The sequence below is a fragment of the Flavimaricola marinus genome, assembly GCF_900184895.1.
In the GTDB taxonomy this organism is placed as follows: domain Bacteria; phylum Pseudomonadota; class Alphaproteobacteria; order Rhodobacterales; family Rhodobacteraceae; genus Flavimaricola; species Flavimaricola marinus.
The window spans coordinates 57,672-171,294 of record NZ_FXZK01000006.1 but is presented as its reverse complement, the minus strand read 5'-3'; the positions used below and the strand labels follow the sequence as shown (position 1 = coordinate 171,294).

The 113,623-nt window shown below is 59.1% G+C and carries 108 protein-coding genes and 1 tRNA gene (2 of these 109 only partly in view); 52 read left to right on the top strand and 57 right to left on the bottom strand.

What is annotated here, in order from left to right:
• The 4 genes from LOM8899_RS15580 to LOM8899_RS15565 all read left to right on the top strand — a co-directional run.
• Window positions 1-353, top strand: the end of a protein-coding gene (locus tag LOM8899_RS15580) for a DMT family transporter (protein WP_093993234.1). The gene continues 487 nt to the left of window position 1, outside the view; the window shows 353 of its 840 coding nt (coding positions 488-840); the start codon falls outside the window, past its left edge; its stop codon occupies window positions 351-353.
• 139 nt (window positions 354-492) lie between these two features.
• A complete protein-coding gene (locus LOM8899_RS15575) occupies window positions 493-888 on the top strand; it encodes a PIN domain-containing protein (RefSeq protein ID WP_093993165.1) in 396 nt (131 codons plus the stop codon).
• Between the two features lie 225 nt (window positions 889-1,113).
• Window positions 1,114-3,246, top strand: a complete 2,133-nt coding sequence (pnp, locus tag LOM8899_RS15570) for a polyribonucleotide nucleotidyltransferase (RefSeq protein ID WP_093993164.1) — start codon at window positions 1,114-1,116, stop codon at window positions 3,244-3,246.
• A 192-nt stretch (window positions 3,247-3,438) separates the two neighbouring features.
• Window positions 3,439-4,365, top strand: coding sequence for a calcium-binding protein (locus LOM8899_RS15565; RefSeq protein WP_093993163.1), 927 nt, complete (start codon window positions 3,439-3,441; stop codon window positions 4,363-4,365).
• 39 nt (window positions 4,366-4,404) lie between these two features.
• Here the strand turns inward: LOM8899_RS15565 and LOM8899_RS15560 are convergent, their stop codons facing one another.
• Window positions 4,405-5,220, bottom strand: coding sequence for a lytic murein transglycosylase (locus LOM8899_RS15560; protein WP_093993162.1), 816 nt, complete (start codon window positions 5,218-5,220; stop codon window positions 4,405-4,407).
• A 130-nt stretch (window positions 5,221-5,350) separates the two neighbouring features.
• A complete protein-coding gene (locus LOM8899_RS15555; protein ID WP_093993161.1) occupies window positions 5,351-6,145 on the bottom strand; it encodes an inositol monophosphatase family protein in 795 nt (264 codons plus the stop codon).
• Between the two features lie 300 nt (window positions 6,146-6,445).
• On the opposite strand from LOM8899_RS15555, the gene LOM8899_RS15550 reads away from it, so the two are divergent.
• Window positions 6,446-8,389, top strand: a complete 1,944-nt coding sequence (locus tag LOM8899_RS15550) for a putative bifunctional diguanylate cyclase/phosphodiesterase (RefSeq protein WP_093993160.1) — start codon at window positions 6,446-6,448, stop codon at window positions 8,387-8,389.
• On the opposite strand, the gene LOM8899_RS15545 is transcribed toward LOM8899_RS15550, so the two are convergent.
• A complete protein-coding gene (locus LOM8899_RS15545; protein ID WP_093993159.1) occupies window positions 8,386-9,303 on the bottom strand; it encodes a LysR family transcriptional regulator in 918 nt (305 codons plus the stop codon). The two genes, LOM8899_RS15550 and LOM8899_RS15545, sit on opposite strands and share 4 nt — an antisense overlap.
• A gap of 105 nt (window positions 9,304-9,408) precedes the next feature.
• Between LOM8899_RS15545 and metF the strand changes: the two genes are divergently transcribed.
• Window positions 9,409-10,275, top strand: coding sequence for a methylenetetrahydrofolate reductase [NAD(P)H] (metF, locus tag LOM8899_RS15540; RefSeq protein WP_093993158.1), 867 nt, complete (start codon window positions 9,409-9,411; stop codon window positions 10,273-10,275).
• Window positions 10,276-10,293: 18 nt separating this feature from the next.
• Here metF and LOM8899_RS15535 read toward each other — a convergent pair whose 3' ends face one another.
• On the bottom strand, window positions 10,294-11,406 hold the full coding sequence (locus LOM8899_RS15535) for a T6SS phospholipase effector Tle1-like catalytic domain-containing protein (protein WP_093993233.1): 1,113 nt from the start codon (window positions 11,404-11,406) through the stop codon (window positions 10,294-10,296).
• Window positions 11,393-13,687 carry a xanthine dehydrogenase family protein molybdopterin-binding subunit gene (locus LOM8899_RS15530; RefSeq protein WP_093993157.1) on the bottom strand — a complete coding sequence of 765 codons (2,295 nt, stop codon included), beginning with the start codon at window positions 13,685-13,687 and terminating at the stop codon, window positions 11,393-11,395. The genes LOM8899_RS15535 and LOM8899_RS15530 overlap by 14 nt, the downstream gene beginning before the upstream one ends.
• A 290-nt stretch (window positions 13,688-13,977) precedes the next feature.
• Between LOM8899_RS15530 and LOM8899_RS15525 the strand changes: the two genes are divergently transcribed.
• The 3 genes from LOM8899_RS15525 to LOM8899_RS15515 all read left to right on the top strand — a co-directional run bounded on the left by LOM8899_RS15525 (window position 13,978) and on the right by LOM8899_RS15515 (window position 18,570).
• Window positions 13,978-17,112, top strand: a complete 3,135-nt coding sequence (locus LOM8899_RS15525) for a valine--tRNA ligase (RefSeq protein WP_093993156.1) — start codon at window positions 13,978-13,980, stop codon at window positions 17,110-17,112.
• A 91-nt stretch (window positions 17,113-17,203) separates the two neighbouring features.
• A complete protein-coding gene (locus LOM8899_RS15520; RefSeq protein ID WP_093993155.1) occupies window positions 17,204-18,325 on the top strand; it encodes a pyridoxal phosphate-dependent aminotransferase in 1,122 nt (373 codons plus the stop codon).
• 62 nt (window positions 18,326-18,387) lie between these two features.
• Window positions 18,388-18,570 carry a hypothetical protein gene (locus tag LOM8899_RS15515; protein WP_093993154.1) on the top strand — a complete coding sequence of 61 codons (183 nt, stop codon included), beginning with the start codon at window positions 18,388-18,390 and terminating at the stop codon, window positions 18,568-18,570.
• A 131-nt stretch (window positions 18,571-18,701) separates the two neighbouring features.
• Here the strand turns inward: LOM8899_RS15515 and LOM8899_RS15510 are convergent, their stop codons facing one another.
• Entirely contained in the window at window positions 18,702-19,883 is a 1,182-nt protein-coding gene (locus tag LOM8899_RS15510) for a pyridoxal-phosphate-dependent aminotransferase family protein (RefSeq protein WP_093993153.1), read from the bottom strand.
• A 104-nt stretch (window positions 19,884-19,987) separates the two neighbouring features.
• Between LOM8899_RS15510 and LOM8899_RS15505 the strand changes: the two genes are divergently transcribed.
• The 3 genes from LOM8899_RS15505 to ygfZ are packed head-to-tail and all read left to right on the top strand — an operon-like array spanning window position 19,988 to window position 23,183.
• Window positions 19,988-20,638, top strand: a complete 651-nt coding sequence (locus tag LOM8899_RS15505; protein WP_093993152.1) for a tyrosine-protein phosphatase — start codon at window positions 19,988-19,990, stop codon at window positions 20,636-20,638.
• Window positions 20,635-22,389 carry an ABC transporter ATP-binding protein gene (locus tag LOM8899_RS15500; RefSeq protein WP_093993151.1) on the top strand — a complete coding sequence of 585 codons (1,755 nt, stop codon included), beginning with the start codon at window positions 20,635-20,637 and terminating at the stop codon, window positions 22,387-22,389. Before LOM8899_RS15505 ends, LOM8899_RS15500 begins: the two co-directional genes overlap by 4 nt.
• Before the next feature lie 47 nt (window positions 22,390-22,436).
• Window positions 22,437-23,183 carry a CAF17-like 4Fe-4S cluster assembly/insertion protein YgfZ gene (gene ygfZ, locus LOM8899_RS15495; RefSeq protein ID WP_093993150.1) on the top strand — a complete coding sequence of 249 codons (747 nt, stop codon included), beginning with the start codon at window positions 22,437-22,439 and terminating at the stop codon, window positions 23,181-23,183.
• Window positions 23,184-23,201: 18 nt separating this feature from the next.
• Here the strand turns inward: ygfZ and LOM8899_RS15490 are convergent, their stop codons facing one another.
• Both LOM8899_RS15490 and LOM8899_RS15485 read right to left on the bottom strand, forming a co-directional pair.
• Window positions 23,202-23,630: a VOC family protein gene (locus LOM8899_RS15490; protein ID WP_093993149.1), complete on the bottom strand. Its 429-nt coding sequence runs from the start codon at window positions 23,628-23,630 to the stop codon at window positions 23,202-23,204.
• Between the two features lie 38 nt (window positions 23,631-23,668).
• Entirely contained in the window at window positions 23,669-24,505 is an 837-nt protein-coding gene (locus LOM8899_RS15485; protein ID WP_093993148.1) for an inositol monophosphatase family protein, read from the bottom strand.
• Window positions 24,506-24,887: 382 nt separating this feature from the next.
• On the opposite strand from LOM8899_RS15485, the gene LOM8899_RS15480 reads away from it, so the two are divergent.
• Entirely contained in the window at window positions 24,888-25,211 is a 324-nt protein-coding gene (locus LOM8899_RS15480) for a DUF6280 family protein (RefSeq protein WP_093993147.1), read from the top strand.
• A 248-nt stretch (window positions 25,212-25,459) separates the two neighbouring features.
• The gene (locus LOM8899_RS15475) at window positions 25,460-26,917 is read left to right on the top strand and encodes a cobyric acid synthase (protein ID WP_093993232.1); all 1,458 of its coding nucleotides are present in this window, start codon (window positions 25,460-25,462) and stop codon (window positions 26,915-26,917) included.
• Here the strand turns inward: LOM8899_RS15475 and LOM8899_RS15470 are convergent.
• The 3 genes from LOM8899_RS15470 to LOM8899_RS15460 form a co-directional block, all read right to left on the bottom strand.
• Window positions 26,914-27,945, bottom strand: a complete 1,032-nt coding sequence (locus tag LOM8899_RS15470; RefSeq protein ID WP_093993146.1) for a hypothetical protein — start codon at window positions 27,943-27,945, stop codon at window positions 26,914-26,916. The genes LOM8899_RS15475 and LOM8899_RS15470 overlap by 4 nt on opposite strands.
• A 74-nt stretch (window positions 27,946-28,019) precedes the next feature.
• Complete coding sequence (locus LOM8899_RS15465) at window positions 28,020-29,381, bottom strand: TolC family outer membrane protein (protein WP_093993145.1); 1,362 nt, start codon at window positions 29,379-29,381, stop codon at window positions 28,020-28,022.
• Window positions 29,382-29,444: 63 nt separating this feature from the next.
• On the bottom strand, window positions 29,445-30,098 hold the full coding sequence (locus tag LOM8899_RS15460) for a protein-L-isoaspartate O-methyltransferase family protein (protein ID WP_093993144.1): 654 nt from the start codon (window positions 30,096-30,098) through the stop codon (window positions 29,445-29,447).
• 158 nt (window positions 30,099-30,256) lie between these two features.
• On the opposite strand from LOM8899_RS15460, the gene LOM8899_RS15455 reads away from it, so the two are divergent.
• Window positions 30,257-30,330, top strand: a tRNA-Cys gene (locus LOM8899_RS15455).
• A 139-nt stretch (window positions 30,331-30,469) separates the two neighbouring features.
• Here the strand turns inward: LOM8899_RS15455 and LOM8899_RS15450 are convergent.
• The 3 genes from LOM8899_RS15450 to LOM8899_RS15440 form a co-directional block, all read right to left on the bottom strand.
• Entirely contained in the window at window positions 30,470-31,012 is a 543-nt protein-coding gene (locus tag LOM8899_RS15450) for a flavodoxin domain-containing protein (protein ID WP_093993143.1), read from the bottom strand.
• Between the two features lie 346 nt (window positions 31,013-31,358).
• Window positions 31,359-32,441: an NAD(P)-dependent alcohol dehydrogenase gene (locus tag LOM8899_RS15445; protein ID WP_245820569.1), complete on the bottom strand. Its 1,083-nt coding sequence runs from the start codon at window positions 32,439-32,441 to the stop codon at window positions 31,359-31,361.
• Window positions 32,408-33,100, bottom strand: a complete 693-nt coding sequence (locus tag LOM8899_RS15440) for a DUF4386 domain-containing protein (RefSeq protein ID WP_093993141.1) — start codon at window positions 33,098-33,100, stop codon at window positions 32,408-32,410. The genes LOM8899_RS15445 and LOM8899_RS15440 overlap by 34 nt, the downstream gene beginning before the upstream one ends.
• Before the next feature lie 145 nt (window positions 33,101-33,245).
• Between LOM8899_RS15440 and LOM8899_RS15435 the strand changes: the two genes are divergently transcribed.
• Window positions 33,246-34,148, top strand: coding sequence for a LysR family transcriptional regulator (locus LOM8899_RS15435; RefSeq protein ID WP_093993140.1), 903 nt, complete (start codon window positions 33,246-33,248; stop codon window positions 34,146-34,148).
• Window positions 34,149-34,309: 161 nt separating this feature from the next.
• Here LOM8899_RS15435 and LOM8899_RS15430 read toward each other — a convergent pair whose 3' ends face one another.
• From LOM8899_RS15430 to LOM8899_RS15420, 3 genes are all read right to left on the bottom strand, one after another.
• The gene (locus LOM8899_RS15430; protein WP_093993139.1) at window positions 34,310-35,824 is read right to left on the bottom strand and encodes a tripartite tricarboxylate transporter permease; all 1,515 of its coding nucleotides are present in this window, start codon (window positions 35,822-35,824) and stop codon (window positions 34,310-34,312) included.
• A 15-nt stretch (window positions 35,825-35,839) separates the two neighbouring features.
• Window positions 35,840-36,331, bottom strand: coding sequence for a tripartite tricarboxylate transporter TctB family protein (locus LOM8899_RS15425; protein ID WP_093993138.1), 492 nt, complete (start codon window positions 36,329-36,331; stop codon window positions 35,840-35,842).
• A 124-nt stretch (window positions 36,332-36,455) separates the two neighbouring features.
• Window positions 36,456-37,442 carry a tripartite tricarboxylate transporter substrate binding protein gene (locus tag LOM8899_RS15420; protein ID WP_093993231.1) on the bottom strand — a complete coding sequence of 329 codons (987 nt, stop codon included), beginning with the start codon at window positions 37,440-37,442 and terminating at the stop codon, window positions 36,456-36,458.
• Window positions 37,443-37,570: 128 nt separating this feature from the next.
• Between LOM8899_RS15420 and LOM8899_RS15415 the strand changes: the two genes are divergently transcribed.
• Genes LOM8899_RS15415 through LOM8899_RS15405 form a run of 3 tightly spaced genes read left to right on the top strand, consistent with a single transcriptional unit; the run spans window position 37,571 to window position 40,601 of the window.
• On the top strand, window positions 37,571-38,239 hold the full coding sequence (locus tag LOM8899_RS15415) for a response regulator transcription factor (RefSeq protein WP_093993137.1): 669 nt from the start codon (window positions 37,571-37,573) through the stop codon (window positions 38,237-38,239).
• A complete protein-coding gene (locus LOM8899_RS15410) occupies window positions 38,236-39,603 on the top strand; it encodes a sensor histidine kinase (protein ID WP_093993136.1) in 1,368 nt (455 codons plus the stop codon). The genes LOM8899_RS15415 and LOM8899_RS15410 overlap by 4 nt, the downstream gene beginning before the upstream one ends.
• Window positions 39,573-40,601 carry an ABC transporter substrate-binding protein gene (locus LOM8899_RS15405; RefSeq protein ID WP_093993135.1) on the top strand — a complete coding sequence of 343 codons (1,029 nt, stop codon included), beginning with the start codon at window positions 39,573-39,575 and terminating at the stop codon, window positions 40,599-40,601. Before LOM8899_RS15410 ends, LOM8899_RS15405 begins: the two co-directional genes overlap by 31 nt.
• A gap of 24 nt (window positions 40,602-40,625) precedes the next feature.
• On the opposite strand, the gene LOM8899_RS15400 is transcribed toward LOM8899_RS15405, so the two are convergent.
• Together LOM8899_RS15400 and uxaC are read right to left on the bottom strand one after the other, a co-directional pair.
• The gene (locus tag LOM8899_RS15400; RefSeq protein ID WP_093993134.1) at window positions 40,626-42,080 is read right to left on the bottom strand and encodes a mannitol dehydrogenase family protein; all 1,455 of its coding nucleotides are present in this window, start codon (window positions 42,078-42,080) and stop codon (window positions 40,626-40,628) included.
• Complete coding sequence (gene uxaC, locus LOM8899_RS15395) at window positions 42,077-43,483, bottom strand: glucuronate isomerase (protein ID WP_093993133.1); 1,407 nt, start codon at window positions 43,481-43,483, stop codon at window positions 42,077-42,079. Before uxaC ends, LOM8899_RS15400 begins: the two co-directional genes overlap by 4 nt.
• Before the next feature lie 123 nt (window positions 43,484-43,606).
• On the opposite strand from uxaC, the gene LOM8899_RS15390 reads away from it, so the two are divergent.
• The 10 genes from LOM8899_RS15390 to LOM8899_RS15345 all read left to right on the top strand — a co-directional run bounded on the left by LOM8899_RS15390 (window position 43,607) and on the right by LOM8899_RS15345 (window position 52,642).
• Window positions 43,607-44,332, top strand: a complete 726-nt coding sequence (locus LOM8899_RS15390) for a GntR family transcriptional regulator (protein ID WP_245820568.1) — start codon at window positions 43,607-43,609, stop codon at window positions 44,330-44,332.
• Window positions 44,333-44,591: 259 nt separating this feature from the next.
• Entirely contained in the window at window positions 44,592-44,804 is a 213-nt protein-coding gene (locus tag LOM8899_RS23935) for a DUF1045 domain-containing protein (protein WP_370739368.1), read from the top strand.
• 10 nt (window positions 44,805-44,814) lie between these two features.
• Window positions 44,815-45,102: a DUF1045 domain-containing protein gene (locus LOM8899_RS23930; RefSeq protein WP_370739367.1), complete on the top strand. Its 288-nt coding sequence runs from the start codon at window positions 44,815-44,817 to the stop codon at window positions 45,100-45,102.
• A 249-nt stretch (window positions 45,103-45,351) separates the two neighbouring features.
• A complete protein-coding gene (locus LOM8899_RS15375; RefSeq protein WP_093993130.1) occupies window positions 45,352-46,362 on the top strand; it encodes an ABC transporter substrate-binding protein in 1,011 nt (336 codons plus the stop codon).
• Between the two features lie 48 nt (window positions 46,363-46,410).
• Window positions 46,411-47,238, top strand: coding sequence for an ABC transporter permease (locus LOM8899_RS15370; RefSeq protein WP_093993129.1), 828 nt, complete (start codon window positions 46,411-46,413; stop codon window positions 47,236-47,238).
• On the top strand, window positions 47,238-48,026 hold the full coding sequence (locus LOM8899_RS15365) for an ABC transporter permease (protein WP_211096211.1): 789 nt from the start codon (window positions 47,238-47,240) through the stop codon (window positions 48,024-48,026). The genes LOM8899_RS15370 and LOM8899_RS15365 overlap by 1 nt, the downstream gene beginning before the upstream one ends.
• Window positions 48,023-49,090: an ABC transporter ATP-binding protein gene (locus tag LOM8899_RS15360; protein ID WP_093993128.1), complete on the top strand. Its 1,068-nt coding sequence runs from the start codon at window positions 48,023-48,025 to the stop codon at window positions 49,088-49,090. Before LOM8899_RS15365 ends, LOM8899_RS15360 begins: the two co-directional genes overlap by 4 nt.
• Before the next feature lie 29 nt (window positions 49,091-49,119).
• Complete coding sequence (locus LOM8899_RS15355; protein ID WP_245820567.1) at window positions 49,120-50,409, top strand: amidohydrolase family protein; 1,290 nt, start codon at window positions 49,120-49,122, stop codon at window positions 50,407-50,409.
• On the top strand, window positions 50,406-51,767 hold the full coding sequence (locus LOM8899_RS15350; protein WP_093993126.1) for a M20/M25/M40 family metallo-hydrolase: 1,362 nt from the start codon (window positions 50,406-50,408) through the stop codon (window positions 51,765-51,767). The genes LOM8899_RS15355 and LOM8899_RS15350 overlap by 4 nt, the downstream gene beginning before the upstream one ends.
• Window positions 51,764-52,642, top strand: coding sequence for a nucleoside hydrolase (locus LOM8899_RS15345; protein WP_093993125.1), 879 nt, complete (start codon window positions 51,764-51,766; stop codon window positions 52,640-52,642). The genes LOM8899_RS15350 and LOM8899_RS15345 overlap by 4 nt, the downstream gene beginning before the upstream one ends.
• On the opposite strand, the gene LOM8899_RS15340 is transcribed toward LOM8899_RS15345, so the two are convergent.
• Window positions 52,643-53,794, bottom strand: a complete 1,152-nt coding sequence (locus LOM8899_RS15340) for an amidohydrolase (RefSeq protein WP_093993124.1) — start codon at window positions 53,792-53,794, stop codon at window positions 52,643-52,645.
• 68 nt (window positions 53,795-53,862) lie between these two features.
• Here LOM8899_RS15340 and LOM8899_RS15335 point away from each other — a divergent pair, with 68 nt between their 5' ends.
• On the top strand, window positions 53,863-54,498 hold the full coding sequence (locus LOM8899_RS15335; protein ID WP_093993123.1) for a phosphoribosyltransferase: 636 nt from the start codon (window positions 53,863-53,865) through the stop codon (window positions 54,496-54,498).
• Window positions 54,495-56,342 carry an adenine deaminase gene (locus LOM8899_RS15330; protein ID WP_093993122.1) on the top strand — a complete coding sequence of 616 codons (1,848 nt, stop codon included), beginning with the start codon at window positions 54,495-54,497 and terminating at the stop codon, window positions 56,340-56,342. Before LOM8899_RS15335 ends, LOM8899_RS15330 begins: the two co-directional genes overlap by 4 nt.
• Before the next feature lie 156 nt (window positions 56,343-56,498).
• Here the strand turns inward: LOM8899_RS15330 and LOM8899_RS15325 are convergent, their stop codons facing one another.
• A complete protein-coding gene (locus LOM8899_RS15325; protein ID WP_093993121.1) occupies window positions 56,499-57,389 on the bottom strand; it encodes a UTP--glucose-1-phosphate uridylyltransferase in 891 nt (296 codons plus the stop codon).
• Between the two features lie 358 nt (window positions 57,390-57,747).
• Between LOM8899_RS15325 and LOM8899_RS15320 the strand changes: the two genes are divergently transcribed.
• From LOM8899_RS15320 to LOM8899_RS15305, 4 genes are all read left to right on the top strand, one after another.
• A complete protein-coding gene (locus LOM8899_RS15320; protein ID WP_093993120.1) occupies window positions 57,748-58,890 on the top strand; it encodes an NAD(P)H-dependent glycerol-3-phosphate dehydrogenase in 1,143 nt (380 codons plus the stop codon).
• Window positions 58,887-59,675 carry an HAD-IIB family hydrolase gene (locus LOM8899_RS15315; protein WP_093993119.1) on the top strand — a complete coding sequence of 263 codons (789 nt, stop codon included), beginning with the start codon at window positions 58,887-58,889 and terminating at the stop codon, window positions 59,673-59,675. The genes LOM8899_RS15320 and LOM8899_RS15315 overlap by 4 nt, the downstream gene beginning before the upstream one ends.
• Window positions 59,675-61,165, top strand: a complete 1,491-nt coding sequence (gene ggpS / locus LOM8899_RS15310; protein WP_093993118.1) for a glucosylglycerol-phosphate synthase — start codon at window positions 59,675-59,677, stop codon at window positions 61,163-61,165. Before LOM8899_RS15315 ends, ggpS begins: the two co-directional genes overlap by 1 nt.
• 203 nt (window positions 61,166-61,368) lie before the next feature.
• A complete protein-coding gene (locus LOM8899_RS15305) occupies window positions 61,369-61,932 on the top strand; it encodes a helix-turn-helix transcriptional regulator (RefSeq protein ID WP_093993117.1) in 564 nt (187 codons plus the stop codon).
• Window positions 61,933-62,000: 68 nt separating this feature from the next.
• On the opposite strand, the gene LOM8899_RS15300 is transcribed toward LOM8899_RS15305, so the two are convergent.
• From LOM8899_RS15300 to LOM8899_RS15270, 7 genes are all read right to left on the bottom strand, one after another.
• Entirely contained in the window at window positions 62,001-63,764 is a 1,764-nt protein-coding gene (locus LOM8899_RS15300) for a pilus assembly protein TadG-related protein (RefSeq protein ID WP_168770563.1), read from the bottom strand.
• A 10-nt stretch (window positions 63,765-63,774) separates the two neighbouring features.
• Window positions 63,775-64,197 carry a TadE/TadG family type IV pilus assembly protein gene (locus tag LOM8899_RS15295; protein WP_093993115.1) on the bottom strand — a complete coding sequence of 141 codons (423 nt, stop codon included), beginning with the start codon at window positions 64,195-64,197 and terminating at the stop codon, window positions 63,775-63,777.
• A gap of 5 nt (window positions 64,198-64,202) precedes the next feature.
• Window positions 64,203-65,261 (bottom strand): type II secretion system F family protein, encoded by a 1,059-nt coding sequence (locus LOM8899_RS15290; RefSeq protein WP_093993114.1) that lies wholly within the window; start codon window positions 65,259-65,261, stop codon window positions 64,203-64,205.
• The gene (locus tag LOM8899_RS15285) at window positions 65,164-66,081 is read right to left on the bottom strand and encodes a type II secretion system F family protein (RefSeq protein WP_168770562.1); all 918 of its coding nucleotides are present in this window, start codon (window positions 66,079-66,081) and stop codon (window positions 65,164-65,166) included. Before LOM8899_RS15285 ends, LOM8899_RS15290 begins: the two co-directional genes overlap by 98 nt.
• 39 nt (window positions 66,082-66,120) lie before the next feature.
• Window positions 66,121-67,719, bottom strand: a complete 1,599-nt coding sequence (locus LOM8899_RS15280) for a TadA family conjugal transfer-associated ATPase (RefSeq protein WP_245820566.1) — start codon at window positions 67,717-67,719, stop codon at window positions 66,121-66,123.
• Window positions 67,716-68,918, bottom strand: a complete 1,203-nt coding sequence (locus LOM8899_RS15275; protein WP_133065047.1) for a CpaE/TadZ family protein — start codon at window positions 68,916-68,918, stop codon at window positions 67,716-67,718. Before LOM8899_RS15275 ends, LOM8899_RS15280 begins: the two co-directional genes overlap by 4 nt.
• A gap of 68 nt (window positions 68,919-68,986) precedes the next feature.
• Complete coding sequence (locus LOM8899_RS15270; RefSeq protein ID WP_093993111.1) at window positions 68,987-69,193, bottom strand: Flp family type IVb pilin; 207 nt, start codon at window positions 69,191-69,193, stop codon at window positions 68,987-68,989.
• Window positions 69,194-69,668: 475 nt separating this feature from the next.
• On the opposite strand from LOM8899_RS15270, the gene LOM8899_RS15265 reads away from it, so the two are divergent.
• Complete coding sequence (locus tag LOM8899_RS15265) at window positions 69,669-70,646, top strand: MBL fold metallo-hydrolase (protein ID WP_245820565.1); 978 nt, start codon at window positions 69,669-69,671, stop codon at window positions 70,644-70,646.
• An 11-nt stretch (window positions 70,647-70,657) separates the two neighbouring features.
• Here LOM8899_RS15265 and LOM8899_RS15260 read toward each other — a convergent pair whose 3' ends face one another.
• The 11 genes from LOM8899_RS15260 to LOM8899_RS15210 form a co-directional block, all read right to left on the bottom strand.
• Window positions 70,658-71,089, bottom strand: coding sequence for a DUF302 domain-containing protein (locus tag LOM8899_RS15260; protein ID WP_093993109.1), 432 nt, complete (start codon window positions 71,087-71,089; stop codon window positions 70,658-70,660).
• 106 nt (window positions 71,090-71,195) lie between these two features.
• Entirely contained in the window at window positions 71,196-72,398 is a 1,203-nt protein-coding gene (locus tag LOM8899_RS15255) for a c-type cytochrome (RefSeq protein WP_093993108.1), read from the bottom strand.
• Window positions 72,382-73,650, bottom strand: a complete 1,269-nt coding sequence (gene soxC, locus LOM8899_RS15250) for a sulfite dehydrogenase (RefSeq protein ID WP_093993107.1) — start codon at window positions 73,648-73,650, stop codon at window positions 72,382-72,384. Before soxC ends, LOM8899_RS15255 begins: the two co-directional genes overlap by 17 nt.
• Before the next feature lie 30 nt (window positions 73,651-73,680).
• A complete protein-coding gene (locus tag LOM8899_RS15245; RefSeq protein WP_093993106.1) occupies window positions 73,681-74,112 on the bottom strand; it encodes a DsrE family protein in 432 nt (143 codons plus the stop codon).
• A gap of 18 nt (window positions 74,113-74,130) precedes the next feature.
• On the bottom strand, window positions 74,131-75,834 hold the full coding sequence (gene soxB, locus LOM8899_RS15240) for a thiosulfohydrolase SoxB (RefSeq protein ID WP_093993105.1): 1,704 nt from the start codon (window positions 75,832-75,834) through the stop codon (window positions 74,131-74,133).
• Window positions 75,835-75,927: 93 nt separating this feature from the next.
• Window positions 75,928-76,791, bottom strand: a complete 864-nt coding sequence (gene soxA / locus LOM8899_RS15235) for a sulfur oxidation c-type cytochrome SoxA (RefSeq protein ID WP_093993104.1) — start codon at window positions 76,789-76,791, stop codon at window positions 75,928-75,930.
• A 29-nt stretch (window positions 76,792-76,820) separates the two neighbouring features.
• Window positions 76,821-77,150 (bottom strand): thiosulfate oxidation carrier complex protein SoxZ, encoded by a 330-nt coding sequence (soxZ, locus tag LOM8899_RS15230; RefSeq protein WP_093993103.1) that lies wholly within the window; start codon window positions 77,148-77,150, stop codon window positions 76,821-76,823.
• A gap of 16 nt (window positions 77,151-77,166) precedes the next feature.
• Entirely contained in the window at window positions 77,167-77,589 is a 423-nt protein-coding gene (gene soxY, locus LOM8899_RS15225; RefSeq protein ID WP_093993102.1) for a thiosulfate oxidation carrier protein SoxY, read from the bottom strand.
• Between the two features lie 15 nt (window positions 77,590-77,604).
• A complete protein-coding gene (gene soxX, locus LOM8899_RS15220) occupies window positions 77,605-78,078 on the bottom strand; it encodes a sulfur oxidation c-type cytochrome SoxX (RefSeq protein WP_093993101.1) in 474 nt (157 codons plus the stop codon).
• A gap of 116 nt (window positions 78,079-78,194) precedes the next feature.
• Window positions 78,195-78,764, bottom strand: a complete 570-nt coding sequence (locus tag LOM8899_RS15215; RefSeq protein WP_093993100.1) for a SoxW family protein — start codon at window positions 78,762-78,764, stop codon at window positions 78,195-78,197.
• Window positions 78,765-78,781: 17 nt separating this feature from the next.
• The gene (locus tag LOM8899_RS15210; RefSeq protein ID WP_093993099.1) at window positions 78,782-79,519 is read right to left on the bottom strand and encodes a cytochrome c biogenesis CcdA family protein; all 738 of its coding nucleotides are present in this window, start codon (window positions 79,517-79,519) and stop codon (window positions 78,782-78,784) included.
• Here LOM8899_RS15210 and LOM8899_RS15205 point away from each other — a divergent pair.
• Together LOM8899_RS15205 and LOM8899_RS15200 are read left to right on the top strand one after the other, a co-directional pair.
• On the top strand, window positions 79,519-79,953 hold the full coding sequence (locus LOM8899_RS15205) for a hypothetical protein (RefSeq protein ID WP_245820564.1): 435 nt from the start codon (window positions 79,519-79,521) through the stop codon (window positions 79,951-79,953). The two genes, LOM8899_RS15210 and LOM8899_RS15205, sit on opposite strands and share 1 nt — an antisense overlap.
• 192 nt (window positions 79,954-80,145) lie before the next feature.
• Entirely contained in the window at window positions 80,146-80,427 is a 282-nt protein-coding gene (locus LOM8899_RS15200) for an ArsR/SmtB family transcription factor (protein WP_306456544.1), read from the top strand.
• A 171-nt stretch (window positions 80,428-80,598) separates the two neighbouring features.
• On the opposite strand, the gene LOM8899_RS15195 is transcribed toward LOM8899_RS15200, so the two are convergent.
• The 3 genes from LOM8899_RS15195 to LOM8899_RS15185 form a co-directional block, all read right to left on the bottom strand.
• Window positions 80,599-81,264: an RraA family protein gene (locus LOM8899_RS15195; protein ID WP_093993098.1), complete on the bottom strand. Its 666-nt coding sequence runs from the start codon at window positions 81,262-81,264 to the stop codon at window positions 80,599-80,601.
• Window positions 81,265-81,500: 236 nt separating this feature from the next.
• Complete coding sequence (locus tag LOM8899_RS15190) at window positions 81,501-82,460, bottom strand: mannonate dehydratase (protein WP_093993097.1); 960 nt, start codon at window positions 82,458-82,460, stop codon at window positions 81,501-81,503.
• A gap of 21 nt (window positions 82,461-82,481) precedes the next feature.
• Window positions 82,482-83,990, bottom strand: a complete 1,509-nt coding sequence (locus tag LOM8899_RS15185) for a M81 family metallopeptidase (protein WP_093993096.1) — start codon at window positions 83,988-83,990, stop codon at window positions 82,482-82,484.
• Between the two features lie 112 nt (window positions 83,991-84,102).
• Between LOM8899_RS15185 and LOM8899_RS15180 the strand changes: the two genes are divergently transcribed.
• A complete protein-coding gene (locus LOM8899_RS15180) occupies window positions 84,103-85,038 on the top strand; it encodes a succinylglutamate desuccinylase/aspartoacylase family protein (RefSeq protein ID WP_093993095.1) in 936 nt (311 codons plus the stop codon).
• On the opposite strand, the gene LOM8899_RS15175 is transcribed toward LOM8899_RS15180, so the two are convergent.
• The gene (locus tag LOM8899_RS15175; RefSeq protein WP_093993094.1) at window positions 85,035-85,889 is read right to left on the bottom strand and encodes an SMP-30/gluconolactonase/LRE family protein; all 855 of its coding nucleotides are present in this window, start codon (window positions 85,887-85,889) and stop codon (window positions 85,035-85,037) included. The two genes, LOM8899_RS15180 and LOM8899_RS15175, sit on opposite strands and share 4 nt — an antisense overlap.
• A 134-nt stretch (window positions 85,890-86,023) precedes the next feature.
• Between LOM8899_RS15175 and LOM8899_RS15170 the strand changes: the two genes are divergently transcribed.
• The 3 genes from LOM8899_RS15170 to LOM8899_RS15160 all read left to right on the top strand — a co-directional run bounded on the left by LOM8899_RS15170 (window position 86,024) and on the right by LOM8899_RS15160 (window position 88,790).
• Window positions 86,024-86,833, top strand: a complete 810-nt coding sequence (locus tag LOM8899_RS15170) for an IclR family transcriptional regulator (RefSeq protein ID WP_093993093.1) — start codon at window positions 86,024-86,026, stop codon at window positions 86,831-86,833.
• Window positions 86,834-86,913: 80 nt separating this feature from the next.
• On the top strand, window positions 86,914-88,005 hold the full coding sequence (locus LOM8899_RS15165; protein ID WP_168770561.1) for a pyridoxal-phosphate dependent enzyme: 1,092 nt from the start codon (window positions 86,914-86,916) through the stop codon (window positions 88,003-88,005).
• A 14-nt stretch (window positions 88,006-88,019) separates the two neighbouring features.
• Window positions 88,020-88,790: an SDR family NAD(P)-dependent oxidoreductase gene (locus LOM8899_RS15160; protein WP_093993091.1), complete on the top strand. Its 771-nt coding sequence runs from the start codon at window positions 88,020-88,022 to the stop codon at window positions 88,788-88,790.
• A 27-nt stretch (window positions 88,791-88,817) separates the two neighbouring features.
• On the opposite strand, the gene LOM8899_RS15155 is transcribed toward LOM8899_RS15160, so the two are convergent.
• Complete coding sequence (locus LOM8899_RS15155) at window positions 88,818-89,747, bottom strand: dihydrodipicolinate synthase family protein (RefSeq protein WP_093993090.1); 930 nt, start codon at window positions 89,745-89,747, stop codon at window positions 88,818-88,820.
• A gap of 1 nt (window position 89,748) precedes the next feature.
• Window positions 89,749-90,522 carry a phytanoyl-CoA dioxygenase family protein gene (locus LOM8899_RS15150; RefSeq protein ID WP_093993089.1) on the bottom strand — a complete coding sequence of 258 codons (774 nt, stop codon included), beginning with the start codon at window positions 90,520-90,522 and terminating at the stop codon, window positions 89,749-89,751.
• A gap of 381 nt (window positions 90,523-90,903) precedes the next feature.
• On the opposite strand from LOM8899_RS15150, the gene LOM8899_RS15145 reads away from it, so the two are divergent.
• Complete coding sequence (locus LOM8899_RS15145; RefSeq protein ID WP_168770560.1) at window positions 90,904-91,413, top strand: helix-turn-helix transcriptional regulator; 510 nt, start codon at window positions 90,904-90,906, stop codon at window positions 91,411-91,413.
• 5 nt (window positions 91,414-91,418) lie between these two features.
• Here LOM8899_RS15145 and LOM8899_RS15140 read toward each other — a convergent pair whose 3' ends face one another.
• Window positions 91,419-92,723 (bottom strand): aminotransferase class III-fold pyridoxal phosphate-dependent enzyme, encoded by a 1,305-nt coding sequence (locus tag LOM8899_RS15140; protein ID WP_093993087.1) that lies wholly within the window; start codon window positions 92,721-92,723, stop codon window positions 91,419-91,421.
• Window positions 92,724-92,786: 63 nt separating this feature from the next.
• Between LOM8899_RS15140 and LOM8899_RS15135 the strand changes: the two genes are divergently transcribed.
• Window positions 92,787-93,815, top strand: a complete 1,029-nt coding sequence (locus tag LOM8899_RS15135; protein ID WP_168770559.1) for an amidohydrolase family protein — start codon at window positions 92,787-92,789, stop codon at window positions 93,813-93,815.
• Here LOM8899_RS15135 and LOM8899_RS15130 read toward each other — a convergent pair.
• From LOM8899_RS15130 to LOM8899_RS15105, 6 genes are all read right to left on the bottom strand, one after another.
• Window positions 93,812-94,756, bottom strand: a complete 945-nt coding sequence (locus tag LOM8899_RS15130) for a dihydrodipicolinate synthase family protein (protein ID WP_245820562.1) — start codon at window positions 94,754-94,756, stop codon at window positions 93,812-93,814. The two genes, LOM8899_RS15135 and LOM8899_RS15130, sit on opposite strands and share 4 nt — an antisense overlap.
• Window positions 94,757-94,765: 9 nt before the next feature.
• The gene (locus tag LOM8899_RS15125) at window positions 94,766-95,776 is read right to left on the bottom strand and encodes an ABC transporter ATP-binding protein (protein ID WP_093993085.1); all 1,011 of its coding nucleotides are present in this window, start codon (window positions 95,774-95,776) and stop codon (window positions 94,766-94,768) included.
• Complete coding sequence (locus LOM8899_RS15120; RefSeq protein ID WP_093993224.1) at window positions 95,763-96,773, bottom strand: ABC transporter ATP-binding protein; 1,011 nt, start codon at window positions 96,771-96,773, stop codon at window positions 95,763-95,765. Before LOM8899_RS15120 ends, LOM8899_RS15125 begins: the two co-directional genes overlap by 14 nt.
• A gap of 10 nt (window positions 96,774-96,783) precedes the next feature.
• On the bottom strand, window positions 96,784-97,719 hold the full coding sequence (locus tag LOM8899_RS15115; protein WP_093993084.1) for an ABC transporter permease: 936 nt from the start codon (window positions 97,717-97,719) through the stop codon (window positions 96,784-96,786).
• A gap of 4 nt (window positions 97,720-97,723) precedes the next feature.
• On the bottom strand, window positions 97,724-98,686 hold the full coding sequence (locus tag LOM8899_RS15110) for an ABC transporter permease (protein ID WP_093993083.1): 963 nt from the start codon (window positions 98,684-98,686) through the stop codon (window positions 97,724-97,726).
• 81 nt (window positions 98,687-98,767) lie between these two features.
• Window positions 98,768-100,387, bottom strand: a complete 1,620-nt coding sequence (locus tag LOM8899_RS15105; protein ID WP_093993082.1) for an ABC transporter substrate-binding protein — start codon at window positions 100,385-100,387, stop codon at window positions 98,768-98,770.
• Between the two features lie 316 nt (window positions 100,388-100,703).
• Here LOM8899_RS15105 and LOM8899_RS15100 point away from each other — a divergent pair, with 316 nt between their 5' ends.
• From LOM8899_RS15100 to LOM8899_RS15075, 6 genes are all read left to right on the top strand, one after another.
• Complete coding sequence (locus LOM8899_RS15100; protein WP_168770558.1) at window positions 100,704-101,729, top strand: Gfo/Idh/MocA family protein; 1,026 nt, start codon at window positions 100,704-100,706, stop codon at window positions 101,727-101,729.
• Window positions 101,726-102,496 (top strand): SDR family NAD(P)-dependent oxidoreductase, encoded by a 771-nt coding sequence (locus tag LOM8899_RS15095; RefSeq protein ID WP_093993080.1) that lies wholly within the window; start codon window positions 101,726-101,728, stop codon window positions 102,494-102,496. The genes LOM8899_RS15100 and LOM8899_RS15095 overlap by 4 nt, the downstream gene beginning before the upstream one ends.
• Window positions 102,490-103,458, top strand: a complete 969-nt coding sequence (locus tag LOM8899_RS15090) for a Gfo/Idh/MocA family oxidoreductase (protein WP_093993223.1) — start codon at window positions 102,490-102,492, stop codon at window positions 103,456-103,458. Before LOM8899_RS15095 ends, LOM8899_RS15090 begins: the two co-directional genes overlap by 7 nt.
• Window positions 103,455-104,243: an SDR family NAD(P)-dependent oxidoreductase gene (locus tag LOM8899_RS15085; RefSeq protein ID WP_093993079.1), complete on the top strand. Its 789-nt coding sequence runs from the start codon at window positions 103,455-103,457 to the stop codon at window positions 104,241-104,243. Before LOM8899_RS15090 ends, LOM8899_RS15085 begins: the two co-directional genes overlap by 4 nt.
• Before the next feature lie 18 nt (window positions 104,244-104,261).
• Window positions 104,262-105,068, top strand: coding sequence for an HpcH/HpaI aldolase family protein (locus LOM8899_RS15080; protein WP_093993078.1), 807 nt, complete (start codon window positions 104,262-104,264; stop codon window positions 105,066-105,068).
• A 110-nt stretch (window positions 105,069-105,178) separates the two neighbouring features.
• Window positions 105,179-106,348, top strand: a complete 1,170-nt coding sequence (locus tag LOM8899_RS15075) for an amino acid deaminase (RefSeq protein WP_168770557.1) — start codon at window positions 105,179-105,181, stop codon at window positions 106,346-106,348.
• Here the strand turns inward: LOM8899_RS15075 and LOM8899_RS15070 are convergent.
• From LOM8899_RS15070 to LOM8899_RS15060, 3 genes are read right to left on the bottom strand one after another with little or no spacing between them, the layout of a single operon-like run.
• On the bottom strand, window positions 106,345-106,743 hold the full coding sequence (locus LOM8899_RS15070; protein ID WP_093993076.1) for a RidA family protein: 399 nt from the start codon (window positions 106,741-106,743) through the stop codon (window positions 106,345-106,347). The genes LOM8899_RS15075 and LOM8899_RS15070 overlap by 4 nt on opposite strands.
• Window positions 106,744-106,754: 11 nt before the next feature.
• Window positions 106,755-107,768, bottom strand: a complete 1,014-nt coding sequence (locus tag LOM8899_RS15065) for a GntR family transcriptional regulator (RefSeq protein WP_245820560.1) — start codon at window positions 107,766-107,768, stop codon at window positions 106,755-106,757.
• On the bottom strand, window positions 107,765-108,550 hold the full coding sequence (locus LOM8899_RS15060) for an SDR family NAD(P)-dependent oxidoreductase (RefSeq protein ID WP_245820559.1): 786 nt from the start codon (window positions 108,548-108,550) through the stop codon (window positions 107,765-107,767). The genes LOM8899_RS15065 and LOM8899_RS15060 overlap by 4 nt, the downstream gene beginning before the upstream one ends.
• 45 nt (window positions 108,551-108,595) lie before the next feature.
• Between LOM8899_RS15060 and LOM8899_RS15055 the strand changes: the two genes are divergently transcribed.
• Together LOM8899_RS15055 and LOM8899_RS15050 are read left to right on the top strand one after the other, a co-directional pair.
• Entirely contained in the window at window positions 108,596-109,777 is a 1,182-nt protein-coding gene (locus LOM8899_RS15055) for an N-acetylglucosamine-6-phosphate deacetylase (protein ID WP_093993221.1), read from the top strand.
• Window positions 109,774-110,901: a sialidase family protein gene (locus LOM8899_RS15050; RefSeq protein WP_093993074.1), complete on the top strand. Its 1,128-nt coding sequence runs from the start codon at window positions 109,774-109,776 to the stop codon at window positions 110,899-110,901. The genes LOM8899_RS15055 and LOM8899_RS15050 overlap by 4 nt, the downstream gene beginning before the upstream one ends.
• On the opposite strand, the gene LOM8899_RS15045 is transcribed toward LOM8899_RS15050, so the two are convergent.
• Both LOM8899_RS15045 and LOM8899_RS15040 read right to left on the bottom strand, forming a co-directional pair.
• Window positions 110,873-113,101, bottom strand: a complete 2,229-nt coding sequence (locus tag LOM8899_RS15045; protein ID WP_093993073.1) for an MFS transporter — start codon at window positions 113,099-113,101, stop codon at window positions 110,873-110,875. The two genes, LOM8899_RS15050 and LOM8899_RS15045, sit on opposite strands and share 29 nt — an antisense overlap.
• On the bottom strand, window positions 113,098-113,623 hold the 3' portion of the coding sequence (locus LOM8899_RS15040) for a sialidase family protein (protein WP_093993072.1). It continues 566 nt past the right edge of the window; 526 of the gene's 1,092 nt are visible here — the last part of the coding sequence; the start codon falls outside the window, past its right edge; the stop codon is at window positions 113,098-113,100. The genes LOM8899_RS15045 and LOM8899_RS15040 overlap by 4 nt, the downstream gene beginning before the upstream one ends.

The window sequence follows — 113,623 nt, the reverse complement described above, 5'->3', positions numbered from 1 at the left end:
TGAGCACAGCGCTGCTTGGGGTCTACGGCTTTCTGACGATCGTTCTGGCCGGAGCGATCTACGGGCTGTGGCAGGGCGCCGCCTTCGTGATGCCCTCGGGCACGGCGGGGCTGCTTCTCATCGGGGCGATCCTGTCCGGGGCCTTCGCCTACGGCTGCCTGATGCGGGCGATGCGCACCGGCGAGGTCTCGGCGGTGACACCCTACCGGTATACGCGCCTGCTGTTCGGCATCGGGCTCGGCGTGCTGCTCTTTGGCGAGGAGGTCAGCGGCACGATGATCCTGGGCTCCGGGCTGATCGTGTTCTCGGGGCTGTTCATCCGGTGGCGGGGGCGGCAGGCGCAAAAGGGCTGACCACGCCACGGCTAGCCCGAACCGGTCGACGGCGCTGGCCCGCCGGAATGCCCGCTCAAAGCCCTAAGTGACGGAGGCTGCACGGCACACAAACGTCTGCTAACGTTTACCCAGCCAACTTCGAAAGTGAGCATTCTTCATGCGCTTTGTCATCTCACTTGATGTCGCCCTGCAGCTTGTCAGAGAACGCGCACAAATACCGGCGAAAAGCACTCTTTTGGCGCCTACTTTGCTCAGATCACAAATTCTGTCCGAGCTATTTGTGTCGGTCCGCCGTGATGAGTTTAATCGCGCGGAGGCGAATGCTCGGCTCGATCACATGCGGGCATTGAAGATCAGGCTGCTTGGAGACCGTGTTCTGCAAAAGGTTGCTTGGGACATGGCCGAAGAGCTTGGTTTGGGCGATACGATGCAGTCGGAATATGTGGCGTTGGCGAAGCTACAAGCAGACGCCTTCGTCACGCTCGACAATGCTCTGGCAAAATCTCTCAAAGATGTGGTGCCCATAGCATCGGTGAAAGACATTCTTGCATGAGTATTGGCGGACGTTTGCGTCAACGCTTCGAAAGATCACTTTGTCCACAATGCCGACACTCCGCCCCCCAAACAAACCCTCCCCTTCCCAAACCGCGCGAAATCGGTTAGGCCCCGTCCATCTTGATCCGATCCGGCGCCCGGACCCAGCGCCAAACAAGATAGCGGGGTCAGGGGGAATACGCCCCCTACGTAGGAAGGGCTGCGGCCCAAACAGGAAACACACATGTTCAACACAGTCACGAAATCAATCCAGTGGGGCGAAGAGACGCTGACACTGGAAACCGGCAAGGTCGCCCGTCAAGCAGACGGTTCTGTCATTGCCACGCTCGGCGAAACCAGCGTGATGGCCAACGTCACCTTTGCCCGCCAGCAAAAGCCGGGGCAGGACTTCTTCCCGCTCACCGTGCATTACCAAGAGAAATACTACGCCGCGGGTAAAATCCCCGGTGGCTTCTTCAAGCGTGAGGCCCGCCCCACCGAGAAGGAAACGCTCACAGCCCGCCTGATCGACCGTCCGATCCGCCCGCTGTTCGTCCCCGGCTTCAAGAACGAAGTGCTCATCATGTGCACCGTTCTGTCGCACGATCTGGTCAACGACCCCGACGTCGTCGCAATGATCGCAGCCTCTGCGGCTCTGACGATCTCCGGCGCGCCGTTCATGGGCCCGATCGCCTGTGCACGCGTTGGCTTCGAGGATGGCGAATACATCCTGAACCCGACCATCGACGACATGCACAACCTGCGCAACAACCCCGAGCAGCGGCTCGATCTGGTTGTCGCCGGCACCAAAGACGCCGTGATGATGGTCGAATCCGAAGCCTACGAGCTGTCGGAAGCCGAAATGCTGGGTGCGATCAACTTCGCGCACGAGCAGATCCAGCCGGTGATCGACCTGATCATCGACCTGGCCGAAGAGACCGCCAAAGAGCCGTTCGACTTCCAGGCGCCCGACTACAGCGACCTCTACGAGGCCGTCAAAGCCGCCGGCGAAGACAAGATGCGCGCCGCCTACGCGATCACCGACAAGCAAGAGCGGACCGCCGCCGTGTCGGCCGCCAAGGACGCGATCAAGGAGACGCTCACCGAAGAGCAGCTCGAAGACGCCAACCTCGGCACCGCCCTCAAGAAGCTGGAATCCAGCGTTCTGCGCGGCGATGTGGTCAAGAACGGCAAGCGGATTGACGGGCGTGCCCTCGACACCGTGCGTCCGATCGTCTGCGAAACCGGCCTTCTGCCCCGGACACACGGCTCCGCCCTGTTCACCCGTGGCGAAACGCAGGGCCTCGTGGTCACCACGCTCGGCACCGGCGATGATGAGCAATTCATCGACGCGCTGCACGGCAACTTCAAATCGAACTTCCTGCTGCACTACAACTTCCCTCCCTACTCGGTGGGTGAAGTTGGCCGCGTAAGCGGACCGGGCCGTCGCGAGATCGGCCACGGCAAGCTGGCATGGCGCGCGCTTCAGGCGGTTCTGCCCGCGGCAACCGATTTCCCCTACACCATCCGTCTGGTGTCGGAGATCACGGAATCCAACGGTTCCTCCTCGATGGCTTCCGTCTGTGGCGGCTCGCTCGCCATGATGGACGCAGGCGTTCCGCTCAAAGCCGCCGTTGCCGGTGTGGCCATGGGCCTGATCCTCGAAGAGGACGGCTCCTACGCGGTCCTGACCGACATCCTGGGTGACGAAGACCACCTCGGCGACATGGACTTCAAGGTCGCAGGGACCGAGAACGGGATCACCTCGCTGCAGATGGACATCAAGGTCGCAGGCATCACGCCCGAGATCATGGAAAAGGCGATGGCACAAGCCAAAGCCGGCCGTTTGCACATCCTCGAAGAGATGGGCAAGGCACTGACCGGGGCACAGGAATTCTCCGTCCACGCGCCCCGGATCGAGACCATGCAGGTGCCGACGGATAAAATCCGCGAAGTCATCGGCTCTGGCGGCAAGGTCATCCGCGAGATCGTCGAAGTCTCCGGTGCCAAGGTCGACATCAACGACGACGGCATCATCAAGATCGCAAGCCCGAACGGCGAAGCCATCAAGAAGGCCTACGACATGATCTGGTCCATCGTGGCCGAGCCGGAAGAAGGCAAGATCTACAAAGGCACCGTGGTCAAGCTCGTCGACTTCGGCGCTTTCGTGAACTTCTTCGGCAAGAAAGACGGCCTCGTGCATGTCTCCCAGATCGAAAACCGTCGCCTGAACCATCCCTCGGATGTGCTCAAGGAAGGTCAGGAAGTCTGGGTCAAACTGCTCGGCTTCGATGATCGCGGCAAGGTCCGGCTCTCGATGAAGGTCGTCGACCAAGAGACCGGCGAAGAGGCCACCAAAGAAGAAGCCGCCGACTAATCCCGGCAAATGCAAACAAAATCAAGGGGCTCCAGACGCAAGTCTGGGGCCCCTTTCGCTTTGCGGGTCTGCGACGATTGGTCCCCTAAACTCAGGTTTAATGGCGGGCTGTGCGGGCTGCTAAACCACAGTGCAATTGCCCGGTGTGGCTTGGGGCGGTCTTCTTTGGTCATAGAATAAGGAGACAAGCCCATGTTCGGCACCAGCATCCACAGCCTTCGCGCACTCACCATGCCAATTGCTCTGCAGGCGACGCCCGGAACCGACGGACCCGACGTCCTGAACGGGACAAACGGAACCGACATTCTGATCGGTCGCGGCGGCGCTGACGTGCTCAACGGCAACGGCGGCTTCGACATCCTTCTGGGCGGCAATGACGACGACGAACTGGCGGGCGGCGCTGGGCTCGACATCCTTATCGGCGGTCGCGGCGGCGATGCCTATGTCGTCTCAACGTCAGACGGCGGCACAGACCTGATCAACGAAAAGGGCGACGCGCCGGTGCTCAACGGCTATTATTCGTCTAATATCGACACGCTGGAATTGGGTCAGCTCGGCACGCTCGACATCGCCCTGCACTCCATCGGTGTTGCGATTTCGGGCGATGACCTGATCATCAGCTACGACAACGCCGCCTTCGGAACCTCCGGTCAGGTCACGATCAAAGGGCACTTCGCCGACACGGCCTCCGGGCTGGAGGCGATCGATTTTGGCACCGGGGTAGTCTATCACATCTCAGCGCTGTCGGGTGACCAATACACCTACAGCGTCCACTCCGGGCCAGACGCCGGAGGCGAAGACCTCGTGCTTGGCACCAATGCTGGCGAGGAGATCTACGGCGGCATCGGCAACGACATCATGTTTGGCGGCGGTGGGGCTGACAGCTTCATGTTCCATGACGAAGAAGACGCCAACGGCGCGCACGACATCATCCTCGATTTTGAACTGGGGGTCGATGTGCTCGACTTCACCGACATCAAGACGCTCACCGAAGCGGACGTCAGCGTGGCGGACAACGCTTGGGGCAATGCCAAAGTCAGCACTGCCTACGGGACGATCGAGTTACAGGGTGTCGCCAGCAGCGACGTCGGCGCAGACGACTTTCTCTTCGCCCTCTGATGGGCAGGTAGGGCGCCAAACGGCGCCCTATCCCCCGATTCACATCCGCGCGGCGGACAGAGCTATCGCCTGCTGATAGACGGTCGCTGCGTTCCACTCGTTCAGGACCCGGAAATTGGCGGTGCCCTCCTGATAGGGTTGGCCCGGCTGCCAGCCCTTCTGACGCAGGAAATTCGCAGTCGAGGCGAGCGCGTCGGACTGGTTGTAGAAATCAACCCGGCCGTCGCCATTGGCGTCAACGCCATAGCGCAGGGCATTGCCCGGCAGGAACTGGGTATGGCCCAACTCGCCGTGGGCGGCACCGCGGGTCGACGGATCAAGGCTGCCGCGATCCACCATCACCAGGGCCGCCAGCGCGTGCGGGACAAAGAAATCCGACCGGCGGCAGTCATAGGCCACGGTCAGGATCGAACTGACGACGTTCTCGTCGCCCATAAAGCGGCCAAAGCCGGTCTCCATCCCGTGAATCGCCAGCAGGATGCCGGCAGGCACGCCGTAGGCGCGCTCGAGGCTCTGATAGAAGGCCGGGTTGGCGTTGTAGCGGCTGCGCATCTGGCCGGCAAAGCTGTCGAGCGAGCCAAGGCGGATGCGGATGAATTCGTTCAGCTCGTAACGGACACCGCGCTGGTTGCGGTCGGCCGCGATGGTGCGGGTGGCATAGCTCGCCCCGGCAAGCGCCTGAAGGCCGCGCTGGCCCACGCCCTGCGCCGCCGCTTCGGAGGCAAAGGCCTGTTTCCAGGCATTGAAACCGCTTGCATCGTTGCCGCATTGGGCGGCCTGCGCCATCGGCGCGGCCACAGCGAGAAGGGCCGCCGCACAGGCAGCGGCCAGAGGGGAGCGAAGGGATCGGATCATGATAGTCCTCGAGTTAACCAACAGTCGTTGACCGAAGGTTAGCACGAGGAAACTTGGGGCAATAGCCCCATGGGGGTCAGGATTTCCCGCCCCGGGGGCAAAGGGATGCCTTGGCTCGCGCGTCGGGCGATCATACGCCGCGGGCGCGGATCACCTTGGCAAAGCGTTCGAAGATCTCGCCGTTCGCGACGATCACGTCGCCGTCGGTCAGCGGATCATGGCCCTCGCGGATCGGGCCGATCAACCCGCCGGCTTCGGTCACGATCAAGAGGCCGGCGGCGATATCCCAGATATGGACCTCGCGCTCCCAATAGCCCTCGTAGCGGCCTGCAGCGACATAGGCCAGATCGAGGGCCGCCGCGCCAAAGCGGCGAACACCGGCGCATTCGGGCATCAGTCGAGCGAGATCCTGCAAGGTGGCAGGCAAGGTGTTCTTGGCGGCAAAAGGAACGCCGGTTGCAAAGATGCTCTCGATCATGCGGTTGCGGCCGGATACGCGCAGACGGCTCTCGTTCAGCCAGGCGCCCGATCCCTTCTCGGCGTAGAACATCTCGTCCTTGACGGGGTCATAGATCACACCGGCGACGATCGCGCCCTTGTGCTCGAGGGCGATCGAGATCGCCCAATGGGGCAGGCCATGGAGAAAGTTGGTGGTGCCGTCGAGCGGATCGACGATCCAGCGGCGGGTCGGATCCTCGCCTTCGATCTCGGCTCCCTCCTCGCCCAGAAACCCATAGGTCGGGCGGGCTTCGAGGAGCGCCTCGCGGATCGTTTGCTCCGCGGTCCGGTCGGCACGGCTGACGAAATCGCCCGGGCCCTTGCTGGAGACCTGCAACTGCTCGACCTCGCCGAAATCCTTGAGCAACGCCCGCCCGGCCCGACGGGCGGTTTTCATCATCACATTGAGGTTCGCACTGCCGGCCATGGCTCTTGGTCTCTCTTCCAGATCAGGTGTAGATCGGGCGTATAGGCGCATGACCCGCACGGAACAAGGGGGGACGACCGCTTCCGGCCCCGGTGCGGCGAATCCCGCACGGATGCGCCATACGGGCACATAGCGGCGCAGGGGGATCACAGTGGCGGATCAAACCGGGCGGCCACGCGGATGACGCTGGCAAGTAGATCGCATTTGAGACAACTTATAGGCGAATGACCTTGGGCCATTAAGGGAATCCTTGCGCCGACGGGTCACTTTCCGCGCTATGCGACAGGAACGGAGCATCCCGTGACACAGGCCGAGACCCTTCTCGACACGCTACAGAACGAACTGATGCTGGTCATGCAGGTCTCGATGCGCGATCTGTTCAAGCGGCTGACGTCGATCCTGCCGATGTTGATGATCTGCTACATGGTCAGCGATCCGTTTCTGGTGTTCCTGCTGGCGGCCGTGATCCTGCTGACCGAAGTCATCCTGCGGGTCTGCACCTCGATTCTGCCCGAACACCCCAGCGAGATCAGCATTGCCCTGATCCTCGTCATGTGGACGACGAATTCGGTCTCGACCTTCGCCTATCTCGCCCCGGCGATCCTGCTGACCATGCAACCCTCGGTGCCGTTGCTGCTCACCGGGTTCGTCTGGGTCTTTGGCGTGTCGGTCTACATCACCAACACCTTCACCGCGCTGCCCTATTACAATTGGAGCCAGCTTGTGCCGGGATTTCTGGTGGTGGTGATCTCGATGGTGACGGCCAACCAGTCGGGGCACGTCGCCGGGGCAGCTTGGGAATGGTGGATGGCGGCCGGGATCATGGTGATCTACGGCAGCAACACGGTGCAGACGCTGATCATGCAAAAGGCCACGCAAACCGCGCTCAATGCGGCGCGGCAAGAGGCCAACGCCCGGCTCGCCGCGCTGGAGAAGCTGACGCGGCGCGACAGCCTCACCGGATTGCTCAACCGACGGGCTTTTGAGGACAAGGTCGCCGCGCTGATCCAGTCCCGGGCCTACGGCGGTCAGGTCGCGGTGTTCCTGATCGACCTCGACAGGTTCAAGCCGATCAACGACAGCTACAGCCACGATGCAGGCGATCAGGTGCTGGTCACATTGGCGCAGCGGCTCACCGAGGCGGCCGGCGACATCGGGGTCGCGGCGCGGTTCGGCGGCGATGAATTTGCCTTCGCCAAGCCAGGGTTGCGATCGGCACAAGAGGCCGAGGCGCTCGGGGCGGCGCTGCTGGCCAGCATCGAAGAGCCGATCGTCTACGAGGGGCGAAAGCTGCGGGTCGGGGCCAGCCTCGGCATCGGGATGACGGGCATGGGCAACAACCAGGTCGACGCGATCTGTGCCGCCGCCGATCAGGCGATGTATCGGGCCAAGACAGATACCGGCACCAAGGTCATCCTGTATCACAAGGAGGATTTCGCCCCGAGGGTCACCTTGCAGGACCGCGCCTGCATCATCGACGCCTTGGAAAAGGGCCAGATCGGGCCGCATTATCAACCCAAGGTCAACCTGCGCACGGGTTGCCTCACCGGGTTCGAGGCGCTGGCCCGCTGGGACCATCCCGAACGGGGGCTTTTGCTGCCGGGACGGTTCCTGCCGCAGATCGACGAATTGGGGCTACAGGGCGATTTTCTCAATCACATGGCCGAAGCGGTCCTGTCGGACGTCACCGGGCTGCTCGCCGAAGGGCTCAACCCCGGTCAGGTCTCGATCAACGTGCCCGAGGTGACGCTCGCCACCTATTCCGGGCGGCAGGATCTGGATCGGTTGCTCGAAAAATTCGCCGGCGCGAAACCCTTCATCACCTTCGAAATCACCGAAGACGTCTTCATCACGCGGGCCGGCGATTTCATTCAGGAAAGCATCTCGCATTTCCGCGCCCAGGGGGTGCGGATTTCGCTCGACGACTTCGGCACCGGCTTCGCCTCGTTTCAGCACCTGCGCGAGCTGGAGTTCGACGAGCTCAAGATCGACACCAGCTTCGTGGCCGGACTCGGCATCGATCCCAGCGCCGAGGTGCTGGTCGAGGGGTTCCTGTCCATCGCCAAGGGCTTGGGCGTGGACGTGATCGCCGAAGGGGTCGAAACCGACGCGCAGCGCAACCGGCTGCTGGAGCTTGGCGCGCATTTCGGGCAGGGCTGGCGGTTCGGGCGGGCCATCCCGCTCGACGAAGCTCGCGTGCGGATGATCGCAGAACAGCTCAGCCCGCCCCGAATCGCCGGCTAGGGCCGCTGGAGCTTCACGGCTTCTTGCCGGGCCAGCCGGATCAGATGGGCCATGAACGGGCGGGCCGTGTCCTCGGAACGGGTCGCGGCATAGAGGCGGCGGGTCACGCCGCGGGCGCCATCCGGCCCGCTCAGCGGGCGGGTCACATAGTCCGAACTATAGCGCACCTGCCGGACCACCCAGTCGGGCAGCACCGCCACACCCCTGTTAGACGCCACAAGCATCAGGATCACGGCGGTCAGCTCCACCTGCCGGATTGCCGCCGGCTCGACCTTCGCCGGGATCAGAAGCTGCGTGAACACATCCAGCCGGGTGCGGTCCACCGGATAGGTGATGAGGGTCTGGCCGACAAAGTCCTGCGCCTCGATCACCGTCTTTTGGGCCAGCGGATGCTGGGCGGCGGCCACGAAGACCGGCTCATAGTCGAACAAGGGGGTGAAATCGGTCTCGGGAAGCTCCTCGGGATCGGAGGAAACCACCAGATCGACCTCTTCGCGGCGCAGCGCCGGCAGCGCGTCAAAGGCCAGACCGGGGCGAATGTCCACATCCACCTCGGGCCAGGCCTTGCGGAACTGCTCCAGCACCGGGAACAGCCACTCGAAACAGGCGTGGCACTCGATGGCGATATGCAGGCGGCCGGATTTGCCGCTGACCAGCCCGGCAAACTCCGCCTCCAGCTCGGCGACTTGCGGCAGGATGCGCTCGGCGGCGGCCAGCAGCTTCATCCCGGCGGAGGACAGCTTCAGAGGCTTCGACCGGCGGACGAACAGCTCGACGCCCGCCTGATCCTCGATCCCCTTGATCTGATGAGACAAAGCGCTCTGGGTGATGTTCAGACTGTCGGCCGCACGGGCCAGCCCGCCGGTGTCATGGATCGCCTTGATGGTGCGCAGATGGCGGAACTCTATGTGCATGTCAGCGGGTCCAAAGTGAACAAACCTCATCATCGTGGTGAAGGTTATGAGTTTGTCTCAGATGCGCAGATATGACACAAGAGGGCAATCGCAAAGGATGCCCCCATGACTCGCCCCTCCGTTTCATTTGAATTCTTCCCCCCGAAAAACCTCGAAGGGTCGTTCCGGCTGTGGGATTGCGTCAACACTCTGGCCCCGCTGGACCCGTCCTTCGTGTCGGTGACCTACGGCGCCGGCGGCACCACGCGGACACTGACCCACGAGGCGGTCGGCACGATCCACAAGACCTCCGGGCTGACCGTCGCGGCACACTTGACCTGCGTCGACGCCACCCGCGAAGAAACGCTGGAAATCGCCCAGTCCTACGCCGATGTCGGCGTGACCGAGATCGTGGCGCTTCGGGGCGATCCGCCGAAAGGCGCCGGCAAGTTCACCCCCGCCAAGGACGGCTTCGCCTCCTCGGTCGAGCTGATCTCGGCGCTGGCCGATACCGGGAAATTCCGGCTGCGGGTCGGGGCCTACCCGGAAAAGCACCCCGATGCCTCCGATCAGCAGCAGGACATCGACCACCTCAAGCGCAAGATCGACGCCGGTGCGCATTCCGCGATCACCCAGTTCTTCTTCGAGGCCGACACCTTCTTCCGGTTCCGCGATGCCTGCGTCAAGGCGGGGATCGACGCGCCGATCATCCCCGGCATCCTGCCGATCGAGAACTGGGCCGGGTGCCAGCGGTTTGCGGCGATGTGCGGCACCTCGATCCCGCAGATCGTGACTGACGCCTTCACCAACGCAACGCGGGACGGCACCACCGATCTGCTGGCCACGGCACTTGCGACGGAGCTTTGCGACAACCTTCTGCGCGGCGGCGTCGATCACCTGCACTTCTACACGCTGAACCGGCCAGAGCTGACGCGCGACGTCTGCCACGCACTCGGCGTCACGCCCAAGGCGAGCCTGCAAGAGGTCGCCTGAGCGGCTCCCGGCCGGTCGCTACCGGCTCTCGCTCATCTCGGCAAAGATATCCGGACCGGCAGCCCCCGAAGGGTCTGCCGGTTTCGGCGTTTTGGGCTTTGGCCATCCCCTGACGCGGCGGGTGACGGTCGGGTGCAATCGCTCGGACGGGTCGCGGCCATAGATGCGTCGGCGGCGCGACAGGAACAGCTTGCCCCACCTGCGCCAGGTGCCGATGGACGGGGCCGACGGGTCCTGCGGAAACCGCTCGCGCCAACCATCGGGCAGCGGCAGACCACACAGTTCGAGCCGGTCGAGCAGCCAGACCAGCGGGATATTCGCAAGCGGGCGCGCCTCGACCACACCGTCGATCTGGCCGCCCACGTCGCCGTGGGTGCCGTTGAACCACACCTGCTCCATCCTGCCGGGCCAGCTCGGGTCGGTGGTCCAAAGGACAGGGGCATAGGCTTCGCGAGTCTCGTCCAGCGCCAGCGCGTGAAAGCCGTTGTGGACATGCGGCCCAAGGGAGTGATCGTGGAAATCGTGGCGGGCCTGCGCCCAGCGCCAGAGGATCGGAAGGCGCAGGCCCAGCGCCTTCACCGTGTCCCAGACCGCGACCGCCTCGATCTCTACATCGGGATGACAGAACAGACGGTTGAATTCCTCGGCGGCCTCGCTCTGCGCGCCGTCCCGGTAATGGCGATAGGCTTGGCGGATGTTGCGCACAGTCGCCTCGCGGCTGCGCACGAGGCCGACGTTGCCGATCACGCCGGCCAGCGAGCGGACGGCATAGGCGCCGCGGGAATAGCCGATCAGGACGATGCGATCACCGGGCCGCCAGCGCGACGCAAGCACACCGTAGGCCCGCTCGATCTGGCGATTGATGCCCCGGCCGGTCATGACGTCGACGGTCGATCCCCAGTCGCGCCACTGAATACCGGCCTCGTAATAGACCGTCAGGTCTTCCCGCAGGCCGCCATCGCGCAGCAGCTTGAAGGTCTTGCCCGCGTTGGTCTCCAGCCCCCGGGCGAGGCTCGACATGGTGCCGTCGAGGATGATGACGTGGGTCGTAGGCCCTCTGCGCCGCCCCCGCGAATCCTTTCTGCGCGGGCGGCTGTTGAAAAGGCCAAAGATCCAGTCACGCAGCGGCACACGCACCCTCTTGCAGCATCGCCCAGACCCGGTTCGGGGTGAACGGCATTTCCAAATCACGCAGGCCCAGATCCCAGACCGCGTCCTGCACGGCATTGGTGATCGCAGCCAGCGCCCCCACGGTGCCCGCCTCGCCGCAGCCCTTCATCCCCATCGGGTTATAGATCGACGGCGTCGGCTCCGAGGTGAACGAAATCATCGGCAAGCTGTCCGCCCGCGGCATCGCGTAATCCATGAACGTCGCCGTAAGCAATTGACCATCCTCGTCAAAGACCGTGCGCTCGCACAGCGCCTGGCCCAATCCCTGGGCCACGCCGCCATGCACCTGCCCCTCGGCCAGCATAGGGTTGATAAGGTTACCAAAGTCGTCAACGACGGTATAGCGATCCAGCGTGATGACCCCGGTTTCGGGATCGATCTCGATCTCGGCCACATGGGCGCCGTTCGGGAACGAGCGGTTTTCAAGCTCGATCTGCTTGGTATGGGTCAAGAGGTCGGTCTGACCGGCCGAACGGGCCATCTCGGCCACCTCCAGCATCGTCGGGGTGAGGTTCGATCCGGGAATGCGGAACCGTTCGTCGTCGAACTCGATCGCCTCGAGGTCGGACCCCTCGTGCTCGGCCAGAAAGGCCGCAAAAGCATGGATCATGACCTCGACGGTGGCCAGCGTCGCGGTGTTCTGCACGGTGACGGAACGCGACCCGCCGGTGCCGCCGCCGGTCGGGATCAGGTCGCTGTCGCCCTGAACCACGCGGATCTTGGGGGCGGGAATGCCGGTCTGATCGGCGAGGAACTGGGCAAAGACCGTCTCATGGCCCTGCCCGTTCGACTGGGTGCCGACGCGGATCTGAACGGTGCCGTCCTCGTCAAAGACGACGGTGGTCGTCTCGACCTTGTCGCCCAAAATGCTCTCGATGTAATAGCACAGGCCCTGCCCGCGCAGCTTGCCCTCGGCCTCCGACGCGGCCTTGCGGGCGGCAAAGCCCGCGCGGTCGGCCTTTTCCTCAGCACGGTCCAGCACCTTGGCAAACTCGCCCACGTCATAAGTGACGCCGGTGGCGGAGGTGTAGGGAAACTGATCGGGGCGGATGAAGTTGATGCGGCGGATCTCCCACGGATCCACGCCCAACTCGCGGGCGGCATAGTCGATGGCACGCTCCAGCACAAAGATCGCCTCCGGGCGGCCCGCGCCGCGGTAGGCGTCGACCGGGGTGGTGTTGGTATAGACACCCTTGCAGCCCATCCACGCGGTCTGAATGTCGTAGGTGCCGGGCATCACCTTGGAAAACAACTCGGTCTGGATCGCCTGCCCGAACTGCGAGTTGTAGGCACCCATGTTGGCGATGGTGTCGAGCTTGTAGGCGACGATCCGGTGACCCTCGTCAAAGGCGAGGGTCGCGGTGGTGGTCAGATCGCGGCCGGCATTGTCCGACAGCATCGCCTCGGTGCGCTCGCTCATCCAGCGGACAGGACGGCCGAGGACGCGGGCGGCCTGCGCGGTCAGGATCATTTCGGGATAGACCATGCCCTTCATGCCAAAGCCGCCGCCCACGTCGGGGGTGGTGACGCGGACATCGGCCGGGCTCAGGCCAAAGTGACGGACGAGATCGTCCTTGGGGCCCCACACGCCCTGCCCGTTGACACAGAGGTGCAGACGGCCGTCCTCGATCTCGGCATAGCAGCCGCGCGGCTCCATCGAATTGACGATGACCCGGTTGTCGGGCACCTCGACCGAAACGACATGGGCCGCACCGGCAATGGCCGCGTCCACGGCGGCACGGTCGCCCAGACCATAGTCGAAGGCGAGGTTCTCAGGGGCCTCGGGATGCAACTCCGGGCCACCGACGGCGGTCGCCACATGGGCCGGGGCGGCGTCGATATCCACCTCGATCAGCTCGGCGGCATCCTTGGCGGCGATCATGCTGTCGGCCACAATAAAGGCCAGCGCCTCGCCCACGTGACGGACCTTGCCACGGGCCAGAACCGGACGCTCCGGGCCGGCACCACGGCCGCCGGGGCATTTCACACGGGTGCCGCGCAGGCCCATCTTGACGCCGGCCGCTTCCAGATCGGCAGCGGTCAGAACCAGATGCACGCCCTCGGCCTCTCGGGCGGCGTCCACGTCCAGCGTGGTGATCTCGCCATGCGCCATGGTCGAGCGGAGGACATAGCCAAACAGCGCCCCCTCGGGCGAGATATCATCCACATAGCGGCCGTGGCCGGTCAGGAACCGGACATCCTCTACGCGCTTGACCGGCTGGCTGCGTCCAAACTTGTCCATGGGTCTGTCTCCGAAGTCTGAGTGTCAGATACGACCCTAACGGGCGCAGCCGGACTGTCCAGCACCGGCAGCATGATTTTGACGGGCGATGACGCAAACGGCATCTGGTCACCGGGCAAAGGCGCAAGGCACGGCGACGCGGGCACGCCAGCCGGCCGGCCGAGGCAAAGCGGGCCAAACGCAAGCACGCAAAGGCCCCGCGGCCAATCAGAGCACCCGCCCCGGACCCCCTTCCCCTCAAGTCCAAGGCAAGCTATCTCACAAGGCACTCAGCCGAAGGATCGACACCAATGCCGATGGAAAAAACATTCGTCCCGGATCTCGCAGAAAACCGGCTCTATGCCGCTTGGGAAGAGGCGGGATGCTTTACCGCAGGCAAACACGTCGGCAACGCCGAAACCTCGACCTTCTGCATCATGATCCCGCCGCCGAACGTGACCGGCTCGCTGCACCTCGGGCACGCCTTCAACAACACCCTGCAGGATTTGTTGACGCGCTGGCACCGGATGCGGGGCTTCGACACGCTCTGGCAGCCGGGGCAGGACCACGCCGGCATCGCCACCCAGCTTGTCGTCGAACGCAAACTCTCCGAGGAATCCAACCTGCGGCGGACCGACCTGTCGCGCGAGGATTTCCTCGCCAAGGTCTGGGAATGGAAATCCGAGAGCGGCGACACGATCATCAATCAGCTCAAGCGGCTCGGCGCGTCCTGCGACTGGTCGCGCAACGCCTTCACCATGTCCGGTGCGCCGGGTGCGCCTGCGGGTGAAGAGGGCAATTTCCACGACGCCGTCATCAAGGTCTTCGTCAAGATGTATGAAGACGGGCACATCTACCGCGGCAAGCGGCTGGTGAACTGGGATCCGCACTTCGAAACGGCGATCTCCGATCTCGAAGTCGAGAACATCGAGACCCCCGGCCACATGTGGCACTTCAAATACCCGCTCGCCGGCGGGGAGACCTATCGCTACGTCGAAAAGGACGAGGACGGGATGATCCTCGTCGACGAGACGCGGGATTACATCTCGATCGCGACGACGCGGCCCGAAACCATGCTGGGCGACGGTGCCGTCGCCGTGCATCCCTCGGACGAGCGCTACGCCTCCATCGTGGGCAAGCTCTGCGAGATCCCCGTCGGGCCGAAAGAGCACCGGCGCCTGATCCCGATCATCACCGACGAATACCCCGATCCGACCTTTGGGTCCGGCGCGGTCAAGATCACCGGCGCTCATGATTTCAACGACTACGGCGTCGCCAAGCGCAACAACATCCCCTGCTACCGGCTGATGGACACCCGCGCCGCGATGCGCGACGACGGTCTGCCCTATGCCGAGGCGGCCGCAGTCGCGCAAAGCATCGTCGAAGGGGCCGAGCTGTCCGAGGCAGAGATTGACGCGATCAACCTCGTGCCCGACGAATACCGCGGCCTCGACCGGTTCGAGGCGCGCAAGCAGGTCGTCGCCGCGATCACCGCCGAAGGGCTGGCGGTCACGCAACTGGTCAAATCCATCGACCCCGACACCAATTCCGAGCATCTCGAAAAGGTGCCCTTCGTCGAGGACAAGCCGATCATGCAGCCCTTCGGGGACCGCTCCAAAGTGGTGATCGAGCCGATGCTGACGGACCAGTGGTTCGTCGACACCGCCCGGATCGTCGGCCCGGCGCTCGACGCCGTGCGCGAGGGGCGGACAAAGATCATGCCCGAGAGCGGCGAGAAGGTGTATTTTCACTGGCTTGAGAACATCGAGCCGTGGTGCATCTCGCGGCAGCTCTGGTGGGGGCACCAGATACCGGTCTGGTATGGCCTCGACCTCGCCCGCGAAGGCTTCGTCGATGACGAAGGCGACGGCGATCTCGACGAGGTCGAAGTCTATTCCTTCCTGCTCAGCCAATCGCTGCAACGGGGCGCGGAACGGCATCACGCCGGGGCGACCTTCGAGGCAGCCGCCAGCCAGTTCGAGGACGTTCTGGCCGAACTGCCGACGCCGGAAAACCACGCCCGCGTTATCGAGGTCGCCGACCGGGCCGCCGCGATCCACGCGCTCTCGGCCAGCCTCGCCGACTACACCGTCAGTCAGGATCCGACGCATCTGGTCTACCCGATCTGGCGCGACGCCGACGTGCTCGACACGTGGTTCTCCTCCGGGCTCTGGCCCATCGGCACGCTCGGCTGGCCCGAGCAGACAGAGGCGCTCGGCAAATACTTCCCCACCGACGTGCTCGTCACCGGGCAGGACATCCTGTTCTTCTGGGTCGCGCGGATGATGATGATGCAGCAAGCGGTGGTGGGCCAGGACCCGTTCCACACGGTCTACCTGCACCAGCTCGTGCGCGACGCCAAAGGCGAGAAGATGTCCAAGACGCGGGGCAACGTCATCGACCCGCTCGAGGTGATCGACGAATACGGCGCCGACGCGCTGCGGTTCACGCTCACGCAGATGGCGGCCATCGGCGGCGTGCTCAAGATCTCCGAAGACAGGATCAAGGGCTACCGGAACTTCGGCACCAAGCTCTGGAACGCCTGCCGGTTCGCCGAAATGAACGGCGTCTTCGAAGGGCACAGCACCTCCGGCACACCGCCCGCACCGACAGCGACGGTGAACAAGTGGATCCTCGGCGAAACCGCCCGCGTGCGCGAAGAGGTCGACGCAGCCCTCACCGCCTACCGGTTCAACGACGCCGCCAACGCGCTCTACGCCTTCGTCTGGGGCAAGGTCTGCGACTGGTACGTCGAATTTTCCAAACCGCTGCTGATGGACGGGTCTGATACGGAAAAGCAAGAAACCCGTGCGACAATGGCTTGGGTGCTGGATCAATGCCTGATCCTGCTGCACCCGATCATGCCCTTCATTACCGAAGAACTCTGGGGCACTCTGGGCAACCGGACGACCAAGCTCATGGTCACCGAGTGGCCCAGCTACACGGCGGCCGAGATGGTCGACAGCGCGGCCGATGCGGAAATGACCTGGGCGATCAGCATGATCGACAACGTGCGGTCGGCTCGGGCGCAAATGAACGTGCCCGCCGGGCTGCACATTCCGGTCCTGCAACTGGACGGCGATGCAGACAGCGCCACGGCCCTCGCCAACAACGAGACGCTGATCAAGCGGCTGGCACGGATCGACAGCATCGCCCCGGCCAGCGAGGCACCCAAAGGGGCGATCACGATCCCCACCAAGGGGGCGACCTTCTGCCTGCCACTGGCCGACATCATCGACGTCTCGGCGGAAAAGGCACGACTGCAAAAGGCGATGGACAAGCTGGGCAAGGAAATCGGCGGGCTCGAAGGACGGCTGAAGAACCCGAAATTCGCCGCCTCCGCCCCGCCGGAGATCGTCGAAGAGGCGCAGAACAACCTGGCCCTGCGGCAAGAGGAGCAGGCACAACTTGCGGCGGCAATGGCCCGACTGCAAGAGCTGGACTGATCCTTCTTTGGGTCGAAAATATCCCGGGGGACGCCGCAGGCGGGGGGCAGCGCCCCCTTGCCAGCCTCCGATCAGCAGGCAAGACTAAGCCATGAAAACAGACGCCCGCCTGACCCCGCTCGCCGCCTCGCTGCCCGCCTCCGTGCCCTTCGTCGGACCAGAGGCGCAGGAACGGCGGCGCGGAGCGCCCTTCACCGCCCGGCTCGGGGCCAACGAAAACGGCTTCGGTCCCTCGCCCAAGGCGATCGCCGCCATGCGCAAGGCGGCGGGCGATGTCTGGATGTATGGCGATCCCGAAAACCATGATCTGCGGCAGGCTCTGGCCGCGCATCACGAGTGCCAGCCCGAGAATATCCTCGTCGGCGAAGGGATCGACGCGCTTCTGGGCTATACCGCCCGGCTGATGGTCGGGGCGGGGGATGCGGTGGTCACCTCCGCCGGAGCCTACCCGACGTTCAACTACCACGTCACCGGCTATGGCGGGCAAATCCACGCCGTGCCCTACACCGGCGATTACGAAGACCCCGAGCGGCTGAACGCCAAGGCGCGAGAGGTCGGGGCCAAGCTGATCTACATCTCCAACCCCGATAATCCGATGGGCACATGGCACAGCGGCGCCATGATGAAGGAAATGGTGCAGAACGTGCCCGACGGGGCGCTCCTGCTGATGGACGAGGCCTATATCGAACTGGCCCCACCCGGGACCGCGCCGGTGATCGCGGCCACAGACCCTCGGGTGCTGCGGTTCCGAACCTTCTCCAAAGGCTACGGCATGGCCGGGGCGCGGATCGGCTACGCCATCGGGGCGGCGCCGGTGATCGCGGCGTTCGAGCGGGTGCGCAATCACTTCGGGGTCAACCGGATCGCGCAGGCCGGAGCCTTGGCCGCGCTCAAAGACGACGCCTGGCTGGCGCATGTGCAGGCCGAGGTCGGCGCCGCCCGCACCCGGATCGCCGAGATCGGGGCCCAGAACGGTCTCACCGCCCTGCCCTCCGCGACCAACTTCGTCACCCTCGATTGCGGCAGCGACGGTGCCTTCGCCGGCAACCTCATGGCCGCCCTGCTCGACGCGGGCATCTTCGTGCGCAAACCCTTCGCAGCGCCGCAGGATCGCTGTGTCCGGATCGGCACCGGGCCGGCCGCCGATCTCGACGCCTTCGCCACCGCGCTGCCTGCAGCACTGGTCACGGCGAAAGGCCGCGCATTGCTCTAGGTGATTTTTTCCGAGCCTGCGCTAAGTTGATTTTCGGACGACAGCGACGAGGCCCCGAACCGATGCGAAATGACAACCGCCAGCCCGCCCCCGACTTTACCCAAGCCTTTCTGGTGACGCTCGGAATGATCCTGTTCATGTCGTTCTGGACGATCGCGGTGGTGGCGGGATTTGTCTGGGTGCTGCTCTCGGCCTTTGCCATCGACAGGGCGATTCTGATCGGCGCACGACTGCGGCGAGGTTAACGGCCCGTCTCGGCGGCGTGCCTTGTGGCAACACTCACGACAGGCCATAGAGCACCGAAAACGACACCTACGCCGTACCGACGCAATACCGACGTCACACCGAAACGGGTTTTTGGCGCGTCGGCAGAGCGTTAACGCGCCTCCGCGACCACCTTTGCCGCCGCCTCCAACGCGCCGACTCCATGCGGAATCTCCAGCGCCTTCAGCCCGGCATCCATCACCGCCAAGACGCCCAGCACCATGTGCGCGTTGACGTGGCCCATGTGGCCGATGCGGAAATAGGCATCCGCAGGCTCTCGGCCCAGCCCGATGCCCAGCGTCACGCCGGCCACCCGCTCGCACCACTCCCGCAGCCTGTCGCCGTCGCCCGGTCCGGCGTAAGCCGATGTAACGGCATGGGATCTCTTGTTCGGGTCGGCAATGTTCAGCGCCATCTGCCCCTCGCGCCCCCAGGCGTCAAACGCGGCCCAGATGGTGCGGGCGAGCCTTTCGTGCCGCGCCCAGACCGCCTCGAGCCCCTCCTCCGCGATCATGTCGAGCGCCTCGCGCAGGCCATAGATGTGATGGGTCGGAGCGGTGCCGTTGAAAAACTGATAATATTGTTCCGGATCGACGCGCGGACGCCAATCCCAATAGGACGTCGCCAAATCCGCCGTCTCACGCGCCGAATCAGCCTTTTCGTTGAAATAGACAAGGCCAAGCCCCGGCGGAGTCATCAGCCCCTTTTGGCAGGCAGAGACCATCACATCGACGCCCCAGGCGTCCATCTCGAACCGGTCACAGGCAAAAGATGCAATACAATCAACGCACAAGAGCGCCGGGTGCCCGCTCTGGTCCAGCACTTCGCGCATCCCCGGAACATCGTTCTTCACGCTGGTCGAGGTGTCCACATGGACCATCAGCACCGCCTTGAACCGATGCCCCGTATCGGCAGCCAGAGCAGCCTCGACCCGTTCCAGATCGACGTCTTTTTGTTGTCCGAAATCAAGCACTTCGGCATTGATACCCATGCCCCGCGCAATGTCCGCCCAGCCATGTCCGAACCGGCCCGTGGCCAGCACCAGAACGTGGTCTCCCCGGCTCAGGATGTTGGCCAAGGCAGCCTCCCAGGCGGCATGACCATTGCCGATGTAGATCGCGCAATTGCCGTCGGTCCTCGCCAGCGATTTCAGGTCCGGTATAAGGCTGTGAGTCACCTCATGTAGTTGACCTGTATAGATATTCGGCGATGCCCGGTGCATCGCATTCAGCACACGGTCGGGCATGACAGATGGGCCAGGAATGGCCAGATAGGGACGACCGTTGGCAAGCATGGGAGAGCCTTTCAGGGGACTTTTCCGCAACTTAGCCGCAAGCCTTGCCGCGTCAATGCCTGCAACGCTTGCCCAATCGGTCCATTTGGGAATAGACCCAACCGATGCCACAGGACGCACATACCCCCCCCGCCCCCCAACCCGCCCCGCCAAGCCGGTGGCGAGAGTGGATGTCGTTCCTGTTCAGCGACCACGCCATACTGCGCTATTGGTGGACGAATTTCGACGAGATCGCCCCCGGCGTCTATCGCTCGAACCACCCGTCCTACAATCGGCTGAAGAAGTATAAGGCGATGGGAATAAAGACTATTCTCAACCTTCGCGGCACACCGAAATCGGCCTGCCACCGGCTCGAGAAAGAATTCTGCGAAGAGCTGGGGCTGGAGCTTGTTTCGGTCGGCCTCTATGCCCGTGCGCCCAACGGGGGGCCGGCTTTGCTGCAGTTGTTGGACGCATTCAAGACCATCGAAAAGCCGTTCGTGATGCACTGCAAGTCCGGCGCAGACCGGGCCGGGCTGGCTTCGGCCTTTTACCTGATCGCCGAGGAAGGGGCCGACGTGGCGACAGCCCGCGAGATGCTCTCGCTGCGCTATCTCCATATAAAACAATCGAAAACTGGCGTTCTCGATCACGTTTTGGACCACTACGAGGCCCGTTTGGAGCAAGGGCCGATCAGTCTGCGCGACTGGATCGCCAACGAATATGACGAGGAAGTCGTCCGGGCCAGCTACAACGCCAAAACGGGCCGCACATGAGCGACAAATCAACCGCCCCGCCGCAACGGCTCTTCGGCTGGCTCTGGCGCAAGTACCTCTCGCCGCATTGGGTTTGGTTGATAATAGCCTTGGCCTTCATGGCGGTCGAAGGGGCGTCGCTCGGCATCTTCGCCGCCACGATGGAGCCGATGTTCGACCGGGTCTTCGTCGAAGGTGATCGCGACGCACTCTTGAGCGTTGGCCTTGTAATCCTTGCGGTTTTTCTGGCCCGCGCGGTGACGTCGTGGAGTCAGCGAGTGATCCTGACGCGAATAAACGCGCTCACCGCGGCTGCGCTTCGCGGCGACCTGCTGGCGCATTTGATGCGGCTCGACGGCAGCTTTCACCAAGCCAATCCACCGGGCTATCTGATCGAGCGCGTGCAGGGCGACGTGACAGCGATCAATCAGATCTGGTCGGGGATCATCACCGGCCTGGGCCGCGATCTGGTCTCTGTCATTGCCCTTTTTGGGGTGGCGCTGAGCATCGACTGGCTTTGGACGGTCATCGCCTTGGTCGGCATACCGGTCCTGATCCTGCCGTCCTTCATCGTGCAAGGCTACGTCCGGCGCCGCGCCCGATCATCGCGTGAGATCGCCGGGCGGATGTCGACCCGGCTCGACGAAGTCTTTCACGGTATCGCGCCCATCAAACTCAACAGCTTGGAGGCATATCAGTCGCGTCGCTACGATGCGCTGATCGACCAACGCGTCAGCGCCGAGGTCAAGACCGCAGCAGGACAGGCAGGCATTCCCGCCCTCATCGACGTGATGACCGGGCTTGGATTTCTCGGGGTCCTGATCTACGGCGGGTCCGAAATCATTGCGGGCGACAAGACCGTCGGTCAGTTCGTGGCCTTCTTCACGTCGATGTCGCTTGCATTCGAGCCCCTGCGCCGCTTGGGCAACATCTCTGGGCTGTGGCAGGCAGCAGCTGCCTCCATCGAGCGGATCAAGTCGCTGTTTGATGCAGAACCGACGCTTGTCTCGCCTTCTGATCCCGTGCCGGCGCCGAAGGATGCTCCCTCGATTGAATTGCAGGACGTCCACCTGACCTACGGCGATCTGCCGGTGCTCAACGGCGCCTCTTTTGTGGCCGAGGCAGGCAAGACGACCGCCCTTGTCGGAGCCTCCGGAGCGGGCAAGAGCACCGTGTTCAACTTGCTGACACGACTGGTGGACCCCAGTTCTGGCAGTGCCACGATCGGCGGTGTGCCGACCGCCGCTATGGCGCTCGCTGACCTCCGCGGCATGATTTCGGTTGTCACCCAAGATGCCCTGCTGTTCGACGAAACCGTCCGCGAAAATGTGCTCTTGGGTCAAACAGACATTTCGGAAGATCGGCTGTCCGAGGTTTTGGACGCGGCGCATGTCTCGGACTTCTTGCCCAACTTGCCGCTGGGGCTGAACAGCCCCGCGGGCCCAAGGGGTTCGGCACTGTCGGGGGGGCAGCGGCAAAGGGTGGCAATCGCGCGGGCGCTCCTTCGCGATACGCCGATCCTGTTGCTCGACGAAGCCACGAGCGCGCTTGATACTAAGTCCGAAGCCATCGTCCAGCAGGCGCTGGACAGGCTCAGTCAGGGCCGCACCACGCTCGTAATCGCGCACCGGCTGAGCACGGTCAGGGCGGCGCACAAGATCGTCGTGATGGAGGCCGGCCGGGTGGTCGATCAGGGCACGCATGAAGAGCTTTTGGCGCGTGGCGGCCTTTATGCCGATCTCTATGCCCTCCAATTCAATAGCGACGGCTGACACTTCCTCTGTGCCGCCCTATATCAAGGGCAACCATGGGGTGAAGAATGACCGATAGAACCGTACTCGCGCTGACAGGCAAAGACCGCATCCCGTTCCTGCAAGGGCTGATCACCAATGATGTGTCCAAAGCCGAAGGCGGAATCATTTACGCGGCCTTGCTCACTCCCCAAGGGAAATACATCGCTGATTTCTTTGTCATCGGGGAGAATGACAGGCTGTTGATCGATGTGGCGACATCGCTCGCCCCTGCCCTCGCTCAGCGGCTGAGCATGTATCGGCTCCGCGCTGACGTGCAGATCTCGGAAACCGATCTCGTCGTCTCTCGTGGCACCGCAGACGCACCAGCGGGGGCGGTTGCCGACCCCCGACATCCGTCGCTTGGTTGGCGGCTATACGGCACCGATGACCAGAGTGATGGCACCGACTGGGACGCCCTTCGAACGGCATATCTCGTGCCGGAATCCGGTGTGGAACTGACGCCCGACACCTACATTCTCGAGGCACGGTTCGATGCGCTTCATGGTGTTGATTTCAAGAAGGGCTGCTACGTTGGCCAAGAGGTCACTGCCCGGATGAAGCACAAAACCGAACTCAAGAAGGGGTTGGCCAAGGTCCGGGTTTCCGGCAGAGCCGAGCCCGGGACCGAGATCACCTCGGATGGCAAACCCGCAGGGATATTGCACACGGTCGCAGGCGATGAAGGGATCGCCTACCTTCGATTTGATCGCGCCGAAGGAGAGATGGAGGCCGGCGAAGCACGGCTTGTCCGTCTACCGAACCCCGAGCCCTGAGAGACGTCGAAGACCACCCTACCGACCGTCAGGGTATTCGGCCGGCCCCTTGATCTCGAGCTTGTTTCCAAAGGGATCGCGTATGTAGAAGGAATGGCCCATGCCTCTGGCGCCGCCGTGAAGGGCCTCTCGTTCGATTTCGACACCATGCGCCGCAAGGTGCGACCGCAAAGCCACGTGATCGAATGGCGAAGTGGCGATGCAGACGTGATCGACGTTTCTGCCGCCAGCCACCGGCGGCACCGCATCCGCCGCGCCGGGGTGTGTCGTGTCCCACAGGACGATGAGCGCCGACCCGGCCCAGACCTGCTCCATCCCAAGAGCCGGGTAGCTATAGCCGGGCTGACAGCCCAGAACCTGATGATAGAACTGCAAGGCACGCGCCATGTCGTCCACGAGAAACACCACATGGTCGATCCCGGTCAATGTGAATGGTGGCGTTGTCATCGGTTCTCTCCTTCCATAGCGTTCTGATCAGAGACCATTCACGCTAGCAGAAACGCAAACCGCTCGGCGCAGATATCCCAAACCTCCTGTGAGGCTGCAGTCAACACGTATCCGCTGGTCAATTCCGGCTTGTACGGCGACCCATCAAGCATGCGGGCGACGCCGCCAGACCGCTCGACGATCAGTGCGCCTGCGGCGTGGTCCCATGCGTTCGGTATCGGCCCGGAGAGCGCGAATTCGACATGGCCCTGGGCCAACATGCGGTATTCGTGGCAGGCACAACGCAGGCTCGAAACCCGGTTGAAATCCGCTGTCCGCCGGATTACCTCGCCCCGCGCTTCTCGTGGCAACAGACCGAGCGGCACGTAGCCACTCATCTGCTCGGGATTAGTCAGGCTCGACGTCCGCAGCTGACGATCGGCTGCACCGGGACGAGTGTAGAATGCCCGTTCTCCTTCGGAACCGACGATCCAGTCATCCAAGACGGGATCATAGAGCATTCCGGCGACTGTCTTTCCGGACTCGACGACCGCTGCAATCATCCCAAAGAGCGCGAGTCCCTTGGCGAAGTTCCACGTCCCGTCTACCGGGTCCAGAATGACGACACGAGTCGCCGCCCCGATAGCCGCCAGCTTTGACGGATCCTCGGCGATGGCTTCTTCGCCGACGACGACGGTATCGGACCACTGCGCAAGCAGAGCGGCCGTCATCGCGGCTTCGGCCTCTGTGTCGGCCAAGGTCACAAGATCCGTGGGGCTCGACTTGGTCGACACATCACTCGCCTCCAAGTTGCGAAACCTCGGAAGGATATGTTGCGAGGCGGCCGACCGCACGACCTCGATCAAGTTGCCCCATTCGGTCGAGGTGAGCGTCATGTCATGGTTTCCTATCTAAACTGTCGCGGTGTCCGAAAGAGCACGATTGGGCTCTGCGCAAAACGGCGAGATATCCTTCGAACCGCGCTTCCAGACTATGGTTTACAAATGTTCAACAGCGAAATCACCACACCGCAGTGTTGCTTGAAAATCAGCCCCATGAATTGTGTCAAATTCATGTCGAAAGCTTGAACCGTTAGCGTCGCGGACTATATTTTGTCCTGTTTGCGAGGATGAACGACAAAATTGTGAGTGCGCAGCCTGTCTTGCCATGCGCCACACGCATAACTGCCATGCAAACATTGCCGCCCCGAATCGTTCAGGAAAAGGCATACCGGGCAGGCTAAAAGCCGCAAGAGCAAAAAGACCAAAAGGACTTCGCATGAGAGATTTCGTAGACGGCACAGCCTACAACAACGAACAAGGTAACCGGGCCCGCAAGCTGTTTGCAGCCGTGGTACTTGCTGCGCTTGATGATGCTATTGCCGACGACAAGAAGTATGGTAACGGCCCCGAGCAGATCGCCCGCTGGGCGCGCTCGCGCGATGGCCGTGAAGTGTTGTCCTGCGCCGGGATCGACCCGAACGAGCGCGTTGTGCAGGGCCTGATGGATTTCGTGGGCAAGGGCGTAAGGACATCTGTCGCCCTGTCGCGCGAAGAGAGCGAGCGTCGTCACGCTGCCGAGTTGGAAGCGCGCGCCGCCTAAGACTGCCAATATCAAAAAGACCCAAGACGCGGCCCTTCAGTTTGGGCCGCGTTTTGCTTTTTGGGGTTTCTCGCCTCGCAGTTAGGAAGCCAGTCGCCCGGACAACGCCCTCCGTGAAGGACTGTCCCCACGAAGGTCACGGCCACTCGAAATGGCTGGCACTATATCACCGGCAAACAGTGCAAGGCTGCGCTCATGCTCTTCCCCCCCGCGCGGACGGACCGTAGAACCCTGGTGTGGAGGGCGCGATGGCAAAGGCGATTATGATACAGGGTGCCGGCTCGAATGTCGGTAAGTCCATGCTGGTGGCGGGCATTGCACGCGCTGCACTTCGCCGTGGTCTGTCCGTCGCTCCGTTCAAGCCGCAGAATATGTCGAACAATGCGGCGGTCACCGTCGATGGTGGCGAGATAGGCCGCGCACAGGCATTGCAGGCGATGGCCTCCGGCCTTGAGCCGATCGTCGACATGAATCCCGTCCTACTGAAGCCGGAAAGCGAAACCGGGGCACAGGTCATCGTGCAAGGACAGCGAACAGCAACGCTGCGCGCGCGCGACTACGGCAAGATGAAAGCCACATTGATGCCCGCGGTGCTCGACAGCTTCTATCGTCTTGCCAAGGGTTATGACCTGATTGTTGTCGAAGGGGCGGGCAGCCCCGCAGAGGTCAATCTTCGATCCGGCGACATCGCGAATATGGGGTTTGCGTCAGCGGCGAAGGTGCCTGTCGTGTTGATCGGGGACATCGATCGCGGAGGTGTCATCGCACAGCTCGTCGGCACCCATGCGGTTCTGCCACCTGAAGACCTGGCGCTTATCAAAGCCTTCGCAATCAACAAGTTTCGCGGCGACCCCACGCTTTTCGCTGATGGCATGGAGATCATTGCCGACCGGACCGGATGGCGCCCCTTGGGGATTGTTCCTTGGTTTGACCAGGCGTGGAGGCTGCCTGCCGAGGACGTCATGGATATTTCGGGCCGCCCCGGTGGTCCACTCAAGATCGCCGTTCCCAAATTGAACCGCATCGCGAATTTCGATGATCTGGACCCGCTTTCCGCCGAGCCGGACGTGACCGTGGAGATTGTCGAAGCAGGACACCCCTTGCCCGCTGACGCGGCATTGGTCCTCATTCCCGGGTCGAAATCCACCATCGCAGATCTCGCGCATTTCCGGGCGCAGGGATGGGACATCGACTTGCACGCCCATGTCAGACGTGGCGGCAGGGTGCTTGGGGTCTGTGGCGGCTATCAGATGCTTGGCAAGCGGATCATTGATGCAGAGGGCATCGAGGGGCCACCGGGCGAGGTTGATGGCCTTGGTCTGCTTGACGTCGTAACCGAGATGAAGCCGGCAAAGCGTTTGGTGCAGACCTCCGCACGGCATGTCAGCTCCGGCGAGATCGTCATGGGCTACGAGATCCACATCGGGCAGACGAACGGCCCGGATACCGCCAATGCGTGGCTCAAGATCGGCGAACGGGGTGAAGGCGCGGAATCCGCAGATGGCAAGATCAAGGGCTGCTACCTGCACGGCTTGTTCAGCGCAGACGGCTTTCGGTCTGCATATCTCGCCGAATTAGGGCATTCCGGGCAAGTTGCGACATATGGGAAATCGGTCGAAGAATCGCTGGATGCGCTGGCTCAGCACCTGGAGGCTCACTTGGATATGGACGCGATTTTGGCCACCGCTGAAACGGTCGGACGCTAGTCGAATTCTTGGCTCGACAGCACCCGGTAGATTTCACGCCGCACCAATTTCCGGACGTTGCGCGTGATCCGTTCACCAAGCGTCCCCTGAAGCTCTTGGCGGACGATCTCGACCACCAAGTTCCTCAGCGTTTCCTCGTCGAGTATTTCATCTTCTTCTAGATAAGCGGTCAGAGTTTCGTCCAGCTCGCCTTCCAACGCGGCCGGCTCCGATCGCTCGAGGTCCGCCGCCAGTTCGTCGGTGTTTTCTTCGGGCTCGATCTCTTCGCGGGCTGAGACACGCAAGACAAAGGGTTTGGTTTCTGGAACCTCTTGCGCATCCTCGATCTCTGTTGATTTTGCTCCATGACGAGATGACAAGAAGGCCGGCTCTGCCACGGTAGAGGACCAATCCATGACCGGTGTCGTTTCGCTGCCGTCGGGTTCCCAGTCCTCGGCCTTTCCCGTGATTGCCGCTTCCAGCTCTGCAATCGTCATTTCAAGGCGCGAACGCCCTTCGACGGCCCCCGATTGGACTTCCTCCTCGACCTCTGAAGTGTTTTCCACCGCGGCGTCGTCACTCTCTATGTGCTCAGTCGAGACCCGAGGGGCTGCTTGGAACGCCAAATGGTCATCCGCAGGAGACGCATCCAAGGAATCCTCTGCCGCAATGGCATCGTCTCGGCTCTCGTCTTGGACTGTTTGGTCCGATGGGGCGGAAACGGCTTCAGCCACGTCCTCAGAAGCGAGTTCGTCGGCAGACTCGTCAGCTCCGTCGTCGTCCCACACAACCACTGTAGATGATGACGTTTCATCGACGCGGAATGCTGGCGAAAGGACGAACTTCTCTGCCTGGGGCTCGAACTCGGGCTCCGACTCAATTGTCTCTTGAGCGGTTTCGCTTTCGGTGAGCACCAAGGTCTCTGGAGCGTCATCCGGTTTCGGTGTGGCAGCCTGCGCGGGTGTCCGCAGCTTATCACCTTCGGCAACGAGCCTCCGGATAGAGGACAGAACATCCTCAATCTCTAAATTAGTCACCGGGTCGGACATGTTTTATCCTGCTTAGCCTCTGGCCAACTCTAGCCCGATTCAGGCGTTGTCACAACAGATAGCCGGTATTTGAGTTAGTTACCGCCGCCGATCGCCTCTAGCACGCGGTCCAATGCCCGCCCCTGTTCGGATGTCGTCGTTGGCGCATCCTTGACGAGATTGTAGTAGGCCGTCGGATCATAAATCTGGACCTGAAGACGTAGCTTCTCTGCTGTAAGCTGCCCCATCGCAGAGAGCAAAGAATAGGTCGAAATGACTTCATCGACCTGGGCCGAAATCAAATTGGCCCGCGCATCCAGCAGGTCCTGCTCGGCATTCAGCACATCCAGCGTTGTCCTTGCGCCCAATGTCGCCTCTTCGCGAACGCCTTGAAAGGCCACCGTGGCGGCGCGCACTTCGCGTTCGGAAGCGTCGCGGCTGGCACGTGACACCTCGAGAAAGGAGTAGGCGTTATAGACGTTCTGTTCGATTTGCTGGGACGTGATCAACAAACTGGCACGCGTCGCGTCGCGTCGTGCCATCGCGTCGCGAACCGAGCTTGCGATGCGGCCGCCCTGATAAATCGGCCCCCCGACACTTAGACCGAGCGTTTCGGTATCGTCGCCGTCCTGATTGATGCGAATGCTTCCGCTCAGGGAGACGGTCGGCCGTAGCGCGGATTCGGCACGAGCGATATTGAGCTCGGAAACGGTTACCGAGTGCTGAGCTTCGCGGATGGATGGATGAGCCTGAAGCGCAAGAGCTCTGGCTTCGGGGATCGATTGAGAAATCGGAACGGGCGAGACGGGCTGCAAGTTGCCAGCACGCCGGCCAACGGCAGCCAGATATTCTGCCTGAGCACGCACCAAACCACCCTCTTCGGCAGCAAGCTGGCTACGCGCCGAAGCAAGCCTGGCCTCTGCTGCGGCCACATCGGTGCGTGTGATTTCCCCAACTTCGAATCGATCCTGCGCCGCCCGCAGTTCCTGCGTGATCAGCCGCACGTTGTTCTGGCGAAGCGCGACGAACTCGGCAGCACGGCGCACTTCCATGTAGGCTTCGACGATCCGCAAAAGGACTTGCTGTTCGACATTGAGCAGCGACTGCCGCGTGGCCAGAACCGTTTCCTTCTGCGCATCGATCGCCAGCTGGGTATTGCCGCCGTCGTAGAGCGTCAGTTCTGCAGATATCTGGAGTGATCCAGTCAAGAAGCTTTGTGCTTGAGGAGACTGGGTCTGAGCATTGGCCGACCAGTTGATCACAGGCAGGAGTGCACCGACGGCGCTTGCGACGCCTTCGTCTGCCGCTCGCAGCAGCGCCCGGTTTTGTTCGAGAAGACCACTATTCTCATAGCCGTGAGCGAGAGCGTCTGCCAAGCTTTCCGCCCGCACTGGCGCGGTTGCCAATAGGCAAAAGGCCAAAACAGACGCCAAACCGTACTTACCAATCAGCTTCATACCAGCTCCAACGGATTTCGCCCCAACGTCCTCGTCTCGGATGTCATGGCGTGGTTTTAGTCTCTACAGGACGAACGCATCCACTTTCTCAAAGCCCGACAAAACCGGGGCGCCAGCATTGAAGCTGAACCGCCACGTCAGGCGTCCATCAATCTTGTAACCAATGCGAACCACGCCAAGTGCGCCCTCGGCAAAGATACATCCGATCCGGCCGCCGTCCTTCAGCTGGTCGATGAGTGCGTCCGGCACCTGCTCCACAGCGCCCTGAATGACGATCACGTCGTAGGGGCCGTTTTTGGCGGCACCCTCGTTCAACGGCCCTTCGATCACGGCAGCATTGTCGACACCGTTCTCGGAAAGCGTGCTTTGAGCCTCTTCGACTCGGGCTGGATCGTCCTCGATCGCGACCACGAATTCCGCGAGATGGGCCAAGATGGCCGTCGAGTATCCAAGCCCACAGGCCAAATCGAGGGCTACGTCCGACGATTTCACGTCGAGTGCGTCAAGGATCTTGGCAAGCGTCCGCGGCTCGAGCATCACGCGCCCGCCGCCTAAGTCTATGTTTTCGCCTACATAAGCTGCTTCCCGCTGGGAGTGCGGAACATAAAGCTCGCGTGGCACTGAAAGCATTGCGTCAATGATTGGAAACTTGGTCACGTCCGACGGGCGGACCTGTGTATCGACCATCATGGTTCTGCGGGCTGCATAATCTGGCACGGGGCTAAACTCTTTAGTTCATATCAGCTGAGTTTGGTGATGCCATATCCATCACGCCCCGGCAACGACAGAGTATAAGCTCGCGGCAAACGCTGCCCGAAAACCACGTGATGTCCTGCTTGCGTGCCACAACACTCTGGTATATCGGAGGTCGGCAAGGCGAGTGGGCAGGTAGGTTATGCAGCGGATTGCAAATCCGTGTAGACCGGTTCGATTCCGGTACTCGCCTCCACATCCTTCAAGAAGCATCGTCTAGTGATGATCCCGTTGGCTAAGTACTTGCCATAGAATGCTGCAAACTTTTGCTAGTACTGCTACCCCACCTGACTCGTCCGTCTTGAGAGTTAGATAATGATGTAATCGACAATCGGTCAGCTCGATTGGCGTTCCGCTGTCTCTAAGAAGCTATCAAACTGTGCGCCCAGCTCTTGCCAGTCCGTAAACTCCCTGACCCCGTTGACCAGATCCACCTGTCGCCCCTCCAAAGCAACGTTTTGGACGATCTGGCTTTCGAAGTAGCCGTAGCTGGCCGTTCGCACTGCGCCAGCGGCCAACATTTCGCGGTCGGGAACGAACCCGGTTCGCATCTCCATTTCGACGAGGTAGTCTTTGGCCTCGTCAATGCTTTCGGGAAAAGCAGCCTTTAGACTTACGGACACCATTAAACTTGGCCGGTGGTTCAAATCCTCGAGGTTCGAGGCAACGACGACCTCGAACGTCCTGGGATGCCGTCGTTCGTGTACAGGAGCCACCAGAACAACCCTGTCGATCCCGGCAAATGACAGTGTACCCAGTTTGTCTGCCGTATCAAAGACTTGTACTGTGTGGCCCGATGTCTCTGCGCGATCTCTTAGAAACTTGACGATCTTTCGGCTCTGGCCTTCGACCGTCTCGAAAATCAATAAGACATTCATTGGTGTCCCCCTTGTCGCACAGTGGATTTGGCGTTGTTCCGGTTGGTGATCGGCTCACCGTCGTCCAAGAATACGGATTGAATCAGAAGCAGTCGTTGTCTTGGATCAAAGTCCGTCTCGCTTGATCATTCAGATATCGGGAGAGCCGCGGAACCAATCGGATGGCCCTTGACGAAGACATAGCCACAGAGCGGCACCGTCGATCGGCAATGCTTCCGACGGAAGTTGTCGAAGCTTTGCCGATCCTGGCGCGAGACCTTGGAAGGAAGCCTTCCGATCCACCTCCTGTCGTTCATCAAGCAATTGCTGGAGCGCCAACGGTGCGGGTCGCCCCAACTGCCCAACTTCAAGACGCCAATCTTTCGCCTTCTCCGGGCTCGCGCTTGGAAGGAACCAAGACAACTACCACGTTGCCCTTTTTGTGGCCTGTATCGACATGCCGGTGGGCATCGATCATGTGATCAAAACTGTAAGAGCGGTCGATGACCGGGATGAAATGCCCTTCGTCCGCAAGCGAGACGAGCTTCCGCAGGATTGACGCGGCCTCCGATGCGACGCCTACGATCATCTTTTTTCCGGAAAGCCGTGCGCGCAATGGCCCCAGCACCATATCGAGCAAACTACCGTTGACGATTACAAGTCGACCGCCTGCGGTGAGCGCGCGGCGCGATCTCGACCACGGCGCGGTTCCTGCTGTATCGACGATGACGTCGAACTTGTGCCCGCCATCAGCGAAGTCAGTCTTCGCGTAGTCAAAAACATGATCCGCGCCGAGGCTACGCACCAATTCGGCGTTGGCGGCGCTGCAGACGGCCGTGATTTCGGCCCCAAAGAACTTGGCCAATTGCACAAAGGATGTGCCAGTGGCACCGGAAGCGCCGTTGACCAAGACCTTCTCACCGGCCTTGACCTGCGCTTTGTTGACAAGGAAATCATAGGCGGTCGTTCCGCCGAAGGCCAACGCGGCGGCCGCTTCGAAACTGAGGGTTTCCGGCTTGTGTGCCACTTTCCCGTCTTGCGGCATGACGCAATATTCGGCGTGTGCGCCAAAGGAAGCCCCCGGGAAAGCAATCACTGCGTCGCCCACCTTGAATTCCGTAACAGCGGCTCCGACCTCAACGACGACACCGGAGAGTTCGGTGCCCAGTATCGGTTTGCGCGGGCGAAACACGCCGAACGCCAACCGCGCCATCCAGCCCATTCCGGCAGGAACTTTGAGCGACCTGGCGCGCCAATCTCCGCTGCTGACGGTCGTTGCGTGGGTCTTGATCAGTATCTCGTTGTCATTTGGAATTGGCGTCGCAACATCGACCAGTTCTAGGACCTCGGGATTGCCATAGCGGCTATAAGTGTACGCTTTCATTGTTCTATCCTTTTGAAGGCTTAAGTTGAAATTCAGGAAGCCGCGCCGAGACGCTTGTTCCCCCACGCCAGCAGCCAGACTGCAAAGCCAAGCTCCGAGATCGTGACGATCACAAGGAGTGCGACAATCAGTAGATTGATCGAGGCAACATCAATAAACGCCAGTTTAACAATACCTTGGACGAGGTATCCGAACCCTCCGACGAACAGACCCCATGCCAAGAGGCGCGGAACGGCCGGTGCTCTCAGCGCGCTTCCACCGAGGGCAAACAGGTGCATGCCAAAGAACAACTGCCAGACGAATATCCCCAGGCCGTGGGCGGCGAACAGGTGTTGAACCAGCTCCGCCGAGTTGGCCAAATCAGAGCCATCCGTGACGAAGGTGAGCGGAAAGACCCAAATCAATAGGTTGCACCCCATCACGACGATCATCCCTGCCCGAGCGATCAGCGCAAGCGAGGCAAGGACGGGGCTGACCTGCCGAAACATGACGTAGAGCACAGCGGTCAGGACTAGTTCCAAGAGGATGATCGCGATGTCGGCAAGAACGCCCAGTTTGAAGAGACCGAGATTGTTCATCAAGTTGGCCACGGTCGCGGCGCTATCGGTATCTGCGATGATGATTTGCGGGACATATCCAATGCTAAACCCGCCACATACCGCAATCGCGAGGTAGAGCACCCCGGCAGTTCGTGGCGTGAGCGCATGCAAATAATGTTGAGACATGTGATGTCCTTTCAGGTCAAAAAGAGAGCGTTCGTTTCCGGCAATTCGCTAGGAAACGTTGGTGTTTTTGGCGTTGCTGATTGTTCTTGGCTTTTTCTACATCCAGCCGGGAACGATGCAAATTGACCAAATTTCTAATACTGATATGCATATCCGCATGGATTGGCGGGCCATCAAATTCGACTGGAACAAGGCAAGAGCCTTTTTGGTGACCGCGGAAGAGGGTTCGCTGTCTGCTGCGGCTCGTGCGCTCGGCATGGCGCAGCCGACGCTTGGTCGGCAGGTGGATGGGCTGGAGCAGGAACTAGGCATCGTTCTATTCGAACGCGTCGGACGTGGCTTGTCTTTGACACCAAGTGGATTGGAGTTGCTCGAACACGTCCGCACGATGGGTGAAGCGGCGGGGCGGGTATCACTGACCGCTCTCGGGCAATCACAAGCTATCGCTGGAACGATCAGCATTTCCGCCAGCGAAACCTATGCGGCGGTTCTGCTTCCACCGATTGTTGCAAAACTGCGATTGCGCGAGCCTGGTATTCAGGTCGAAATCGTCGTCTCCAATCAGGCAAGCGATTTGCGGCGACGCGAGGCGGACATCGCAATCCGCAACTTCCGTCCAACGGAACCAGACTTGATCGCAAAGAAGATCGGTGACGCCGAAGCCCGGCTCTACGCCACTCCAGACTATGTCGATAAGATTGGCAATCCGGTCAAACCTTATGACCTGCGGCATGCGGAGTTCATCAATCTCGATCATTCCGGCATGATGCTGGCAGGATTGAACACACTTGGCCTTGGCTTGACCGAAGCCAATTTTCCAATTGTCACCGAAAGCTATTTGGTGATGTGGGAGTTGGTCCGCCAAGGCGCCGCAATCGGAATTCTGGATTCCTTCATTGGCGACCGGGATCCGGCCGTACGGCGCGTTTTACCGGACTTGGAGCCTTTGACTTTCCCCATCTGGCTGGTTGCGCACCGCGAGTTGACGACCAGTCATCGGATCAGGCTTGTCTACGACTTTCTCGTCGAGGAATTGAGCCGACATTAGACCCTGACAAACCATGCCCTGCGTCTATTTGCGAAGTTTGGTGTTGCCTTGCTAGCCCTCCTGGCAGTCACGAAGCCAAGGAATTATCGAGAATGGGCGGGTATAGGCTTCGGTCCTAGAGACATGAACGCCGCGCAACCCGAGTTGCGCGGCGCGGATCTTCAGTCACCGTCGGCCACACCCTCGGCGCGCCGCCGTGCCCGGTAAGCTCGGAAACTCGGCAGCACCACCAGAAGCGCCGCCAACACCAGGAGTGCCAGTGTCATTGGGCGCTCCAACAGGAAACCAAAGCCGCGATAAAGCTGCATTGCGCGGCCAAAGTTGTCCTCCAGCATGGTGCCGAGAATAAAGCCGATGAGCAGCGGAGCGAGCGGATAGTCGGCGAAACGCAAGATCGTCGCGATCACGCCGAACCCAACAAGGATCAACAATTCCGTCGAGTTGTTCTGTCCGAGGTAGCTACCCATCAACGTGAAGAACAGGATGAACGGAATCAGGAACGTCCGAGGGATCGTCAGGATTTTGGCGATGTAGGGGATGAGTGGCAGGTTCAGTATCAACAGGACCAGGTTCCCGATATACATCGAGATGATAACAGCCCAGAACACTTGTGGCTCATCGGTCATGAGACGTGGACCCGGTGTGACATTGAGAGCCAACAGCGCACCCAGCAGGATCGCGGTCGTCCCCGATCCGGGAATTCCCAAGGTTAGCAAAGGCACGAATGATCCAGTGCAGGCCGCGTTGTTGGCGGTCTCGGGTGCGGCAAGTCCTTTGATCGAGCCTTTGCCGAATTCCTCCTGCTCCGCTCCCTTGGCGATATTTCGCTCCACCGCGTAGCCCAAAAATGACGCGATCGTCGCCCCTGCGCCGGGGAGCACGCCAATGAAGAACCCTTGAATTGACTGGCGCCCGATGACCGGCGCAATGCTTCGCGCCTCAGCCCCGGTGATACGCATACCGGTAATCTTGCCGCTGTCACCTGTGGCTGCGCGCGCCGGGTTCATGACGAGAAACAGAGCCTCCGGCAATGCGAACATCGCCATCGCAAGTGTTATGAATGAAAACCCTGACTGCAGTTCCATCATGCCAAAGGTGAAACGCGGCATATTGGACAGCGCACCCTCGCCAACGGTCCCCATCATCAGGCCGAGGATCGTCATCATCAGCGCCTTGGCCACCTGCCCCGTTCCCGCAAAGGCGGCAATTGCCGAAAGGCCAACCACCATCAAGGCAAAGTATTCAGCCGAATGGAACAGCAGGGCTACGGATGAAAGCGCGGGCGCAAAGATCATCAAGAGAATGGCACCGATCGTTCCGCCGGCGAAACTTGCAACTGCGGCAATGGTCAGGGCCTTTCCCGCTTGGCCCTTGCGCGCCATCGGATACCCATCAAAGGCGGTGGCGACCGTTCCCGCGACTCCGGGTGCGTTCAGCAGGATCGACGAGGTCGACCCGCCAAAAATCGCTCCGTAGTAAACCCCAGACAGCAGGATCAGAGCGGCGGTTGGATCGCCGATGCCGATCGCAACCGGGATCATGATAGCAATGATCGACATCGGTCCCAGACCGGGCAACATACCGATCAATGTGCCGATGACGCATCCCATGACGACCATGATCAGGTTGAATGGGGTGACGGCCGCAGAAAGGCCTAGCATCAATCCTTCAAGCATCGTTTCAACCTTTGCTTACATGAGGAATCCGGGCCAAGGGCGCAGGAATATTCCCAACACCTCTTGGACCAGATACCAGATCGAGCCTGCCGCAATGACCGCGACCGGGATCAATACGTGGAAACGACGTTCACCGAGAAGGGTGGCACCGAACACGAGAAAGCCGATTGTAGCGCCGAGAAAGCCGAACGGGCGCAACGTCAGTGCATAGGCAACCATGAGAACGAGCAGTCCAATCGCCTGACCGACATGATAGTCTCCAAGCCTGCTCAGATCGATCGTGCCGTCCTTGATCTCCGCTTTGTCGCCCGACGGTTTGGGGGTGAACAGGACAATGAGCCCAACAACGATGCCCATCACCGTCAGGATCTTGGGGAATGTCGACGGCCAAACGGGGTTGCGCTGCAAAATGGGTGGAAGCAGGTCATCCATCGTGAAAAATGCGGCATAGCCATAGACGCAACACAGCGCGATAAAGGCCAGCGCGATCCAACGATCCAAAGCCATTGTTCGTCCCCTCCCCCTGGATTCCATTTGAGTTGTCTTGTCTCGGATATCCGGCCCAGCAAGTGGGCCGGATATCCTTTTTCCGACGTCGATGGTCGGCCCGCTACGAGCCACATCGACGATTTTAGAGGAAACCGAGTTCCCGCATCAGATCGCCGATCTGTTGCTCTTGGCCTTCCAGGAAGGCTTTGAACTCATCGCCGGGACGGAAGATGTTGACCAACCCCATGCTTGCCCGGATTTCCTCCCACTCGGGAGTATCCATCATCTCGGCGAGCAAGTTCTGGTAGGCAACCAGTTGATCTTCCGGCAGCCCGGGAGCGGCAAAGAACCCACGCCAGTTCACGAATTGCGCGTCGATCCCCTGTTCGACAAAGCTTGGTGCCTCTTCATAGGCCGGCACACGCTCCGGCGCGGTCACGCCGAGGATGCGGATTGCACCTTGATCAGCCAGCGCCACGGCTTCGGAAAAACCAGTCGAGAGCGCGTCGATTTCGCCCGAAAGTAGGCCCGCCATCGCTTCGCCGCCGGCGTCATAGCCAATGTAGTTGAAAGCGGTCGGGTCTTCACCGGCCCCCTGCATGATGATCGCAGCGACGAGATGATCCATACCGCCAGGCACCGAACCGCCGCCGATGGCGAAGTCCTGTGGCGCCTCACGATAAGCCGCGAGTGCGTCTTCCATCGACATGATCGGGCTTTCGGCATTGACGACCAAAGCGGCATAGTCGCCGACCGTCCCTGCAACCAACGTCAGATCGCGGAAGCTTTGTGCGATTTCACCGGTCAGGGCACGGATCACGATTGGCGTTGAGTTCACCATCAATGTGCCGTGACTGCTATCGGCGTTTTCAATCAAATTGCCGATCGCGACACCGCCGCCGCCGCCGGACATGTTCTCGTAGGTTGCGTTGCCGACAAGACCGGAGTTCACCAATGCTTCGCCAGTGCCGCGAGCCGTGCCGTCCCAACCACCGCCGGCGCCACCCGGGATCAGGAAATGCACTGAGTCCATCATCTGATGCCCATCGGCGTGTGCCATGCCAGTGAATGCAACGGTCGCGGTTGCTGCCGCGATCAGTCCGCGACGTGTCCACTCTAGAGTATTCATATGGTCGTCCTCCCATTTGACAGGCAGTCCTCCACCGCCCATGCTTGATATTGATCACAGGAAGCTGACAGAACCCTGACAGAGGATCAGTGGGCACGGACAATCGACTTGGGAGAGGGATCGGCACCGTGAGATACCTTTTGGTGGAGGACAATATCGAGCTTTCCGATGCCGTCATCAAGAGACTGGCTTTGGATGGACATGCCGTCGACCATGCTATGACGCTTGCTGAAGCGGAGGATTGCCTCGCAGCGGCGAACTACGATCTGATACTGCTCGACGTGATGCTACCAGATGGTGATGGGCGCGATTTTCTGGCCCGAAGCCGGGCCCATCTTCAAACCCCGGTTATTGTTTTGACCGCGCGAGCGCAGGTCTCGGATAGAGTTGGAGCACTCGATCAAGGGGCGGACGACTATATCACAAAGCCTTTCGATTTTTCGGAACTCGAGGCGCGTTGCCGAGCTGTGCTGCGGCGGCGGGGCGGAGCCGCCCGCAACGACATAGCGTTGGGACCGGCGGTCTTTGATCCACTTGCCGGGACGCTTCAGTATGGAGAACAGATCGTCGAGTTGCGCAACCGAGAGATTCGCTTGCTGGAGGTCTTCGCCCGGCATCCGGGCCAAATCTTGTCCAAGTCGCATGTCATGGACAGGATGTTTTCCTATGATACGGCCGTTACCGAAAACGCCATCGAAGTGTATGTCGGGCGGCTGCGGCGCCGTATCGACGGCATGGGCTTTCGGATCGAGACGGTCCGCGGCCTCGGCTACCGGATCGAGACAGACGCACCTTGACCGAAACGAGATCTATCAGCCAGCGCCTGACGCTGCTTCTGGCCGGTGTCGCGGCGCTATTGTCGCTGCTCAGTTGGGGAATGGTGACAGGTCTTGCCCGCGAAGCCACTCAACGCACACAAGACAATGTGCTCGCCGCTTCGACGACGACAATTGCCGAAACCCTGCGCAGCGAACAGGGCGAAGTGCGGCTGGAGCTGCCCTATGCTGCTTTTGCGATGCTTGATGCAATCAGTGAGGATCGAGTGTTCTACCGTGTCACGGCAGGTGGCAGGATATTGACCGGGTATGAAGACCTTCCGCAGACGAGTGAAGGCGGTTTGGGTCAGGTAACCTTTGATTCAGGCGAGTATAACGGTGCGCCGATCCGCATGGCCTCCGTATCAAGGCTCGTTCTTGCCGGGGCAGAACCCTTGTCCGTTACGGTCACCGTTGCGCAGACACGCGACGGTGTCGGGGCCGTCGCGTCGGAGCTGTCGCAGCTTGCCGCGATTCTGTCTGTAGCCTTCTTCTTTGTCGCGGTCGGCCTGTCTGCGTTCGCCGTCAAGACGTCACTTAGGCCGCTGAACGAAATCGCGGCGGCGGTATCACGTCGCGGCCCCTCTGACCTGCGCCCCTTGATGCGCGCAGCCCCCGCTGATCTTGCTCCACTCCTGACGGCTCTCAATCGGCTGATGGATCGCCTTCATTTGTCAATCCGCCGGTCAGAGGATTTCATCGCGGAAGCTGCACATAGAATCCGCACGCCCCTGGCAACTGTTCGCACGCAGGCGGAGATTTCCTTGAGGACCGTCGACGACGAGACGGAAAAACAGCGACTGCGACGCATGATCCGAGCCGTCGATGAAAGCTCTCGGTCCGCCGGTCAGCTGCTTGATCACGCCACCGTGGCGTACCGCACCGAAGACATGGCCCACGACGTGCTGGACCTTGCGGATGTTGTTCGACAAACCGTGGCGGCCGTCGAGCCGACCGCTGCGATGCGCGATATTCATCTTGAAGTGACGTCGATCGAGGCAAAGGTCTTGGGCGACGCGGTATTGCTGGACAACGCCCTAAGCAACGTACTCGACAATGCCATCAAATATTCGCCCGAAGACACGACCGTTTCCATATACATCACCCGTACCGATGCGGAAGCGCGGATTTCGGTTACCGACGACGGCCCCGGTCTCGGTGACGAACCGATTGATGCGCTGACAGAACGTTTTCGACGCGGCAGCAACACCGGCGGGATCGTCGGTTCCGGGCTAGGCCTGACCATCGCGTCAGACGTCCTTCGCGCCCATCGCGGCCGCTTGGAATTGGCAAATACACAAAATGGGAGGGGCGCATGCGTATCCCTGGTCTTGCCGTTGTCCTGACGCTTTGGGCCTGCAACGTCGCCAACGCACTGGAGGTGGAGGACCACCGTCTGTTTCCCGGATCAGGCGACCGCATTCTCCGGATAGTGTCGACCACCGACCTAGACGTCTTCGAGCCATACATTGCGGCGTTTCAGGACGTCCGCCCCGATGTCTCGATCGACTACAGCGTCATGTCATCGAGTATATTGTACAGCGCTATTCGAGAAGGACACTCCTTCGATCTGGCTGTCTCTTCTGCCATGGATTTGCAATTCCAGCTTGCCAACGACGGCTTCGCGCAACGCTATCGTTCAGCAGCGACCGAAACTCTTCCTGACTGGGCCCGGTGGCGCGGCTTGATCTTTGCCTTCACGAGTGAACCCGCCGTGATGGTCATCAACAATGAGCACTTCTCGGGGCTCGATTTGCCCACCACCCGACAAGATCTGATCGGACTCCTGCGCGATCACCCTGACCGCTTTACCGGTGCTGTCGGAACATATGATGTTCGAGAGAGTGGTCTCGGTTATCTCTTCGCAACGCAGGAAGATCGTTCGACCGATGCGTTCTGGCGTCTAAACGAAGTGATGGGCAGGCTGGATCCGCGCTTCTATTGCTGCTCGTCACAGATGATTGACGACGTCGCTGATGGGCAGTTGGCGCTCGCCTACAATGTTTTGGGAAGCTACGCCAAGGAGCGCCTTGCGCAGGATCAGGGTGACCGGATGCAGATCATCCGAATGCAGGATTTCACAAATGTCATGTTGCGTACTGCGATCATCCCAGCCACAGCCAAAGAAACCGAAGCCGCCGGGGCAATGATTGACATGCTCGCAACCTTGGCATTGCGCCAAGCGCCGGGCAATTGGCCCTTGCCGTCACTGAGCGAAACCGGTGCCGACGAGGCCCTGGGATTTGGTCCGATCCGGCTAGGGCCCGCCCTAATGGTCTATCTGGATCCCCTCAACCGCCGTGCATTCCTGACCGACTGGGAAAACGCAATGGAACAGCAATAGGTAAGGCCCTGTCGGTTGATTCAACTATGAGCTTGCCAATTCAGCAACGGCGTCTCGGCTTCCTTGGCGCCACAGGCTCTCAGCAGCCTCAGCAACAGGCAACTGCAGGAGCGACGCTTGCTGAGCCGAGAAGACTTCCCGCACCGACAATAGGGCGGCGACTGCTTCCGCCGGTCCATCTGCCTCTTGGCTAAGGGACTTCAGTTTTTCGGCCAACGGGTCCTTAACCAGTATTGGCTGGCCCGCCTCGTCGACGCCACCAACATACCGCATCCATGCAGCGACGGCGAGACAGAGTCCGCGGCAGTTGCGACCGGCATCGATCGCCTCCGTCATTGTGGCCAATAGACGCTGGGGCAGCTTTTGACTTCCATCCATTGCAATCTGATAGGTCAGATGGCGAATGGCGGGATTTGCATAGCGGTCGAAAAGCTCGTCGGCGTAGTCGGCAAGGTTCACGCCCGGCGGCGCGATCAAGGTCGGCGTAATTTCTTCAGACCAGAGATTTCGCACATATGAGGCAAAGACCGGATCGGCTACGGTTTCGGCGATGGTTTCGTGTCCGGCCAAGAACCCCAGATAGGCCAGCGAAGAGTGGGTGCCGTTGAGCATCCGTAACTTCATGTTTTCGTGGGCCGTGACATCGGCGACCATCTCGGCGCCGGCCGCCGCCAGGTCCGGCCGCTGTCCGCCGACGAAATCGTCTTCGACCGCCCACTGATAGAATGGCTCATGCAACACTGGAGCCGCATCAAATTGTCCGGTCCGCTCTTGAACACGCAGAATGTCCGCTTCGGTGGTCGCCGGAGTGATGCGGTCAACCATTGTACTTGGAAACGTAGCCTTCTGCGCAATCCATTGAGCGAGAGCGGGATCAATCCGATCTGCCAATTCCAAGACGATCGCGCAGACCAGTTTGCCATTGCTGGGCAGATTGTCACAACTCAGCACGGTAAACGGCGGCACTCCAGCCACTTTTCGACGCTGCAACGCTCTTACCAAGAACCCCGGAGCCGTTTGTGGAAGCGGGTTCATCAGATCGGCCTGGATGAGTGGGTGATCAAGGTTGATCCGCCCCGTGGCCGGGTTGTGGCAATATCCTTTCTCGGTCACGGTCAGCGTTACGATCTTGACGCCGGGATCTGCCATCGCGTCGATTACGGCCTCCGGGTCTTCCGGTGCGACGAGCACGTCGTTCAAGACTTCGATCTGTCTGAAGGCTTCGCCGTCTTTGGCCAAGGTGACCGATGTGTAGGCCCAATCCTGATCCGCCAGGGCGTTCCGCGTCTCGGGGCTACGCAGCGAAACCCCCACGATTCCCCAATCACCACCGGATGCCGCCATCGCGTCAGCAACATAAACGCAGCCAAAACCGCGAAAAAACGCACCCAGTCCAAGGTGAACGATCCCCGTGCCGGGGCGAGGTGTTTCAGAGCGCCGAAGGCGGTTCGATGCCGCAGATTGGTTCGTCGCCGTCATAGCTTGTATGCCTGTTTCGCGAGCCGATAGGACAAATCCTGTGCCACCTCAAAAGCGTCGTCCGCCAACATCCGGCCCGTCGCAACGAGCGTCGCCAGATATCCGCAATCCACTCGCCGCGCCACGTCATGCCGCGCCGGGATCGAACAGAATGCGCGCGTGTCGTCATTGAAGCCGACGGTATTGTAGAAACCCGCCGTTTCCGTAGTCATTTCGCGGAATCGACGAATACCTTCGTAGCTGTCGTGAAACCACCAGGGCGGCCCGAGTTTCAGCGCCGGATAAACGCCTGCCAGAGGGGCCAGCTCCCGTGCATATGATGTCTCGTCCAGCGTAAACAGGATAATGGTGAGGCCCGGCGCATTTCCAACCGCATCCAGTAGCGGCTTGAGCGCAGACACGTAATCTGTCCGCGTGGGGATGTCGTAGCCCTTGTCACGGCCAAATTTGACGAAGATATCCGCCGAGTGATTTCGATGCGCACCCGGATGGATCTGCATGACCAAGCCGTCATCGAGGCTCATTCGGGCCATCTCGGTCAGCATTTGGCCGCGGAACGTTTCCGCTTCTTCGGGGGAGCAAGTCCCCATCAAGCATTTGTCAAACAATAGAGCTGCGGCGTCGGCAGAGAGGTCTGCTGTCTTGGCGGTTGGATGACCATGATCTGTTGATGTCGCCCCATAGCTCTTGAAGAACGCTCGGCGATTACGATGCGCGGCCAGGTAGCCGCTCCATGTCGTCGCATCTTCGCCTGCCAACTCCCCCATGCGTGCAACATTGCTGGCAAATTCGGGAAAGTCGGGGTCGACGACTGCGTCGGGTCTATATGCGGTCACAACCTTACCCGACCAGCCGCTTTCACGGATCATCTTGTGCCAACAAAGATCATCAATCGCGCTTTCCGTTGTCGATATGGCTTCGATGCCGAAGCGCTCGAACAACGCCCTGGGCCGGTAAGCATCTTGGGCGAGACAGTCGGCGATTTGATCATAGATCAGATCGGCTGTCTGGGCGGAGAGGTGTTTCGTCACGCCGAAAACGTCCTGAAGGGCATGGTCGATCCATATCCGCGAAGGAGTGCCTCTGAACAGATGGTAGCTCTCGGCAAACAAGCGCCATATTTTTCGCGGATCGCCTTCTGTCACGCCTCCATCCGCTCTGGGCACCCCCAGGGCTTCCAGCGGAATACCCTGCGAATGCAGCATTCGAAAAACATAGTGATCGGGAGTGACGAATAACTGAGCGGGATCAGGGAAAGGATCATTCTCAGCGAACCAACGTGGATCCGTGTGACCATGCGGGCTGATGATGGGAAGGGTCCGGACACTTTCATACAGCGATCTCGCCAGAGCCCTGACAGAGGGCTCGACTGGAAATAGCCGATCTTCATCCAACAATGTCATTTGATCTCCTCCTTTTCAGATCGGTTACCCATGCCCTCCACTCCTGTCAACTAATATCCCAGTTGAATGTAGCGTCACATGCGGGCATAAGCTGTGTGTCGGCTGAGAACGGAGGCAGAGGAGATGGCGAACGGCGGCATGCGGGCCGGAGACGCAGTGCAATTGCCGGTCATCCAGCAATCAGCCGCACCGACGGTTGCCGATCAAGTCTTTGATGCGCTGAAGAAAAGCATTCTTACGCTGGAACTGCCTCCGGGAATCCGCATTTCCGAAACCGAGGTCGCCAAGCTCATGGGGGTATCGCGTCAACCAGTCCGCGAGGCTTTCAAACGTCTGTCGAAACTTGGATTTCTATTGATTCGCCCGCAAAGCAGCACGACGGTGAGCCTGATTTCAGAAGAGGCCGTTCTGCGCGCGCGCTTTATTCGAACGGCACTCGAAGTAAAGACCTGCCGCACCGCCTGCTCGACCATATCGATGGGCGGAATGAAGGTGCTCGAAGAGCTGGTTCAGGACCAGAAGGACGCCGTTTCCTCCGAGGACAGAGAGCTCTTTCACTTGCTTGACGACCGTTTCCACAAGGAAATCTGCAATCAGGCCGGGGTCGGGTATGTCTGGGATCTTATCCACGATAACAAATCCCACATGGATCGTATCCGAATGCTCTCGCTCAACCCGTCGTCACTTCGCCATGCACTGGACGAACATATCGCCATCCTCGACGCCATCAGCGCAACGGATCCGGACAGCGCCGAGCAGGCCATGGAGAGCCACTTGTCGCGCATCTTGGTTCTGATCGAAGAAGTCCGGCAGCAAGATCACAGGTGGTTTTCGGACACGACATACTGAGGCAAGACAGGAGCTGTAGAGCCGGCACAATAGTTGCGCAGCGCTACGCTCAGTACAGAAGAACTGAGCTTTGAAGCTTGAACGCTATGCCATCTGTACGACGCCGCCCCCGGCTCTCTGGCCAAGTTCACCGCGAAATGGCTGGGGTGGGACATTACTTCGGGCACAGAGGTCCCGCGCCATGAGGTTTGGGGCCAAGCATTTCAAGCATCGCTGAGAAGCCGCAACGGTTTGGATTTCACAGCACACTCGAGCCGCATTGCGGCTCGCAGCCCACATGAACGCAGACCAACTGTCGTACGCGATCGAGGCTTTTTACGTTCGCCGCCCGAGTGTGGAGATCACAGGGCTAGAACTTGCGTCGCTTGGCAATTCTTTGGCCCTCGTTCCGATTGGAGACGACAATGCGCTCGCCGGGCAAGCTGCCGTTGTGGTGACGGAGTTGATCGTTCTAGTCAGCCCGCGACCGTAGGGGAAACGGGGTGGAGGAGAACCAGAGGCTTGAGGAAAATCGAAGAGGCGAACCTCGCCACTTGGGGGGGTACCCAAATGCAATGACACAATACCGATCTCATATGACCCTGACTGAGCCGCTTGACGAGACTCAAATCAAGCCCGTGAAAGCCGCGTTGGGACGGCAACTGGAACCAGTCACTCTACAGTCGCTAACGGTCGGCGCGGTCACATTGTGCGGAGAGGGCCAAGTCGGCAGATTCTGGCAAATCCAATGGCTTTGCCTCGCTGAGCGGCGAAAGAGGCACCGATCCTGAGAGCAATATCGCTGCTTACGCGGGCAGCTGATCACGGCGGGGGCATCAAGTTGCCGCAGCCGCCCCAAACGTCGCGCTGCAGCCCTTCCGCACCAGCTTGATTATTAGGCAGCCGGGCAGAGAATAAGCAAAGGTTAACGGGCAAGCCTTTTCATTTCCGCTTCCCCTTGATCTAGTGTCACCATCGTCGATTTGCCGCCCTCGTCCGCGGTGATTGTATCCCACACTCGACACCTGAAAGGCTGTAACATGAAATCGCTACTACTTGCATCAACACTCATTGGGCTTGGCGCTGCTGCCTCTGCGGAGACATTCACCATTTCATGGTGGGGCTACAATGGCGACAAACTTCAAGAGAACATCGTCGAGCCATTCCAGGAAATCTGCGGCTGTGAAGTCGTGTTCGAAACCGGCAATAATGCGGATCGTCTTGGCAAGCTTCAAGCACGGGGCGGAGCCGGCGTAGATGTCGTATACCTGACCGATAGCTTCAGCCAGATTGGGATCGAGGCCGGCTTGTTCCAAGAAATCGACCCCTCGCGCCTCTCGAACCTGTCCGGGCTCTATGAGTTGGCCCAGGATCCGCAGGGCGGCTATGGCCCCGCATATTCTATCGGCCGCGTCGGCGTCGTCTATGACAGCGAGAAGGTTGAGCCCATCACGAGCTGGGGCGATCTTTGGCGCGAAGATTTGGCGGGCCAGATCACATTGCCCGGTATTACCACGACGGCCGGTCCGATGGTCGTTCTGCAAGCGGGCGCTCATGCCGGCGTAGATCCCTATGCAGATCCGGATGCCGCCTTTGAAGCCGTTGCGGCACTTGAGAGCAATGTCGTAAAGAACTACAACACCGGATCGGAGATGGTGAACCTGATTTCGACCGGTGAGGCATCGGTTGCATTGGCGCAGGACTTCACGCTCGCCTCCCTGACTGCAGCCGTCCCAACCATGACCTGGGCAAGTCTGGAAGACGGCGACATCGCGACGTTGAACACCATCAACATCCCGGTTGGTGCCGAGAACGTGGACCTTGCCTATCAATTCATCGACTTCGTTCTCAGCCACGAAATCCAGATGGAAAACGCGATGGAAGGTGTTGACGCCACGGTTCGTCCCGATGTCGAACTGCCCCCAGAGATTGCTGCAGGTTGGACATATGGCGCCGATGCCATTGCAGTCTTGAACCGGGTCGATTACGCCGCGTTGAACGCCGTCAAATCGGATTGGATCGACCGCTGGAACGAAGTGTTTGGTATGTAAATACCACCGGGCGGCGGTCGCCGCCGCCCGAAGCCCGAAAGGCTAGAAATGTCCCCTCGCCTACAAGCTTGGCTCTTAGCGATCCCAGCGACGCTGCTCGTCGCGGTGTTTCTGGGTCTTCCAGTCCTGTCCACGTTTGCAACAACGATTGGAACTGACGGGAGCCCATTGTCCAATTACTCGGCCTATTTCGAGTCTCGATTTCGAATGACGGTGCTGTGGCGCACCATGGAAGTGGCATTGATCACGACCCTTGTGTCCGTCGCTGTCGGATTTCCGACAGCCTGGATCGTTGCCAAGTCACCAGGTAGATTGAAGAGTATCTTGATAATCGCCGCCGTCTTCCCGCTCCTGACCGGAGTTGTCGTGCGCTCCTTCGCTTGGCTCGTCATTCTCGGGCGGAACGGGATATTGAACGAATTCCTACAAAAGGTCGGCCTCACCGCCGAGCCTCTGTCGATGCTCTATACGCAGGGCTCTGTCATTATTGCGATGATCTATCTTTTCGTCCCCTTGATGATCCTCACGCTCGTAGGCGTTCTAGAGGGCATTCCAGAGGACTTGACCGACGCTGCCGCTTCTCTGGGGGCGACTCCGGCAAGCACCTTTCGGCAAGTCGTGCTCCCGATGGCTGTGCCTGGCCTGATCGTCGGTGCAGTGCTGGTCTTCACAGGGTCCTTTACTTCTTATGCCACACCTCAACTTCTGGGTGGAGAGCGGCAGATGATGATGGGGACCTTCCTCTATCAACGCGCGATGGTCACTTTTGATTGGGTCGGCGCATCGACGATTGCCGTCATCATGGTTGTCGTCACCCTCGCAACCGTCATCGCAATGTCGCGGCTGGCGCGTCGCATGAATCCGGTGGCGGGCTGATGCAACGTCGCGCACATCCCGCCCTTATCGCGTTTGCGGTTCTAACGTTTCTGTTCCTCATTGGACCACTCGTCATCATCGTCGGCGCAGCATTGTCCGATACGTCCTACCTGACCTTTCCGCCGCAGGGTCTGACTCTCCACTGGTTCCAGAACGTGTTCGAGATTTCTGCTTTCAAGCGGACTATGATCACCTCATTCCAACTCGCGGTGGGCGGCACGGCGCTTTCAATGGCCATTGGAATTCCTGCCGCATATGCGATGGCGCGGTATAGAATCGAACTGCCGCGGTTCCTTGGCAATGTCTTCGTTCTGCCGATCCTCGTACCCGAGATCGTGCTTGGGTTCTCGCTCATGAAATCCGTCGCGGTTGGCTCTGGCGTGCCGATCATGGGGGCGCTACTTTTGGGTCACGCGTTGCTGGTTCTACCCTATTGCGTTCGTGTGGTCGGGGCGTCCCTGAATTCCTTCGACTTTTCCATCGAGGAAGCGGCTGTTTCACTGGGCTGCCCACGCTGGAAAGCCTTTTTCACAGTTGTTTTGCCCAACGTAAAACCGGGCATTATCGCAGGGTTCATTCTTGCGTTCATCACTTCCCTCAATGACGTTTCGATCTCGATCTTTCTGACCGGGCCCGGCGTCTCAACCCTGCCAATTCAGCTTTTGGCCCATATGGAGCAGTTCTTTGATCCGACGATCGCGTCGGTATCGGTGCTGCTGATGTTCGTGACCGTTGCGGTCATGGCCATTGTCGAACGCACACTTGGCCTGACATTCCTGACAAAATGACCGTATCCCTAGACCTTTCAGACGTCACCGCCCACTATGGCAACACCAAGGTGCTCGAAGACCTTTCGCTCCACGTGGCGGAAGGCGAGCTCGTTTCGCTTCTAGGTGCATCCGGCTGCGGCAAGACGACGACGCTCCGTCTCGTGGCTGGCTTCTTGGAGCCCACGTCCGGCCGGATAAAACTGGGTGAGACTGACCTGACCCGTCTGCCTGCCCACTCTCGTGATATCGGGCTGGTGTTTCAAACCTATGCGCTATTCCCGCATCTATCTGTGCGGGACAACGTGGCGTTCGGTCTCAAACAGCGCGGCGAGGGACGTGCGGCACGTCAACGCAAAGCCGACGAGATGATCGAACGGGTCGGATTGGCCGGGTTTGCCGACAGGTTTCAAGCGAACCTCTCCGGCGGTCAGCGTCAACGCGTTGCCCTCGCACGTGCACTGGTCATCGAGCCGCGCCTCTTGATGTTTGATGAACCCTTGTCGAATCTGGATGCCAAGTTGCGCGTCGATATGCGGGTGGAAATCCGTCGGCTTCAGCAAATCAATGGCACGACCGCGCTCTATGTGACGCACGATCAAGAAGAAGCTTTCAGCATCTCTGATCGCGTCGCGATCATGAACGCGGGCCGGATCATGCAACTCGACACGCCCGAAGTGCTATACTCGCGACCCGCGAACCTGTTCGTCGCCGATTTTGTCGGCTTCGAGAACGTGATCCCGATGCGCGCCGTGGCCGAAGCCGGAGATGCAGTCCGCGCCGAAATCGAAGGCGGGGGGATGATCGATTTGCCCAAGCAACACTACACGGTGCCTGCGCAGGAATTCGTATTGGCATCCCGACCGGAAGGCCTGCTCGTCGATACAGCGGACAGAACCGATGGCCTACCCGCGAAGCTGGGGCTTCGCACCTACCTCGGTCGTGCATACCAATATCAGTGCGATACAACCGCAGGGCCGGTCAAGGCCAACGGCCCGCTTGGGACACCACGAGAAGAGGGTGAGATAGTGACGCTCATTCCGCAGCCTGAGCAATGCTGCCTTTTGCCACGCGAGGCCAAGTGATCATCCTCAGAAACGCACGTATCCTCCCGATGGATGCGGCGATGCAAGACGTCGAGAATGGCTGGATCGCAATCGACGGCGACCAAATCGAAGCGATGGGCATTGGCGAGCCGCCGGCTGAGTATGCAGATGCCGACCATGAAGACATGGGTGGCGATCTCGTTATGCCGGGTATGGTCAACTCCCATTGCCATTTGCCGATGACCCTCTTCCGTGGACTTGGCGAGGACGTCGACGATCGGTTGTTTCGGTATATTCTCCCGCTCGAGCGGGCATTGGTGGACGCGAATGCGGTCGAAATCGGCACTCGGTTGGGCGCACTCGAATCCATTAGAGCCGGGGTCACCACCATTGCCGACATGTATTATTTCGAGGATCGGGTCGGCGATGTTCTTCATGAAAGCGGACTGCGCGGGATCGTCGGGCAGACACTGGCGAATTTCGCGGCGCCGGATCATTCGACGATGGATGAGGGCTTTGCAAGGCTTGATGCACTGACCGAGAAGTTTGCCGATCATCCTCTCATCGTTGCGTCTGCCGCACCTCATGCTCCGTATTCGACCGGCCCAGAGGTCATGTCCCGCGTTGCGGAGTGGGCGGATAGAACGGGTTTGCCGGTTCAGATGCATCTTGCCGAAACCCGCGACGAGATTGCCTGGGCACAAAAGGAGCACGGTTGCACCACGGTCGAACTCGCTGACAAAACCGGGCTGCTTCGGCCGACGCTGATCGCAGCCCACGTCATGTATCCGACAGAATCCGATTTGGACCTGATCGCCGAACGAGATGTCGGCGTGGCACATAATGCGCGCTCAAATGGTAAGGCTGGTCGAGGCATCGCACCGGTTCTGACCATGCGAAAGCGAAACATCGCCGTCGGTTTGGCAACGGATGGACCGATGTCCGGCAACACGCTGGACCTCTTTGCGCAGATGGCGCCTGCCACGATGTTCCAGAAAATAGCGGCCGGGACGCGAGGCGCCCTCCCCTGCCAAGACGTCGTGCGCATGGCCACAATTGAAGCGGCTGAAGTTATTGGGCTCGGTCACCTGATCGGTTCGATCGAGATTGGAAAGCAGGCTGACCTCATCCGCGTTTCCATGGCCGATCCACGCCTGCACCCGATTTACGACATTTGGTCGATGCTGGTGTTTGCGGCGATTCCAACCGATGTCGTGGGCACGATGGTTGCGGGGCGCTGGCTCATGCAGGATCGCGAAGTACAAACGCTCGACACAGACAAGACGCTGGCCGACGCACTGCAAATCGCCGGGCGCTTTTCCCGACAGATCCGAATTATTGACGAGGCCGCTCGATGACCCAAAGCACACTTGATCACATCGACTCCACACTGGACCAACGACTGGAGCGCCTGTTCGAATTCATTCGTATCCCGTCGGTTTCGACTGATCCCGACCACGCCGCGGATGTTCGGAAGGCCGCTGATTGGTTGGCCCAGACGCTACGAGACATGGGAGCCGACGCGCAAGTTCATGCCACCACAGGGCATCCCATGGTCACGGGCCATTTGCCCGGCCCTCAGGATGCACCGCATGTCCTGTTCTATGGCCACTACGACGTTCAGCCGCCAGACCCGCTCGACTTGTGGGTAACAGATCCGTTTGAACCGACACTGCGCGACGCTGGCGACGACAAACACATCACCGGTCGCGGCGCATCTGACGACAAGGGCGCTTTGATGACTTTTGTCGAAGCCTGTCGCGCTATCATAGAGACGGAGGGGGCTCTCCCCCTAAGAGTGAGCTTTCTGTTCGAGGGCGAGGAGGAGAGCGGTTCTCGGTCGCTTCCCGGTTTTCTGGCCAAGGCGGCCAAAGACCTGACGTGTGACGTAATCCTCGTCTGCGATACAGATATGTGGGATCGGGATACGCCCGCGGTTACGACGATGTTTCGCGGGCTCGTCGGACAAGAGCTGACCATTCGGGCCGGCGACCGGGATTTGCATTCGGGAATGTTCGGCAATGCTGCAGCGAATGCACTCGCCGTCCTCGCCGATGTCTTGGCAGCGCTGAGATCCGACGATGGCGGTGTCTCGCTACCGGGCTTCTATGATGGCGTCGTGCCGCCCCCAGCCAGTTGGGGAAACCTTGCCTTCGACGAGGCGGGGTTTCTGTCCAACGTCGGCTTGTCTGTACCGGCAGGTGAAGCCGACCAGTCTGTGTTGGCACAAGTCTGGGCGCGGCCATCCTGCGAAATCCATGGCATATGGGGAGGCTATACCGCCCCAGGATTCAAGACCGTGATCCCCTGTGAGGCGCATGCCAAGCTATCTTTCCGATTGGCGGCGGGACAGGATCCTGTCCTAGTCCGCGAAAGCTTCCAGGCCTTCGTTCGCAATCGAATACCTGCTGATTGTTCTGTCGAATTCTCGGATCACGGTCTATCCCCGGCGTGGGCTATGGACGCCTCGAACCCGTATCTTGGACCGACACTGCAAGCTCTGGAAGCTGAATGGGGGCAGTCGACAACTTGTGGCACCGGAGGATCAATCCCGATCATCGGAGCTCTGAAGGAGCACTTGGGTGTCGATGCACTACTTGTCGGCTTTGCGCGGTTTGACAATCGCATTCACAGCCCGAACGAGAAATACGATCTGTCCAGCTTTCACGGTGGAATGCGAAGCTGGGTGCGTATTCTGGAAGCGATCGCGAAATGACAATAATCATTGATACCGATCCTGGCATAGATGATGCGATTGCTCTGCTCTATGCGCTCAGGTCTGGTCAGGACATCGTCGCCATCACCACCGTGGCAGGAAACCTCGGCCTTTCCGTCACGACCGGAAACGCCGCGCGAGTTCTGGCTGTCGCTGGACGCGATTTGCCCATTCATGCAGGCGCAGATGCTCCATTGCACGGCGACGCAAAACCAGAGATCGGTATTCATGGAGACGACGGCCTCGGGGGCGTTGCGTTTCCGGAACCGGCAACCCCATCAAGCACGATCGGTGCAGTTGACGCGATGATCGACTTGGTCAACACCCATGAGCCGGGCGCAATCACACTCTTTTGCCTCGGCCCGCTGACAAACCTCGCCCAGCTTATCGACATGGCCCCTGACTGTGCCAAACGTCTCGGGCGTGTAATTGCTATGGGCGGCGCGTTGGACGAGCCCGGAAATGCCGGGGCGCGCGCAGAATTCAACTTGGCGCATGATGCCCATGCCGCCGACATCGTTCTTTCTGCCGGCCTTGATCTGACCCTGATACCGCTGGACGCGACGCGCCAAATCCGTGCGGATGCAGATTATGTCGCAGCATTGCGCGTCGCTGATCGGCCAGCGGCGGCCGCCACAGCGGCGTTGATTGAAGCGTATTTCGACGCGTCAACGAGCCAGAAGAGCCGGCCGCTGCACGACCCATGCGTCCCGCTATACTACTCCAGACCGGAGCTCTTCGAGGTCGAAACTCGACTTCTCTCCGTCGACCGATTGACCGGCGCGCTTGAAGCAGGACCAAATGAAATCAAGGTAGCGATGAAGCTCGACGCCTCCTCGTTGCGGGACGAACTTCGGCGAGGGTTGTCGCTTTAGTCAGCCCAATTCTTCCGCCACGACGGCGCACCAAAAGGCCACACCATGCGGAATACAGGCATCGTTGAAATCATAGCCCGTCCCGTGGTGTTGCCCGTTATGTCGTGCCGGCCCCATTCCCAACCAGACATAGGCTCCGGGAACGCGGGCTCCGAATTCGGCGAAGTCGTCCCCGGCTGTCGAAGGCGGAAATGTCGTGTGCAAGGCTTCGTCGCCCAAGGCCGATCTGACAGCTTTCTGAGCGATTGCGGTCGGCACTTTGGCATTGACCACCGGAGGGATTCGACGAGTAAAATCGTAGTCGACTTCAATTCCAAAGCTTTCCGCCACACCTTTTGCGTGCCGACCAATGGCCGCTTCCAGTTGATCACGCACCGGCGCGCAGTATGCACGCGCGGTTCCACCGATTTTCACGGTTTCCGGGATGACATTGAGCGCCGCAAAATCGCCCGCGCCCAGCGCACAGGCAGATACGACCGCTGGTTCCAATGGGTCGACTTCTCGAGCGACGATCGTATGAACCTGTGTCAGGAATACTGCAGATGCAGTAACGGCATCTCGCCCCTGATGCGGCTTGGCACCATGGCTGCCGATGCCCTTGAAAGTGACATGCCAATGATCCGAAGACGCAAGTTGCGGCCCCTCCACGGCAGCGATTTCACCAAGAGCCAGCCCCGGCATGTTGTGCAATCCGTAAGCGGCATCTACCGGAAACCGGTCAAAGAAGCCGTCCGTGATCATGGCCGCCGCACCACCACGGCCCTCCTCTGCGGGCTGAAAAACCAGATGAACGACTCCCGAAAATGGTTGGTTCGCCAGTTGTTCAGCGGCGCCGAGCAACATAGTCGTGTGCCCGTCGTGGCCACAGGCATGCATCTTGCCCGATACGGTCGATGCATACTGCAGCCCGGTTTCTTCATGCATGGCCAAGGCATCCATGTCGGCACGCAAAAGGATGGCGCGGTTGCCGCTCCCCTTGCGCAAGGTGCCCACCACTCCTGTGCCGCCCAATCCCTTGGTCACATCAAACCCGGCATCGACAAGCCGACGTGCGACGATCTCGGATGTTCTGGTCTCTTCAAAGCCCAGTTCGGGATGCTGATGCAGGTCCCTGCGCAAATTCGTGAGATTTTCGAGGACGTTGGCATCCATCTGGCGCACTCCGCTTTTATCTTGACCAAAGTTATCTCACCGAATTCAAACCACCAAGGGGGAGCGATATGAGACTTGATGTCTGGCAAACCTTGCATACCGATCTGGAACCCGGTGTCCAACACGATGGCGAGACGTTTGCCGCCGCTTTGGGTAAAAGCCAGTTGCTGCTTCCAATCCGCACGCTCGACAATGGCCGCAGGGTCGCGTCGCTCATCGTGAACCAAGCAAGTTTCGTCGTGCTCGACATGCTATGCGATGTGCTCGCGTCATCGCTAAATGACTATAGACCGGATGTCATCATCGGCGTGCCGACACTTGGTCTCCCTGTCGCCGAGGGAGTAGCACGAAGGCTGGGCCACAGCCGGCTCGTTCCTCTCGGGACATCACGCAAATTCTGGTACGACGAAGCCCTGTCAGTCCCCTTGAAATCAATTACCACGCCCGGAGGCGGAAAACGGTTATATATCGATCCACGTATGCGGCCTCTCCTGAAAGGGCGAGTTGCTGTCATTGATGACGTTCTGTCCTCCGGAAGCTCGATGGCATCTGTTCTGAGCCTTCTGGACCTCGTGAATGTGTCACCGTCCTCTATCGGCGCCGCGATGCTCCAAGGTGAAGGCTGGCGGGATCACGTTCGCAACATACCGGTACTGGGCGCAATCCGGACCCCCATCCTCCCGCCGAAAGGAGCAACCGAATGACCGAGGAGTTCTCCGCCAAATACGAAGTCGCGCTGCGTCAGAGCCTCATCGCTGTCGCGCTAGGTCAGACCGAAGCCGATCTCCTTTTGCGCCCTGCCCGCCTGCTCGACACAAACAGCGGGTTGTGGCGCGAAGACGTCGAAATCGCGATCAAGGACGGTCGCATAGCCCACGTCGGCCCGAGGGGGAGCTTTGCGGGAATCGCCCGCGAGATCATAGAGCGTCCGGGTCTTGCGGCCGTGCCAGGACTTGGTGAAGTGCACAAACACATCGAATCCAGCCACGTTACCCCGGAATACGAAGCTGCACTTGTCGTACCCCATGGCAATACCTGGACCTGCGAAGCGAGCCATGAATTGTCAAATGTCTTGCCGGGGCGAACCCTTGATTTCTGGCTTGCCCCGCGTCGAAAAGGCTCACCGTTAAAGATATTTCCATTGCCCGGCTCAGCGGTGCCACCGACCGCATGGGAACACGGGGCGTGGCTCGACGGTAATGATCAAAGTCGGTTCATGGCTGAAAGCCCGCTGGTTGCGGGACTAGACGAAGTCATGGACTGGCCCGCGGTTGCTGATCCAAGGAATCCAGCTCACGAGCGATTGTGGTCGATGATTGAAGCAACTTGGAATTCCAGAGGCGTGGTCGAGGGACACGGCGCCGGGATCCGTGATCTGCCGGGCATTAATGCGTTTGCCGCCGCTGGTCTTGCGTCGGACCATGAAGCTTGGACCGCCGAGGAAGCCTTTGCCAAACTGCAGGCTGGCCTATTCCTCGAAATCCGTATTCATACGGGGCCGGAGATTATCGCCGGCCTGATCGAGCGTGGTCTCACCGACTGGAGCCAGGTTGCCTTGGCAACCGACGACCGCCCTGCGTCCGAGGTCCTTGAGTCCGGTGCCACAGACCGCAATGTACGAATGGCGATCGATGCGGGGTTGTCTCCCGAAACCGCGATCCAACTCGTGACGATTAACCCGGCAAGGCATATGCGCGTGACACAGTGGGTCGGAAGCGTCTCGCCCGGCCGCTTTGCCGACATCGTATTACTCGATGATGTCGATAGCTTTTCGATTGCCGAGGTTTGGGCGGATGGCCGGCAGGTTTCCAGCGGCACAAACTACATCGCTGACATACCGCAAATAGATTGGCCCAAGTGGGCTCGGGATACCATTCGGATCGGACGCGAATTGAGCCAAGCGGACTTTCAGATTGCCGCGAGTCCTGACAGGGCAACCATGCAAGCCGCAGTCTTGCGCCCATTCCATTGGACCGAGGAATTCCTGACTTGCGAATTGCCGGTTTCGGATGGGCTGGTTCAGCGCGATACCGATCAATCGATTACCAAATTCGCGATAGTTGACCGGTTCTCCGGCGCCGGCGACGTCTCACGCATGTTCTGGAAAGGTTGCGGACCAAGCGACCCCGACACGGCTCTCTGCTGCTCCATGGCGCACGACAAACACAATATCTGGTGCGTTGGCTCCTCGGATGCCGCAATGGCGACCGCCGTCAATGCCTGCGCTCAACAATACGGAGGCTGGGTCCTCGTTCACAAGGGAGATGTCGTAGCTACGGTCGCCTATGAGATCGCAGGCTTGATGACCGCTCGTCCGGCTGAAGAATTGGCGGAAGACATGCAAGCGCTCTACCGCGCCGGACAGGCCGTCAACTGGATGTATGAGCCAAGCTTCCATCCGAGATGGAGCCCGGGTTTTCCAGAGCGCTTGGCGTTTGCAACACTGACGTGCTCTCCTTGGCATTGGAATCTCGTCGCACCATCCGCAGCGGCCCCGCAGGGATTGGTCAATGTGCGAACCGGGGAAGCGCATCCGATCGTTTGGTAGTTTCGGTCATAGAAAGTCATCGGCCAATTGCCATGACCGATGACTTCCATTTCCTTCAAAACGACAAGCGAAGCAGGTTTCTCAGCGAAGATTCGTCTGATGCGACCGCCTTTGGATCCCACTTATCCGGACGCGGTGTCCGTCGACCGACTTACATTAGGCCGCAGCGGGGCGCGACATTGCGTTAACATAGGCATCCAAGACATCTCCGCATTCCGGATCCTGCGACGCGAGGTGCAAGGTTGCTTTGAGCATCCCGGCCTTAGAACCGCAGTCGAACCGTTGGCCCGAGAACCGCAATCCGGCCAGACCGACTCTTTCGGCTCCTTTTGCGATGGCGTCGGTCAGTTGGATTTCACCAAGCGCACCAGGGGCCTGCGTTTCCAGATCCTGAAAAATCGACCCATCGAGCACGTATCGGCCGATCACGGCATCACGGGACGGAGCCTCCGCAGGCTCCGGTTTCTCAACCATACGGTCGGCACGCAACACATTCCCAAGCTCTTCGGTGACGGAAAGCACGCCGTATTTCTGAACGTCTTCGGGCGCCACTTTCATCGTCGCAACCAAGTGCCCCCCGCCGGCTTGTGCATAGGCATCAATCATTTCACCAATGCAGCCTTTTCCGAGGATCAAATCGTCAGGCAAGATGACGGCGACCGGACCAGCCAAAGCATATTCCTTCGCGCATAGCACGGCATGACCTAATCCGAGCGGCTCATTCTGCATAGTGAAAATGACGTCGTCGTTCTTTGGGCAAAGCGCGGCGTCTTCCAATTCGGCCGCAATTTCCGTCTTGCCACGTGAGCGCAGGTCAGCCCTCAGCTTTGCATCGTCCATCACATACCTTTCGATGGCCGATTTCGAGGGATGACTGACAAAGATCATACGCTCGATCCCCGCCTCTCTTGCTTCGTCGATCGCATACTGGATCAACGGTGTATCGATGACGGGCAAAAGCTCTTTCGGGGTCGCTTTCGTCGCAGGAAGGAACCGAGTCCCAAGCCCTGCGACCGGAAATATGGCAGTGCGGACCGTATTGGTCATGACGAAAACTCTCCTACTGATAATTGCTGCGTTGCAGAGACCTTAGTGCACCCGCAGAGAATGTCAAAAACCGACAAAATAATGTCGCTATCAGATCATTTGGCGGCACAATTTCGCGGCAAGACGCCCAAATCCTAGGCGAAACGCGCTCTTTCGCCACCTATCCTTCCAGATCTGAGTTTCCACCGGAACCTTTTCGCACACGCAGCATTGACATACGACGGTTGGAATTACCTGTTTGCGACACGAAATGAACATTTGCGACACCGGTCGTACATACTGCTTGTCGTTCTAAGCACGCCGCACAGGTCGGATTCGCGACCAACTCGGTGCGACCAAACTGAACCCAGAGGTGAATATGATACACGCGCCCCTCGCTGGTACGTCCTATCCGAACAGTTCCCGACGTTACGAGAAAGTTGCTGTCATAGGCGCCGGATCGTGGGGCACCGCGCTCGCCGCTACCCTTGCGAAGTCAGGAGTCGAAACCAGAATTTGGGGCAGAGACCAAATCGTCATAGACGAGATCAACGCCGGCTCGATGAACAGTAGGCACTTGCCCGACGTGCTCCTGCCATCAAGCCTGACCGGTCACACGGACATGTCGCAGGTTCTTGATGGGGCCGAAGCAGCCTTGATCGTTGTGCCATCGCCCAGCATCAGAGATGTCGCGCGCATCGTCTCTCACTTCGCCGGCCCTCAAATTCCCGTCGCGATTTGTGCAAAGGGCATTGAATCCGGCACGGGCCTGCTTATGACACAGGTTGCGGATGAGGAATTGGATACGCGACCGGTAGGTTGCGTCTCTGGCCCAACATTCGCCCGCGAAACGGCTCTGGGACATCCGACGGCAGCAACAGTCGCCTTTCCGTTTTCCCACTTGGACCGCTTGAAGCCCGGTGAGAGTCCTGCGGTCAGGTTGGCGATGTCGCTTACCAATGAGAGTTTCCGCGCATATGTTTCCGACGATCTAGTCGGTGTCGAGATCGGCGGAGCGGTCAAGAATGTCATCGCGGTCGCTTGCGGCATGATGACGGGCGCCGGGTTCGCCGAAAACACGCGCGCTGCTCTGATCACCCGCGGACTGGACGAGATGAAGGCGCTAGCCGAAGCCCTTGGCGGTCGCCGCGAAACGGTAACCGGACTCTCCGGCATCGGCGATCTGTCATTGACCTGCTCGAGCCCAACATCCCGTAACATGGCCCTCGGCCAGCAACTCGGCCAAGGCATCGAACGTGAGAAATGTTTCGATGGCATGCCAGTCGTGGTTGAGGGTGAAGCAAACGCTGTTTCAGTGACGGATCTCGCCCGTCGTGTGGGTATCACGATGCCAATTTGTGAAACCGTCCGGTCCATCCTTCACGATGGGGCAGAACTTGGCGGCGCCTTTGCGGAACTATGGGCCCGACCGATCGAAGCAGAACCACGCGCCATGGATGTTGCGTTCATGCATCCAGCGTCAGACGAAGATATTGCATCACTTGCAGAAAGGATCTCATGACCCGTCACGAAACCTTCCATAGCCATTCAATCGACCAGAAATCGCTGGTCCTCGCAACCGATCTTGATGGTACATTCCTCGGGGGCACGGATGAAGACCGGAGAAAGTTCTATTCTTGGATCGAAGCGAACCGCGACCGTGTTGGCTTGATATTTGTGACAGGCCGGGATCCGGGCTTCATCCGCGACCTTACCAGGAACCGCGGCGTGCCACGGCCTGATTACGTGATCGGTGATGTTGGAACGACAATTGCGGAGATGACGACCGATCATTTCGTGTCGCCAATTGCAGAGCTTGAACGTGAGATCGAAGAAGCGTGGGGCAACGCCGGTGCTCGTGTCCACGCCGCCCTACAGCGGTTCGAGGGGTTGAGCGCCCAGTCCACGGTGTTTCGCTATCGCGTGAGCTACGACATGGATCCGTCGGTGTTCGACGATGCCGTTCTCGACATTGTGGCCGAGCTGGGCCTCGACGCCCTGATATCCGACAACAGGTATATGGACGTGCTCCCCAAGGGCGTCAGTAAGGGCCCGTCGCTGCTGCGCCTGTTGTCCCACTTGGGAATTGATAGCCGCTGCGTCCTGGTCGCCGGTGACACGCTCAACGATCTATCCATGCTTTGCCTTGGGGTGCCTGCCGTTGCAGTCGGTGGCTCTGAACCGGCACTCATTGAGAAGGTGAAAGGCATGGAGCATGTGCACGTTGCGACCGCCGTAGGTGTCGCCGGAATCGCAGAGGCGATCATGACCGGTCAGATGTTTCCCAAACAGAAAGAGGTATCGTAATGTCCTCCGATATGGTCATCGTGTATCATCGACAGCCCTATGAGGAGGTCGAAGTCAACGGCAAGACGGTTTTCCGCGAAAACAAGAGCCCGAACGGCATTGTGCCGACACTCAAGAGCTTTTTCGGCGGGGTGGATCACGGAGCCTGGATCGCGTGGAAGCTGGCTGAGGACCCGGATAACCCCGACTTCGAGGAACGCGTGGATATCGAGGACGATTACGGGAAGTATACCGTGTCGCGTCTGCCCCTTTCCCCCGAACAGGTGCGTGAATTTTACCATGTGACGTCAAAGGAGGCTTTCTGGCCAATTCTGCATTCGTTCAAGGAACGGTACAATTACGATCCGGTGGATTGGGAAAATTTCCAGACGGTAAACATGCGCTTCGCCGAAGCAGCAGCGGCCGAGGCGGGCCCCGGCGCTCTCGTCTGGGTGCACGATTACAACCTCTGGCTTGTTCCCGGCTATCTTCGCGATCTCAGGCCTGACGTGCGTATTGCATTTTTCCATCACACCCCGTTCCCATCTGCCGATATCTTCAATCTTTTGCCTTGGCGCAAACAGATCGTGAAGAGCCTGCTAGCCTGTGACGATATCGGCTTTCATATCCCACGATACGCGGCCAACTTCGTCTCCGTTGCACGCAGTTTGTTCGGCGTAGAGCCGTCGAAACACGACAAGGTTCCCGAAAAATGGGTGGCCGAAGGCACCGCTTTGACAGAACGAGTCTTGCCAACTTATGTGAAGTTTGAAGACAGAGAAGTCGCGATCAGCGTCACCCCAGTGGGTGTCGACACCGCGTATATCGAGGAACAGGTTGGCTCTGAAACCGCGATTAGCAAGGCGCTTGAAATCCGTTCCGAACTTGGCGCTTCCAAGCTGATTTTGTCGGTGGGGCGGACAGACTATACCAAGGGAGGGATCGAACAGCTGACGAGCCTCGAGCGTTTGCTGCAAGACAACCCCGAACTGAGGGGCAACATCCGATTGATGCACGTCTCCGTGCCTGCCAACAAAGACATGCGCGCTTATGAAGAGATCCAGAATGATCTTGAGCAGACCGCGGGACGCATAAACGGACGGTTCGGCACGTTGGATTGGCAGCCCATCGTGCTGATTTCTCGTGCGATCCCCTTTGCGGAATTGATTTCCTATTATCGCGCGGCAGATATCGCATGGATCACACCGCTGGCTGACGGCATGAACCTTGTTTGCAAGGAGTTCGTGGCATCTCGGCTGGATGGTGACGGTGTGCTGGTCTTGTCGGAATTCGCTGGAGCGGCTGTCGAGTTGAGCGACGCAGTGATCGCGAACCCCTTCTCGCATCGGTCGATGGATCTCGCCATTAAGAGGGCTCTGGACATGACGGAGGCAGAACGCAGGAGGCGCATGTCCGGTCTGCGAAAAGCCGTCATAGAAGGAGATGTCCACAACTGGACTCCTGGTCGACTACGCCTGACGCCTACGCCGACGGCGGCAACAGCCGCGTAGACTTGCGGACGAAGTAGCTAGGTATCGCTAGTAGGCAGATCCCGTTGGCGAGCTCAAACACGCAGCACCGGGCATCCGTCCGGTGCCGCTCAACCCCCTGAATAGTTCTCAAAAAAATGACAATAAGGCTATTTTCAGCATACTTTTGACACATTTCTTCGAAAGATTCTTCCCCGAAGAAGTATGAATAAAAGGTTAATGTTATGGCTCGTTTTTGGATTTCTGTGACGATCGCTGTCTGTGCCGTCGCCGCCCTCAAAACCGCGATCGTGGTTAGCCTTTTTCTACCGACTTCACAGACCAATGGAGCGACCGTGTCAGGGCTGTTTGCGGCGTTCACTGCCCTCACGGCCGTCGTGGCATATTTCTGCTACTCCCAGCTTCGTAAATATCTTGAACGACAACGTCAGGACCGCATCGAGGACACGGATGGCTCTCCGGTTGCGAAAGAAACAGTAATCGCACGTTGCGCGCGTGAGTGGCGCTTGTCACAAGCCGAGGCAGACATCGCCATCTTTGTCGTAAAAGGCTTCTCCAACAACGAGATCGCAGAAATGCGGGGATGTGCGCTTGCTACGGTGAAATCTCAACTCGGGAGCATTTACCAGAAATCCGGACACAAGAGCCGTTATCAATTGATCGCATTCGTCACTGACGAAGTTTGCGCCATGGCAAAGGATCCAAAGTTTGATCCGGCTGCTGATATTCGCGCCATAGCCACACAAAGCATCCTACCCCTGATCGGACGCTTCAAGAAGGTTGCCTGAGACAGACGGGGGCCCCGCACGCGTTGCCTTAGTTACTCTCGCCCCATCCATGAGCCTATAGATCCGCCTCATTGGACCAACCTGATCGGCTCGCAATGATGCCCGGTCAGAGTCAAATCGCCTTCGCCCACGTGTAACCCGGCGGCCTCCAATGTCGCATCTATCGCGTTGTCCAGTGGTGCAGCCAACGCCGCCAAAAGTCTGGCCGGAAGCAACTCGAGAACCGTTTCAATGACCGGGCCTCCTACACCCGACAGCAAGTCTCCCTGCTCAGGCTTGATACGAAACTCGGTTGTTTCAGGTGAAAGCAGCGACGCGATTCCAGTCGTGAGTAGATCACCGGACCCGAATCCGGCCGTCGTGTCACCCGCTGTGATCTGCGCTTGGGTGAACTGAATCGTCTCCACCTTGGACCGCCCCACGCGCGCCATTGAGCGCGCTTGCACCGTGACATCAGCCAACACAATGTCTGGCAGAAGCGGTAGATCGATCACCACATCAAGTCTGAGGATGTCCGCGAATTCCAGATGGGACGGGTTGATCGCATTGGTCGGCGATGCCGGCATTTCAATGTTCCCAAGATACAGCGCCGCGACTGCCGTCCCATTGGCAGGATGAAGCGGAGTATGTGCGGTCAAGAACCGGGCAGCGATACTTGTAGGCTCCGTAAGCCGGCAGTTGATCCGCTCCAACGTTGCTGTCGAACCAGCCAGCTCGACGTAGAGAGGAAGCCTGAGCTCAGCAACACTCACTCCGACGCCTAGGTTTCCCAATAGGGCTGGGGATAGCTCCGTTTCAACCTGTATGCGTGCCGCTGCGCGATGCAGCTGAACCCCCTCTTCTCCCAGAGCGATCCAGCCGGACGTGGCAGGCGGTTCACCTGAGATCACCGTCGCATCAACATTCGATACACCCGCGATCGAGACCCCGACATCCAGCGATACACTCTCTTGGTTCGGGCTGGTGAGGATAATTGCACGAATTACGTCGAGCGCCGCTACCTCGATGCCGGCCACGAAATCGTCGGCGGTCAGGCCAAGGTCTGCGTCAATGCCGCCGACCAGTGAGGCCACTGACATGCTGACCCCACCGGACAATGCACTGATACCGGCAAGTCGGCTTGCCACGTCGGCCGGCAAAATCGCCTGCATGGCCCTGATAAGCGCGGCCGCATCCATCGTGGCGTTCAGGATCTCTGCCGGGTTTCGAGCGTCAAATCCAATCTCATTGCCGAGAGCATCAAGCAGCTCTCCCAAGTTCAGAGACGCCTCGGCCAAGACCTGTATATCCCCGGCGGACAGCGACACCGACGCGCGCAACAATTCCGAAAGCCCCTCGTTCAGGCGATCGCCATCCAGCCGCAAGATATGGCTATCAAGCGCAAAGCTGGCGGCTCCCGTTCGCGTCGCCATCGCACGGCGATCAAGTTCGACAGAGGTTTGTCCGGAAAAAATCGTCGCGAAATGGATCGGCGCAACATCGGCCAACGCAACTGTGACAGCATTGATCCCCGGGCTGCCGTCCGGCAGCGGTGTGAACCTCTGTCCCGGAGGCAGCTCCGGATTGCGCAGGAAGCGGCCGGTAGTCAGATCCAAGACGCTCGCAGACGTTCTCGAGTTCATGGCGATCACGTCGCTCACGCGTGTTTCGGCATTGTCGGTGTCGGCAATGGCACTCATCGCCGCAAGGTCGCTGACCGATTGAAGTTGCGCCCGCTCGCGATAAAGCGAAGCAACATCGACACCCAGCGCGACAAAGCCCAACAGAACGGTCAATAGCAGCGCTACGATGACCGCAACTGCGCCGTCTTCGTCGGCAAGAAACTTGGCCACGGGATTGCGCTCAATAGGCAAGATACGCGCTCCCGGTAATTGTCGTGATGCCAAATCCCAAGAAATCATTCGCGATATCGAGAAGCGATCCATCGATCGCATAACTTATGTCGACGTTGATGCTTGGCTCGCTGTCTCCCGACACTTCAACGATCGGAGAAATCGCATCCGCAACAAGCAAAGGGTAACGGGATCCGGCCTCGGACAGATAAGTCTCAGCCAACGCGCTGCGTTCTGCAGCATCCAGCCCGGCAACAGACGCCCGTGCCGCCCCTGTGGCCAGTTGTTGGACCGAATGGCTAAGCCCGATAAAGTAGCCAAGGGTCACGACGCCGAACAGCAGAGCAAAGAGCATCGGGCCAATCAGGACAAACTCGACGGCCACAGCACCCGATTGATCCTTGCAAAAATACGTCAAAAACCGTCGGAACATTTGGGTCAGCCTCCCGTCAGGATATTGTCGATGACGCTCAGCGCGGCAGGGCCGACGAGAACGACAAAAACAGCCGGCATAATGCAGAAAATCAGGGGCAGCGTCATGAGGACCGGAAGCCGCGCCGCTTTTTCTTCGATATGCATGAGGCGATTGGACCGTTGCTCCCCGATCAATGTGCGCATGGCACGGGAGAAAGGTGTTCCAAGCGAGTCCGATTGATCGAGCGTTTGCGTAAACACTCCGATTTCAGGGAGCGGCACGCGGGTGTTGAAGTTTTCATATGCGACACGTCGCTCGTTTGTCATGCGCATCTCAGAGACCATTTGCAGCACCTCGCCGGAAAGCTCTGGGTGTGTGGCGAACATCTCGACGGCGACACGATGCAACGCGGGCTGCGGCCCCAATCCGGCCTCAGAAGTAATGACCAAAAGTTCCAGCATATCGGGGAAGTCCTTGCGGATGCGCGCCAGCCGGGATTTGCGTCGCAGATCGACGAAGATGTCCATGCCTTTTGAAAGCGCAAGTGCCGAGGCGATCACGACACCGATCGGCAACATCATCCCGGCCCCGAATGGAATGCTGACAAGAACAGTCAATATGCCGACGATCACCGCACCCAGGGGCAGGACTGTCTTGAAGAAGGCGTAGATCAACAGCGCATCGCGACCGCGATACCCGGCCGAGGCGAGTTCTCTCGCCGTCTCTCGAGCTTCGCCGCCCAATACGACGGCAAGCCGTTCTCCCATGCGAACGATCAATCCACGCAGTTTGGCGACCCAGTAACTGCGCCCGGACTGGCCCGCCAATCGCCGGGAAGACGCACGACTTGGCGCAGTTCCATTGGCCCGCCGCAAGCGAGCCGTCCGAACCAGCCTTTGCCGCTCCACACAGAGCAAGGCACCGACGGCGGACATCGCCGCAGCCAGTCCGAAAAGCCCGACCCAGAAGACATATTCGACACCTTCAAACATCAAGTTTGCCCATTCGCGCCATGGTAAAAATTCCAATGAAAATGCTGGTGGTGGCGATGATTGCCATGACACGCCCGCGCGGGTCGGCATAGAGCGGTTCCAGATAAGCTCCGTTCAGAACCGCGATGACCATGGCCACTGCAAAAGGCAGTGCCGCGAGGATAACCGCGCTTGCGCGCGCCTCCGACGACAACGCGCGCGCCTTCTTGCGAAGTTTCCGTCGCTCGCGCAGCTGAAAAGCAAGGTTCTCCATCGTCTCGATCAGATTGCCGCCCGCTTCCGCCTGCAACGCAGTTGCAACAGCAAAGAAGCAGACTTCAGGAGTTGGTACGCGCCGGCTCAGCCGCTTTAGGCTCGTCGAAAGGTCAGTGCCCATATGCAACTCATCGTGGCATCGGGCGAATTCTCTTTTGATTGGCCCCTTGGAGCTCTCAACGACAATCGCAATAGAATCCGCGACGGGCCGCCCTGCACGCAATCCCCTCGCAAAGACGTCTAGAGCCTCGGGCAACTCCGCACTGAAAGCGGACCGGTATTTTGATCGCGCTATGCGCAGAAGTAGGATGGCGCCCGCCAAAGGGATGGCAATTGACAGTGGCATTGCCAAAAGCGCCGGCATGCCGGCAAACAAGACCAGCACGGCATAAACGCCGAGCATCACCAGAGACATTTGCGTTAGCAGTTCTCCGACACTCAGACGCAAGCCAGTTTGCGCGATCTGCGCCTCGACACCGGCAAACACATGTCCAAGGAAAGTGATTTGCGAGGATCGAGGCTTTCGCGTCTCTTGCGGAGTGTTCGGCATAGCCCTGTACGTCACACATGCCGCCCGCTTCAGCCGCGATCGATGCTGTCTGCCGCGCCGATCAGCCATGATTATCGCCACCAACGCCAAGCAGACGTTCAGCACAAACCCTCCTACGAATATTGGGAGACCGACCGTCATCGCCTATCCTCCCAAGATCCCGTTGAGCTCGTCTTCGACACCGTAGTCCGCGGCCCGACTTGCAAACTTCGGGCGATAGCCGGAGTAGACGAAGTCGCCCCGGACTTCTGCTCGTGTGCTCGCCGGATCGGCGCGAAAAGAAAAGAGTTCCTGAAGAGTGACGGCATCTCCGGCGATCCCCGCTATTTCGGAGATTGATGTTATCCGGCGCTTCCCGTCCCTCATGCGCGACACCTGCACAATCAGGTGCACAGCATCGACCAACTGGCGCCGAACGACGGCGCCGCCCGGCGCAAAACCAGCCAATGCGGCCATGCTCTCGACCCGTGTCAGTGCTTCTCTGGGAGAATTCGCATGGAGCGTGCTCATCGAGCCATCGTGCCCGGTGTTCATTGCCTGCATCAGATCGAGGACTTCGTCTCCTCTGATTTCGCCTATGATGATCCTGTCAGGTCGCATCCGCAGGGCATTGCGCACAAGGGTGCGCATGGTCACTTCACCCGTGCCTTCCACGTTCGGCGGCCGCGTTTCAAATCGCACGATATGCGGCTGCTGAAAGCGCAGCTCCGCCGCGTCTTCGATAGTCACGATCCGTTCGCTGGGGGAGATATACTGCGACATGGCATTGAGCAGCGTGGTCTTGCCCGAACCAGTCCCCCCCGAGACCAGGATATTGAGCCGCAGATAGGCGGCCAGAGCCAGGAACGCCGCCATCTGGTTCGACAGGCTACCGCCTTCGACAAGACGATCCAGTTTGACCGGCGCAGACGGAAACTTGCGGATGGTGATCGTCGGCCCATCAATAGCCAAAGGTGGAACCGCCACGTTGACCCGGCTTCCATCTTTCAGCCGGGCATCGACCATGGGCTGGGACTCGTCGATCCGACGACCGACGGCCGCGACGATACGGCTTGCGACAGCATAGACATGAGCGTTGTCGCGAAACTTCACCGGTGTGAGCTCCAATTTCCCGTGGCGCTCCACGAAGACCTGGGTGGGGCCGTTGACCATGATGTCAGTCACCGACTCGTCCGCCAGCAGGACCTCCAACGGCCCGAGTCCAAGCATATCGGCAAGGACTGCACCGATCAGGTCGGAGATCTCCTTGCCGTTCAAGTGGAGCTTGCGCTTCTCCGAAACGCTGTGGATGCTCGCCCTGATCGTCGCTTCCTGTTCAGTCCGGTTCTGTCCCGCAAGCTCTGAAAAATCGAGTATCTCGGTCAGGTCATGGATCAATTCATTGGCAAGGGTTAGTATGCCCATAGATCCATCGACCGGAGGAAGTGATGGTTCGGTCTCCTTTGTCGGCAAAGGCTCCACACTCGCCGATGGCGCTTGCGGCAAAGATGCCCCGCGATCCCCTTTCGACGATGTGCCTTGCGTCACAGGCACCATGCCCGCATCCAGTGCCTTGGTCGCTTCTGCAAGGATTTGGCGCTGCATGGCCAATGGCCAGATATCGGTCGAAGACTCGATCAAATATGAGACTGCGACATTGGCGCGTTCTTCGGCATTCAAACCGGCAGCATCAATCTGCTCGGCAAGGGCGATGACCCGAGCCAGCGCGTTGTTGAGCGAGGGTTGGGGGACGTGGAGCGTCATCCCAGCCACGCCCTGATTCCGCTGCGTTTCTTCGGATCAGCTTTCGCTTTTTGTGATGCGGCCGCTGCATCCCAGATCGATTTGACGGCCCGGGCGTAGGCACCGCGAGGCTGACGCTCCACAAGTGGCCGTGCGGCGCGTTGTGCACGTGCCATCTCCTTGTCGCAACGCGGGAGCGATCCAACGATATCCTGCCCGATTGCTTTCCCGATTTCCTTCGTCGAAAGCCCCGCATCCCGGCGAAGCTCAGACACCACTGGGATGATCGTCAACTCGGGAGAGGTCTCTTTGATCCGTGATATCAGCCGTGACGACGCATTCACTCCGGAATAGCCCGCAGGGATCACGATAATGAGTTTCTCAATAACTGGAGGCAGTTCGGATTGAGTAAACAACGCCCCTCGCGGCAAGTCGAAGATCACCGCATCGAATTCAGCCTTCAACGGGACCGCCAATCTCGGGAATGCACGCTCGAGATCGGCAATTCCCTGTTGTGTGCGGATCTGATGTGAATAGAGCGAAAGCCGGGCATTGACCTCGTGCATCGTCGCTCCGATGAACGTCGCATCAATTCGATCCGGAGCCGACAGGGCTTCCTGCAGGCCGGGCGTATCATCGACGTCCAGATCAATGGCTTGTGTGCCGAAACGCAGGTCGGCATCAACGAGGGCCGTCCGCAGATTTGCCCCTTTTGGTGATGCCGCGAAGTAGGCAAGGTTTTGTGCCAGCAGGCTGGCCCCTACCCCTCCGTTGCTTCCCAAGACGCCGATACACGGGGTCGCCACGGGCGCCGGCCCCGGCGAATTTGCGGTCTTCTGCGATTGAATGGCGAGGATCTCGTCAGCGGAAACCGGAAAAGAAAAGTATTCAAGCGCGCCGGCATTGCGAAGCGCGCGGTATGTGCCGATATCGGTCTGGTGCCCTAAGACGATGACTTCCGCGCCGGTCTTTCGGATTTCGGAAACGCTTTCGCACGCCATCGGCACCGAGATGTTCCCGATTTCGGTGATGATGGTCCGGGCAATTGGTTTGCCGATGCTTAGTCGAGCCGCTCCGCTCAATCCGCCACCTCGCACAGCGCTGTCTTTTGCACCTGTGCGCCGAATGACGTCACGAGACACATCGGCGCCCTGATCAGTGCAGACGTAAGCCGCCAGCGGTAGGTCATTTGAAGCTACGAGAGCGGGAAATGGCATCACTTCGTTTCCTGATTTGAATTTGGACGGAGGCGGGTGCGCGCCGAAGGATCGCGCACCCTCTCTGGCTCTTACGGTGCTGTGACGCCTGCCGTTGTCAGGGCAGAGCTCATCGTGTTGAAGCCGGAATTGGTTTGCTGACCAAGGGTCACGACAGTGCCGACAATGACCGCGCCAACCAATGCGGCGAAGAGGCCGTACTCGATCGCGGTTGCGCCGTCTTCGTCCTTGCAGAAGGTGCGAATGGTAGTGCGGATGACTTTGCGTGTGACGTTCATTTGGTGATCTCTCTCTGGTTTTGGTGTCTGTTTCAGGTCGCTTGTTGCGGCCCGGAATGATCCCAATCTGACAGCGGCAAACAGCGAAACCTATCGGCCAAGGGTCGCAAATCGGGCGTTCCCGCCAGAGGTTTTAGCTAGATCATACCAAGGTCGGATGGCCGCGGGACGGCACGGTGTCAGCCCCTTGACGGCGATGTGGCGACTATGTGGCGCCGCTACTGGTGGTTTCAAATTGTGTTTTGCGAAGCGTGGATAGTCCCGTTTAACGCCCCCAAATTGTTGGCATCTCGGCACTAAACGAGCACGGTCAACGGTTCGATTCTGTCGGATTCGCGGGCAACGCTGTCGATGAGCCGGAAATGCCTGATCGAACAGCTTCTGGGCCCCCAACGTGCGTCAACCAGAGCATCGACTGTGAGCACCACAAAGCTCTGGTTCACATCGCCACATGGCAGAAGGGATATGGTTTTGATTGAAGAAATTCCAGAAACGGAATATTATATTCGCATGTTTGAATTTGGAGGAAGCCATGTCGCTGTCACGCCGAACCTTCCTAGGTCAGTCTTGCGCTGCAACTGCAATGGCCACCACACCCGGTTCTGTCTGGTCACAAACGATCCTCAAACTTGGCGATGCCAAGCTGATCACCCTCAGCGATGGTAATCTCGTGCTCCCTGGCTCCATGGTTGTTCCAGACGGCAACATGGCCGCGGCCACTGAGATCCTCGATCGCTACGATGTAGGACCCGACCAGTTCCGGCCAGAATGCAATGTGACCCTGCTTCAAACCGGCGACCGCAATGTCATCTTTGACGTTGGGGCCGGTCCGAACTTCATGCCATCGGCAGGCAGACTCGGCGATGCGCTCGCTCAGATCGATCTTGATCCGGCCGACGTGACCGACGTCTTGTTCACCCATGCTCACCCCGATCATCTTTGGGGCCTGACAGACGACTTCGATGATCTCGTCTTCGCCAATGCCAACTACTACATCGGGCAAGCGGAGTGGGACTATTGGACTGACCCAACAACAATTAGCTCAATCAACGAGTTTCGCGTGCCGTTTGCCGTCGGGGCAGCATCGCGCTTGTCGCTCCTGTCAGACAGGATCAACCTGATTCAAGATGGCCAAGAGCCGCTGATCGGTGTGACAGCGCTTCTCACACCCGGGCACACACCGGGACATATGTCCTTTGCTATGCATGCAGGCAAAGATAGCAGACTGATTGTCGGCGACTGCATTGCAAATCACCATCTCGCCTTCGAAAAACCAGCATGGCATTCCGGTTCGGATCAAGACGCCGAAACAGGAGCGCGAACGCGAGTCCGGCTGATGGACCGGCTTGCAGTTGAGCAGATTCCTATCATCGGGTTTCACTTGCCCAATGGAGGAGCCGGGCGTGTGGAACGACGCGGCGACGGATACGAGTTTGTATCGGAGGACAGCTAGAGGCGCGGCGGTTACCCACCCGCTGCTTCACGGGCGATTTCGTCTAGCAGCGTTTGGACCGCCTGCATCTCGCCTTCTGGGTGGTTGCGATACCCGATCTGCACTTCGCCCTCTTGCTCGATGACAAAGACACCGTAGGGGCAATGCGCGATGTTCATGGGATCAGCTTCCATCACCTGACGTGAAACAGATGCAGAGCAGAAGAGAAACACGTCTGCGGCTGCGAAGATCTCGACATCGCTGCCAACGTCAGCGCGTGTGCGATTGAGCATTTCACCGGTGTGGCTGACATAGTCGATGACCAATCCTCGGCCAATAATCGCGGACTCAACGCTGAACGTTGCATCGTCGAACGTGCCCTCGAAGGGATAGACCGTTGCCTCTTGGGCAAATGCCGCCGTTCCGATGAGCGAGAACGCCAATGTAGGCAGATAGTTCTTCATGTCGTTTTCTTTCGCGATAATGGCGTGGAGCCAGTAGTTTGCCGGCTTGGTTAAACTTCGCTCGGCACTACCAAGATCGATACAGCGTTTGGCGCGCCGCAATGCGTCACTCAGCCAAGGTGGAAAGGTATGCGATCAGGGCGGCAATATCGTCGTCACTTCTTACGCCCCGAAATGCCATGCGCGTTCCGTTCATATAACCCCTTGGATCAGCAAGAAACGCCGAGAGTTCTTCAGTATTCCAGACGAGACCCGCTTCGGCTGCATCGGAGATCGCGCCGGAATAGCGAAAGCCTTCAACTGCACCGGCCGCACGACCGACAACACCGTTCAAATGTGGCCCAACACCATTGGCGGCACCGGGCCCGACCTTGTGGCAGGCGCTACACTGCCGAAAAACTCCCTCTCCGGCTGTGACCAATCCAGGATCAACCGAGGTCACTTCAGTGATGGCCTCTGGCTCGGCAATCTCTTGCTCGGCCACTTCAAGCTCCGCCGTCACTTCTTGAACAGTTGATTCAGATGTTTCGGCAGCGGGTTCGTCCGTATCGGGTGTAACGTCAAGGACGCTCGCGTGCATGGTGATTTCGACGCTTTCTTTGCAGCCGCTCATGCAGGGGGACTGCCTGAACAGAGGCAATTCAGTCTCGGCACGGTCATCGAGGTAGAAATTCTGGCTGTTCGGCATCTCGACGGTCAGGAAATTATCGCGGGACAATTCGAAGTCGTCCTCCACCAGATCATTCACATAGAGAATATATGCTGTGATCGCATAGATCTCGTCTGGTTCCAGAGACTGTGCATGCCCGAATGGCATGGCCCGATTGATATAATCGTAAACGGTAGAGAGGTACGGCCAGTAGGAGCCGACAGTCTTGACCGGGTCATCCCTTTCCAAGGTGTTGAGACCACCAGCCAGCGCGGGCCAACGTCCGACGGCCTCGCCGAAATCGCCGTGACACATGGCGCAATTTTCGACAAAGACCTCCTCTCCAGTCCAGACATCACCACTGCCATCTGGCAGGCCCTGACCATCGGGACGGATATCGATATCCCACGCAGCGACTTCTTCAACCGTGGCAAGGCGGCCGAGCCCAAAGCCTCCTGTCGGCGCCGTCAAGGCAGGCTCCGTTTCAGCCTGAGCAATCGCAGGCTCGACGCTATCTTGCGCTTGCGCCGGTTGGATCATCGCTCCGCGCAGAGGTGCAGGCAGGTCCACGACGAACTGATCCGCGACGACATATGCCAGTGTCAAAGTTGCGCCGGTTGCGCTGAGAGCAGGAAGGAAAATTTTAAGAAATTTCGACATTTTCAGCCCTTCCGTCTTTGTCCACGGCCCAGGTTTGGATGCCATTGTTGTGGTAGATCGAGTTCTCACCGCGGATTTCGCGCAGTTGGTTCTTTGTCGGCTGGACATATCCCGTGCTGTCATGCGCTCTACTTTGAAGCAGCATCGGCTGACCGTCCCAGTTGAATTCAAAGTAGAACCTGTGCATCGACTTGTTGAACGACGGACCGGACATCCGGGCATCGTGCCAATTGATGCCGCCGTCCAATGTCACGTCGACACGCGGGATCGTGCCGCGGCCAGACCATGCCACACCCGTCAAGACTGTCGGTCCGGGACCGTGAGTGATCGGAGCTTGCGGGCTGGGGTTGGTGATCACCGACTTGGCGTCCATTTCCCAAGTGAACCGGCGTGCCCGGCCATCGGCCAACAGATCGGTGTATTTGCTGGTTTCTTCGCGATGATGCCACGGCTGATCGCCCACTTCGATACGGCGAAGCCACTTGATCCACATATTGCCTTCCCAACCCGGAACGACCAGTCGTACTGGATACCCCTGCTCGGGACGGAGCGCCTCTCCGTTCATTTTGAAAGCGACCAAGCAGTCGTCCAGCGCCTTCTCCATTGGAATTGAACGGGTCATCCCCGACGCGTCGGCGCCCTCGACCAATATCCAAGACCCACTTGGCTTCACTCCCGCTTCTGCGAGGATCAGGCGCAGCGGAATGCCGGTATACATGACATTGTGGATCATCCCGTGCGTGAATTGACAGCCATTTAACTGTGAGCCGGCCCATTCCATTCCTGTATTGGCGGCACATTCCAGAAAATAGACGTGGTTCTCGCGGGGGAACCGCATCAGATCCTGCATGGTCAGTACGATTTGTCGATCAACCAGACCGTTGATCATCAAACGGTGCTCAGCAGGGTCAACTTCTGCAATGCCGCCGTGATGACGCTCGAAACACAGCCCGTTGGGCGTGATAATTCCGTCCAATTCATGCAAGGGCGTGAAGTTGACCGAACTGATCGGATCCGCGGTCAACCAAGGCACATCTTGGCGACGCACATGCGCCTCATGTTCACTCGGGAACCCGTATGGGCGTGCGTCGACGCCCTCGCCCAAGAACTGGTTCCACGGACGCGGCTCCAGAATAACTGGGTCTCCTTCAGCGCGGGCTGCGGTTGAGCCCACGGCCAAAGCGCCACCGCCAGCCAATGCCGTTCTAAGGAATCCTCTGCGCGAGGGTTTCATCCCAATGTTCTCAACCATGTTCGGGTCGCTCCTCTTCGATACCAAACGTCAGGGGCGGACGTAGGCATAGCCGGCTTCTTGCAGGGTGATCAGTTGGACGACCCCGGACGGCACAATCTCTGCCTCAGAAACGAGTTCGACGGTGTGGTCGGTCCGCGCCTCCATGGCACTCAACGTGTTGCCACAGCCTGAAAATTTCAAATTTGGCATCGCTAGCGACATTGCGGCGATGCGTTCGGCCACCGGGCTTGTCTCCGCGACAAACATGTTCAGGCCGGGGCCATATGCGACAAGCTCGACGATTACATCATCGCCCTGCGCCTCGTAATAAGATGTGAGGTTTGCGACGTTGTTGAGCGCCATGTTCATGACTTGGGGATCGTTTTCGTCGACATGTATCGCGACGCGGTGCGTCATGCCTTCGGCGAACGATGTCGTTGCCGAAAGCACGATCGCAGCTGCAAGAATGATGGACTTCATGGTCGTCTCCTTCGCTAATCAGCCCGATACGACGGACACACTCGTGTTGGGTGGAACGCTGACAGTGCCTTGGCGGGCGATATAGCTTTCAACCACATCCCAGATCTGCGGACCTTCTGTATCGGGGTTGACGGACGCCCAGCCAGCGACCTGATAGGACTTTGCAGGATCAATCGCCTCTCCAGTACTGAGGAGGGTCATATCCGTAATCCGCGAGCCAATCGGCTGATCCACTTCGATCCGGTAGCCCATGCCGCCGACACGGACCATGTCGCCGCCTTGCTGATAATACGGATCGGCATTGCAAAGATTGTCCGCCACGTCCTCCATTACGGTATGAATGAACTCACCGGTCATCTCGGTCCGATACGCCTTCCCGTAAGTCATCGACGTGACGTTCCAGATATCCTCGCGGGTGATGTTTTCTCCCGGCATAAGGCTTGGCCCCCAACGAACACCGGGTGATAACGAGATATCCGCATCACGTTCTTCAATCAGCGCCTGACAGATCAGGTCATCCCAAGAGCCATTGAAATTTCCGCGCCGGTAAAGGAGCGTGTCATCAGCCACTGTACCGATGACCTCACCCAGCTGATTGGCAAATGGAGCCCGTTCGGCATCAATCGACGCCGCCATGTCAGCATCCGGCGCAATCACATCAGAAAAGATCGGGATCAATTTGTGCCGGAAGCCCATCATCCGGCCATCACGCACATCCAGATCGACACGGCTCACGAATTTGCCGTTTGATCCGGACGCGACAATGATCGTTTCCCCAACCAAAGCAGGCTCGGGCAGCGCGTCATGGGTGTGCCCCGAGAGAATCACATCAATACCATCGACGCGGGACGCCATCTTCTTGTCGACGTCAAAACCGTTGTGCGACAGGCAAACAACCAACTCCGCCCCTGCGGTACGAACCTCGTCGACGACGGCCTGCATCCGTTCTTCGCGGATACCGAATGAGTATTCCGGAAACATCCAGCCGGGGTTCGCGATCGGCATGTAGGGAAACGCCTGCCCGATCACCGCGACCTTGACGCCGCCCGTCTCGAACATCTTGAAGGGGGCAAAGTCCTCTGCAGGCTCGTCCCACTCGGCATCGAAGACATTCGCCCCAAGAGCGGCAAAAGGCAGATCACCAACGATCTCGCGAACTCGGTCGGACCCTAGAGTGAATTCCCAATGGAACGTCATGGCGTCGGGGCGCAACTTGTTCATAGCATTCACCATGTCCTGCCCCTGCGTCTGGTAACAGGTGTAAGACCCGTGCCACGTATCGCCTCCGTCCAGAAGTAAGGCATCGGGGCGCGCCGCGCGGATCTGATTGACGACAGTCGCGACACGATCGAGACCGCCCATTTTGCCATATGCTTGCCCCAGCGCCTGAAAGTCATCGTAGGTCAGCGCATAGTGCGAGCGGCTCTGATCCTCGATGCCATAGGCGCGGCGAAAGTCGGCGCCGGTGATATGGGGAACTTGACCTCTGTACTCGCCCATACCGATGTTTATTTCCGGCTCGCGGAACCAGATGGGTTTGAGTTGGCCATGAATGTCAGTGACATGGATCAGAGTGACATTTCCATAGGTGTCAAAGTCGAGCAGTTGGTCTTGGGTTAGGCTCTGCTGAGCGGCCAATCGGCCCCAGTTGCCAAAACCCGATGCACCGACAATCGCAGATGCCGCAACACTGGCTTGCAAGAAATCCCGCCGCGAAATCATGACTTCTCCCTTTGCGCATCACATGCGACATTTTGAATATTATTCGATAGCAAAAAGCCCACCTCCGAGAACGAAGATGGGCTTTGGTCTGCGTTATGGTCGGACGGCGGGCCCTTCGACGGACAGCCCGTTGCCGCGGCTGGCAACATAGAGCTCTAGCGCATCGAACTCGGGGCTGCCGACAGCATAGGTTTCGGCGCGTGTGTCACGAATGCACCCCCGGAACCTGTTCTGCGTCTGGATCAAAGCATTCTGCTTGAGACGATAGGTCGGAAAACCGTTGATCTGGCCTTGGCTGAGATGATCCGCGCGAATGTAATTGCCATAGTTTTGCTCATGGCAATTTGCGCAGCTCAATTCAAGTTGACCAAAGCGCGTGTAATACATCTCGCGACCCTGTTCCCAGATATCCGCAACCGGACCATCGATGGCCACGTTGACAGGCATCCCGCGAGACTGAACCGAGATAAGAGCCTCCATCGCGGTCATTTCCGAGCCGTCATACTTGTAGGGCTCTGCACCCATTTGCTCCGTGCGGCAGTTGTTGATCTGCGCCGCGAGCGTCCGCAATTCCCCGGCCTCTTCGTTCCAGCGCGGATAGACGGCGCGAACACCGGCCATGCTTTCTTCCACGTCGCCGTGACAATTCGCACAGCTTTCGCCTGCGGTGCCATCGACTTCGTCCCAAGCGACGATAGCTTCGTCCACCGCAAGGAATGCCGGGTTGATGAAATCGTCAGCCTGGAGTTCCTGTGTCGTCCCCGTTCTGAACGCCCAACCCGAATAAATGGTCCGGATCCCGGTATCCGCCATGTGCTCAGGTGCATCCGCAACCGTGACCATCGGTGTTTCCTCGTTCAGGACGAGGCGGGCCTCTGCGTCCTGTGCTGCCGCCGCGCCGCTCATGGCAAGGACGCCGAGCAGCCCAAGGCCTGACTTAAAAATTCTATTCGTCATCAGTCCGTCCTCCCCTACGAAGCCCTGCGTCAAGTGACTGTGATGTCTTTGGAATCCGTGTAGACATCGCCATCGTCATCGTACCAGGTGAAGACGAAGGTCCCCGATTCCGGCACAATGGCCATGAATTCAAAGAACGGATTGGTCGAGATTGCCGGCTCCATGGCGACGTCAATGACGTTCTGGCCATTAAAGTCGCACGTGAATCGGTTGATAATGGACCGGGGAATAAGATCGCCATCGCCATTCCGGCGTTGACCCGATTCCATATCGTGGCTGATCAAGGTCTTGATCTCGATGATCTCGCCGGCCGTGGCATCACGCGGAACGCGGACGCGGGGTGTTGCTGTATCTACCATGGTGTCTCTCCTCGCCTCAGCCGCCGCAGCCGCCGATGGTCACTTTCACTTCGCGGGACGCACGGACAAAGCTGCCGTCCTGCATCTTTGCAATGGCCACGACGTCCTGCGTTCCGGCCAGCCGGATGCGGGTCGACGCAAACTGCGCCCCGGCCATTGGGCCAAAGGTAAAGGTTGCGACTTTTGGCGTTGGGTTGCCCGAGGCCAAGACCAAAATCGAGGCCGCGCCGGGAGCATCGACTTCGACCGGCACGGTATTTCCGTTCTCGGCGATCTCAGGGGTAGTCAGCGTCAGCCCCTCAGCCCCCATCTCGGCCCCGCCGGTGAATTCGGCAATGATGGCGTCAACGGCTTCTTGAGCGCTTGAGGCAACCGGCAACAGTGCCGCGACTGATGCCCCGGCCGTCAAAACGATCATATCACGACGATTGAGTTTCATAACGTCTCCTACGAATTAGTCCGTCAGTGTCGCCAGATAGGCGACCACGTCTTCGATTTGTTGAGCGGTCAGCAACGGATCCAGTTCGCCAGCCGCGGCTTTGCCGGTGAAAGCGTCGCCCGGGCGGGTATACCCGTCGACCCGGTAGAAGGATGGCATCACTGAATCGGGGAAAACCATCTTGGCATTGGCGACAATTCCGCGAAGCTCCTCTGTGCTCCAACGACCGCCGACGCCATCGAGCGGAGGCCCGACGTTACCTTGAAACGCCGCTTCACTCGTCGAAATCTGGTGACAGGCAACGCAGTTGCCACTCCCCTTGGTCTCCATGACGGCCAATCCCGATACGGGGTCGCCCGGCTGGCCCGACAGTGACATCTCCACCGCGCCGTAGTCGCCGAAAACGACGCTCGAAGGAGCGACCACATCAGCGGCGACAATAGTCCCGAAAACCGCCACTCCGGCGGCAAGAATTGCTGGATGTCGCATATGTCCTCCCTGGCATATCCGCGTATCGGTACCGTAACTCGCAAAGCTCACATGACGCAATCATAAATTCTTATCTTTGCATATAATTGCCTTGCACACGCAGCGGGAGCCTCACCTCAATCCTCCACAAGCCCTTGTTCTTCAATCATTCTTGCATGGTACTTCTGGAAGACCTCGTCCCCCAGATAGCCTTCCTCGGCGACCCAAGTGAGCAGGTTGAGGACAGTCGAACGGCCGAAAGCACCCGGCATGACGACCGCCGCGGCCTGTTGTCCGCGTAGGTCCTCGGGCACGTCCGGCGGGTAGAAGAGAATCGTTGGCGTAAAGAACAAACCCCAGTCCTGAATCATGTTCTTTTCGCTCATCGTCGTGCCGTCAAAATCGGTCACTTCACGGTCACCGAACATGTTCAACTGCACCACGAAATAGTGGTCTCGAATGAATGCCTCGATCTCGGGATCTACCAAAACCCTTTCATGCAATTCGGTGCAGTAGATGCATCCGCGCTGCTCGACCATTACCATGAGGCGCAGCCCTTCGGCGTTCGCCTCCTCCAAGTCCTCGCGCAGATCAAGAAAAGTGTCCCGCATCCACTCCGCCTTGTGCAGACCGTCATCGCCGAGGGTCTGTGCAGACAACGGCCCCGCAGACAGCAGAGCGGCGGCCACAAATAGCTTTCGAAACATTCTCACTCTCCCTTTTCTCACCCGACCCGTGCAAATCCGGGTATGACTTCGATCATCCATTGAGCGATATAGTTGACGCTGTCGGTGGCGATGAGCACGGCAAACAGGATCAACATCGCCCCCATGACCTTTTCCACATGCGCCAGATACTTGCGGTTGCGCTGGACCCAGCTCAGGAACGGCTTGGCAAAAAGAGCCGCGACAATGAACGGAGCGGTCATTGCGATGCCATAGACGAACAAGAGTAGCCCACCACGCATCACGTCCCCCATGCCGCTGGCAATCATGAGAATTGACGCGAGCGCCGGCCCGACACAGGGCGTCCAGCCAAATCCGAACGCAAGCCCCATGAGATAGGCCCCCATAATGGTCGACGGTGCCATCTCGGATTGCACCCGGGCCTCGCGATACAGCAACGGAATGCGCAGGACTCCCAGAAAGTGCATTCCGAACAAAGCCATGAGGCCGGCTGCGGCATACTTCAGCGTCTCGCGCCATTGCACAAAGGCCTGTCCAAGCGCGGTCGCGCCCATGCCCATCAGAACGAAAATCGTGGTCACTCCCAAGGCAAAGAACACCGCGGAAAAGAGCAGCTTACGGCGAACGGCCGAGGAGATCTCGGGCGTATCGCGAAGCTCCGCCATCGACAGCCCAGCCATGTAACAAAGGTAGAACGGGACCATCGGCAGCACACAGGGCGAGAAGAAAGATAGCAACCCCGCGAAAGCCGCACCCCAGAACGATATATCCAACAATGAGCAGAATCCTTGAGTTTGAACCCGCAATACATCATAATATTCCTATTATTGCATTTAATGTCGAGGAAATAAACGGCATGTATCGCTTCTTGGCTGTCGCAACGGCCGTCTTTGTCCTGCTGTCGGGGCCGACCGTCGGTGAAACGAGGTTGGCCATGGCGGAGGAAACAGGGTGCATCTGGTGTGCGCGCTGGAATTCCGAAATCGCGCCGATCTACCCGATCTCGCCCGAGGGTATCGCCGCCCCCTTGCTGCGTTTCGACAAGTCAGAACCTCTTCCAGACGGAATCGTTTTGGCACGCCCCGTAGTCTACACTCCAACGTTCATTCTGTTGATCGACGGAGAGGAGATAAACCGGTTAGAAGGATACCCGGGCGAGGATTTCTTCTGGGGACTTCTGGGAATGATGTTGAAAGATGCGTCTCCCTGATTGCCATGCGCGCAGCACACAGTCGCCGCGCGTGGCAAATTGGTCTTTCCATGTTTCGCGAGTTTGCGGTAAAGTCATAGTTTGTAACGAGAATTGTGATTTGCAGCTGAGCATGTCCGAGATCAAAGGTCATTCATGATGCCTAGACCCGCCCTGAGGAATAGCATTTCAAGTCATGAGCTCGACGAGCTCATGGAAAACGCCACAAAGGCGACGAACTATCTCAAGGCGATCAGCCATGAGGGCCGCCTGATGATCTTGTGCCATCTTACGTCCGGCGAAAAATCCGTGACGGACCTAGAAGAACTGCTCGCTGCACGTCAAGCCGCTGTCTCGCAGCAATTGGCACGGTTGCGTCACGAAGGTCTGGTAACGCCTCGGCGCGAGGGCAAAGCCATCTACTACAGCCTCGCAGATGAGCGTGCACGTCGGATGATTGAACTTGTTTATGACTTGTTCTGCAGCGACAAGTGACTGAACAGATAGATGTTCGCTATCAGGTCACTCACATGATCGGCGAAGTGGCTTGAGAGAACCGCTTTTTGCGGAATCGGTCAACTCCGCAAAGACCAATCACAACACTTCGCACCGCTCGACCGCCGAACGAGCCACCATGCTCACTCAGATCGCGGCTCGTTGTCCCGGCTACAGAATGCCATGACTTGCGAAAACCTCTGCGAGGCTTCGGCCCGCCCGCAATTCATCACGAACCGTGTTCTCCGAACGTACTTTCGCGAGAGCGCCCTCAATGACTTCATCGATGCGGCCCCTTGGCACGAATACAATTCCGTCCAGATCGGCAATTACGAGATCGCCGGAATTGACGGTCACACCGCCAATGACACACGGCACGTCTAGCCACATCATTTTGCCACGATATTTGGTGTCTACGGGATTTCGGCCAGCCGAGAAAACGGAATACCCCATCTCCTTGATCAGCTTGACGTCGCGGACGCAGCCGTCGGTTATACAGCCCGCGCTCTTCAAGACCTGCGCGCGAGTGGACAGCAGTTCGCCCCATGGTGCGATGGACCGGTTCCCATTGCACGAGATGATCGGCACTTCTCCCGGAGCAAGACTATCAACGAGGGTAATCTCGTTTTCATAGACGTTGACCTGATCGTCATCGTGATAGATCGGCATGTAAATACCGACGCGCGCAAAGCCAAAGATCGTCATGTCGGTCGCAAGGGGCTCCAAACCCGGCGCAACCGCCTGATCTCGGAGTCCGATACTGTCGAGCGTGTCGCAAACCACTGCTGAATAGAGCTCCTTTGCGCAGACCTCTAGAATGTCGAGCCGCTCGGTCATGTCGTTTACTCCTTTGTTTCTGTTGGTGTTCAATGTCGGCCTCCGAAGCGGCATTCATCCGACTTTCGCCGGCCAACCTGAATCGGTCCGTCTCGCCCGTCGGTCACATCGCACACAGGCGACTGCACGAACTCGATACGGCGCCTTGAAATCCAAAACAGCTTCACAACGTAGGGCATGGATTATTCATTGCGGTTCCCACGTCGATGACTTCACCGGCACCATCAGCCATACGCCTATCCATTCGATCTCGCTTTGGAAACGCTCTCAGCCAGGCCTCTGAGATATCCCATGGCAAAGACATGGCCGGTGATCGCATAGCCGTCGTTTTCGACATCATCGCCGGCCATCAACGGCGCGTGATCGCTGCGCAAAGGCCCGGCGTATCCAATATCGTATAGCGCCTCGAATGCCGCGAACATGTCTGTCTGCCCATCATCCGGGAACGTCTCGATGAAATCATCCCATCGGCCGCGGATATCGCGAACGTGGACGAACCCGATCCGCGCCGCCCAACGCCGGATCAGAGATGGGATGTCATGCCCGGCCTCGGCAAAGCACCCAAAGCACATGGTCATTGAGTTCGCCGGGCTTTTGGATATCTCTAGAACCCTGTCAAAGTCCTCGACGCTCCCCACGATCCGTTGCAGACCGCACATCTCGGGTAAGGGCGGATCGTCCGGGTGAAGCGCCATTTGCACGCCGGCCGCCTCGGCTGCCGGGATTACGTCGTTGAGGAAACGCTCCAGATTGTCCCACATGGATTCACGCGGGATCGCCACTTCATCGTGCGGCAACGTTCGGTCTGTGACGTCCGCCAGTCGAAACCCACTGGTCAATGCATTGCCGCGGGTCTGCCTGTCCATGGCTGTCCGCACGACCATAGCGTCGGTCGAAACTTGCGGCATGAAGTTATACGCAACGACTTCGACACCAAGCCGGCCAAGATGTCCGAGTGTCTTTTTGTATCGCTCTGTCTGTGCTTGCCAGCCCGACTTGCTCATTACAATCCGATCGATGGGCGGACCAGATTCCGCCACGGTCCATCGTAGTCCAAAGTCCGAATATCTCGCGCGGATCGCTGTTAGGGCATCAAGATCGTCCGGCAGACCAGCCATATCGTAGTGGACAGCCTCCTCTACCCCCAATTGCCGGAGAATCGTAAGATTGGTATCTGTCGGCGGGTGAGCAACCATGGTCAGCCTCACAATGGCCTCCTAGAATTCGTCAAGTGGATACAAGGGCCGGGTGACGTGCCGGTAAGGCAAGCGCCGAACGTCCGCGCAGGTCGGCCCCGATGTGTCGGCAAGCAGGATCCGTTCGGCCAGAGGACCAAAGCCCACCCGAAAATGAGACGGAGACTTCACAAAAACCAGCGCTGCATCGGCCGGGTTCACCCCCTGCGACAGATACATGCCCGTGTCCCATTCCACGGACGGTCGGCTGCGCACCACAATTCTGATCTGACCAACCGCCAGAACAGAGGTCGGCCCCATGTCCATCTGCAGCCCTTGCGCCCCCGCGTCTCGCATTTCATACCGCCCATTCGAAAGCGAGAGGACCCTTGCCGTGACGACAACCGGTTCACCGGCCGCCACGGAGAATGCATGCCCCAACGGCACCTCGATCTCCGCCCCCACTCCCGCGGCCCGCGCAGCCAGCGCCGCGGCAGGGTCACATAATGACAAAAGGCTGATGCGTTCCCAGTCTCGCGCACCAACTTCGAGCAATGCCCTCAACACTTCCGCACTATCGGCGGGCGCCCCTCCGGCAGGTGCATCCCCTGTATCGGCGACAAGCGTCATGCCAGGACTGTTATGACCGATCTCGATGGCCTGTAGGAGCTCCACCAGCCCAAGATCGAAGTCATGTCGAGCAGCGAAAACCATCGCGGCAAGTTCATCCGCACATGCCCGCGCGGCTTTGAGGTCGCTATCGCTGCAAACCATTCCCGCAAAGCCCAAGTCCGGAACGTCTATCCAAGGCTGCACTGGAAAGATCGACGCATGAAGGGCTCGGCCCGAAGCCTCCATCTCACGCGCGGCCCGGGCTACTTCGGCCAAGGGACCATCCGTCGTTCGGCCGCAGACGGCCGGCACAACGACCGGGCATTTGGCCATGGCCATGACCGGCCGGGCCTCACCCGCTAGCACATCGACCATCAATGAGGCGATGCGCTCGCCGGTCTCATACATGTCGATGTGGGGATATTCTTTGTATCCCACGTGAAAGGTATGCGCCTGAAGCATGAGGGGCGTGATGTGCCCGTGAAGGTCCAAGGACACGCCGATAGGCACACCGTCAGGCAAGATCGCCCGCATACGCGCAATGATCTCACCGTCTCCGTCCGGCTGATCGGCAACGACCAACGCACCGTGCAGTACGAGGATCAAACCATCCAGACGGCCAGCAGCTCGCAACCGAGATTCAATCTCCGAGACGATGATCTCAAACTCATCCCGGCCCATCGGCCCAGCCGCAGCGGCATAAGTAGCCAATAGAGGCACTGTCTCGATGCCAGCCGCGGCGAGCGAGTCCATCACCGCAGGAACCTCGACACGCGCAGCACCGAAACCTGAAATTATCTCCTCGGCACGGTAGATGTAGTGGTCCTCAAACAAGCCGACAGTCGTTGGAATTGGTGAAAAGGTGTTGGTCTCTTGCATGAGTGAGGCAACCGCAACCCGACGTGGGGCGTATCGGGACTGCTGCGGGGGCCGGAACATTCTTTGGGCTTTCCTCTGGCTCACTTCGGTGCAATCATTCCGCAATGTAGAACACTAATTCTAAAATGCGCAACAACAAAGCGAGACTGCCGCTATTCACAGGTGATCGAGAATGTCTGAAACCGGCCTACATGAGATCCGCTACACAACTGCATGGGCTGATCGCCCTTTGCGCGTCTACCAACTCATCGGCACCAAACCGGGTCCGACCCTCGCTGTGATTGGGGCTGTCCATGGCGACGAACTCGAAGGACCGCTGACCATCTCGCAGCTGATGGAAACTATCGAGCCGGCGAAACTCTCTGGCCGGCTTATCCTCTGTCCGGTCGCCAACCCGGATGCGCTCGCCGCAAGTCAACGGTGTTCGCCCTCAGACGGTCTCAACCTTGCCCGGTGCTTTCCCGGCGACCGGAACGGCAAACCCACCGAGGTCTTGGCCGATTTGATTTCTCGATATGTCATCGGACCAGCTGATGCGCTCATCGATCTTCATAGCGGCGGCGGAGCATTGGATTGCCCGATATTTGTGGGTTTTGGTGATGGCCCGGAAACGGGTCCCGCCGCCAAAGCCATGGCCGACGCATTCAGTGCACCTGTCGTCTGGCGGCACCCCGCGCCTTTGGCTCCGGGACGCACCCTTTCAGAGGCGGAAAGGATCGGAATACCAGCAATCTACGTCGAGGCGGGGGGCGGCATTGCGCCATCAGAGCACGCTTTGGCGCTCTATGGCGACGGTGTCCGTCGTGTCATGGCATCACTCGGGATGCTTCAAACTGCATCAGCCGCGTCTCAAATCGACCTGCATGTCTATGGAAGCGGTGACTTGGATGCGGCGATCTTGTCACCCGCGACAGGCCTCTGCACCTGCACGATCAACCTCCTGGAATCTGTCGCAATTGGGGACACCTGTTTTGAGATTTCCGACATCGATGGCAAACTGCTGACAACGGTCATAGCTCAAACAAGCGGTATCGCGATGTTTCTTCGGCGCAGCCGTTGGGTCAATTCGGGAGATCTCTTAATGGCCAGCGCGCACCTCGACGCCTAACAGTTCAGCCGCATCCTTGCCGCAGGCAGACCCTGCGATCCAACGTCCACGGCGTACAAGCGACCGGCGTTGGGATCGCTGTCGTCCTCGGATGCCGAGGTGATAAAGAGCGTGCGATGGCCGTCTCCTCCAAAGGCACAGCTCGTGACGAGCGGAGTCGGAACTTCGACCCTCCCGACCTTTTCGCCGCTGGGCGAGATCCTCACCACACAGGATTCACCCCAAACAGCCAACCAGATATTCCCCTCGACATCCACGCAAAGCCCATCGGGCAATTGAGCATCAGGCAAGACCGAAAATGGCCGTCGGTTTCGCGCGACGCCGATCTCCGAGTCGAAATCCAAAGTGTCGACCCGGTGACAGACGGAGTCGACGTAATACATATGCTTGTCGTCCGGGCTCCAACCGATCCCGTTGGACATTGAGACATCAGGCACCTCCCGCGAAAACCCGTGTTCGTCGTCATACCGCCAGAGACAGCAATCAAAGTGACCATCTGCAGTTGCCGTACCGACCCAAAGCCGACCGGCCGCATCGGGCTTACCATCGTTGAACCGGCCAAGACTGCCCTTTGGCAACGAGGCAATCGCGCGTAGCGCGCCATCGCTCGAAAGGACCATAAGGTCCTGCCCGATTGCCAAGACGACATCACCCCGTTCCGTCAGAGCGGCGCAACCGGGCGAGCCCGGCAGGTCGAGTGCAGTTGTCCGCCCCGTGGTGATGTCGGTTTCGTAGAGGCGCGCCAGCTTGATATCGATCCAGATGAGTCGGGACTCCTCGGCGTCCCACACCGGACCTTCGCCGAGGCCCGCGCGGATTGCCCCGATGGGTTCGGCCTTCCAACTCTCCATGCCTGCGTTCGCCTTCTTTTGATCAGCAGCGAAAGCCTAAGCCCGATGCAGTGTCGTTGCCATCAAAAGGACAGTTGATCCGCCCCCCCATGCTCGCTACCCCATAATACGACAATCTCATCAGGGGCTATAGTATGGACGAGCTGGAAACCAAGCTCAAACAGGGCCTCGACGACGCGGCCGGCAAGCAAACGTCTTCAAACTCCATAGGCGTGCTGATCAAGGCGTTTCACGTCTTGGAGGCGATGGCCGAACTGAATGATCCGGCCCCCCTGCGCGAGATCGCCAAGGCAAGTGAATTGCCTAAAGGCACCGTTTACCGGGTTCTCCAAACTCTTTCGGCGCTGGGCTATGCCTCGCAAGTCTCCGAGAGCGGAGCATACTTCCTGACGTCGAAGTTGTCCCAACTTGGGCGAAACGCACATAACGAAGACATCAAGACCCGCCTGCAAGGGCCGATGAAACGACTGCATGAGACATTCAATGAGACCATAAATCTCGGAATACTCGACGCGCCGTACGTAAACTACGTTGCGGTCATTCAGGCAAAACGAGCATTGTCTTGGTCGGTGCCCGCCGGGACGCGGGATCTGTTCTATTGCACGGCGCTGGGGCGTGCGATTGCGGCGCACTTGCCCGAGGATCAACGCAACGCGCTGATCGAACAAACCACACTCACATCACGCACGCCCAAGACAGTCATGTCACGAGAAGCGCTCCGCATAATTCTCGACGAGGTTCGAGCAACCGGAGTGTCAATAGATATCGAAGAGAACGACGATGGCGTGGTCTGCATTGGTGCGCCAGTCTTTTTGGATGATCATGTGGTCGCCAGCGTCAGTGTCTCCGTGCCGGCAAGCCGCTACACGCCGGAGCTTGGAGAAGACATCGCCAAACAACTGAAAGAACAAGAGCTAAGGCTGAGAACCACCGACATGGGCTAAGCCGAAAAGCGCCATGGCGTGGCTTGTGTTCCCCTCACCGCATGCCTACCCTCCCGACCAAGTTGGAAGCGGAGTTTGCGATGCCCCCTAACGGCTTATACGAGCGGTACGCCGAGTTCTTGCCAAAAGTCGGAAACGGCGGACCAATCGATCTGGGGCAAGGCTTCACGCCATTGGTGCGCAGCCGGTCTATCGGGCCAAAGGCGGGCATTGCGGATCTGCGCTTCAAGATGGAGCAGTTGAACCCGACAGGTTCCTACAAGGACCGCTTTGCCGGGTTGGCGATCGGTTTGGCCCGCGCCGAGGGGGCAAAGACCTGCGTGGCCACCTCCTCGGGAAATACAGGTGCGGCGCTTGCTGCTTTTGCAGCCTCTGTCGGTCTGGATTGCGCCCTCTATGTTTCCGAGAATGCACCAGAGGGCAAACTGTCGCAAATGCTGGCCTACGGTGCGCAAGTCTATCGGGTAAATCGCTTCACCATCGACCCGGCAGAATCCAACGCCATTTCGGAACTGCTCGAGGCCGAGACTGCAAGGCGAAGGCTGCCGCTCTTGATAACCGCCTACGCGATATGCCCGTTGCCCATGGAGGGGATCAAGACCATCGCATACGAACTGCATGACACAGCGCCAGAGACATCGGACGTATTTGTCCCGGTTGGTGGTGGGGGACTGCATGTTGCCGTGTCGCGGGGCTATGAAGATCTGGCACGATCAGGCCGACTGACAAAGCGCCCTCGAATTCATGCCGTCCAGCCGTCCGGCAACGACACCGTCGCCACCCCGCTTCGCGACGGCGCGGAACGTGCGCGACCGGTCGACACTTCTACGACGATCAGCGGCCTCGGCGTGGGCTTCATCCTCGACGGTCACCAAGTAATCGAATACGCGCGCACAACAGGCGGCCAAGGCTATGTCATCGACGAGGACGAGATCCGAACCATCCAACGCAGACTGGCACAGGAAGAAGGTATTCTGGTGGAACCCGCCGGAGCAGTCAGTGTTGCGGGTGCATTGGCGGCGGCCAAAGAGGGCAAACTGAAGAGCGACGAGCCCGCCATCTGCATCCTCACCGGGCACGGTTTCAAAGACCCCGAAACGCTGGACGCAATGGGATCCGACGCGCAAGCCATCGGACGGGCCGATATTCCGTCGACGTTTTCTGATCCTTGAAGGGAAAAGACCCGATGCAACATCAAGATAAACCCGTCGTCTTGGTCACTGGCGGAGGAAGCGGCATCGGCGCCGCTGCGTGTCATCGATTTGCGCGCGATGGTGCCAGCATTGTGTTATGTGGAATCGACGAAGCTCCGCTAGAAGCTATTGCCCGCGAACTTCAGGCGTCAGGTGCCGAAGCGATTTCTGTCTGCATGGATGTCACCGAGGTCACTGCTCGCCAAAAGCTGTTTGAAACGATCAGTCAAAGATTTGGTCGCCTCGATGTGCTAGTCAACAATGCAGCACTGATTGGGCAAGCCGCCATGGCACCCGCCGAGACTCAAAGCCTTGAGCATTTCGAGCGGATCGTCAGCGTCAATCTGACCGCTGCCTTCGCAATGGCGCAACTCGCATTTCCGTTCTTACGGCAGTCGGGCGGAAGCATCGTAAATGTGTCTTCCGTTGGCGGCAGTGCAGCGCAATTTCACGCGGCGGCCTATTGCGCATCAAAAGCCGGGATCGACGCGTTGACACGCAGTCTTGCGCTCGAATGGGCGGCCAGCGGCGTCCGGGTCAATGCACTTGCGCCGGGAGATATCCAAACCAAGACGACAGACGCGCTCAAGACGGGCTGGAAGACGGGTGAGACCCCTAAATCCAGCTTTGCTCGAACCACACCCTTGGGCAGACCGGGCACAGCCGAGGAGATGGCCGACGTGATCGCTTTTCTGGCGAGTCCCGCAGCAAGCTTCATCACCGGCGAGGTGCTGCGAGCCGACGGCGGATTTCTCACCTATTAGCAGGCTCTAGATCGGCGAAGGCTCGCCTCAGCCGTTAACACCGATCAATTCCGGAACATGATCTAGAGCACTTTTGCGGATCTGGGCAATCATCTCAGGCGTGGCACTCGAATAGGGCCACATCAGCTGAGGACTGATCGCGCCCCATGCGCCCGCAGCGGCCATCGCCTTGTCCAAGGCCGCATCCGACAGTCCATGGTCTCTGGCCAGCGGGATCATCGTTGACTGCAAAAATTGACGAAAGCGACGCTCCAGATCAAGCGCGGCGGTCGGATCGGTCTCAATTTGCTCCCAGTGCGTCACCGCGCCCCGCGGCGATAGACACGCCACATTCGAGTATGCGCCATCGGCCCCCAGAGGCCGACCGAATGCCACCGTATGACCTGCAACGAAGACCGACATATCGCCCAGCATCGCGCGCCGCTGTGCAAACCAGTCCTCGTCTCCTCCGGCGACTTTCACGCCGACCAGCGTCGGCGTGGCGGCCCTTAACCGCATGATCCCCTGTACGTCGATCCGCGCCTTGGCAGTCGGCGGATTGTATAGAACCATCGGCAAGCCATCGGCGACCTCCGCCATGCCGGCAAGAAATCGGAGCTGTTCGGTTGGTGACGGAGGCCACCAATCCGGCAGCGTCACCTGAACAGCCGCCACTCCGCGACCGACCATTCGGCAGAGCCGTTCGCGCGCGACCCGCGGATTGGAATTGCTCACACCAATCTGAACATGAACCCCAGCTTTGCTTGTCCGATCAAGAACCAGTTCAGTGATCTTGTCGAACTCGGCCTCCGTCTGGTTGAAAAACTCTGCTGCGGTTCCGTTTGTGTAGATCCCGGCAACTCCGGATTGACACAACACATCGACGAGATCCGCAAGTGCCGAGAAGTCGATCTCGCCATCGGCGCTAATCGGCAAGAGGACGGCGCCCCAAATTCCTGTTGGTCGAAAATCCGACATTTCAAATCTTCTTCTGCGCACGCAAATCCGCTTCCAGTTTCGCCTTGTAGGCCGCCTTGGACGCTTCATCTATTTTTGCACTTTCACCGAAATAGACAAAACCCAAAGCACGGCGCGATCGTGTCGGCGATCGATTGGGGCCCGCCCAGTGAATTGTATGTGCGTCGTGCATCAAAAAAGTTCCTTCCCCGCCGGGAAAGGATACCGTGTTCACGGCATCATCGTTCGTTCCGAAATCGGTTAGCCCCTGAGAGAACCCCAGAACATTCGACCTACCATGCGGCCGGAACTCGGCCGCCTTATGCGAACCCCGAACGTAGTGTATGCAGCCATTCTCTTCATCAACGGGCTCCAGCGCCAACCACCCCGTGACGGCCTTGCATGGCTTGAGGTGAAAATAATATCCGTCCTGATGAGGTGGAGTTGGCTGACCAATCCCAGCAGGTTTGTTGAAATATTGCAGGTTTTGGGGGACGGCTTGTTCACCCATCACCGCCGATGCCAAGTCCCGAATGACACCGTTTTCCGTCAGATCGCGAAAGTATTCGTCATAGACCGACAACTTTTGCATTTGCTTGAGGGTTTTGCGGTCGGATCGGTCTTCGAAGTAGACTTCTTCGACGGGCATTTTTGGCATGATGTCGGCGATATACCGATCCAGCTCCGCATTGATCTCCACCATCTTGGCCGTATCAAACAGCGGGTGGATCGCGACATAGCCGTCACGAGCGAATTCCGTGGCCGCAACTTCAAGATCCAGTTTGGACTCTGACATCGGATTATCCTTTCCGTGTTGGTCGCAAGAACCAAAGCATACTCTTGGATTTCCGGATTGAGAGGTATGCGACAGAATGCTAGGATTACCGACGAAACTCAGCCCTGAGAGTTTCTTTTGATAGGATTTCCGATTTTGACTCAGTTGCTGCGGCATGCATATGGTCGCTTCGACAATCGGCTCCCCATAGGTCCGGTAGCATGGTCATTCCACGACTTATTGTGGATTCACCAAGGTCGTGTTCGGATTGTCGTTGAAGGGGCGGAGCCCCTCGAACTCTCCGCGCCCGACGGCGTTCTGATCCTCCCCAACACACCCTTCTCGGGCACTGCAATCGGCAGCGCCGCTACGGCGTCCGTTTGTCACTTCCGTGTGGCAGGCATGACAGAATCTGGCCTCAAGAGAGCGCCGAAAAAGGAGCGATTGGACCTTCAGGCACTCGTTCGGATGGCGCTAAGGCTTGCGGAAGAAGATCCAGACAACACCAAGAGGCGGGTTCGACTGCTAGAGACGATTCTCGACGGCTTTGCAGCTCAACCCGAGGAAAAACCGCTGGATCACGACGAGCAAAGACTGGCACGGGCTTGGGCTCTCGCCGCGCAAAACCTTGGCGCAATGCGCAGCCTCGTCGACGTCGCCGCGCTGATCAATCTCAGAGAGAGCGCGTTTCGCACATTGCACCGCAACGTGCACGGCACTTCAGCAGGGGCGTACCTTCGGGGCCTTCGAATGTCGCAAGCCGAGTCCCTATTGGCGACCACCGGGCTGTCGATGACCGAAATCGCGCGTCAGGTTGGCTATGGTCATGCGGAAACATTGAACGGAGCCTTCCGGCAGTCCCGCGGCATGACGCCCGGTACATTCCGTCGGCACGCGCAACCTTTTGCCTGATAGGATCAGGTTAGGCGGGCAAATCCAGAATGGCAGACAGGCCCGTCAAGAAGCGTCAGCGGTTCACGACCACCTTCGCAGTCCGCGATCAGTCCAAAGATCGGGTCCAAGGCCTCGAAATAACCGTCGACCACGTCGGGTGTGTGCTCGGTGCAAACATACACGCTTGTCCCAGCAAGATAGCCTGCCTTCAACATTTCCTGCGCAATCAGCGTCTTGTAGGCCAACCCATTCGATCCAGCCACTGAGAACCCGGTCAAAGCGGGCAAACCAGAGACCGTGACCTCAAAACCATGCTTTCGCGCCAAAGCCTGCCAACGGGCGCCGATGTCGCGTCCGGTCGCCGTGATCGCTTCCCAAGATCGACACTCCGCCATAGCGTCCAATGTCGCCAACGCGGCCGCCGAACCAATGCGCTCGGTCCAGAATGTCGAGCTGATGAAAGTTGACTGGGCAGCTTCCATCACGTCCCTTCGGCCAATGGCGGCAGTGATGGCATAGCCGTTGCCGAGCGCTTTGCCAAAAACAGCGATGTCCGGGTTCACTCCATGGGCCTTGTGAAGCCCGCCGAATGTTTGACGAAATCCGGACGTGCATTCGTCAAAAATCAACACGATTCCGTTTTCGTCGGCCAATTTACGGACAGATTGCAGAAAGCCAACGGCGGGCTCTGTGATGCGTGACACCTCCATCTTGATCGCACCTATCGACTGACGCTCGACCAATTGCTCCAGATCACGAAGATCATTGTAAGCGAAGGGGAATACCGACTCGGCCAAGCTTCTCGGCACCCCCGCCGGTTCAAGACCAGGCAGCAGATGTCCGTCGAGATGTTCGGCGTTGCCAAGATTGGCCGCCAGATACCAATCGTGCCAACCATGATAGCCACAAAACGCAACTCCATCTCGGCCTGATGCGGCGCGAGCGATACGAACGGCAATGGCATTCGCTTCGCCGCCCGTCCGGGCAAACCTCGCCATATCGGCCCACGGGTGCAATTCGATGAGACGCTCAGCCAAGGTGACCTCTTCAGGTGCATTGAGGCTGGACATGTTGCCCGAAGCAATGACCGCGCTCACTGCTGCATCCACATCCGGGTGACCGTATCCCAACGTGTTGGTCCCGACGCTCATCAGCGACATGTCGCAGTAAGGCCGGTCATCTAGATCCCAAACGGTAACACCGGATGCACGAGAGAAATAAGCGGGCCAGCCATCGGGCAGATGCATTTCGGGGCGCTTGGACAATAGCATGTTGCCACCCGGGATCACGGCTTTAGCCCGCCGCCACAAGTCCTGCCCCTTGGTCATCAAAGCCTCCTTGCGCTCAAGCTATATGGTTATAGTATTAACATGATCATTCAATGGTGGGTCATGTCAAACCATCCGTGGACCAAGACCGCTCTCGACATCCGGATCTGGGCAGAAGAACTCGAGGATTTCGTTCCTTTCGAAGTCTTCGACGTGCACACGCATTTGCACGACTGGTCGCACTACAAGGAGCCATCGAAGTCCCACGGCCCCTACGCCAGCACAATCGGGCGCCATTTCCCCCGAGCGACACGCGCGATTGCGGATGCCGTGGACGCGTCTTTGATGCCGGGTCGAAAGGTGGACCGTCTCTCCTTTCCCTACCCCTATCCGCAGCCCGTAGATGTCAGCTCGGCGAATTCGCTGATCGCGACCGAAATGGCTGATGCGCCCGCCTCGGCGGGCTTGATGCTCGTGCAACCGGACATGACTACAGGCCAGATCCGCAAGACACTTCGGCAAACCGGCATGATCGGCCTGAAGCCCTACTTGGTATACGCCCGCAAGAGCACCCCCGCAAATGCGAGGATAACCGACTTTCTGCCGGAACCGCAGATCGCGCTTGCCGACGAACTTGGTCTAATCATCATGATGCATCTGTCAAAGCGCGATGCCGTGGCCGATCCAGACAACATCCGCGATATCCTGATACTGACCGAGCGGTATCCGAATGCGAAATGGATCCTCGCTCATTGCGCTCGAAGCTATTCTGCATGGGCGATCGAGGCAGCGGCCTCTGCGCTTCGTGGGCTTCCGAATGTCTGGTATGACACTTCGACTGTCTGCGAGGCGGACGCTCTGGACGCCCTGTATACAGGTATCGGTGTCGATCGGGTGATGTACGGCAGTGACGACCTCATCGGCCCGATGCGCGGAAAATATATCGCCTTCGGACGGGCATGGAGCCTGCTACACGCCGACAACCAAAGCCTCTCACTTGGGCATTGTGAGCCGGGCATGACGTTCATCCGCTACGAACAACTCCGCGCCATGAAGCGAGGCGCCCGACAGATCGGACTGACACAGCAGGAGCGAAAATCGCTGTTCCACGACACGGCAAGAGCCCTCATCGACAGCGTGCCGCGCGGTTAGAGGTCGGTCAGGAATCCGATCTCGCCCAGATTGTTCTCGTCCCGGAATGCGCGGTATGCCGCCTTCAGCGCGGCTTCCTGCTCTCGCGTTTCATAATTGTCGAACGGCTTCCGGCAGTAGCCCGCATCGGCGCCTTGCCATGCCATGATCCTCTTGACGGCAGACATCGGATATTGCTTCAACGTGAAGAAAATAATGGCATTCGCCCTCTCCTGAAGCACCTTTGCCTCAGTCAGATTTCCCGCGTCCATCGCCTCTACCAGCTTTGCATAGAGTTCCGGGATGATGTTGTAGAATGATCCGATAAGCCCGTCCGCACCAAAGGCCAAGCCAGACATTGCCATTTCATCCGCGCCGGAAAAGACGCGGAAGTCCGGCCCGATCTCGCGCTTGATGCGAGCGATCTCGAAATGGGTAGGCGCAGTATACTTGACGCCTTCGATTCCGGGCACCGCGGCAAGTCGCGTAAGCAACTCGAATCCGATCTCACCGGCGAGTGCGATTTTATACACCACCATTGGCAACGACGTCGAAGCGGTCACATCCGTGTAGTAATTGGCTACCTGGGCCGGGCTGAACGGCCAGTAGATCGGGGGAACCGACGAGATGGCATCGGCCCCTGCCGCTTCCGCGTGCTCGGCAAGTGAGACGGTCTGATAGGTGCTGATCGCACCGACATGCACCATAACGGGCACTCTTCCCGCGACGACCTCGCAGACGATCTCGACAACGCGCATTCTTTCTTCTGCGCTCATCATGAAGCCCTCGCCGGTGGACCCGGTCAGATAGAATCCGTCGACACCGCGATGAAGAAGCGAGGTCGTAAGACCCCGCATCAATTCCTCATTGAACCGACCGTCCAAATCGAATGCAGTCACAAGAGCGGGGATAACGCCTTTGAAATCGTTGATCGAGTATTTGGCCATTGCCATTGCTTTCATTCGGGGCGGTCAGTCCGCCAAGGGGTGATCGATCAGGTGACATGCCGCGAGGTGCTGACCCGACTTGCCGCGATACCTGCGCAACTGAGGCACATCGGTCCGACAAACGGGTTGAGCATATCGGCAGCGGGGATGAAACGGGCAGCCCGACGGCGGATTGACCGGACTAGGCACATCGCCCTCTAGGACGATCCTTTGCGACTTGCGATCCAGATCAGCGACAGGGATCGCCGAGAGAAGCGCCTCGGTGTAGGGATGCAAAGTGTTGGAGTAGAGCTCCTCAGCGTCGCAAAGCTCGACAATCTTGCCCAGATACATCACCGCAATTCGATCACAGAGGAATTCGGTCACGCTCAGGTCATGGGTGATGAAGACGTATGTGAGGTTCTTCTCGCGCTTAAGATCCATCAAGAGCTGAAGAACCTGCGCTTGAATCGATACGTCGAGTGCGCTCACCGCTTCGTCGCAGACGACCAACTCAGGCTGGATGCTCAACGCGCGGGCAATCCCGATCCTTTGCCGCTGCCCGCCCGAGAATTCGTGTGGATAACGATCCATCGACTCGCGGCGCATGTTCACCGCTTCGAGCAGATCCCCCACGATCTTACGGCGCTCTTTCCGGGTTTTGACGCCATAATGGCGCAGGGGATCTTCCAATGAACCGAATATGGTGAATGCCGGGTTCAACGACGAGTGAGGGTCCTGAAACACGATCTGCAGCCGCTTTCGAAACGCAAACAAGCCAGCATCGTCCAAAGTGGTAAGTTCGGTCTCGCCACCATCCCCCTGATAGGTCACGGTGCCGTTCGTTGCACGAACGAGTTGCAGAATGGCCTTGCCCAAAGTGGTCTTTCCGCAGCCGCTTTCACCAACGAGGCCGAGCACTTCGCCGCGATACACATCGAGGTCGACCCCATCCACCGCGCGAACGTGGCCGGATGTGCGTTTCAGGATGCCCGACTTGATCGGGAAGTGAACCTGCACATCGCGAAGTGTCAGTATGGGGTCATTCGGCTGCATCGGCCATGAACTCCTGATAGCGCCAGCACATCACGCGGTGGTCGTCAGCAACCATCGTTTCCGGCGGCATCTCGTCGCAAGCGCTCACCCTGTAAGCGCAGCGATCTGCAAACTGGCACCCCGTCGGTCGGTTATACGGATCGGGGGTCTGGCCCGGTATGGCCTTGATCTCTTGGTCCTTGCCGCGACCAAGCACGGGGATCGAGTCCAACAATGCGCGGGTATATGGATGCACGGGCTTGCGCAGCACCTTACCGACCGGTCCAGCCTCGACGATATTGCCCATATACATAACTGCTACATCGTCAGCCAACTCCGCTACTACGCCCATGTCATGGGTTATCAACATGATCGCAGTCCCGTTTTCACGCTTGAGGGTATCCATCAGCTCAAATATCTGAGCCTGTATCGTCACATCGAGCGCCGTCGTTGGCTCATCAGCAATCAGAATGCGCGGATTGCATGACATCGCAATCGCAATCATGGCCCGTTGACGCATCCCGCCCGAATACAGGTGGGGATACTCGTCCACGCGCCGTTCCGGCAATGGAATCCCCATCGAGCGCAGCAGATCAATTGCTTTGCTGTGACGATCTTTGCGGCCAAGCGATGTATGATAGCGCAGCATCTCCTTGATCTGGAAACCGATGGAATAGACCGGGTTAAGGGCGGTCATCGGATCCTGGAAAATCATCGCGATCTCTTTGCCGCGAATGGCGCGCATCTTGGCACCGTCCCGCTCGAGAGCATCGATGCGGACCGGGCCATCCGGGCCGTGGTATGTGATCTCTCCATCCTCGATACGGCTCAGAGTTGGTAGCAGCTGCATGATGGACGCCGCAGTCACGCTCTTGCCGCAGCCGCTTTCACCGACAATGCACAGGGTCTTGCCTTGACGGATCTCGAACGAGACTCCATCGAGCGCACGATTGCAGCGATTGTTGGTGTAGATGTAAGTCTTTAGATTACGCACAGAGAGTGCGACGTCGTTGCCCATCTCCATGCCCCTACCCCTGCTGCGACGGGTCCGTTGCATCGCGCAACCCGTCTCCGATAAAATTGACACTCAGCACGAACAGCGAAATCGTGGCGCCGACCGGCAACCAGATCCACCAGTTCTGCTCAAGAACCCGCAAGTCCTGCGCCGCGTTCAGAATGTTGCCCCATGTCGGGATCGACAGAGGGACACCGAGGCCCAAAAAGCTCAGCCCCGCCTCTTGCAAGATGAATGCCGCGGTCGACAGAGTGATGTTCACCATGATTGGCCCCAATGCATTGGGCAACATGTGCTTGTAGGCGATCCTGGCCGGGCCAAGGCCGAAGCTGCGCAAGGCCTGAACGTATTCTTCCTCGCGGATCGACAACATCCGTGCCCGCGCCATTCGGTAAATTCCTCCCCACCCCGTCAGGGTGAAGATCACAATCAGATTGACCAGCGATTGGCCCAAAATCGCGACCAGCAGAAGAACGAGGATGATCTGCGGGAAAGACATGAAGATCTCGGAAATGCGCATCGCGATCCAGTCAAGCCAGCCGCCGACATAGCCTGAATAGACGCCAATGATCACGCCGATAAGCGCCGACAGCAACGCGCTGCCGAGCCCTACAAGGATCGACACCCGTCCACCATAGAGTACACGGGCAAAGATATCGCGGCCGGTCTTATCCGTGCCAAACCAATGCTCGGCCGACGGCGGCTTGGCGATGGCTCGCAGGTTTGGCGACATCGGATCATGTTGAGCAATGAGCGGCGCAAATAGGCTCATCAGGCAAATGACGGCAAAGATCGCAAAGCCGATGACGGCAAGGCGGTTGTTGAGGAATTTCGAAAGGAAGCGCCCCTTGCGCTGAGTGGTCCCTGCCAGTTTGGCCTCGCGGTCCCGAATGCGATCGAACTGGGCATCGCGGCGTGTGCGGGGGCGGGTCACGGTAGCATCGGTCATATTGCTAGTCCCCCAGCCGAACACGAGGATCGATAATCGCCGTCAGCAAATCGACGATCAAACTGGCGACGAGAACGGCGAGCACGGAAAACAATGCGACCATCATCACCAACGGATAATCCTGGCTCCGTACGGCAGAAACGAATTCCTTGCCGATGCCAGGCCACTGGAAGACCTGCTCGATAATGACGGAGCCGCCGATAAGGACCGGCAAACGAAATCCAATCAGGACAATCACGGGCGTCAGGGCCACACGGAAACCATGCAAGATGTTCACCCGCCACTCAGGCATTCCCTTTGAGCGCGCAGTTCGGATGAAATCCCGGCTGAGCGCATCCAGCATCGACGACCTCGCGTAGCGCATCACTCCGGCTGTCATCATGATCGACAAGACCATCGCGGGCATCACGAGGTGCGGTAATCGATCCCAAAAACTGTCATAGCCCGGCAAGGTCCGTCCACCGACAGGCAGCCATTCCAGGTTGAGGGCGAAAATCAGGATCGCGACAAGACCAAAGAAGAATTCGGGGATCGAGACACCGAGCATGCCGACCACCGTCAGGCTTTGATCTGTCAGGCTGCCACGTGTAAGGGCACTGATCGTTCCCAAAATGCTTCCGAGCACCGTCGAGATCAAAAGAGCGGCAATGGACAGTTCCAGTGTCGCTGGGAGCCGATCGAGAAAGATTTTCGAGATTGGAACGCCGCCTGCCAGACTGTAACCGAAGTCGCCCTGCAGCACGCCAGAAATCCAGATCCAATACCGAACCAGAAACGGTTTTCCCAATCCGAGGCTTTCGCGCAGCTCCTGCAGGCGGTCCTCGTCCATCGAGCCGTAGGCGTCCGGAGGGATCATGTGGGAAACGGCGTCGCCGGGGGTTAGCTCCAACCCCAAGTAAATCAGAAAGCTGATAACGATCACCATCGGGATCAGGGTCAACAATCTGCGGGCGATATATGTGAGCATGTGCCTCTAAGGGTCAATTGTTGGTAAAAAGAGGGAGCGACAAACCTGACGCTCCCCCCGTAGTTTCGCGAAGCTGCAGGGTCAGCCGCGCGGGAACTGATTGATCCAGAACATCCGTGTGTAAGGAATATTCACGGGCCGCACCGTCATGTGCTCCATCTCCTCCAGAGAAGGAACGTCCGTCGCATTCTTGGTATATCCAAAATCTGCGCGGAACGCGGCCGCGTTGCGGATCAGGTTGGCATCGCCGTCAGCTGATGGCAAAGCGATGATCTGCTCGATCTTCGCGACACCGCCATGATAGTCCGGGAACGGAACCAACGTGGTGAACTCGTTCATGCGAGCCTCTTCGATCATGAAGGGGCCGGAACCGATTGGCTTCTGCCAGAATTCGTTCTGCTGGATTTGCAGAGGATCCGTGCCTTCGAAATAGGCCATTGGCAGCGGAGCGAACTGGCTGAACGTCAGCAGCACGTTTGGATCTAGGACCGCAAACTTGATCGTAACGGTGTTGCCGTCGATGGTGACACCGCTCATCCCGTCGGCATCGCCAGAAGCAAGGGCCTCGGCCCCCTCGATGCGGCTCAGGGTCGTCGAAACGACCGGGTGGGTGATTGGCGCCTGAGCAGCGGCCTCAATGCTCCATTTGACGTCCGCAGCAGTAATCGGCGTGCCGTCGTGCCACTTCAAGTCATCCTTGAGGGTGAAGGTGAACGTCATGCCGTCATCGATGACCTCGTAGGTCTCGGCAAGCTCTCCACCGATTGGCGTCAGAGTGCCGTCAGCCTCCAGAATGGTGTCGAAGGCATATCTGCTGTGGACCCAGATGCCGAGGTTTTGCCACGGCAGCTCGAAGAACTGCATCGGCGCCCCGTTGGTATAGGCTACCAACTCACCGTCTTCGTTCGGCTCGACCGTCCAGTTCACGACGTCGAAGTTATAGTTGTACTGCTCATTGCCGTAGGGCGCACCGTTGCGGTTGATGCGATCACTCTCAAAGATGTAGAGCTGCTGGTAATAGAGCGGCAGAATGTAGACATTTTCGTTGATGATGCCTTCCATTTCCTGGAAACCTGCGCGCTGAACGGCCGGGTTAACGGTTGCGTTGACGCTTTCGACCAGAGGCACCAAGGCGTCGACGGTCGGAACGGTTGGCATCTCGCCTTCGGCAAATCGGTTGAAGTATTCCTGATTGGCGATCGCGGCGCGCGCTCCATAGAGGATATCCCAATCGACGACGGACGGGCCATTTACCGGATCATCCGGAACACCGGAGATCTGCGCGCCCACATCGCCCTCTAGCAGACGATAGGTCATGTCGATCCCGACATCTCCCAATTGCGCCTGAACCACGGCCATGAAGTCCGCAGTCAGCTGATCCGGATAGTAATAGACCATGTCGAGGGTCCGACTACCGTCCCATCCGGCCTCGGCAAGCAGTTCGCGCGCCTTGTCGGGATCGTAGGAATAGCTGTTCATTCCCTCGGGATAGTTGTTCGCATCAGAGGTCAGACCCAATGCCGGGATAGCGGCGCCTTCAAAGAGGGTCTCGGCTATCGTCTCCATATCAATGGCGTATGCGATGGCCTGCCGAACGCGCGGATCCGACAACTCGCTTTCATTGATGGCCTGTGCGGAAACACCGCCGGCGACCTGCGCCGCAATTATCGCGATCGCGGATGTTCTCAGTAGCTTATTCATCAAAACCCCCTGTTGCTTTTCGTTTTAATTCTTTCTGGCGCGCCGGGGGCCGCAAATCCGTTTCCCCGAAACCGCCGTCCTCCGATGCCCAAACACTTTCACAAGTAATCTCCGAGGCACGCCCCATTGCTTACTTCCCACTTCCCATTTCGCTCTTGAAACGGGCCGCTGCCGAAGGGAGAAACCGACGTTGACAGCTCAAGATATCATATTAACATAACAACATGGCATCTTTGGGTGAGTCAAGAACGTTGTGGCCCCCAGAAATCGGCCCCAAACGCCAATGCTGCGGACAGGGCAATCGGGAGCGACGACAATGGCCTCAGACATGCGCAAGGTCCTTATTATTGGGGCCGGAGGGATCGGCCGGCGCCACATCAAGGGCTACCTCGAAACCGGCAGGGCAACCCTTTCCGTGGTCGAACCCGACGAAGCCAAACGGGCCGCGATTGCATCGGAGTTCGCGCTCGCCGCCGCATATTCGGACCTCGAGTCAGCGAATCTCACCGCCTTTGATCTCGCCGTCATTTGCACTCCGGCAAATCACCACGTGCCGATAATGGAGGCATGTGCAACGGCCAAGCTTCCATTCCTTGTTGAGAAACCACTTGCCGTCTCATTGAACGGCGTCGATGCCGCCATCACTTTGGTCGAACGCGCGGGGATCTTGGCTCGCGTCGGTTACATTCGGCGCATCGCCCCCGAGGTCAGACAACTCCGAAGCCAGATCGCCGACGGCAAGATTGGGACGTTGAAGCTCGCTTATCTCAATTCCTCGCAAGAGTTTCCAAAATATCGACCGGACTACCGCAGCACCTACTATTCCCGCCCCGAAATGGGCGGCGGTGCGATCCTCGACGCCGCCAGCCACAGCTTCGACATGCTGATCTCGATCATGGGAGAGCCCGTCACTGTCGGCGCGATGTATGATCGGCTGGCACTTGAGGGCAGCGAGACAGAGGACACCTGCCTCATCTCAATTCTGTTTGCGAATGGGACGATGGCCAACCTTACGATCAACCAATTTCAAAAGCGAAACGTCGCCAGAGCTGAATTCATCGGAACGGCAGGTAATCTCAAACTCGACCACGCAACGCTCAATTTCACTGACGACGACAGCGGGCATTGGTCGGAATCGCGGGATTTCATGGAAGGAATGGTGCCGATGCAGGCCCATCAGGCGCGGTTTACAATACAGGCGAATACCATGCTGGATGCACTCGACGGAAAACCTGATCCGCTCGCAACTTTACAGGAGGCGCGGACAAATCTCGCGCTTGCGCTCGCCGCCAAACGGTCGTGGATCGAGAAGCGGTTCATCGATCTGGCGGAGGTGTCATGAGCATGTTTTCAATGTCAGGCAAGACGGTCCTTATTGTTGGCGGCGCTGGCTATCTTGGGCTGCCGGTTTGTGAAGGGCTTCGCGCTCAGGGGGCATCCCTCTACATCGCAGATCATCATTCCGGCCGCCTTGCTGACGCGAAGGCGGTCCTTGAGGCTCAAAACGGCGAAGGCTCGGTTCAGACACTTCCGATCGACATGGGGGACGAAGCGTCCATTCTTGCTTGCATCGATCAATGTCCGCCTCTGCATGGGCTGGTGATGGCCACGGCTGGGTCCAGCAACACCCATTTCGATCAACTCACCTCCGAAGACTATGACCGGTCCAACAGGATCAATTTGACCGGCACGTTCGTCTTGGCACGCGCCGCGGCCAAAGCGATGCCGGACGGCGGAGCAATGGTCTTCTACTCCTCGATGTATGGCACCGTCGCGCCCGACCCGGCGAACTATCCGGGCGACATGCCGCCCAATCCTGTCGACTACGGAGCCGGCAAAGCCGGGATAAGCCAGATGGCCCGCTATATGGCGGGGCATTTCGGGCGACGGGGGATCAGGGTGAACGCGATTGCACCAGGCCCATTTCCACCGCAGGCCGTTCGAGACGCTCACCCGGACTTTATCACCAATCTGACGCGCGACACGATGATGGGGCGGATGGGCAAGCGGCACGAAACGGCTGGTGCGGTAGTCTTTCTGCTGTCAGACGCTTCTAGTTACATAACCGGACAGGTTCTGGGCGTCGATGGAGGATGGACAGCATGGTGACCTTTCCACTCGGTGATGCGCCACTACGGCTTGCCATGCTCGGTATGACCGAAGGCAACGGTCACCCCTATTCGTGGAGCATCATCGTCAACGGCCGCTACGATGCGGCAGCGTTAGCGGATTGCCCCTATGCCGTGATCAAGGACTATATCGCAAAGCAGCCAGCTGAGACGCTCGGCATACCGAACGCGCAAGTCACACATGTCTGGACAGACGACCCCGCCGATGCCGAACAAGTCGCGGCCGTGGCCCACATTCCGAACGTTGCGGCACGTGCCGAGGATGTCATCGGTCATGTCGATGCCGTCCTGGTCGCGACAGATATCGGGCATCAGCATGTGAATCGCGCCAAACCCTTTGTCGAAGCGGGCCTGCCCGTCTTCATAGACAAACCCCTTTGTGACAACCGGGCCGACCTGCTGCAATTCTCGAAATGGGTGTCCGACGGCCATCCGATCCTCAGCTCCTCTGCGATGCGTTATGCCAAAGAGTTCACCCCCTACCACAGATCGACCCACGAATTTGGTCCGCTGCGGCACATCACAATGAGCATGGCGAAGAAGTGGGAGACTTACGGCATCCATGCGCTGGAGACGATCCTGCCGATCACCGGCCCAGGATTTCTGACTGTGCGCAATACGGGAACAGCCGAGCGGAACATCGTCCATCTGACACATCGCGACGGGATCGACGTCACGATCTCGGTCATTGCAGACCAGATCGGCGGTTCGGGTTTCCTGACGATTGCAGGCACGAAGGGCGGCGTGCAATTGCGGTCTCAGGACACGTATCACGCCTTCAAGACACAGCTTGAGGGCGTCGTCTCTTGGCTGAGAACCGGAGCGCCGCCAGTGCCTTGGGCCGAAACCCAAGAGCTGATGAAGCTGGTCATCGGAGGCATCGAAAGCCGCGAACATGGCGGCGCAGAAATTCAACTTAGCGACATCGAGACCGTTCAATGACCGACGTGATGCAGAACTTCAGCCTCTCTGGAAAAGTGGCCCTCGTGACAGGCGGCGCGGGCCTCTACGGCCGCCAGATAGTCGCAGCCCTGGCCGAGGCCGGAGCCACAACCATCATTGCCTCAAGAGGGATAGAAGCACTCGAGGCAGTCGCCAGAGAAGAGCGGGACCGGGGGTACGACGTTCGTGCAATGCAACTCGATCTCGAAGACCAATCGTCCATTGATGCCCTCCATTCTGAGATACAAGAGCTGACCGGCGGATGCGACATCCTCGTCAACAACGCCGTCACGCGAAACCCAGAAGCACTCTGGGGCGGCAGCATGGATGCCTATGACAAAGCGCTGCGGGTAAACGCCTCCGCTCTGTTCTACCTGACGCACCTGATGTCCGAAGACATGAAAGCCCGCGGCGCAGGGTCGATCATCAACATCGGCTCAATGATGGGAACCGTCGGCGTTGAACCCGCGAACTATGCGGGCACCAACATGCACGACAATCCGTCACCGCTTTATTTCTACGAAAAGGGCGGGATGCAGAACTTCAGCCGCTGGGCCGCGAGCATTCTGGGGCCGTACAAAATCAGGGTCAACTGCGTGGCCCCCGGCGGGTACTTCACGGGCCAGCCCGCTCCGTTCGTCGAAGCCTATTCTCAGCGAACTCAGCTTGGCCGTATGGCAAATGACACAGACCTGAAGGGCATCATCGTCTTTCTGGCGTCCGACGCATCAGCCTACATCACCGGGGCCAATATCCCGGTCGATGGCGGCTACACCGCAAAGTAATCCTGAAAGGTTTCTGCCATGGCCGACCCGTATTCCGCACAAACGCCGGGCTCCTTTGCCCTGCGCCGCAGCCGCGTCTTGCGCAAGATTGCCGACGGCAAAGTCGCGCGCGTGCTAAAGCTTAACACCACCGATCCAAAGGTGGCCGAAATCTTCGCCAGCGCCCAGCCTGATGCCATCTGGCTCTGTATGGAACATGTCGGGGCCAATTGGTCCGACATCGAACACCAGATCCGCGCCGCGCGGATTCACGACGTGGACACGGTGCTGCGAGTCGCGCGAGGCAGCTACAGCGACTACATCCGTGGGCTGGAACTTGATGCCACGGGCCTGATCGTCCCGCATGTCATGAACGTCGCCGACGCGACTGCCGTGCGGGATTTCACCAAGTTCGCCCCAATCGGGCGACGGGCTGTCGACGGCGGCAATGCCGATGCGCAGTTCACCCGTGTCGGGCTTTTGGACTACATGCGGCAAGCCAATGACGAACGGTTTGTTTGCCACCAGATCGAAGATCCCGAAGCCGTCGAAAATCTAGAAGCAATCGCGGAGATCGACGGGGTTGATTGCCTGTTCTTCGGCCCCGGCGACTATTCGGTCGCCCTCGGCATACCGGGGCAAATCGACCACCCCGACGTGCAAAAGGTGCGCCAGAAAGTCGCCGAAGTCGCGCGAAAGAATGGCAAGATCGCAGCCACGGTCTGCTCGCAAACCAACATCCATAGCTACGCTGACATGGGCTACAACTTTCTGAATGTCGGTGCTGACGTCATCGCATTGGTCAACTATGCCGATGCAGCAATGGCAGCCTTCGGGGAGCTTTGATGGACCTCACGTCGATCTACGACACCATTCTCGACGGTCGAACCAAAGGCCTGCCCGCAACCGTCGCGCCGTTTCGCCTTGGCGATATTGGCGCAAAGGGCTGGAACGTGATGGCAGAAGATCTGCCACTGCCATTGATGCTGCTCCGCCGATCCCACCTTGATCACAACGCGCAGGTCTTTGGCGATTACCTGCACTCACATGAACTGTCGCTTGCCCCTCACGGCAAGACGACGATGTCACCACAGATATTTGACGAGCAACTCAGAAACGGTGCTTGGGGGATCACCGCTGCAACGGTGCAGCAGGCCAGGGTGATGCAGCACTACGGTGTGCAGCGCATCATCTTGGCCAACCAGTTGATCGGCAAATCCGCCATCCAGAGCCTCGTCAAAATGATGCAAGAGAGTCCAGAGCTCGAACTCTACTGCTTCGTTGATTCTCGCGCCCAGTTAGAACTCATGATCGCTCATATGAAGGACGCGACGCCACAGCGACCGATCAGACTGTTACTCGAAATAGGTGTGGAAGGCGGCCGAACCGGCGTGCGAATGCCCGAGCAAGCACTCGACCTCGTCAACGCCGTCGCAAAGGCCGATCCGTCGCTCATTCACTTTGCCGGAGTGGCCGCGTTCGAAGGGGTCGTGCCCGGTGTCGCCGACAGTGACGCACCAGTCATCGCTTATGCGCAATCGGTAGTCGACATCGCAAACGCACTACCAAAATCGCTTCTGAGCGGGCTGAAGGAGTTCATCGTCACAGGGGGCGGCTCTGGGCATTTTGACATCATGGGAGCCGCCTTCGCGAGACTTACCCTGCCGGTTCCAGTCCGCATCGTGCTGCGCAGCGGATGCTATGTCACCAACGACTCTGGCGCGTATTTCTCGACGCAGGAGGCGGCGCGGAAGAACCCCGATCGCAACTGGAAATCCCAACTGAAGCCCGCTTTGGAGGTCTGGTCCTACGTGCAATCGCGGCCCGAACCAACGCTGGCGCTGCTCACGATGGGTAAGCGAGATGCGCCCTATGATGCCGGGCTGCCGACGCCTTTCGAACGTTTCCGTCCGGGAAAAGGTCATGCGGCGGTCGGACAGGCCGAGATCTTCGCGATGAACGACCAGCACGCATTTGTAAGGCTACCAGAGGACAGCGACTGGCAGGTTGGCGACATGATCGGCTCAGGTATTTCACACCCTTGCACGGCCTTCGACAAATGGCGGTTCATTCCGGTCATCGATGACGACTACAACGTCATCAACGGAGTCCTGACTGAATTCTAATCGCGCTTGGCCTCTTGGCGTCGCTGTGGGGCATATGCTACGCAATCGAGTTCGTATTTGAGCATCGTGCCCAGAACGCCGGTAATCGTGGTTCTGGTTGGACGCGGCTCGCTGAAATACTCCGCATAGATGCGGTTGTGTTCCGCGACATCTTCGGAGCGGGCCAGATAGCAACGGACATTTATGACGTGGTCGAGGGTCAATCCCTCTGCCAGCAGGATTGCCTCCATATTTTCGATCGAACGGCGCATTTCCTCTTCGAATGTCCCGTTGATGATGTGACCGTCTTCGCGGCCAACAGATGCTTGGCCAGAGACAAAGACCATATCCCCCGCAACTATAGCCGGGCTAAATGGCAAATCAGAGCGCGCGCCCTTATTGACGATCTTCAACATGAATGGACCTTTCAAGTGCTGGTAGAGGAGGGCGGGACGAAACGAACATCGAAATTGTGAACTGCCCCTTTCGCCTTTCGATCCGCCAAATTGCCATAGATTTTGGGAAGGATGGATTGCATCCAGTCGTTCGAACTCACGACAAAACCCGGCCCCTCAGAGTCGAGACCGTAAGTGAATACCCGCGTTTCCGGGCCGGTCTCAGCCCGGATCAATGGAAGCCAAGCCGAATTGGCATAACCAACAACGACATCCGGATTGAACCGGGCAAGCGCGTCATGGACAGCAGTCAGACCATTTGGCCCGTCTTCCTGATTCACCTTCGTCACTTCGAGCACGCAATTCGGACCACATACCGCTGCGGCCTGCGTGATCGCGTCGCGCCGAAGGCGTTGCTCGTTGGAGGAAATCTCGCTGTCCAAGTAGAGCACACGTGCCGATGCGCCGCCAAGATAGGTGAACATGTCCCGAAACGCCTGAGCGTAATCCAGACGGTAGCTATGGACCTTGGGGTGGATAAGCGTCTGGTCGATCACACTGATCTGGCTGGCGGCCGTATCCAGAAAATCCAACCGAGTGTCTCCGGTGATCGAGGTCAAAACGATCACATCCAAGGCATCCCAAACCGCCATGGGCATCTTGGCATTGGTAAAACTGCCCAAGATGAATTCGTGCCCGTCCGACACGACAGCACGCTCGAGCCCGACGACCAACCTCGTGTAGAAGTCGTTGTCAAAGATGCCACCACCAACCACGTCCCGGTTGTAGAAGAATCCAACGCGATGATGCGCCTCTGTCCAAGGAGTGCGCTCCAGGAACGACCCCCTGCCGACTTGCCGCCGAATGATGCCTTCGGCTTCCAGATCCTTGAGCGTCTTGACAACCGTTATCAAGGAGAAGTCGCAGAACCGGGCAATCTCATTTTGAGATTCAATTCGGTCACCGGGGCGCAGACCATCGGCTTTCCAGCGGTGAAACAGGGTCTCACGCAACTGCAGATGGCGAGGGGCGAGGTCAGTCTTCACGATGCAGGGTCCCATGACATTTGCTGAGCAAGAATTCCGCCGTCCACATACAACATTTGGCCAGTGATATAACCCGCCGCTTGCGAGGCCAGAAAGACGGCCGCACCGGCAATGTCATCGGGGCGGCCAATCCGACCAAGCGGGATTTGCGCCCTCACCCTATCGCGGACGCCGGGGGCGCTCAGCCCACCGGCCGTCAGCGGTGTCTCCACCAGACCCGGCCCGATCCCGTTGACCCGGATGCCGCGACTGGCAAGTGTGACGGCCAAAGATCGGATCATCATCAAAACCGCCCCCTTCGACGTATCATAAGCCACACTGTCCTTCTCCGCCGCCTTGGAATTCGTCGATCCTGTGCAAATGATCGACGGGTTCACCTGATCTGGCGACACTTGGGCAGCAAATGCCTGCGCACAGAGCAAAGCGCCTTTAACGTTGAGGTTCAACGTCCGGTCAATCTGCTCTTCAGTCAGTTCGGCGAAAGGGACATCGAAAAAGCTGCCGGCATTGCAGATCAAGGTGTCGATACCCCCCAACTTGCTTTTCGCCGCCTCGATCAGGGCTTTTGCCCCCTGCCCCAGGCTCAGATCGGACTGCACGAAATGACACTCCGTCAGCTCGCGAAGTGGCGCCAAGACGCCACCATCATCGACCGTATGAGAGTTAATCACGAGGCGCGCACCGTCGCGGGCAAACGCGGTCGCTATCGCCAGACCGATACCCTGAGTCGAACCAGTGACGCAGACACGCCGCGGCTCCATCTGAAGATGTTCTTGCTCCACCAGATTAACCTGTTAGTATTATAACATGCTAATATGGATTTTGCGATGGCTGTCAATCAAAGGTGGCACAATGTCACCGTAATCACTCCAGAAGGTCAGATTTCGCGCGATTTGATGATCAGTGGAGAGCGGTTTATCGGCTACGCCGATCCAGAGGATGTAACCGGAACGGATTGGCTACGGATAGACGGGCACGGCGCAATCCTGTACCCCGGCATCATCGACTTGCTGCAACACGGCATGTCACGACACCTGTTTGGCGATGCGCTGCCCGGTGCTGTGGATGACGCCTCACAGTTTCTGCTGGCTTGCGGGACAACCGCTTTTCTTCCGTCGTTCGGGTGCACAGCGGCACCGCGTATGTTTGAGGTGCTCTCTGAGCTGGCTGCGCAATGTTCCGGCGCTACAGGAGCGCGCGCGCTCGGCGTCCACAGCGAAGGCCCTTGCTTTGCCGACCCTGGTGCGCATAACCCCGAAAATCTCGCCCCGCCCAGCGCCGCATTGGCCGAAAGCATGTTGGAAGCATCGGGCGGCGGGCTTGCAGCCGTCACGGTCGCGCCCGAACTGCCCGGCGCCGAAGCCTTCATCCATCACCTCAAGCAAGCGGGGGTTTCCATTCATCTGGGGCACTCATTTGCCAACCCGCAAGACGTGCCGCGCTACGTGTCATGGGGGATCGACGCAGTCACCCACATCTTCAATGCCATGCCGCCGCAACCCTATGGCGGGATGGGCATACACCCCTATTCGCTTCCAGATGCGCTTCTGGCGGAACGAGACCTCGCCATTGGGCTAATTTGCGATGGAATCCATACGGACCCCGGATTCATCAGATTGCTGGCTCAGTTGCCGCCCCATCGGATCTTTCTTGAAACGGATGCGATGAAATATGCCGGAGCAGAAGACATGGAGTTCGAATTCTACCCCGGCTATCGGGTGCGCAGCGTCAAAGGCAATGCGGTCCATGATGAAAACGGTGGTCTGTGCGGCTCGTCACTGACACCAGACGAAGCGATGGGAAACTTCATGTCGCTCGGTGGTGCCGATCTGGTGCGGACCAGCCACGCCACGAGCCTCGTTCCTGCCAAGGTTCTGGGGCGCGAGGCGGACCTTGGCAGCATCAGCCCCGGTAAGCTTGCCGATTTCGTCGTGTTGGATCCCGTCGATCACAGCATTTTGGCGACCTATGTCGGCGGTATTGAACGGTATCGGGCAACATCCCGATGATCATCGAGGCAAAGGGCGTTCTATCGCGAGCAACGGCTGGCTCAACGCGATCCGCGCTGACCTTTCCGGCCGTCACCCGGCTTGCTTCAGGTGATCTGATTGCAACTCTACGTGCAGGAACGACCAAGGACGCCACAGATGAGCGGATCGAGATTCACCGTGCGGGCCCCTCCGGCATTGATTGGAAGGGACCAATAGCAGAGCTGGCAACTCCGACGCTCGGTGGCAAAGCGGGGAGCCTCAAGATCTGCTATCTGACAGAGACTGCGCCAGGTCATCTGTTGGCCGCCGCAATGTGGGTGGACCGGACCAGTTATCCGGGCGCGCCCTTGTTCAACCCCGACACAGACGGCTGCCTGCCAATGGCTATCCTTCTGTCAAGGAGCAGTGACGAAGGGCAGACGTGGACCGAATGGCAGCAGGTGACGCTACCAAAGTCACTGGGCCCGCCCAGCCTGACGGCACCGATCCTCGTACTGCCTGACGCGACTTGGGTGATGAGCATCGAAACCAACAAGGCCTATGAGGATGCCGGGAAATGGGACCAGCGCGCGGTATTTCTCAGCTCTCGAGACAAAGGCGCAACGTGGTCGTCACCGGTGACCGCGGCCCACGACCCGTCGGGAAAGGTGTTCAACTGGGATTTAAGATGCGGCGTTCTTGAGGATGGACGAATTGCCTCCTTCGCGTGGTCATACGACACCGAAGCGGGCCAGTATCGTGACATCCACAGACGGATCTTTGATCCGCGCGATGGCAAATTCCCAGCACCTGACCCACTCGGGTTTGCCGATCAGCCCGGGCGACCGGCAGTCCTGCCGAGCGGACAGATCGTTCTTCCCTACGTGGACAGGTTCGACAATGAGCAAATCTGCGTTCGGTTGGCGGAGAATGCGGAAAGCGATTTCCATAGTGTATGTGTCCTTCACCAGCAGCCCACGCCGGACAAAAAGGGCGACGCCGGCAACGATCTGCTGACTCAGATGTCCCGATGGAGCTACGGATTGCCTTGGGCTGAGTCCTTGGCCGACGGTTCGGTGCTGATTGTCTGGTATGCAGGTTCGCCTGACCTGATGGATATCCATTGGGCACGCATCACGCTGCCAAAACACGGCCTAGGATAGCCGCAAGTGCGACGATCAGGGCAGGGTTCGGAACAGGCTGAACTCCTACCTGAGCAAGGACGTAGGCCGCCAGCTCGGCGTCGGGGTGCGATGACCGCTTCACGTCCGGCATGAGACCTACCAAAACGGACAACGCATCACCGCTCCGCTGCGCATCATAGTCGGCCGCAACTGCGCGAAGTTCTGCGGAATCTGCGGACGTCAGACGCGCCAATCGAAGCAGCAGGCCCGGCATCACAAGCCCCGGCTGCGCTTCTTCTCTGCGCCATTGGTGCGAGAATTCCTCCTCACAAGACAGGATCTTGGTGATCGCCAACAAGACAACCTTGCTGCGCATCTCCGCCATCGGCGTGCTGCGGTCCTCGGCGAGTGAAAGGTAGAGCGACGCAAGCGCTTGCATCGACTCGCGATCCTTGAACTTTCCCACGGCAGAGGCCGCAGCGAGTCTGCAATCCAACTCGGGATCGGACTCCAGCATGTGCCGGACACCTGGCAATGCCGGCCAATAGCCGATTTCGCCCAGGGACCGGGCTGCCCGCGCGCGAAGCAGCGGATTGGGGTCTTGGATCAATGCAGCCACCCTTGGCGCGCTCGACATCGCCTTCAGACGACCGAGCGATCCCAAGGCGGCATAACGCAACTCGACCAAACCGTCATAGTCCAACACAGCTTCCAGCGCCTGAACGACAGCCGGATGGGCCCCGATATGGCCCAAAGCTCTGATCGCTTCGTGACGGACATCAAAGCTTGGATCCCGGAGCGCCGCTATGAGCTCCTCCTTGGCCAAGGGGCTGCCCATCCCCGAGAACTGGAAGGCCAGATCGCGACGGCGGTCCTCCGAGGTGCGACTGGCATAACGGTTGATGCCCCAAAGGGCCTTCATCGGATTGCCCGTGGTGAAATGGTCGACAAACTCGCGAACCGACAGAGCACCGTCCTCGCTAAGCCGGCCGAAGGCGGTGGCTGAAATCGCCGTCACCACCGCCGCCAGTATAAAGAGGACCTCAAAGTTTCCGACAGCGACGCCCCAAATTTCAATGCCACTCGTGCCAAGCCACGCCAGCAAAATACCCGCCGCAAAGGTCACCAGTCCGGCTGCAAAACCGTCGATACTATAGTGCATCGCGGTGTAAGCCTCCTTCGAAGATGGCGGGATCACGTTCAGCATGTAGACGTTGGCGACCGAAATCGCGGCTTGAAAGAGGAAGCCGAACAGAAAGAATGCCGCAGGGACGAACCAGGCGATCCCGGGGACCTCTGGGCCGAGAAACGGCAGGATCAGAAGCAGCAGGATCTGGCCTATCTGAAGCGCGGTCCGAATGGCCCGTGTGCCGTATCTGTCGACAAACCAGCCCGCCGTCACATTGCCGGCCGCGGACCCTACGGGGATCAACGCGACCTGCAGAACCAGCGCACCTGAACTAATACCAATGCGTTCCCGGAAATACAGGATCAGAAACAGGCTGATCGCCGTTGCGACGATATTCTGAAGCGCAGACGCGAACAGAAAGACGGCGTAGTTCCGATCTCGAAGCGGCTCGATCCACGTGCCCTTACGAGTCTCTCCGGGCGCTTTCGGGCGCCCGCCTCGCAGACCGAGCAGCATCAGGCCGCCCGCAATCCCGATTAGAATGCCCAGCACGAAGACAGGGACAAAGCGGCCCAATCCGGACTGACTGTCGAGCCAGACCTGAATCGCCCAAGAAACCCCGAGGGCCACTGGCACATAAGCCAGAGCCATCCGCCCAGCGATCCGCCCCCTAACGGATTTGGGCATGAATTCCTGGCTCCACGGGACGAGTGCGGCTTCCGCCAAACTACGGCAGACGGCAAAGCCCAACATGGCGATCAGCAAGATTGAGAAGACGACGTCCGGACGATCGACAAAGGCTAAGGCAACGAGAAAGAGGGTCAGGAACAGATAGCGGATCGACAACGCAGTCGCTGCGATCCGGCGGCTGCCAAAACGCAGAATGACCGGCAGCGCCAAGACACCGAGGCCTTGAAAGAACGGCATGATGCCAGATAACAATCCGATCCGGTCTTCACCCAGACCGATTTCAGCGGCAAAAAGCGTCAAGGGTGCCGATACCGTGCAAAGAACCGCCGTTGCGGTCATGACCGTCGAGCCATAGAGCCACGGCAACCGCCTCAACTTGTCATAGTCGCTCTGGCCGCGGCTGGGCGCTGCGTCGGTCACGTCCCGGCCCCGAGCTTGAGGTGATATCCCTTGATCACGTGCTGGCAGTTCTCGACCGACCAACAGGTTGCCAATACGCGATCAGGTCCGGTCCGCAGCAAGGCCGGCTGACCGAACCGCAAGCTTCCAAATTGGCTGACGATCCCATCCGTCGCGCTCGCCTCACCAACAGCACCAAAGATCGGAAACTCGGCGTCGATGTCGACCCGGTCCAAGCCGAGGCGGAGGACCCTGACGGTCAAGCTCACGGGGTCTTCGCGATGACAATGTATGCTCAGCACACGGTTCTCGTCCAACGCCATCACATTGGATGCCTGTCCCATAATGCCGGTGGCGATAGCCGGGCCGAATGTTTGCCCGTTGTCGTCGGACAAGACAATATGGTTGTCCAGATTGACCTGCGCCTGCGCGTCATAGGCCCAAAAGATCACCGCGATACGGCTCCCACCCAAATGACATAGCCTGCATTCCCACGGCGCGACATGTCCGCCGGGCGCTCTATAGAAGATGGATTGCCGACGC

Excerpts from the sequence above, each read along its gene's own strand:
- LOM8899_RS15575 (WP_093993165.1), top strand. The coding sequence starts at position 493 with ATGCGCTTTGTCATCTCACTTGATGTCGCCCTGCAGCTTGTCAGAGAA.
- pnp (WP_093993164.1), top strand. The coding sequence starts at position 1,114 with ATGTTCAACACAGTCACGAAATCAATCCAGTGGGGCGAAGAGACGCTG.
- LOM8899_RS15565 (WP_093993163.1), top strand. The coding sequence starts at position 3,439 with ATGTTCGGCACCAGCATCCACAGCCTTCGCGCACTCACCATGCCAATT.
- LOM8899_RS15560 (WP_093993162.1), bottom strand. The coding sequence starts at position 5,220 with ATGATCCGATCCCTTCGCTCCCCTCTGGCCGCTGCCTGTGCGGCGGCC.
- LOM8899_RS15555 (WP_093993161.1), bottom strand. The coding sequence starts at position 6,145 with ATGGCCGGCAGTGCGAACCTCAATGTGATGATGAAAACCGCCCGTCGG.
- LOM8899_RS15545 (WP_093993159.1), bottom strand. The coding sequence starts at position 9,303 with ATGCACATAGAGTTCCGCCATCTGCGCACCATCAAGGCGATCCATGAC.
- metF (WP_093993158.1), top strand. The coding sequence starts at position 9,409 with ATGACTCGCCCCTCCGTTTCATTTGAATTCTTCCCCCCGAAAAACCTC.
- LOM8899_RS15530 (WP_093993157.1), bottom strand. The coding sequence starts at position 13,687 with ATGGACAAGTTTGGACGCAGCCAGCCGGTCAAGCGCGTAGAGGATGTC.
- LOM8899_RS15525 (WP_093993156.1), top strand. The coding sequence starts at position 13,978 with ATGCCGATGGAAAAAACATTCGTCCCGGATCTCGCAGAAAACCGGCTC.
- LOM8899_RS15520 (WP_093993155.1), top strand. The coding sequence starts at position 17,204 with ATGAAAACAGACGCCCGCCTGACCCCGCTCGCCGCCTCGCTGCCCGCC.
- LOM8899_RS15515 (WP_093993154.1), top strand. The coding sequence starts at position 18,388 with ATGCGAAATGACAACCGCCAGCCCGCCCCCGACTTTACCCAAGCCTTT.
- LOM8899_RS15510 (WP_093993153.1), bottom strand. The coding sequence starts at position 19,883 with ATGCTTGCCAACGGTCGTCCCTATCTGGCCATTCCTGGCCCATCTGTC.
- LOM8899_RS15505 (WP_093993152.1), top strand. The coding sequence starts at position 19,988 with ATGCCACAGGACGCACATACCCCCCCCGCCCCCCAACCCGCCCCGCCA.
- LOM8899_RS15500 (WP_093993151.1), top strand. The coding sequence starts at position 20,635 with ATGAGCGACAAATCAACCGCCCCGCCGCAACGGCTCTTCGGCTGGCTC.
- ygfZ (WP_093993150.1), top strand. The coding sequence starts at position 22,437 with ATGACCGATAGAACCGTACTCGCGCTGACAGGCAAAGACCGCATCCCG.
- LOM8899_RS15490 (WP_093993149.1), bottom strand. The coding sequence starts at position 23,630 with ATGACAACGCCACCATTCACATTGACCGGGATCGACCATGTGGTGTTT.
- LOM8899_RS15485 (WP_093993148.1), bottom strand. The coding sequence starts at position 24,505 with ATGACGCTCACCTCGACCGAATGGGGCAACTTGATCGAGGTCGTGCGG.
- LOM8899_RS15480 (WP_093993147.1), top strand. The coding sequence starts at position 24,888 with ATGAGAGATTTCGTAGACGGCACAGCCTACAACAACGAACAAGGTAAC.
- LOM8899_RS15475 (WP_093993232.1), top strand. The coding sequence starts at position 25,460 with ATGGCAAAGGCGATTATGATACAGGGTGCCGGCTCGAATGTCGGTAAG.
- LOM8899_RS15470 (WP_093993146.1), bottom strand. The coding sequence starts at position 27,945 with ATGTCCGACCCGGTGACTAATTTAGAGATTGAGGATGTTCTGTCCTCT.
- LOM8899_RS15465 (WP_093993145.1), bottom strand. The coding sequence starts at position 29,381 with ATGAAGCTGATTGGTAAGTACGGTTTGGCGTCTGTTTTGGCCTTTTGC.
- LOM8899_RS15450 (WP_093993143.1), bottom strand. The coding sequence starts at position 31,012 with ATGAATGTCTTATTGATTTTCGAGACGGTCGAAGGCCAGAGCCGAAAG.
- LOM8899_RS15440 (WP_093993141.1), bottom strand. The coding sequence starts at position 33,100 with ATGTCTCAACATTATTTGCATGCGCTCACGCCACGAACTGCCGGGGTG.
- LOM8899_RS15435 (WP_093993140.1), top strand. The coding sequence starts at position 33,246 with ATGCATATCCGCATGGATTGGCGGGCCATCAAATTCGACTGGAACAAG.
- LOM8899_RS15430 (WP_093993139.1), bottom strand. The coding sequence starts at position 35,824 with ATGCTTGAAGGATTGATGCTAGGCCTTTCTGCGGCCGTCACCCCATTC.
- LOM8899_RS15425 (WP_093993138.1), bottom strand. The coding sequence starts at position 36,331 with ATGGCTTTGGATCGTTGGATCGCGCTGGCCTTTATCGCGCTGTGTTGC.
- LOM8899_RS15420 (WP_093993231.1), bottom strand. The coding sequence starts at position 37,442 with ATGAATACTCTAGAGTGGACACGTCGCGGACTGATCGCGGCAGCAACC.
- LOM8899_RS15405 (WP_093993135.1), top strand. The coding sequence starts at position 39,573 with ATGCGTATCCCTGGTCTTGCCGTTGTCCTGACGCTTTGGGCCTGCAAC.
- LOM8899_RS15400 (WP_093993134.1), bottom strand. The coding sequence starts at position 42,080 with ATGACGGCGACGAACCAATCTGCGGCATCGAACCGCCTTCGGCGCTCT.
- uxaC (WP_093993133.1), bottom strand. The coding sequence starts at position 43,483 with ATGACATTGTTGGATGAAGATCGGCTATTTCCAGTCGAGCCCTCTGTC.
- LOM8899_RS15390 (WP_245820568.1), top strand. The coding sequence starts at position 43,607 with ATGGCGAACGGCGGCATGCGGGCCGGAGACGCAGTGCAATTGCCGGTC.
- LOM8899_RS15375 (WP_093993130.1), top strand. The coding sequence starts at position 45,352 with ATGAAATCGCTACTACTTGCATCAACACTCATTGGGCTTGGCGCTGCT.
- LOM8899_RS15370 (WP_093993129.1), top strand. The coding sequence starts at position 46,411 with ATGTCCCCTCGCCTACAAGCTTGGCTCTTAGCGATCCCAGCGACGCTG.
- LOM8899_RS15365 (WP_211096211.1), top strand. The coding sequence starts at position 47,238 with ATGCAACGTCGCGCACATCCCGCCCTTATCGCGTTTGCGGTTCTAACG.
- LOM8899_RS15360 (WP_093993128.1), top strand. The coding sequence starts at position 48,023 with ATGACCGTATCCCTAGACCTTTCAGACGTCACCGCCCACTATGGCAAC.
- LOM8899_RS15355 (WP_245820567.1), top strand. The coding sequence starts at position 49,120 with ATGGATGCGGCGATGCAAGACGTCGAGAATGGCTGGATCGCAATCGAC.
- LOM8899_RS15350 (WP_093993126.1), top strand. The coding sequence starts at position 50,406 with ATGACCCAAAGCACACTTGATCACATCGACTCCACACTGGACCAACGA.
- LOM8899_RS15345 (WP_093993125.1), top strand. The coding sequence starts at position 51,764 with ATGACAATAATCATTGATACCGATCCTGGCATAGATGATGCGATTGCT.
- LOM8899_RS15340 (WP_093993124.1), bottom strand. The coding sequence starts at position 53,794 with ATGGATGCCAACGTCCTCGAAAATCTCACGAATTTGCGCAGGGACCTG.
- LOM8899_RS15335 (WP_093993123.1), top strand. The coding sequence starts at position 53,863 with ATGAGACTTGATGTCTGGCAAACCTTGCATACCGATCTGGAACCCGGT.
- LOM8899_RS15330 (WP_093993122.1), top strand. The coding sequence starts at position 54,495 with ATGACCGAGGAGTTCTCCGCCAAATACGAAGTCGCGCTGCGTCAGAGC.
- LOM8899_RS15325 (WP_093993121.1), bottom strand. The coding sequence starts at position 57,389 with ATGACCAATACGGTCCGCACTGCCATATTTCCGGTCGCAGGGCTTGGG.
- LOM8899_RS15320 (WP_093993120.1), top strand. The coding sequence starts at position 57,748 with ATGATACACGCGCCCCTCGCTGGTACGTCCTATCCGAACAGTTCCCGA.
- LOM8899_RS15315 (WP_093993119.1), top strand. The coding sequence starts at position 58,887 with ATGACCCGTCACGAAACCTTCCATAGCCATTCAATCGACCAGAAATCG.
- ggpS (WP_093993118.1), top strand. The coding sequence starts at position 59,675 with ATGTCCTCCGATATGGTCATCGTGTATCATCGACAGCCCTATGAGGAG.
- LOM8899_RS15305 (WP_093993117.1), top strand. The coding sequence starts at position 61,369 with ATGGCTCGTTTTTGGATTTCTGTGACGATCGCTGTCTGTGCCGTCGCC.
- LOM8899_RS15295 (WP_093993115.1), bottom strand. The coding sequence starts at position 64,197 with ATGTTCCGACGGTTTTTGACGTATTTTTGCAAGGATCAATCGGGTGCT.
- LOM8899_RS15290 (WP_093993114.1), bottom strand. The coding sequence starts at position 65,261 with ATGCCGACCCGCGCGGGCGTGTCATGGCAATCATCGCCACCACCAGCA.
- LOM8899_RS15280 (WP_245820566.1), bottom strand. The coding sequence starts at position 67,719 with ATGACGCTCCACGTCCCCCAACCCTCGCTCAACAACGCGCTGGCTCGG.
- LOM8899_RS15270 (WP_093993111.1), bottom strand. The coding sequence starts at position 69,193 with ATGAACGTCACACGCAAAGTCATCCGCACTACCATTCGCACCTTCTGC.
- LOM8899_RS15260 (WP_093993109.1), bottom strand. The coding sequence starts at position 71,089 with ATGAAGAACTATCTGCCTACATTGGCGTTCTCGCTCATCGGAACGGCG.
- LOM8899_RS15255 (WP_093993108.1), bottom strand. The coding sequence starts at position 72,398 with ATGTCGAAATTTCTTAAAATTTTCCTTCCTGCTCTCAGCGCAACCGGC.
- soxC (WP_093993107.1), bottom strand. The coding sequence starts at position 73,650 with ATGGTTGAGAACATTGGGATGAAACCCTCGCGCAGAGGATTCCTTAGA.
- LOM8899_RS15245 (WP_093993106.1), bottom strand. The coding sequence starts at position 74,112 with ATGAAGTCCATCATTCTTGCAGCTGCGATCGTGCTTTCGGCAACGACA.
- soxB (WP_093993105.1), bottom strand. The coding sequence starts at position 75,834 with ATGATTTCGCGGCGGGATTTCTTGCAAGCCAGTGTTGCGGCATCTGCG.
- soxA (WP_093993104.1), bottom strand. The coding sequence starts at position 76,791 with ATGACGAATAGAATTTTTAAGTCAGGCCTTGGGCTGCTCGGCGTCCTT.
- soxZ (WP_093993103.1), bottom strand. The coding sequence starts at position 77,150 with ATGGTAGATACAGCAACACCCCGCGTCCGCGTTCCGCGTGATGCCACG.
- soxY (WP_093993102.1), bottom strand. The coding sequence starts at position 77,589 with ATGAAACTCAATCGTCGTGATATGATCGTTTTGACGGCCGGGGCATCA.
- soxX (WP_093993101.1), bottom strand. The coding sequence starts at position 78,078 with ATGCGACATCCAGCAATTCTTGCCGCCGGAGTGGCGGTTTTCGGGACT.
- LOM8899_RS15215 (WP_093993100.1), bottom strand. The coding sequence starts at position 78,764 with ATGTTTCGAAAGCTATTTGTGGCCGCCGCTCTGCTGTCTGCGGGGCCG.
- LOM8899_RS15205 (WP_245820564.1), top strand. The coding sequence starts at position 79,519 with ATGAGCAGAATCCTTGAGTTTGAACCCGCAATACATCATAATATTCCT.
- LOM8899_RS15200 (WP_306456544.1), top strand. The coding sequence starts at position 80,146 with ATGGAAAACGCCACAAAGGCGACGAACTATCTCAAGGCGATCAGCCAT.
- LOM8899_RS15195 (WP_093993098.1), bottom strand. The coding sequence starts at position 81,264 with ATGACCGAGCGGCTCGACATTCTAGAGGTCTGCGCAAAGGAGCTCTAT.
- LOM8899_RS15190 (WP_093993097.1), bottom strand. The coding sequence starts at position 82,460 with ATGGTTGCTCACCCGCCGACAGATACCAATCTTACGATTCTCCGGCAA.
- LOM8899_RS15185 (WP_093993096.1), bottom strand. The coding sequence starts at position 83,990 with ATGTTCCGGCCCCCGCAGCAGTCCCGATACGCCCCACGTCGGGTTGCG.
- LOM8899_RS15180 (WP_093993095.1), top strand. The coding sequence starts at position 84,103 with ATGTCTGAAACCGGCCTACATGAGATCCGCTACACAACTGCATGGGCT.
- LOM8899_RS15175 (WP_093993094.1), bottom strand. The coding sequence starts at position 85,889 with ATGGAGAGTTGGAAGGCCGAACCCATCGGGGCAATCCGCGCGGGCCTC.
- LOM8899_RS15170 (WP_093993093.1), top strand. The coding sequence starts at position 86,024 with ATGGACGAGCTGGAAACCAAGCTCAAACAGGGCCTCGACGACGCGGCC.
- LOM8899_RS15165 (WP_168770561.1), top strand. The coding sequence starts at position 86,914 with ATGCCCCCTAACGGCTTATACGAGCGGTACGCCGAGTTCTTGCCAAAA.
- LOM8899_RS15160 (WP_093993091.1), top strand. The coding sequence starts at position 88,020 with ATGCAACATCAAGATAAACCCGTCGTCTTGGTCACTGGCGGAGGAAGC.
- LOM8899_RS15155 (WP_093993090.1), bottom strand. The coding sequence starts at position 89,747 with ATGTCGGATTTTCGACCAACAGGAATTTGGGGCGCCGTCCTCTTGCCG.
- LOM8899_RS15150 (WP_093993089.1), bottom strand. The coding sequence starts at position 90,522 with ATGTCAGAGTCCAAACTGGATCTTGAAGTTGCGGCCACGGAATTCGCT.
- LOM8899_RS15145 (WP_168770560.1), top strand. The coding sequence starts at position 90,904 with ATGACAGAATCTGGCCTCAAGAGAGCGCCGAAAAAGGAGCGATTGGAC.
- LOM8899_RS15140 (WP_093993087.1), bottom strand. The coding sequence starts at position 92,723 with ATGACCAAGGGGCAGGACTTGTGGCGGCGGGCTAAAGCCGTGATCCCG.
- LOM8899_RS15135 (WP_168770559.1), top strand. The coding sequence starts at position 92,787 with ATGTCAAACCATCCGTGGACCAAGACCGCTCTCGACATCCGGATCTGG.
- LOM8899_RS15130 (WP_245820562.1), bottom strand. The coding sequence starts at position 94,756 with ATGAAAGCAATGGCAATGGCCAAATACTCGATCAACGATTTCAAAGGC.
- LOM8899_RS15125 (WP_093993085.1), bottom strand. The coding sequence starts at position 95,776 with ATGCAGCCGAATGACCCCATACTGACACTTCGCGATGTGCAGGTTCAC.
- LOM8899_RS15120 (WP_093993224.1), bottom strand. The coding sequence starts at position 96,773 with ATGGGCAACGACGTCGCACTCTCTGTGCGTAATCTAAAGACTTACATC.
- LOM8899_RS15115 (WP_093993084.1), bottom strand. The coding sequence starts at position 97,719 with ATGACCGATGCTACCGTGACCCGCCCCCGCACACGCCGCGATGCCCAG.
- LOM8899_RS15110 (WP_093993083.1), bottom strand. The coding sequence starts at position 98,686 with ATGCTCACATATATCGCCCGCAGATTGTTGACCCTGATCCCGATGGTG.
- LOM8899_RS15105 (WP_093993082.1), bottom strand. The coding sequence starts at position 100,387 with ATGAATAAGCTACTGAGAACATCCGCGATCGCGATAATTGCGGCGCAG.
- LOM8899_RS15100 (WP_168770558.1), top strand. The coding sequence starts at position 100,704 with ATGGCCTCAGACATGCGCAAGGTCCTTATTATTGGGGCCGGAGGGATC.
- LOM8899_RS15095 (WP_093993080.1), top strand. The coding sequence starts at position 101,726 with ATGAGCATGTTTTCAATGTCAGGCAAGACGGTCCTTATTGTTGGCGGC.
- LOM8899_RS15090 (WP_093993223.1), top strand. The coding sequence starts at position 102,490 with ATGGTGACCTTTCCACTCGGTGATGCGCCACTACGGCTTGCCATGCTC.
- LOM8899_RS15085 (WP_093993079.1), top strand. The coding sequence starts at position 103,455 with ATGACCGACGTGATGCAGAACTTCAGCCTCTCTGGAAAAGTGGCCCTC.
- LOM8899_RS15080 (WP_093993078.1), top strand. The coding sequence starts at position 104,262 with ATGGCCGACCCGTATTCCGCACAAACGCCGGGCTCCTTTGCCCTGCGC.
- LOM8899_RS15075 (WP_168770557.1), top strand. The coding sequence starts at position 105,179 with ATGGCAGAAGATCTGCCACTGCCATTGATGCTGCTCCGCCGATCCCAC.
- LOM8899_RS15070 (WP_093993076.1), bottom strand. The coding sequence starts at position 106,743 with ATGTTGAAGATCGTCAATAAGGGCGCGCGCTCTGATTTGCCATTTAGC.
- LOM8899_RS15055 (WP_093993221.1), top strand. The coding sequence starts at position 108,596 with ATGGCTGTCAATCAAAGGTGGCACAATGTCACCGTAATCACTCCAGAA.
- LOM8899_RS15050 (WP_093993074.1), top strand. The coding sequence starts at position 109,774 with ATGATCATCGAGGCAAAGGGCGTTCTATCGCGAGCAACGGCTGGCTCA.